Below are 86195 nucleotides of genomic sequence, written 5' to 3'. Positions count from 1 at the left end.
ACAACGCGGCAATGGCGGCTTGTCGATCTCCAATCTGGAAACCTTTTTATGAGTCCTATCTGGCCAGAGGCCTGGCAAAAACCCAAGCCCTGGTCATCCTCGCGCGCAAGCTGTGCCGGGTGGCATTCGCTCTCATGAAAAACCAGAGCGAATACCAGCCGAATTTAAGGCTGCAGGGTTCCCCTGCAACATAGAATCTCCCACACTGATTCGAAGCAAAAAAAAGGGGAGCACATGCCCCCCCGAGGTTTAAAGCGTTGTATCGAGGCTGTTAACTCAGCCTTCGATCTCGATCAGGATTTCGCCCGGGTTCACCCGGTCGCCCTTGGCCACGTGGATGGCGGTGACCTTACCGGCGATGGCAGCCTGGACTTCGGTTTCCATCTTCATCGCTTCGGTGATCAGGACAGCCTGGCCAGCCTTAACGGTGTCGCCTTCCTTGACCAGGACGTCGACGATGTTGCCCGGCATGGTGGTGCTGACGTGGCCCGGTGCAGTGGCTTGCTTGCGCTTGCTGCTGCCGCCGCTGACGAATTCGTTGAGCGGTTCGAACACCACTTCTTCCGGCATGCCGTCGATGGACAGGTAGAAGTGACGCTTGCCTTCAGCCTTGACGCCGACACCGGTGATGTCGACGCGGTAGGTTTCGCCGTGGACGTCGATGACGAACTCGGTCGGTACGCCTTCACCACCGGCCGAGGCGACGCCACCGGCTTCTGGAATCGGCAACAGCACTTCCGGCGTCAGGGTGCCCGCAGCGCGCTCTTCGAGGAACTTGCGGCCGATGTCCGGGAACATGGCGAAGGTCAGCACGTCTTCCTCAGACTTGGCCACGGCGCCGATGTCGGCACGCAGCTTGGCCATTTCCGGCTTGAGCAAGTCGGCCGGGCGAACGTCGATGACTTCTTCGCTGCCGATGGCCTGGCGACGCAGTTGTTCGTTCACGGTGCCCGGCGCCTTGCCGTAGCCACCTTGCAGGTACAGCTTCACTTCGTTGGTGATGGTCTTGTAGCGCTCGCCGGCCAGTACGTTGAAGAACGCCTGGGTGCCGACGATCTGCGAGGTCGGGGTCACCAGCGGCGGGAAGCCGAGGTCTTCGCGAACGCGCGGGATTTCCGCCAGCACTTCGCTCATGCGATTCAGGGCGCCCTGCTCTTTCAACTGGTTGGCCAGGTTGGAAATCATCCCGCCCGGAACCTGGTTGACTTGAACGCGAGTGTCGACGGCGGTGAATTCGCTTTCGAACTGGTGGTACTTCTTGCGCACGGCGTAGAAATACAGACCGATCTCTTGCAACAGTTCCAGGTTCAGACCGGTATCGAATTCGGTGCCTTTAAGAGCAGCAACCATCGATTCGGTACCTGGGTGGCTGGTGCCCGAGGCGAAGCTGGAGATCGCGGTGTCGATGTGGTCGGCGCCGTTTTCGATTGCCTTGAGTTGGCACATCGTGGCCAGGCCAGCGGTATCGTGCGAGTGAATGAACACTGGCAGCGACTGTTCGGCTTTCAACGCCCGAACCAGTTCGCCGGTGGCGTAAGGAGTCAGCAGACCGGCCATGTCCTTGATCGCCACCGAGTCGCAGCCCATGGCTTCCATCTGCTTGGCTTGTGCCACGAACGCGTCGATGGTGTGCACCGGGCTGGTGGTGTAGGCGATGGTGCCCTGGGCATGTTTGCCCGCCGCTTTCACCGCTTCGATGGCCACGCGCAGGTTACGCACGTCGTTCATCGCGTCGAAGATACGGAACACGTCGATGCCGTTGACCGCAGCCTTGGCGACGAAGGCTCTGACCACATCGTCGCTGTAGTGGCGGTAGCCCAGCAGGTTCTGGCCACGCAGGAGCATTTGCAGACGGGTGTTAGGCAGCGCCGCGCGCAGTTGGCGCAGACGCTCCCATGGGTCTTCTTTCAGGAAGCGTACGCAGGCGTCGAACGTCGCGCCGCCCCAGCATTCCAGCGACCAGTAGCCGACTTTGTCGAGCTTGTCGCAGATCGGCAGCATGTCTTCGGTGCGCATGCGGGTGGCGAGCAGCGATTGGTGGGCGTCGCGCAGGATCGTGTCGGTAACGTGGATTTTCTTGCTCATTGTTCTATTCCTCACAGGCCTGCGTGGGCGGCGATGGCGGCGGCGATGGCCAGGGCCAGCTCTTCGGGTTTGCGCTTGATCGAGTAGTTGGTCAGTTCAGGGTGGCTTTCAACGAAGCTGGTGTTGAACTGGCCGCTACGGAATTCCGGGTTACGCAGGATTTCCTGGTAGTACGCGGCGGTGGTCTTGACCCCTTGCAGACGCATGTCGTCCAGGGCTCGCAACCCACGATCCATCGCCTCTTCCCAGGTCAGCGCCCAGACCACCAGTTTCAGGCACATGGAGTCGTAGAACGGTGGAATGGTGTAGCCGGTGTAGATCGCCGTGTCGGTACGTACGCCGGGGCCGCCGGGTGCGTAGTAACGGGTGATCTTGCCGAAGCTTGGCAGGAAGTTGTTTTTCGGGTCTTCGGCGTTGATCCGGAATTGCAGGGCGAAACCACGGTGATGGATGTCTTCCTGTTTCACCGAGAGCGGCAGGCCGGACGCGATGCGAATCTGCTCGCGAACAATGTCGATGCCGGTGATTTCTTCGGTGATGGTGTGTTCCACCTGCACCCGGGTGTTCATCTCCATGAAGTACACCTCGCCCTCGGCGAGCAGGAACTCCACGGTACCGGCGTTCTCGTAACCCACGGCCTTGGCTGCACGCACCGACAGGTCGCCGATGTAGGCGCGCTGTTCCGGGGTCAGTTGCGGGCTCGGAGCGATTTCGATGAGCTTCTGGTTGCGGCGCTGGATCGAGCAGTCACGCTCGAACAGATGCACCACGTTGCCAAAGCTGTCGCCGAGAATCTGCGCTTCGATGTGCTTCGGGTTGACGATGCATTTTTCCAGGAACACTTCCGCGGAACCGAACGCCTTGGTGGCTTCGGAGATAACGCGAGGGAAAGCTTGTTCGAGTTCTTCGCGGCTGTTGCAGCGACGGATACCGCGGCCGCCACCACCGGAGGTGGCCTTGAGCATGACCGGGTAACCGATACGGTCGCCTTCGGTCAGGGCTTCTTCGATGCCCGACACGTTGCCTTCGGTGCCCGGGGTAACCGGCACGCCAGCCTTGATCATGCTGCGGCGCGCTTCAGTCTTGTCGCCCATGCGGCGAATGACTTCAGCCGATGGACCGATGAATTTGATCCCGCGTTCGGCGCAGATGTCTGCCAGCTCGGCGTTTTCCGACAGGAAGCCGTAACCAGGGTGCAACGCATCACAACCGGTTTCCACCGCCAGGTTCACCAGCTTGCGCGGGTTCAGGTAACCGGCCAGTGGCTCGGCGCCAATGCTGTGGGCCTCGTCGGCACGCTTCACGTGCAGGGCATGACGGTCGGCGTCGGAATAGATCGCGACCGAGCGAATGCCCATTTCGGCGCAAGCACGCACGATTCGTACGGCAATCTCACCACGGTTGGCGATCAGGATCTTTGTTATCACTTGGAGTTTCCCTTGAGCCGGTGGTACCCACGACCTGCTAGACCAGGTCTACGCGTGACCAAATGTTTCAATTTGGTCGCGGCTCAACACTAGCGCTCACAAGGAATTAACAAAAATGAATAATTATTGGGTCATGCATAAGTAAAGACTTATAGTTGACCCATCAGCCTACGGCGGGAGCGACTAGATAATGCGTAAGTCATTGATGCGCATGACATTGCGTCAATTGCAGATTTTTAACGAAGTCTGTGATTTGCGTTCCTACAGCCGTGCAGCCGACGAAATGTCGCTCACACAACCGGCTGTTAGCCTACAGATACGTCAACTTGAAGAGCTGATTGGTCAGCCTTTGTTCGATTACGTCGGTAAAAAGCTTTACATGACGGAAGCCGCTGAAGCGTTACAGCGCGCCAGTCGGGACATTTTCGGGCGCCTGGAAAACCTCGATATGCAGCTGTCGGACATGCAAGGGTCGTTGCAGGGCCAACTGAAACTGGCGGTGGAATCCAGCGCCAAGTATTTCGTACCGCACCTGTTCGCTGCCTTCAAGCGCCAGCATCCGGAAGTGAACCTGCAACTGACGGTAGTCAATCGCGGGCAAGTGATTCGACGCCTGTCGGACAACCGCGATGACTTGGTGATCATGTCCATGGTGCCGCAGGACATGGGGCTGGAATTCCTGCCGTTTCTCAACAACCCGATCGTCGCGGTCGCCCCGCCGAATCATCCGCTGTGCCACATGGGACCGCTGCGCTTGCAGGATCTTGAACCTTATACGTTGCTGTTGCGCGAACCCGGTTCCGGGACGCGCATGGCGTGCGAGGAATATTTCAAAGAGAAGCGCGTGCACTTCAACCAGACCCAGGAAGTCTCGTCAGCCGAAGCCCAGCGAGAGTGCGTGCTGGCAGGACTGGGCGTGGCGCTGTTGACGCGCCACGCCCTGAACCTTGAATTGGCGACCGGCGGACTGATCGAGCTACCGGTCGAAGAGCTGCCGCTGTTCCGCAGTTGGTGCCTGGTGCAAGCCAAGGCTAAACGGCTGTCTCCGGTGGCTCACGCATTCCTTGCGTTTGTGCGCAGCGAACGGGTGCAGATCAGCGCCCTGGTTGAGCGTTTCGACGGGAAATCACGGGAGATGCCTGCCAGAAGTTGAGTTCCAACTCGTCAGGAAAATCGCCAATTTCTGCCAGAAGCTGACGACGCTCGCAGCGATCTTCAATGGCGCGGCGGAATTCCATGCGGCGCTGATCTTCTTGCTGACGACGGGTTTTGACAGCGCTGTTGCGTTCTTCGTAGGGCATGGCCATTTCGAGTCTCCCAAGGCGAGTACGGGAGCTTCAAGATAGGCGCGGGGGATGACGGTTTGGCGGCTCAAGCATTACAGACTGATGAAAGTTTTGTTGGCGGCAAGCATACCTGTGGCGAGGGAGCTTGCTCCCGCTGGACTGCGCAGCAGGCCCATTTTTTGGGGCCGCTACGCGCCCCAGCGGGAGCAAGCTCCCTCGCCACAGAGTCCGTGCCAATCCTGGGATCAATCGTCCAGCGCTTTCACCGACTTGGGCGACAACCGCAAGCTGCGAAGGCTGCGCTTGACGCTCTTGAGGTGATTGACCAGGCTCGGCCCGCGCGCCATGGCCACACCCATCGCCAACACGTCGATCACCACCAGATGAGCGATACGCGATGTCAGTGGCGTATAGATCTCGGTGTCTTCGTGCACATCGATCGCCAGATTGACAGTCGACAGTTCCGCTAACGGTGTCTGGCTAGGGCACAGGGTAATCAGCGAGGCACCGCTTTCGCGCACCAGGTTCGCGGTGATCAGCAGATCCTTGGAGCGCCCGGACTGGGAAATACAGATCGCCACATCACTCGGCTTCAAGGTGACTGCCGACATCGCCTGCATGTGCGGATCGGAATACGCCGCAGCGGTCAGCAGCAAACGGAAGAACTTGTGCTGTGCGTCCGCCGCGACCGCACCCGAAGCGCCAAAACCGTAGAACTCGACACGCTGGGCCTGGGACATCAGCGACACCGCTCGCTGCAACTCCACCGGATCGAGCTTCTCGCGAACCTCCATCAGGGTGTGCAGGGTGGTGTCGAAGATTTTCAGGCTGTAGTCGGCGACCGAATCATCCTCATGGATCGCAAACTGGCCGAAGCTGGCGCCGGCCGCGAGGCTCTGGGCCAGCTTCAGCTTGAGGTCCTGGAACCCGGAACAACCGATGGCGCGGCAAAAGCGCACGATGGTCGGCTCGCTGATGCCCACGCTATGGGCCAGGTCGGCCATGGAACTGTGCATCACCGCCGCCGGGTCAAGCAGCACATGATCGGCGACCTTGAGCTCCGACTTGCGTAACAGGTGACGTGACTGGGCGATGTGTTGCAGCAGATTCAAAGGGCTGGACTCTTTGTTATTGGCAAATGCCGGGGATGTAGCACGCTTGTAGTTATACTACATGAATCGGCTTTTTGCCTGCTCAATGCGTTACCGAATCCCTCGATTTCAGGTGCCCGCACCGCATGTAGCACTCGTTTTCATCTCTCTAGCGGGCCACCTTTACACGCCCTTCAATAGTCTTTTTGCTAATTAACTGCGTTATTCATATCAAACGCCATTAATTAAACTCCAGCAAAAACGTACAAAGCCTTACAACTAAATCAAAAATAACCCACCCACCCAACAACCAAGTTAGTTATATTTGTCTCCGCAGGAAGCAATAAATATTAATTACAGGAGTTACACATTTATGAGCATTAAAACCAAAGACTGGACCGCACAAATCGATCGCATGCCGGGAGCCCCATCGTTCCGTACCTACGGCACTGTAACCGTTGCCCACACTGGTATCACACCGAAGCTGGAAATGACCGCACTGCAAGACAAGTCCTTTGACCTGCGCCTGGAACTCAAACTGGAAATCTCCAATGAAGTTTCTCTGCAAGTCGAAAATGACAAGTTTGTTGAATACAAAGTACCGGGCAATTCCAATGTTACCGGCGTCAGCATTTTCTACGAAGACAAGTTGTTGCACCATATTGATAAAGTACTGATTACCAACTAAGCACTTATATCGCTTCCGGCAATTCAGGCGTCCCGCAGACTCAGCTGCTGAGGAACGGGACGCCTCCTTCTCGGCCAGCGGCCTGCGCGTGAAGCAAGCCGGCCATGGTATCAGCCTCTACGGGACGGCTGACCAGATAACCCTGTACCTCATCGCAGCGCTCGGCTTTCAGGAATTCAAGCTGCTCCGGCCGCTCCACCCCTTCCGCCACGACCCTCAACGACAAGCCGTGAGCCATGGCAATGATTGCCCGGGTAATCGCCGCGTCTTCACTGCCCTCCCCCAAGCCACGAATGAACGCCTGATCAATCTTCACGTAATCCACCGGAATGCGCTTGAGATAGCTCAACGATGAATAGCCAGTGCCAAAATCGTCGATTGCCAGTTTCACCCCCAGATCACGCAACTGTTGGAACGTCGCGATGATGTGTTCGACGCTGTCCAGCAACTGGCTTTCCGTGAGTTCAAGCTCCAGGTAGTGCGGCGCCAAGCCGGTTTCTTCCAACACCTGTCGCACCAGACTGACCAGCTTGCCCTGACGCAACTGATGCACCGACAGATTGACCGACACCCGAATCGGCTCAAGTCCCAGGCGTTGCCACTCACAGGCTTGCCAGCAGGCCTGGCGCAACACAAACTCGCCGATCGGGCCAATCAAACCGGTTTCCTCTGCCAGACCGATGAAGTCTCCCGGCGGCACGCGGCCCATGGTCGGATGATCCCAACGCACCAGCGCCTCGGCGGCATTCAGCTTGCCCGTGGCGAGGCACAGTTTCGGTTGGTAGAACACCTTCAACTGCTTCTCTTCAATGGCTTTTCGTAGCTGGTTTTCCAGCTGCAAACGCTCCAGCGTGCTGGCTTGCAGGCTGTCGGTGTAGAACTGAAAATTGTCGCCACCCAGATGCTTGGCGTGTTGCATGGCCATGTTCGACTGGCTGACCAACGCGGAGATTTCCCGTGCGTTGTCCGGCAACAGACTGATGCCCATGGATGCGCTGACCACAAGTTCATGCCCCTCGACAGTCACTGGCAAACGCAATTTGGCGGCCAGTCGCGTTGCCACCCGTGCCAGGCTCGAAAGGTTGCCGTAGGAATTGAACAGCACGGCAAATTCGTCGCCGGACAATCGCGCAATGGTGTCAGCCTCCGGCAACGCGTTGATTAGCCGACGAGCCATTTTCTGCAATAGATGATCGGCGACTTCGTGACCCAGACTATCGTTGAGCTGTTTGAATCGATCCAGATTAATGTGCAGCAACGCCAGGCTGCGATAGCCGCCCTGGCGCACACGCTGATGCGCTTCGTTGAGTCGTTCGCGGAACATCGAGCGGTTGGCCAGGCCCGTGAGCTCGTCGTAATGGGTCAGGTAGCGCATGCGCTCCTCGGACTCACGGCGGGCCGAAAGATCGGCGAAGAAGCCGACAATGTGGCTCACTTTCCCCCGCGTATCGCGCACCGCACTCAGCTGTAGCCATTGCGGATACATCTCGCCATTCTTGCGAGTTTCCACCAGCTCGCCCTGCCAACTGCCATGCTGCTCCAGAGCCTGATGAATCGCTCCGTAGTGCCGGCGGGCATCGCGACTGCACGGCAGCTCGACCACATTGCGTCCCAGCATGTCCTCGATTTCGTAGCCGGTTACGCGGCTGAACGCCTGGTTAGCCGCGATCAGGGCGTAATTCGGATCGAAAATCACGATGCCCTCGCTGGCCGCCTCGAACACGGTGGCCGCCAGTTGCTGCTGCTCTTCCAGCGCTTTGCTGACGCTGATGTCGCGGCGAGTGCCGACCATACGGGTCACCCGACCGTTTTCGGCGCGCTCGACGGCTCGCCCGCGGTCCTCGATCCACACCCAATGGCCGTTGCCATGGCGCACGCGGTACTCAACCTGGTAATCCTCGGTACGCCCCTTCAAATGATCGACCAGCGCCCTTCTCAATGCCGGAAGATCTTCGGGATGCAGGCGTGGCTTGAGATGCCGGAGCATCGCCGTGACGAATTCCGGCTCCAGGCCGAACAGTTCCTGAACCAACGTGTGATGGACTTCATCGGTTTGCAGATTCCAGTCCCACAGCCCCAGTTCACTGGCCTTCAACGCCAGCGCCAGACGCGCCTCACTTTTGCTCAGCGCCTGGTTGGCGGCATCCAGCTCCAGGCTGCGCTGGGCGACACGGTTTTCCAGATCGACCTGGATTTCACGCAATTCGTCCTCGGCACGCCGACGCTGCTCGACTTCCTCTGCCAGTTTCTGATTGAGCTGGTCACTGCGGTTCTGCGCTTGCTGCAAATGTTCGATCAGTGATTGATTCTGGAAGCGTCGCATCAAGCCCCTATCGATCAGCCGATTGACCTGCCAGGCAACGACACTCAACGCACCTAGCAAAATCAGGCCGAACCAGCCCCAGCCCTGCTGTTGTTCGTCACCGCCCCAGAACATATAAGCAATGGCTGGCAACAGGCATGGCAAGGTAAATGACAGGAATGCCGGCAGGCTGACTGCATAGGCCACGCTGGCCGAAAGGGCCGCTGCGCCGATCAGGCCGAAGACCCAGGCTTGCTGGATGAAATTGTCGGCAGGAACCAGCGCGATGCCAGCGCCGGCCAGGGTCAAACCGGTGAGACCGGAACCCAACAAAAACATGCGCCGCCAGATCGGATGGGCCTGACGGTTGGGAATCGCCGAGTCGAAGGCCGCTACCTGGATCACCCGCAACGCCACCAGCGACAACAACCACACCAGCCAAACGGTGACCAGGAAGTATCGCTGCGGACTCCAGAGCAATCCGGCGCAGACAAGACCATTGATCAACATGAAAAGGGTGGGCAGCAAAGAGCCCTGATAAAGCAGGCGCGTGCGTTCAACCGCCATTTCCATGGCGTATTGTTTACGGATAACCCGGGGCTCCACAGTAGGGCCCGACAGGTCAGAGCTGAGGGTCATAGGCAATGTTCTTGTTCTTATAATGATGAGCATGGGCCCGAAACGTCGACGGAGCATACACAAGCAAAGGCCCGGACCAAACTGCTCCCGATCAAAAAACAGACAAAAATTTAAACCACCCGGCCCGGCGCAAAACCCGCCGGACGAGCCCCACCAACGCTTGCAGCCAATGACTGACCGGTCGTCCCTGACGTATCTTTCATCGGCTAAAGCAAAGCGATGTTTGCCCGGTGTGACGCGGCCCCCTAGAATGCCCCGATGCGCGATGATCTCTCCCTTCTGCTGAACTCCCTCAACGATGCCCAACGCCAGGCCGTAGCTGCCGCCGTGGGTCGTCAGTTGGTCCTGGCCGGTGCTGGTTCCGGTAAAACCCGAGTGCTGGTGCACCGTATCGCCTGGTTGATCCAGGTCGAAAACGCCTCGCCCCACTCCATCCTGTCGGTGACCTTCACCAATAAGGCTGCCGCCGAGATGCGCCATCGCATCGAGCAGCTGATGGGTATCAACCCGGCCGGCATGTGGGTCGGCACCTTCCACGGCCTGGCGCACCGCTTGCTGCGGGCGCACTGGCAGGAAGCGGGCCTGAGCCAGACTTTCCAGATTCTCGACAGCGACGACCAGCAACGGCTGGTCAAGCGGGTGATCCGCGAGCTCGGTCTGGACGAGCAACGCTGGCCGGCCCGTCAGGCCCAGTGGTTCATCAACGGGCAGAAAGACGAAGGTCTGCGCCCGCAACACATTCAAGCCAGCGGCGATCTGTTCCTGGCGACCATGCGCAGCATCTATGAAGCCTACGAGGCCGCGTGCCTGCGCGCCGGCGTGATCGACTTCTCTGAACTGCTACTACGCGCCCTCGACCTATGGCGCGATCACCCGGGCCTGCTGGCGCATTATCAAAAGCGCTTCCGGCACATTCTGGTGGACGAGTTCCAGGACACCAACGCCGTGCAGTACGCCTGGTTGCGTCTGCTAGCCAAGGGCGGCGACAGCCTGATGGTGGTCGGCGATGACGATCAGTCGATCTACGGCTGGCGTGGCGCGAAGATCGAAAACATCTATCAGTATTCCGAAGACTTCCCGGACGCCGAAACCATTCGCCTGGAGCAAAACTATCGCTCCACTGCCGGCATCCTGAAGGCCGCCAACGCCTTGATCGCCAATAACACCGGACGTCTGGGCAAAGAGCTGTGGACCGATGGCGGCGACGGTGAAGCGATCAACCTGTATGCCGCGTTCAACGAACATGATGAAGCTCGCTACGTTGTCGAAACCATCGAAAGCGCGCTGAAAACCGGCCTGGCTCGCAGCGATATCGCGATTCTGTACCGCTCCAACGCCCAATCGCGGGTTTTGGAAGAAGCCTTGCTGCGCGAGCGCATCCCGTACCGCATCTATGGCGGTCAGCGCTTCTTCGAGCGGGCGGAAATCAAAAACGCCATGGCCTACCTGCGTTTGCTCGAAGGCCGTGGCAACGATGCCGCGCTGGAACGGGTGATCAACGTGCCGGCCCGTGGCATCGGCGAGAAAACCGTCGAAGCGATCCGCGACCATGCGCGCCACAGCGATGTGTCGATGTGGGAAGCAATGCGCCAACTGGTGGCCAACAAGGGCCTCACCGGTCGCGCGGCCAGCGCCCTTGGCGCGTTTGTCGAGCTGATCGAAAACCTCGCCGCCAAGTGCATGGAGATGCCGCTGCACCTGATGACCCAGACTGTCATCGAGCAGTCGGGACTGATCGCCTACCACGAAGCAGAAAAAGGCGAGAAAGGTCAGGCACGGGTAGAAAACCTTGAGGAATTGGTCAGTGCCGCGCGCAACTTCGAAAACAGCGAAGAAGACGAGGACCTGACGCCACTGGCCGCGTTCCTCGGCCACGCCTCGCTGGAGGCCGGGGATACCCAGGCCGATGAGCACGAAGACAGCGTTCAGTTGATGACCCTGCACAGCGCCAAGGGCCTGGAATTCCCCTACGTGTTCCTGGTGGGCATGGAAGAAGGCCTGTTCCCGCACAAGATGAGCCTGGAAGAACCCGGCCGTCTTGAGGAAGAGCGCCGTCTCGCTTATGTCGGCATCACCCGCGCCATGCAGAACCTGGTGATGACCTATGCAGAAACCCGACGCCTGTACGGCAGCGAGACCTACAACAAGGTTTCGCGTTTCGTACGCGAAGTGCCGAAAGGCCTGATTCAGGAAGTGCGGCTCTCCAACAGCGTCAGCCGTCCGTTTGGCGGCAACCAGTCGATGAGCGGCGGCAGCCTGTTCAGCGGCAGCGAGATTCCGCAGACCGGCTTCAGCCTGGGTCAAACGGTGCGGCATTCGGTGTTTGGCGATGGCGTGATCCTGAACTTCGAAGGCGCTGGCGCACAGGCGCGGGTCCAGGTGAACTTCAGCGAAGGCAGCAAGTGGTTGATGCTGGGGTACGCCAAGCTGGAAGCGATTTAAAGGCTGAAAAGATCGCAGGCTCCTACAGTTTTCACATTCCCCTGTAGGAGCTGCCGAAGGCTGCGATCTTTTCCCTGAGTCCACTGCGGGTTCAAATGAGGCGCGATAACCATGGGCTCAGGCTTCTTTTCTTCCTGGACATTCTGGGCTCTGTTATCGGCGGGATTCGCGGCGATGACCGCGATCTTCGCTAAGATCGGCGTTGAAAACGTCAATTCCGACTTCGCCACGCTACTGCGCACCGTGGTGGTCCTGGTCAGCCTGGCCTTGATTTTGTACGCCACGGACCAATATCAGTCCTTAGGATCGATCTCTGCCAGAAGCTACCTGTTTCTGTTGTTGTCGGGCCTCGCCACCGGGGCGTCTTGGATTTGCTATTTCCGAGCACTAAAAGTCGGACCGGCTTCGCTGGTCGCTCCAGTGGACAAACTCAGCGTTGTGCTGGTGGCCGTGCTGGGTGTGGTCCTGCTGGGCGAGAAGCTCGACCTGCGCCAATGGGGCGGAATCGGTCTGATCACGGCCGGGGTGATCCTGTTGGCGCTACGACGCTAAGCATCTCTCCTACAGAACTTATCCACTCATTCTACAGACCAAAGTTAACAAGCCTTAATGCGCTGACTACAGCTGAATGCAACCTGTCAGGCAAAAGCCCGAAACACTCTGCCGCTAGCCAGTAACACTTCAGCTGTGCAACATGGCGCGCGTGCCTTCCACAAATGGGAATTCCCTATATGAAACGTTTTCTTACCATCGCCATGGCGTTGTGCATCGGCCTGACGATGAGTCTCGACGTCAATGCCGCCAAGCGCTTCGGTGGTGGCAAAAGCGCCGGCGCTGCGCCGACTCACCAAACCAGCCAGATGGCTCCTTCTTCTCCAGGCATGGGCGGCGCTGCGGCGACCGCTGGTGCTGCCGGTGCCGCTGGCGCCGCCGCCAAGGCCGGCGGTGCTTCGCGCTGGCTCGGCCCTCTGGCCGGCATCGCCGCCGGTGGCTTGCTGGCGTCCATGTTCATGGGCGATGGCTTCCAGGGCATGCAGATCTTCGACATCCTGATCATGGCGGTCATCGCCTTCCTGGTCTTCCGTTTCATTGCCGCCCGTCGCCGCAAGCAGCAAGAGCAGTACGCTCCAGCTGGCCACGCGCCGATGCAGCGTGAAGCGTTCGAGCACAAGCCTGCCGGCGGTTCGATCTTCGGCGGTTCGGCTGCTCCTGTTGCCGCTCGTCCGGTAATCAATGCTCCGGCCTGGTTCAATGAAAAGAACTTCATCGAAGCGGCCCGCAATCACTTCCAGTCCCTGCAGCAACACTGGGACGCCAACGAAATGGACAAGATCGCCGAGTTCGTGACCCCGCAGATGCTGGAGTTCCTGAAGCGCGAACGTGCCGACCTGGGCGACGGCTTCCAGTCCACCTACATCGATAACCTCGTTGTGCAACTGGACGGTGTGGATGATCGCGCCGACAAGACCATCGCCACCCTGACCTTTAGCGGCCTGTCGAAAACCTCGCGTTTCGACCAGGGCGAAGTGTTCAGCGAAAGCTGGAACATGGAACGTCCGCAGGGCGAAAACCAGCCTTGGCTGGTGGCTGGTATCCGCCAGAACGGCTGATCACCCTCCGCGATTCACTTGCTGTAATAAAAACCCCGGCCTCTGCCGGGGTTTTCTATTTCGCGGTTGCATCTATAGCGAGCTACTGTATAAACCGCCCCATATAAACCGCGCCATACAAGCAAGAGGATCCCGGACGTGGAAGAAATCATCGAACAACTGCGTGAAGCTAACGAACCGGTACCGGTCCCCTTGGAGCTGCCTGACGAAGACATGCTGGTGGAAATCGAGGAACAACTGTTCATCGACATTCCGTTCGTCTTCAGAGAATTTCTGCTGACTGTCAGCGATGTGGTCTACGGCAGCCTGGAACCCGTGACCGTCACCGACCCGCAGTCTCACACTTACCTGCCGGACGTTGCCGCCAATGCCTGGGATGCTGGTGTTGATCGCAGCCTGATCCCGATCTGCCAGGACGGTGATGATTACTACTGCGTCGAAGAAGACGGCACCGTGGTGCTTTGGCAGGCCGAAGAAGAGCTGATCGCCGAAGAAACCTGGGAGTCTGTGTGGCATTGGGCGCGGGACGTCTGGCTGGAAAGCTGAGTCCGCTGACGCCCCTTTGGGTTAATGCCCCGGCGAATCCTTGTGGTTGTCCAGGGTATCCAGCAAAGCCACCTGCATCCGCGTGTGAACGCGGATAAACCAACGCCACAGTAGCGCCGCCACGGCGGCAGCCACCACGACGATCAGTACCAGCAACTTGTTGGTCGGCAGAATACTGGCCGACAAGGCGGCCAACAGCAGGAAAATCACCAGCAGCGAGAGGATCGGGATCACTTCCGAGATCACCCGCCGCACTCGCTGCGTGTGGCGGCCGGCCATCTCCGGCTTCACACCCATTTCCGCCAGCAACATCGACAGCGCCTTGAGCTTGCGATACGCGGCGATCAGGAATGGCAGCGACAACAAAAGAGCCCCGCCCCAAATCAACGCTTTCTGCCAGCTCGGGTCGCTGATCCAGCCTTGCAGGTGAGTGGACATGCGTTCGGCGAAGTAAGCGCCCGCAAAAAAGATCGCGATCACCAGCGCCAGATTGACGCCCACCTGCAGCAAAATTCGTCGAATCATCGAGGCCAGCAACGCGCCCTTGCCCTGCGGCTGGATGCTGCGCAGCCATTCGCCATACATGCCCAACACCCGACCCAACCGCTGCGGCATCACGGCGGCAAGCTTGATCGACAGAGGGTCTGCGGCGCGAATCAGGTACGGCGTCAGCAACGTGGTGATCACTGAAACGGCCACGGCCACCGGATAAAGGAAGTTACTGGTGACCTGCAGGGTCATGCCCAGCGCAGCGATGATGAAAGAAAATTCGCCAATCTGTGAAAGACCCATACCGACGCGCAGTGAGGTGCGTCCATCATTGCCGGCGATAAAAGCCCCCAGGCCGCAGGACAACATCTTGCCCAGCACCACGGCCACGGTGATCACCGCGATCGGCCAGGCGTATTGCAGCAGGATCATCGGGTCAAGCATCAACCCGATGGCGACGAAGAAAATCGCACTGAACAAATCGCGAACCGGTTCGATCAAGCGCTCGATCTTCAGCAACTGTCGGGATTCGGCCATGATCGCGCCAATCAAAAACGCGCCGAGCACCATGCTGTATTCGAGTTTGACCACCAGCAAACAGAAGCCGAAACACAGGCCCAGCACGGTGATCAGCAGCATTTCGTTGCTTTCGAATTTGGCCACGTAGGCCAGCAAGCGCGGTACCAGCAAAATGCCAATGACCAGCGCGACGATCATGAACAGCGAGAGCTTGCCGACGGTGGAAAACACTTCGCCGGAGCTTACTGTGCCGCTGACTGCGATGCTTGATAGCAAGGCAATGATGCCGATGCCCAGGATGTCTTCAACGATCAGCACACCGAAGATCAGCTGCGCAAAACGCTGATTTTTCATCTTCAGATCATTGAGCGCCTTGACGATGATGGTGGTTGAGGAGATCGCCAGGATCGCACCGAGGAACAGCGAATCCATGGTGTTCCAGTCGAACCAACGGCCGATTTCGTAGCCGATCCAGATCATTAGCACGATTTCCAGAAATGCCGCGATAAACGCTGTAGCACCGACTTTGAATAACTTGCGCAGGCTGAACTCCAGCCCGAGGCAGAACATCAGGAAAATCACCCCGAGTTCGGCCAGGGTCTTGATGGTTTCTTCGTCGTGGATCAGACCGAACGGCGGGGTGTGCGGGCCGATGATGAAACCAGCCACGATATAGCCGAGGACCACGGGTTGTTTGAGCCGGTGGAAAAGCACCGTCACCACCCCTGCGACCAACATGATCACTGCCAGATCCTGAATGAAGCTGATGGCATGCATGGTTTGGGGCTCCTTGGGTGCATGGCTCAAGCGCCAGACGTGTGAAACGTCCGATCGAGCAGAGTAAAAAATCCGCGTTCCGCGTAGGAATTTGCCCGTTGAGCTGGGCTTTTGCAGGGTAACACCGCGACTTCCGGCAGAAAGGCGGTGCAATATATGGAAACAGATCGATCCGGCGTGACGGCGATCAATCGTCCGGCGTCCCGATAACTGTTGGTTTGAAAAAACCGCGCAGGCACCCGCAGAGGTGCGTCCCTCAAATCCTTGCCTTGATCCGTGAGAACGCTATGGAACCCGGAAACGCCCAACTGTCGATGACGGTATTGATGACCCCCGACATGGCCAACTTCTCTGGCAATGTTCACGGTGGCACCCTGCTCAAATACCTCGACGAAGTCGCCTACGCCTGCGCCAGCCGTTATGCCGGCCGCTACGTGGTGACCCTGTCGGTGGACCAGGTGATTTTCCGTGAGCCGATCCATGTCGGCGAACTGGTGACCTTCCTTGCTTCGGTCAACTACACCGGCAACACCTCCATGGAGGTGGGTATCAAGGTGGTGACCGAAAATATCCGCGAGCGCTCGGTGCGCCACACCAACAGCTGTTTCTTTACGATGGTTGCGGTGGATGATCAGCGAAAACCTGCCGTCGTCCCGCCACTGCAACCGCAGAACAGCGAAGACAAGCGCCGTTTCATGCAAGCGCAGCAGCGTCGTCAGATTCGTCAGGAACTGGAAAAGCGCTATCAGGAAATCAAGGGCGACGCATAAAGCAAAAGATCGCAGCCTGCGGCAGTTCCTACAGGAATAGCCTCAGGCTGCGATCTGTTTGTCGTGACCGGATTACAAACTGATAGGCATTGCTTCGAACCGCACCCGCGGATGGGCAATCCGGTCTTGCGCCCGCACCAGTTCCAGCTCGTAGCTGGCGCAGGCCTGAGTTTCCAACAACACCTCATGCACCGCCGATGCGGCGAACTCGAAAGCGGCCACCAGACTATCGCCCAATAACACGCGAGCCAGGAACAACCCGGACGTCAGATCGCCCACGCCTACCGGCTGACGCGGAAACGCCAGCAGCGGACGTTGCAGAAGCCAGCTGCCTTCGGCCGTCACCAGCAGCATCTCAAAGACGTCCGGCGTTTTGCCGGGATAATCCAGGTGCTTGACGAGTATCGCTTTCGGACCACGCGCCAGCAGCGCTCGCGCCATCGCCAGGCAATCGAATAGCGACTGCGGCTTGCGCCCCGAGAAGCTGTCGAGTTCCAGTTGATTCGGGCACATGAAATCCGCCACGGCAGCTGCCTCTTCCAGCAGAAAATCGCTGACTTCCGCCGGCACGCTGCAGCCCTTCTCCGGATGCCCCATCACCGGGTCACAGAGGTACAGCGCCTTGGGATTCATCGACTTGATCCGCGCCACGCCGGTCAGGATTGCCCGGCCCTGGGCAGCGCTACCCAGATAGCCGGACAGAACTGCATCGCAATTGCCCAATTCGCCAATCGCCGCAATGCCTTCCACCAGATCCGGAATCTGGTGGGGTGCGAGCACATCTCCAGCCCATTGGCCGTACTGGGTATGGTTGGAGAACTGTACGGTATTGAGCGGCCAGACATTCACTCCAACCCGCTGCATCGGGAAAACCGCGGCACTGTTGCCGGCGTGACCGAAGACTACGTGGGACTGGATAGCGAGCAGATGGGGCGTACGTTTCATGCGGTGTGTTATCCGTAAAACGATTGAAATTCGAGCCACGCAGTATGCGACTAAACGCAGCCTGTACGACAGACCGGCGACGCAGTTAAGCTGACACTATCTTGTTGGAGCACCCTGTTGATGCTGACCCTTGGAAACATTTTCGTGCTGATGCTGCTCGCCACCGGTGGCGCGTGGCTTTGGCACAACCACGGCTTGCGCGAACGTGCACTGGAGCGGGTCAAGCAACATTGCAGCAAGCTCGGGATCGAGTTGCTGGATGGCAACGTGGCATTGAAAAAAATTGCCTTGATCAAAGATGCCAATGGCCGGCGGCGTCTGGCCCGTGTGTATAACTTTGAATTCACCGTGACCGGCGAAACCCGTCACAACGGCACCATTACTCAGTTTGGCGCCCATAGTGCGCAGATCGAACTGGCGCCCTACCCGATGCCGTTCGACGACACGCCTGCGGTCGCTGATGTGGAGAAGCCCAGCGCCCAGATCATCGAGTTGAGCCATTGGAGGCAGGAACATACGAAGTGGCGGCCCTGAACTGACAGATCGCAGCCTCTGCAGGAGCTGCCGAAGGCTGCGATCTTTTGATCTTTACCCCAACCGGCAGTTAGCCAGATCGGTTTGCAACACTTCAACATCCTGCGGCTCACCGAATATCAGCTCAATTCGCGAATCCCGCCGCCATTCGTTGGATTGCCATTGCGGCGCAGAGCTATCCAGCGCATTCGCCGAGACCCAACCCTCGACGCTGTGGATAACCAGTTTAGCCCGCCGCCAGGCCAGGCTTTCCAGCCATCGGCCGACAAGCGCTGCATCGAATGTCTGACTCGGATGCCAACGCCAACCAATGCTCCAGCCGCCCTCCTGTTCCTGACTCAAGCATATCGGCAACGTTGGGTCAGTCCAGATCGCCGGCATCTGCGCCAGTCCTTTGGGTGCAACGAAGCTATCCACACCCGCCACCGCCTGAGATTCCAGCCCGGGCAACTCGATCAATGGCAGCACAGCTTGTTGCGTCCAGTACATCGGGCGCACCGGCAACTGCGCCGTGATGCGCCGGCGATCACCATCGTCGAGACCTTCAGACTTATTCATCAGCAACAACCCGGCACTCTTGAGCGCCTCCTGCTGCGCCTCAGGCAGCGGCTTGCCAGCGGCCAGCGACTGGGCATCCAATACCAGTACGCAAGGCTGAACGCTCAGTACACCTTGCCACGGCGCCTCGCTCAACTGCCTCAGTAATTGCGCCGGATGCCCCAGCCCGGACGGCTCGATAAACAGCCGATCCGGCTTTGCCTTGCGCAACAAACGGCCGAGCCCGACCTGGAACGGCGCGCCATTGACGCAACACAAACAGCCGCCGGCCACTTCACCCAGTGCGATACCATCGGCATCCCGGGTCAGCAGTGCAGCGTCGATACCGATCTGGCCGAATTCATTGATCAGCACCGCCCATCGCTCGCCGTCCGGGCGTTGCGCCAGCAGGTGCTTGATCAGGCTGGTCTTGCCGGCGCCCAATGGTCCGGCGATGACGTGGGTTGGAATGTTCTGCAACATGATTGGCGGTTTCTGAGGAGATAAGAATGCGGTGGATGGGATTTTCGTTGCTTCTGGGGCTCGTTTCGAACGAAGCATTCGCCCAAGCCTGCGTAGTACATAGCACAGCTGAAAGATTGGACGTGAAAGTCTGCCAGCAGAATCGCACCATCCCGGAAAAACTGTTCAATGACGGTTTCTGCCAGCCGACACTGGCCGGGCAGAAGGTCGAGGTGCAGTACGTCGACCAATGCCCCAGCGGTGCGTTCGGCGTGTGCAGCAACGCTCAAGTCGCCAATATGCCTTACCGGCAGGATATTCACTATTACGGTATAGCCACGGACGCGGCGTATTTGAAACCGTTTTGCGAAAGCCAGAGCCAGGGTTCCTGGCTCAAGCCGTGAGCCATTAGCTCGCTTCTTCATACCAAGGGCCGAACGGATCAGGCAGCCCCCTCCAGACTTCCGCGCCCAAGGCCATTTCGTCATCAGTCAGCAGGCAGTCATCGAGCTCTGCGGTCAGTTGCGCGAAGTCGATGTGCTGGCCGATAAACACCAGCTCCTGACGGCAATCGCCGGTAGCCGCCACCCAGTTTTTCATGATTGCGGCGGTGCTTTCTTCGTCCTGCGGCCATTGGTTTTTCGGCACAAAACGCCACCAGCGTCCGGCGAAACCGTAGCGCATCAAACCACCGGCCTGGGACCAACTGCCGGCGTCCTCGTGTTTGTTCGCCAACCAGAAAAACCCTTTGGAACGCAGCAGTTTGCCGTTCTCCCACGACTGATTGATGAAGCTGAAAAAGCGCTGCGGATGGAAGGGCCGACGCGCACGGTAAGCGCTGGAGGCGATGCCGTATTCTTCGGTTTCCGGTACGTGCTCGCCACGCAGTTCCTGTAACCATCCTGGCGCCTCGGCGGCTTTTTCGAAGTCGAATCGACCGGTGTTAAGGATCCTTTTGAGCGGTACTTCGCCCATCATCATCGGGATGATTTCCGCCTGGGCGTTAAGCCGTTCGAGTATCGCGATCAACTCTTCGCGTTCGCGGCTACTGATCAAATCGATTTTGCTGATCAGGATGACGTCTGCGAATTCGATCTGCTCGATCAACAGGTCGGTGATCGAGCGCTCGTCATCTGCTCCCAGGGTTTCGCCGCGGGATGCGAGGCTCTCGGCGGCTTGATAATCGAGCAGGAAGTTCATGCCATCGACCACGGTGACCATTGTGTCGAGCCGGGCGATATCCGCGAGGCTTTGACCGTTTTCGTCGCGAAAAGTGAAAGTTTCAGCCACTGGCAGTGGCTCGGAAATACCTGTGGATTCGATCAACAAGTAGTCATAGCGACCGTCCTGGGCGAGTTTCGCCACCTCCACCAGCAAGTCTTCGCGCAGCGTGCAGCAGATGCAGCCGTTGCTCATTTCCACGAGTTTTTCTTCAGCACGATTGAGGCTGACATCGCGCTGGACTTCCTCGGCATCAATGTTGATTTCGCTCATGTCGTTGACGATCACAGCAACCCGCAGGTTCTCACGGTTACGCAGTACGTAGTTGAGCAGCGTGCTTTTGCCAGCACCGAGAAAGCCAGACAGAACGGTAACGGGGAGGCGATTGGGCATCAGGTATTTCCTCATCAGGGATGCCCGGTCGATTCGTCGGGCTTGATTTAGTGTTATGTTATAACCATATTGTTATACCATAACACACCGAATCAACTCCCACGATGGACCTCCTGATGAATGCGCTGACGCTGCCGGATATCGCCACGCAAACCTCACAGCAAACCCTGCCGCTTGAGTGGGTGGGCATGTGCGGTATTGCTCTTCCTGTTTTATTCGACGGCCAGATGCTGAGTGCAAAAGTCGATGCCGGCGTGAGTCTCGATGACGGGAATGCCCGTGGCATTCACATGTCGCGGCTTTATCTGGCGCTGGAAATGCTTGAGCAGGAAAACCTCAACCCCGCTCATTTGCGACGGGTATTACAGTGTTTCCTGGAAAGCCATCAAGGTTTGTCCAATAACGCTTACCTGAAAATAACCACCGATTTGCTGCTCAAAAGGTCCGCGTTGGTCAGCCCATTGGCTGGCTGGAAATCCTATCCCGTCTGCATAGAAGCACGCTTGAAAAACGCATTGTTCCACGTGGAACTAAAAATCGATGTGGCTTATTCCTCAACGTGTCCCTGTTCCGCAGCGCTCTCACGACAGTTGATTCAGCAGCAATTCGTCGATGACTTCGCCAACAGGCCGCTGCAACATGCCGACGTTCTGGCTTGGCTCGGCTCCTCAAAAGGCATCGTCGCAACACCCCACAGTCAACGTAGTACTGCGCAATTACGTTTTCGCCTGAATGACTGTGTGGACGACCTGCCACTCATCGCGCTCATCAACGACGCTGAAGCAGCCCTGGGTACGGCGGTGCAAACCGCTGTGAAACGTGCTGACGAAAAAGCATTCGCCCTGGCCAACGGTCAGAACCTGATGTTCTGCGAAGACGCTGCTCGTCGCTTGAACCTGGCGCTGAAACGCTCGCCCGGCATCAACGGTTTTCACGTACGTGTCGTCCACGGCGAGAGCCTCCACGCCCACGATGCAGTGGCCGAGAGTTACTGGAACTGGAATTGGGAGGCATGAGCATGAATAAAAATTTAAAGAGACCGACACGACAAATGTCTACATGACACCAGCCAGAGTTTCCCTCTAATGTTTACGCGCTAGTGCATGTGATCGAAGTATCCGAGAACAATAACCATGATCCAGATCACCCTGCCCGATGGTTCATTGCGTGAGTACGATCAGCCGCTGTCCGTGCATGAGGTTGCCGCCAGTATTGGCCACGGGCTGGCCAGTGCAGCGGTAGCGGGTCGGGTGGACGGCAACCTGGTGGATTGCGAGTACATGATTGAGGCGGATGCCCGAGTCAGTATTGTCACGCCGCAAGAGCCTGACGGCCTGGAGATCTTGCGCCGCTCCTGTGCGCTGATGCTGGCGATGGCGGTCAAGCAACTCCATCCACAGGCACAGATGCGCTCCGGCTCGGAACTGGGTGACGGGTTCTTTTACGAGTTTGCGGTTGAACAATCATTGACCCCAGCCGATCTGCCGCTGATCGAAGCGCGTATGCAATCCTTGGCGGCGACCAATCACTCGATCCGGCGCAAGGAAGCGTCATCACCTCCCAAAGAACTGTCGCTTTACCGTCTGGGGGATACCGAATACTTGACCACCGGGCCACATGTTCCCGCCACCAAAGTGTTGCAGGCATTTGCCCTTGATCACATCAGCGGGACCTTGCAACAGCGCATCTACGGTACGTGCTGGTCGAGTCACCAGGAGCTGCAACACTGGCGCCTGCCACCCCATGTGATGGTCGTCAGCATGGATGAGCGGCAGACGACGTATGCGCACGCTGTCACCGAGACTTTACGCCGCAACGGCGTGCGAGCGCTTGCAGACCTGCGCAATGAGAAAGTCCGCTACAAGATTCGCCAGCACAGTCAGACGGTGCCGTATCTGGTGGTGGTTGGGGAGAAAGAAAAGGCCGGCGAGTTTGTCAGTGTGCGCAGTCGTACTGGGGAGGATTTTGGAAGGATGAAGGTTGATGCAGTGTGCGACTGGATGAGATCAACAGGTATTGCCGATGCCTGACCGCCGGCATTGCGAGCAAGCTCGCTCCCACAGGGGTGGTATGTAACCTGAGGGAGCGAGCCTGCTCGCCTAGCTTTTAGGCTCGCGGTTTAACAGTCCCGCAATCCTGCCCCAACCAAACGGCGCGGGTATCGAGGCTACCCTTCTGCTGGATGCCAGTGGCGTTGAAAGTACCGTTGACCTTGGTAGTGAACTCGCGATCACTCAGGAACGTCGCCACCCCCGCACCTTGCGCTTTCGGGCAGCTGAAGCGGAATTTCCACTGGTTGCCGGTACGCTCGGTGATTTCCTGTTTGCAACCCGACTGCGGGTCGGTCAGCGGGATATTGTCGGACTTGACCTGCTCAGGGGTCAGGCACGCCCGAATCCCCTTTCCGCCCATGGTGATGCCCTGTTTTTCCAGTTGTGCGCGTTGTTCAGGGGTCATCTGGCTCTGTATCTGACCAAGGATCAATTGCAGGTCCGGCAGGTTCTGGTCATCGACCTTCATGTTGCTCGAGGTCAATTCCCACAAACCGGGCTGGAGCATCTGCGCCTGAGCAACCACAGGAAGTGCCAAACCCAATGCCATGGCTAAACTCAGCAGACGAACGTTCATCGTGTAACTCCTGATCAGTAGTGGCCGTTAGACGTCGCCGGTTGGCTTCGGTTCATGGGCCAATTAAATAGCGACATTCTGCCCGGAACATGGTCTTTTAAGCATTGAATCTTCAGGAGCAAGGCTGCCCCCATGGATTATTTTGGACCGCACATTTTCGGCTACACCATCGCACTTCTGCACTCACTGGGCATGATCGCAGCGATACATGCCGTGTTGACCGTGCGCACCGCCCAAGGCTCGATCGCCTGGGCCCTGTCGCTGTTCTTCATGCCCTACCTGACACTCATTCCGTATCTGGTTTTCGGTCGCAGCACCTTCGACGGCTACATCAAGGCCCGACGCCAGGCCAACGAAGAAATGCGCAAGGCCATCTCCGAACTTAACTGGCGGCCATGGGTTGAAGAGGCGCTGACCGCTCGAGCGTCCAATGCTTATGCGTCCTTGAGGGCCATGCCGAAGTTGGGTCGCATGCCGTGCCTGGCCAACAACGAAGTGCAATTGCTGATCAATGGCCAAGCCACTTTCGATGCTATTTTCGACGCTATCCGGCAGGCCAAGGAAGCGGTGCTGGTGCAGTTTTTCATCATTCACGACGATCGCCTCGGCCAACGCCTGCATAAACTGCTGTTGGAGAAAGCCGCCGAAGGCGTGGCGATTTATCTGCTCTACGATCGAATCGGCAGCCATTCCCTGCCCCACAGTTACGTGCAGTCGCTGCGCGATGCCAATGTCCAGGTCAAAGCCTTCGCCACCCGTAGCGGCTGGCTCAACCGCTTCCAGGTCAACTTCCGCAATCACCGTAAAATCGTGGTGGTCGACGGCGTTCTCGGCTTCGTCGGCGGGCATAACGTTGGTGACGAATACATGGGCGAGAAACCGCCCCTGGCGCCTTGGCGCGATACTCATGTACGAGTTCGCGGTCCGGTGGTGGCGTGCATGCAGGAGTCCTTCGCTGAGGACTGGTTCTGGGCAGCCCGCTCATTGCCGCCGCTGATCTTGCCGGAGGTCTACCCGGACGACGGTGTGCTATGCCAATTGCTTGCCAGTGGCCCGGCAGATTCCTACGAGACCTGCTCATTGTTCTTCGTCGAAGCCATCCACGCGGCAACAGAACGGGTATGGATTACCACTCCGTATTTCATTCCCGACGAAGCGGTTCTCGCTGCGCTGCGGCTCGCGGTGCTGCGCGGGGTGGATATAAGGATTCTTCTACCCTCTCGCCCCGACCACCGAATCGTCTACGCCGCCTCCAGCCTGTATGCCTTCGAAGCGGTGCGCGCTGGCGTGCGGGTGTTCCGCTACGAACCCGGATTTCTGCATCAGAAAGTGGTGCTCATCGACAATGAAATCAGCGCCATTGGCAGCGCCAATATGGACAACCGTTCGTTCCGGTTGAATTTCGAAGTAATGTTGCTGACGGTCGACAGCGCGTTTGCCGCCGAAGTGGCGCAGATGCTCAACAATGACTTCGACCAGGCTCACGAAATTGCCAAGGAAGAAGGCCGGGAGACTGCACGCCTGCAACAGGTGGGCATGCGGGTCGCCCGGCTTATCTCGCCGATTCTTTAAGGCGTATAGATGTCGTCGCGGGTCCATGGCAGTTCATGGCTGCCATCGGCGTGAGCTTTCACCGCGAGAATCTGGTGCAGGTTGATCCAGCCTCTGGCGAACGCGTAAGCACATCCAGCCAGGTAGAGACGCCAGATTCGCAGGGCTTGATTCGGTACCAATTTGGAAGCGGCGTCGAGGTTGTCCTCCAGGCGTTCGCTCCAGTGATCCAGGGTGCGGGCATAGTGCAGGCGCAAGCTCTCGACATCGACGATCTCAAGCCCTGCTTCGCTGATCTGCGCCGAGATCATCGACAAGTGAGGCAACTCGCCATTGGGGAACACGTACTTCCCGATGAAGTCGCCAGCACCGCGCCCTACCGGACGGCCATCGGTGTATTTGGCGGTGATCCCGTGATTCATCACCAGGCCGCCCTCTTTCACCGCGCCGAACAGGGTTTTGCAGTACTCAGCCAGGTTAGCGTGGCCGACGTGTTCGAACATACCGACGCTGACCACTTTGTCGAAGCGTCCATCCTGAGGGAGGTCGCGGTAGTCGAGTAATTGCAGTTCGACCAAATCCTCAAGGCCCTCCGCTTTCACCCGTTCCCGGGCCAAAGCCAGTTGTTCTTTGCTGAGGGTGATACCGAACACCTTCGCGCCAAACTCACGCGCCGCATAGCGCGACAACCCGCCCCAACCGCAGCCGACATCCAGTAAATACTCGCCCGGTTGCAGGCGCAGCTTGCGACATAAATGGCGGAACTTGGCTTGCTGGGCTTGTTCAAGGCTTTCACTGCCGGTCTCGAAATAAGCGCAGGAATACGCCATGTCACTGTCGAGCCAGAGCTGATAGAACGCGTTGGAAAGGTCGTAGTGGTAGGAAATCGCCTTGGCGTCGGTCTCCTTGTCGTGAACAGTCCGTACAGGCTGATTGTCGTCGTCTTCGTTCAACAACGCCTGACTCCATTCATCGCAGACGCGGATCACGTCGCTGATGGAACCTTCGAGCTCCAATTTGCCTTCGACGAACGCCGCCCCGAGCGCGTCCAGGCTTGGATGGGTGAACTGGGTAACCATTTGTGGGTCCTTGACCACAATCGTGACGCTGGTCGTCGGCCCCAGATTGAATTCATGGCCGTCCCAGAGTCGCAGGCGTAGCGGTAACTGCAGATTCTGTAAGGCCGGTGGAAGTTGCGCGAGCATGGAAAATCCCCCTTGTTTCAGACGTCTGATGAGAGGTTAGACCATCCTTGAAAAATAGCTGGCTATCGAATTAATAGCGGATTTCTATAAGTCCAGTGTGTACCGGATTCACAGAAATGACCGCTCTTACCGTAGATGACTGCAAAAGCGGCGCACAGTTCGATAACTATAGTCCCTGTCAAAATTCGTCGTTGAGCTTGAGGAGCGGCTCTTGAAAGCGTAGTAAACGTCCGGCGTTACCCAGCACCAGCAACGTGCTGAGGTTATGCAATAGCGCCGCAATCATCGCCCCTGCGGCACCGAGCCAGCCGAACGCGGCGAATGCAACAATCGCCAGTGTCCAGCCCAGACCAATGATGACGTTGACCTGCAAGGTTTGCCGACATTGACGGCTCAGCCGTACACAAGTGCCGAGTCGGCGCAGGTCGCTACCGATCAGCACGATGTCCGCCGAGGCGAGCGCAATGTCCGCCCCGCCGGCGCCCATGGCCACGCCGACCACCCCGGCCTTGAGCGCCAGAGAATCATTGATGCCGTCGCCTACCACCATAGGACGGAAGCCGTTACCGATTTCTTTCAGCACGCGATTGAGCTTATCTTCGGGCAGGGCCTGAGCCTCGACATCGCTAATCCCGACATCTCTCGCGAGTGTATGCGCGACACTTTGCCGGTCCCCTGTAAGCAACAGCTGGCGGCCCAAGCCGAGCTCGCGCAACTCACTCAGGGCAAATCTGGCTTCGGGTTTGACGCTGTCGGCGAGTAACAACCAGGCGAGGAATTCACCGTTGAGCGCCAGGCCGGCAATCGGACCATCGTGTTCAGGAACGGCTGAAGTGGGGATGCTCAACTGGCCAAACAACTCAGGTCGTCCCAGCGCAGCCTCACCCTGCTCGGTCATCGCGACCACGCCCAGGCCCTGACGCTCATGAATGTCCGTGAGCAGCAAAAAATGCTCCTGCGTCACCAGCCCGGCCAACGCACGGCTGACCGGGTGACTGCTGGCAGAGCCGAGACTGGCGGCAAGTTTCAACACATGACTGCGATCTTCCAACGGGCTCTCGATGGATTGCAGGCGCAAAGTACCGAAGGTCAGGGTTCCGGTCTTGTCGACCACCAGCGAGGTCAGGTCTGCCAACTCCTCTAGAAATGCCGAGCTGCGGATCAGAATTCCGTGCCGCGCCGCCACCGCCACCCCGGCAATCGCCGTCGCCGGTGCGGACAACACCAGCGCACAAGGACACGCCGCCACCAACACCGCGAGCATGGCTTGGGCATCGTTGGTGATGAACCACGTCACCGCTGCCAGCAGCAACACCAGCACCATGTAGCTGCCGGCATAACGTTCCAGCAGTCGCGTGATCGGCGGCTTGGAGCGCTCGGCGTTTTGCATCAGGGCGATAACTTTGCCAAGGGTCGACTCGTGGCCGGTTCGTGTCACTTCGATGCGCAGCAGGCCGTCGAGGTTGATGGCGCCGCCGAATACCTGCATGCCGACACCCACTTCCATCGGCACCGATTCGCCGGTAATGGACGCAGTGTCCAGGCTCGCCTGGCCGGACAACACCCGCCCATCCGCCGGCACACGATCACCGGCACGTACTTCCACCCGATCACCCGCCATGAGCGTGCCGTTGTCGACTTCGACGATGGAGCCATCTGCCAGAATCTTTCGTGCCTGGCTGCGAGTGAGCTTGCCGAGCGCGTGAATGGCTTCCTGCGAACCGATCACACTGCGCTCCTCCAACACATGACCAAAGATCATGATGATGGGCAGCAATGCCGCCGTGAGCAGATCACCCGTCGCCCAGGCACCGAGCATCGCCAGGGCGATCAACTGATCGGTGATCCCATGCAGGCTCGGATAGCGCAGGCTGTACCAGGCCGAACGCATCACCGGCACGGCCACCAGCAAGGATGCGAAACCGAGCAGCAATTGACTGACACCCGTCTGCTCCGGTGACAGCCAGCGCCACACAAGACCGAGTGCGAGCAGGCCCAACGCGAGCATGGCCAAGGTCAACTGACGGGCAGCGCTGCGTTGTTCGGCCGATGACAACAAGCTCGGTGCAGTGGTGGTTTGCTCGGTCATTGTGCTGCTCCCTGAATGATCAGGCGGGAATCGTCTTTCGGATCAACCGTGGTCAACGAGCCGGCCTGGCCGAGAATTTTCGGCATCCGCTCGCGGTAAAGTCGCAGCAACATTTGCGGGTCAGTGCCCTGTTGTTGCGCCTTCGCCAGGCTCAATACGGTGGCGGTATCCGCTGAGGCTTTTGCCAGCCGTTCGCTCGCCTGGGCGTGGGCAACTTGCAACGCGCGGTCGGCTTGTTCGTTGGCGGTTTGGGTGAGTTTCTCGGCTTCGGTGCGCGCGTTGGCTACGGCTTTATCCGCTTGCTGGCTCGCGGTCAAAACGGCGTTAAAGGCGTTCACCGCCGGGCCAGGCAAACTCGATTGCACATCGACCCGCGCCACCTCGATCCCCAGTCCCTGCCCCGTCGCCGCCAATTCGGCCAGCCGTTGGTTGATGCCTTGCACCAAGTCACCGCGCAAACGTTCCCGTCGTTCGGCCGCGTTTTTATCCGCGCCGATCAGCTCCGGGCGTGCCACCAGGATGGTGTCCAGGTCGCGGGCGGCGGTCAGTGCCACGGCGCTGCGGGTGACGAGGCGATCCAGCGCCGGCAACACGTGTTCACCTTGGAGCACGAACGCATACGGATCGGTGACTTTGTAGAAAACCCGCACATCCAGTTGCACCACTCCCGCATCGCCGGTCAGCAAATAACCGGAGCCTGCCAGTGCATCGCTGATCGGTGTGGCAAAACTGGCCACTCGATCAGCCTGCAACGCTGCATCACTGCGCAGCAGATTTTCCACTCGACGTTCAATCACGCGTTCTGCCGCTGGCAACAAAATCACCTGTTCAAACGGGCGCGGCCACGCTAACAACAATCCGGCATTCTGAATGCGATCCAGTGCGCCGAAATGCAAAACCACGGCGCGATTTTGCGGATCAATCTGCCGCACGTTGGAGAACGCCCAAGCCAAAGCGGCCAATACCGTCACCGCGTACAGCGCGAGAAATGCCAAGCGACCTGCCTGAATCCAAGGACTGCTCAACTCATTTGTTCCACGTGGAACCTGACTCATGGCTGCGATCCGGACTTGTTTTCCAGGTTCGGGGGACCGTCAACCAACACCCGGAATGGCGCGGCGTCGGTGCGCAGAATCAGTTTCGTACCCGGCGTGACGATCGTGCCCAAGGTGTCGAGCGAACGAAGCAAGTTGTAGAGCTGCGGCGAACCGGCATAGGCGCGGCCATAAATCTGCGCGGCTTCGAGTCGGGATTGCGCCTCGATGTCGGCCGCTTTCACCGTGGCATCGGCTTGCACGATCCGCGCATCACGCTCGGCGGCGGAACGTATTTGCGCGGCCTCGCGTTTGCCAATGGCGGTGCGTTCGGTGGCGATGGTTTCGCGCTCGGCGCGCATCCGATCAACCGTTGCCGTGAGCGTGACCGATGGCAAGGTCAAACGCTCGATGCCCACTTGCAGCACGCGCACGCCGTAGGTTGTGAGCAACTGCTGATCGATTTGCTGACGCAGTTGCGCTTCGAAATCGGCGATGTGCACCTGATTGGCGTCGGTGTTCACCAGGTTGGCCAAGTCAAAACTGCTTGCGGTGGTTTCCAGCGCCGAGCCGATAAAAGTTCGAATTTGCCGCGCCGCTTCGTCCGGCTGATTCTGCACGGCGCGCATGAAACGTTGCACGTTGTCCGGATCGCCTTGAACCTGCCAGGCCACATACGCTTGGACGATGATGCGCAATCCGTCCCGCGTACCCACATCCTGCAAACCGCTGGAAGTAGTGCGCAGCCGCAGATCCACCGGAATTGCCGCTTCGAACGGTGCCGGCCAACGCCAACCCAGGCCCGGCTGCAACAACACTCGCGAAGGATTGCCGAAGCGCGTGATCACCGTGGCTTCGCCCGAGCGCACTTGCACCAGGCTCGCGGCCGCGACTGCAAACGCCACCAGCAACGCCGCCCAACCCATACGTCGCCAAGGGAATGGGCCGGCCTCTTGCGGATCGCCGTGATGGTGGTGATGGCCGTGGTGATGATGGCCGCCATGACCGTGATCGTGGCCACTGTGGTCATCGTGATCGTGGGTAGGGTGCTGGCTCAATGGGCGGCTCCTGGCTGAGCGGTTTGACGGGACGGCGCAGGGTCAGCCGGCAACGTGAGTGTACGAAGGTCAATGGTCGGCGCATTGCTGCTGCCGCCCAAACGGTGGTCGAGCACCAGCAATCTGGCATTGGCCAGGCCGTGGGAAAGTTGACTGAGGTATTGCTCCAGCACGAAGGCCTGACCGGCGCTGGCGTAAGCCTTTTGTTCGGCGCTGAATTTCAACGCCGCAGCCTGTGCGGTTGCGTTGATTTCATGAGCGGTGGCGGTGGCCTGATCATGTGCAATGCTCGCTTGCAACTGCGCCTGGTTAGTGGCTTCGGCGGCGGCTCCGCGCTCACGGGAAATCAACGCTTGCGCACCGATCTGCGCCGCTTGTACACCGTGATAAGCATTGGCTGCTCCTGCCGGTGGATGAATCGCTTCGACCACCGTCGCGAGTATTTCAACGCCGCTGTCGAGTTTTTTCAGATCCGCCTGAACAGCCCGGCCGATCTCTTCGGCGAGCCCTACCCTGTCCTCGCCAAGCAACCCATCGAGCGTTCGCGATGCAAAATCGTGAACCAGGATTCGGCTGGCTGTGCTGCGGATCAGCGTCGGCACATCGGCGCTGTTGTAGGTCGCGGCCAACGCGGCCTGATCGCTCAGACCGATGCGATAGACAAAGCGCACATCCATGTTGACGATCTGAAAGCTTTGCTTGTCGGCACGGCTGCTGGCGATCACCTGGGATTTGTCGTTCACATGGCTCGCGTCCCACAACCGATTGGCGGTCATCGGCGCCAGGCCTTCGGCAGGGTCGACCTGCACGGGTGCCGACATCTCACCGACACTGGTGGCCAATTCATGGACCACGCCGTTTTCGACACTGAGGACCTGACCCAACGGCCACGGTAAACCTGCGTGCAACCCCGGGCCAAACACCGCCACCGGTTTGCCAAAGCGCTCGTAAATGCCTCGCCCTTGCAGCGGTATTTCGTGAATACCGGTCAGTGACCAACCGACGATGGCGACAACGCCCAACACCGGCAAAAACGCCCGGCGCATGTAAGTGAAAGCCCAGATCTGCCGCAGGTCGATACCGAAGCGGTTGTGTAATTCGTGCTGCAATGCCAGAAGAGGTTGCGGAGGCCAGCGCAGCATATCGGCGAGAAAGCTGCGCGCGAGCAAGGCTGGTTCAAGTTGATCTCGGCGAGGACTGAACAATGACAGCACGGCCCGCAGCAGCAACTCGGCCGCGACAAGTCCCGGCACCATCCCGATCAACACGGCCAAACGTACAGGCCAGACCGAGGTTTCATTGCCGAACAGCAGGCACAACGCACCGAGTACCAGGCTGATGATTGCGACCCGCGTCAACTGCCCCAACGCCCCGGCTTCAGGCCATTGCGCGGTGTTTTCCTGGGCAAGTTGGCGCTCGAGCACCAGCAACCCGAAAGCGAGCAATAACGCGAGGGCCGCGCCGACAGAAGCTGACAGTCCCAGTGCCGCAGGGGGCAAAGTAAGGTTCCACGCCTGTTCGACGCTGAGCAACGCCAACAACGCCCAGCCGCCCAACCACAGCGTCGGTGCCCCTATCTGCCTGAGCACATTCCGTCCGCGCTGGCCGAGCCGATCCAGCAGCCGTTCATACCACCCGACCGGGGCTTCCATGTCTTCAGGCACAATCACTGGCATCACGGGGTTCATCGCCCGCTCGCGCCATTGCGTCACCCACCAGGCGGATTGCAGGCCCGCGACCAACACCAGCAACCCAGCGCTCTGATTGAACAGCAAGGCGGGCCAGAGCGATTGCGGCGCAAACAGGCCGACAAAAAAGCCCGATACCAGGCCCATTGCCGCCAGCGTACCCAAGCCGATGGCGAAATGACGCAATCGGCGCCCTTGGAAAACCGCTTGCTGGAACCGCGGCAGCGTCGCTACCTCGGCTCCATCAACATCGAGATCGACTTGCATACCACCCCAGTATTCGAATTTGTGCTCATCGCAATTCGTTACGATATAACAAAAACCGTGAAATTTTTGTACTCAATTGCGCTATCTAAAGATGCCTGACCTGTCGCTTGCCTGAAGCCTTGACCGAAATACGTCGGAACGCACATATTACGCTCGTAATTTTAACCAAAGACTACTTTTACCCCCTCCGATCCCCTTTCAAACCAGGAGTAAATTCATGAGCACTTATGACGTCGTGATACTCGGCGGTGGCCCCGGCGGCTACAACGCAGCGATCCGTGCCGGCCAATTGGGTTTGAAAGCGGCCTGCGTAGAAGGACGCGCCACCCTCGGCGGTACCTGTCTGAACGTCGGTTGCATGCCGTCCAAAGCATTGCTGCATGCCTCCGAACTGTACGACGCGGCCATGGGTGCGGAATTCGCGAACCTGGGGATCGAGGTCAAACCCACGCTCAACCTCGCGCAAATGATGAAACAGAAAGATGAAAGCGTGACGGGGCTGACCAAGGGCATCGAGTTTCTGTTTCGCAAAAACAAGGTCGACTGGATCAAAGGCTGGGGTCATATCGACGGGCCCGGCAAAGTCACCGTGACGGACAATGCCGGTGGCAAGACCGAACTGAGCGCCAAGGACATCATCATCGCCACAGGCTCCGAGCCCACTCCCCTGCCCGGCGTGGACATCGATAACCAGCGCATCCTGGATTCCACCGGCGCACTGTCGCTGACGGAAGTGCCCAAACATCTGGTGGTGATTGGTGCAGGCGTGATCGGGCTTGAACTGGGCTCGGTGTGGCGACGCCTTGGCGCGCAGGTGACGGTGGTCGAGTTTCTCGATCGGATCTGCCCCGGCGTAGACGGCGAAGCGGGCAAAACCTTGCAGCGCTCGTTAAGTAAGCAAGGCATCACTTTCAAGCTGAGTTCGAAAGTAACCAGCGCCACCACCTCCGCCACCGGCGTGCAACTCAGCGTCGAACCCGCTGCGGGAGGTACCGCCGAAATACTCGAAGCTGATTACGTGCTGGTGGCCATCGGGCGCCGACCTTATACACAAGGCTTGGGGCTGGAGAACGTCGGCCTCGCCACCGACAAGCGCGGCATGCTCGCCAACAAAGGCCACCGCACCGAAGCCGCTGGCGTCTGGGTGATCGGCGACGTGACGTCCGGGCCAATGCTCGCCCACAAGGCTGAAGACGAAGCCATGGCCTGCGTCGAGCAGATCGTTGGCAAGGCTGGCGAAGTCAATTACGAGCTGATTCCCAACGTGATCTACACCAAACCCGAGCTGGCCAGCGTCGGCAAGACCGAAGAACAACTGAAGGCCGAAGGTCGCGCATTCAAAGTCGGCAAATTCCCCTTCACCGCCAACAGCCGGGCGAAGATCAATCACGAGACCGAAGGCTTCGCCAAAGTGTTGGCCGATGAGCGCACCGACGAAATCCTCGGCGTGCACCTTGTAGGTCCGAGCGTCAGTGAAATGATTGGCGAGTATTGCGTGGCGATGGAATTTAGCGCTTCCGCCGAGGACATCGCCCTGACCTGTCACCCACACCCGACCCGCTCCGAGGCGTTGCGCCAGGCGGCGATGAATGTGGAGGGGATGGCGACTCAGATGTAAATAAAATCAAAAGATCGCAGCCTTGTAGGAGCTGCCGAAGGCTGCGATCTTTTCGCTTTTTCAGTTTGGCAAATGCCCCAAAGGCAACGCCCCCGGCGTCTTCACCGTATGAATCGCAAAGTTGCTGCGGATATCGCTCACACCCGGCAACTTCAACAAACACCCGGTGAGAAAACGGTCGTAGGCGCGCAAATCCGGCACCACCACCTGCAGCAGAAAATCCGATTCCCCAGACACCAGAAACGCCGAAATCACCTCAGGCAACGCCGTCACGGCCAAACGAAAAGACTCCGCCTGCTCGTCGTTATGGCGCTCTACCTTGACCCCGACAAACACGGTCAACCCAAGCCCGACCTCATCGCGATCCAGATTGGCCTGATAGCCACGAATCACCCCGGCTTCTTCAAGCATCCGCACCCGACGTAAACACGGCGAAGCCGACAGGCCGATTTCTTCCGCCAGTTGCACATTGCTCAGGCGTCCGTCCCGTTGCAGCGCGGCCAGAATTTTCCGGTCGTAAGCATCCAGTTTCATGGTTTGGCAGATCCCGTTAGTCAAACGATCAGTTAATGGCAGGTTATGCCAACTTTCACCGCATTAGAAGCAAACTACGCAAGCACCTGCCCTGCCTTGGCGCTCTAGACTGGCCGTACCAAATCGACAACGAACGGGGTGCAACATGGCGGGACTGTGGCTGTTTTTCATGGCGCTGGCAGTGGTGTATTTGTTGCCTGGCCCCGACATGATCCTGTTACTGCAAACCGGCGCCCGACAGGGCAAAGGCGCGGCGCTGGCCACCGCCATCGGTTTGGCCATCGCCCGTGGTTGCCATGTGGCGCTGGCGGCACTGGGGTTGGCGGCGCTGTTCAAGGCTGCACCGTGGACGTTTGACCTGGTGCGTCTGGCAGGCGCGGCATACCTGTTGTGGATCGGCATTCACTGCCTGCGATCGACGCTCGTGCCAAACCTGAACGGTGCCGACGAATCCAACACTGACCCCCGTTGGCGCGAAGCGATCCAACGGGGTTTGTTGACCAACCTGCTTAACCCCAAGGCACTGCTGTTCTGTTCGGTATTGCTGCCGCAGTTCATCGATCCAAACGCCGGGCCGGTGCTCGCGCAATTTGCGACCCTGGGCGTCATGTTGGTAGCCGTCGGTTTGCTGTTCGACAGCGCTTACGCCCTCGTCGGAGCGGCGCTTGGCCGATGGTTGCAACGCAGTCCATCGGCGCAGCGCCTGCAGCAATGGCTGTTCGGCAGCCTGTTGATTGGTTTCGCGGTGCGGCTGACCTTTGTGCAACAGGCTTGAGTCTTATTGCGGCTTACGGCGGCGACGATTGATCAACAGCAACGCCGCTGCCGTAACCGCGATCACGGAACCATACTGCAGCGATTTTTTGTAGGGCCGCAGCGTCGAACGGGCAGCGTCAACGACCTGAGTTACATAGCGTTTGTTGGCGCTCTGAAACTCTGGATACGGGCATTGATGACCGAAATTCACTGCCCAATTCACATAGGGGCCTTCTTTGACGTAGCGTTGATAGAAGGCGTTATGCTCTTCAAGACTGCTATTCCAACCCGCCGCCGCGCAAAGCACCGCCGCAAACGCCTGGCTCGTATGCGGCAAATTGTCGGCGGCGCGACTGGCCAACGCCGTGGCGACGAACCGATAGTGATAACGTTGATCAGGTTGTGCGGCACTGGCCTGCTGACGTTTCACTTCGTCCTGGGCCACCAGCGGCCCGACTTTAAGCTCGGTGGTTTCGAGGCTGTAGTTACCGCCGAACGTCGCGTAATCAGGGGCCATTTCGTAGCCCAGTATGTCCATCCCCCATTCACGCGCCATCCAGCCCGCATTAAATAACGCAGCGGCGCGACGGGTTGGCCACCATGCAGCGTCCGCTTCATCAAGCATCTGGCCATACGCCTTGGCCTTGTTTTGCAGATCACTATTATCGAAATACGCCGGCGCCTCTTCGTAGCGCCCTTCCCGTAGCAAGCGTCGCCCGAGTAAATTGCGCAGGCTCGCCGCCACCGGCAAAGGCACGTAATTATCACGGTCCTGCTGGCTGAGCGGCGGCGGTGCCGGCACCTGGGTGTCGACATAATGCTTGAGTTCATCAAGCGTCAGCACACGCTCGGCCACGGTGGCTGCGTCGAACCAATAGATGTTTTGACTGCGATAAAGTTGATCGAAAGCTTGCAGGTAATCCCCGCGTTGCAGGGCCAGAATCGCGCTTTCACCTTCGACCCGACACTTGGGCTGAAGCGTTTCGTAATCGTAGTCCGGCGTTCTCCGGTCACCCCAGGATTCACTCTGCGGGAAGGCCTGGGCCGCCTTCGCATAAGCAGCAGCTGCGGCGCTTTTATCGCCGTCACGCATGGCCAGTTTGGCCCGCAGCCACCACGCCAGGCCACCATCGCCGGCGTGCTCGAGGAAGGCTTTGGCACTGGCGTAATCACCCTGTTGATAATTCATCGCCGCCAGGCGATCGGCGTTATCTAGACTGCCGCGCGTGCTGCTTTGAAGGAGATTGATCAACTTCTGTTCGTTCGACGGTTGATCACCGAATGACCAGCCGAGTCGACTTATCAGCGATGCGGTAACCAATTGCTGTACCGGTTTCCCCTTAAGCAAACCAGTCAGCTGATCCTCAGGCATCGCCGCCAGATCGGCCATCAACAATTTCAGCGAGGTATAACCCACCGCCGAACCATGAACATTCTGCGCGGCGTAGAGTTCGATCGCGCTGTTCCAGTCACCGTCTGTGCGGGCCACGCGGGCCTCTTCACCAAGGCTGGCGACGCCCAGCTCCAGCGGATCGCTGAAGCCGTCGACACTCAATTGGCGTGCCTGCTCGAAGGCCTTGCGTGACTGCGCCAGCAGGTCGGGAGCCGCGCCCGCCTCCGCGCTCATGGCGAACAACGACCGGCCCAACGAGTACGCGGCCCAAGTGCTGCGCAACGCACGTTGATCGGCCGGCAACGCCAACACTTTCTGGAAGTATTCGGCCGCCAGTGCGTGATCACCGGCGCTGAATGCCACGGCTCCGGCCAGGTAGAGTGTGAGTTCAGCCGGCAGGTTCGCGCCCTGAACCTCAACCTGACGCGCATCGGTCAAACCCCGAAACTGTTTCACCAGCGCTTGCTGTTCCACCGTCAAACCGGTTTGTTCGGCCAGGTTTCGCTGCTCCGCATAATCGGAAGCTTCCATGCCGTAGGCGGCTGGCGCAACAGTCTTTAATCCGGCAATCGCGTGGCCGAGACGGCTGACCTCGAAGCTGAAGTTGCCTTCAGGCAGTTCAGCCAGTGATTGGCCACGGTTGTCCAGCAGACGCATGGGAAAATCCGGTCCGCAGGCCAGCGCCGAACCCAGCGGCAAGCTGAGGCTCATGCAAAGCAAATGACGCGGCCAGTTACGGGTAAACATTCGACGCTCCTTGATCAATTTTTGCGCACCGCGCCCAACCGATGGCACGCTGCCCGCCGGCCGCTATCCGGCCGTCGCGTTGGCGGGTGAAGGTAAGCAGATCCGGTTGCTGTTGCAACGCATAACCGGCCAGCGCATCGGCGCCTTCACAGCCCTGCGCTACCAGGGTCAGTCGCTCGGGCCAGGCACTGTCGAGGTTGCCCTCGTTCGCGATACCGATGTCATAGAGATCGTTCTGGGCCGAGAGTTTCAGCGCCAGCCGACTGACCAGCACATCACCACGAGCCACCGCGCGCAACGTCGTCAGGCTCCAGGCTCGACGGTCATTGGCCAGTGGCAGGCGAAACCAGATCAGCCCGGCCAAGTGCGCGGGTGGGTCGTTGCGCAACTCGATGCCGAGTTTGCTCAGTTGTTGCGGGTCGGCCAGCAATTCCCGGCGCTCGCCACCCCGATCGAGCAGCACTTCGCTTTCCACAATTGGCGCGCCACTGGTGCCTGGCAACAACGCCACGCCATAGGCGGGCAGCGCCAGATAGAACGGTTTCGACGTGATGCGACTCCAGGCCTTGGCCCATTGCCGCGCCTGATCCGCATCAAACAATCCCCGACGCGGATCGTTCACCGCATGCACCTGCAACACGCTGCTGTCGACTGTGGATAACAACGCAGGCAGTTCAGGACTGTCGAGCCACGCCGGCAACGCGGTAATGCTCAGCGGCAACGTTGGAGGTAAAAGCGCGTGCAAGTGCGTCAGAAATTCGCGATAGGCCGGTAGCCGAGCATTGCCCGCATCGTGGTCGATTTCCACACCGGCGAGGGTCAGCCCTTGAGCCTGCCAATCGCTGATCACCTGCTGAATCTGCGCTGTCACCTCGTCCTGATTCAATGACTGAAGCTGACCATCAAGGCGGATCACCGCAATCAGCGGACGCCCATCACGGCTTAGCAGCACCGGATCAATTTTCGCCCGACTCCAACCTGCTTGCGGGAAAGCCTGTAACGCGAGTATCCGCAGGGTCGAAAATTCTGCGCGGCTGTCCCTTAGCGCATCGTCATGGGCCGGCGTCCATTGTCTTTGCCAGACGTAAAGTTGCTGATCGAGCGCTGGGGCGTCCTGCCGTTCGCAACCATTGAGCAGCAAAAGCGCCGCCAACGACACGAACAATCGGGTGATTAAAACCATTAGAAATGCCTGTCCCTGAAATGCAGAAAGGGCCTGTCACGGCCCTTTTTCGTACTGCGCCTTACCCTACTCAGCCATCGGCCGATGGGCAATGCTGGCTTGCTGCGCCCCCCTCAGATATCCAGGACCAAAGGCTGCGTTCCTTGAGCCGGAATCGCACAGCAGATCAGTACGTGCCCTGCATCCGGCACTTCCGCAGGTGGCTGTGGATAATTCACCTGGCCGCTGATCAGGCGAGTCTTGCAGGTCCCGCAGGAGCCTCCGCGACAACTGAATTCAGGATGCAAGCCACGGCTTTCCGCCAACTCCAGCAAACTACCCGCATCGGGCTGCCAGCGCGCTTCCTTCGCCGAGCGCTGGAACACCACCGGCACTGACGTCGTTGCGGCGGGCGGTTGTTCGATAACAACCGCATCGGGGTCGGGTTGCCGGCGCAATGTGGAAGGACCGAACGTTTCCGCGTGGATCCGTGCATCGCGGATATCCAGTTCCCGCAGGCCGTCGTACATCGCCTGGGTAAAACTGCCGGGACCACACAGGATAAAATCCAACTGATCGTAGTCGTCGACCTCAAGCAGGTCTTGAAGCAGCGCGACATCAATTCGCCCGGGCAAATCGAAGTCCTCACCCTCCCGGGCGTCCACTTCCGGTTGACTGAGCAGGCGCACTACCCTGACTGCATCACCCGCACTCTCGAGCAAGCGATCCAGCTCGGGACGAAACGCTTGATCCGCCAAGGTCCGCGAACTTTGTAGAAACCAGGTCGGGCGGATACGGCGAGTGCGCAAACCTTGATATACCACCTCACGCAGCATCGATAGCAGCGGCGTAATGCCAACGCCAGCAGCCAGCAATATCAACGGCCGGCGTTCGTGGGGCGCCACGGTGAAATGCCCTTGAGGTGCGCGCGCCTCCAGTAAATCGCCCACCGATATCTGCTCATGCAGGTGCGAAGAAACGCGCCCATCACGCTTCACACTAATGCGGAAGAAATCATCGGACGGCGCGCTCGACAAGCTGTAGGTGCGGATATGCACCTCCCCATCAATGTCGAATCGCAGCGGCAAATGCTGACCGGCCTGGAACAACGGCAGACCGGCTCCGTCGGACGGCTCCAAATAGATCGAGCGGATGTTGTGACTTTCCGCTTCTATGCGGACTACCCGCAACGGTCGCCATTGATCGCCCAAGGCTTTTGCTTGTAGCCGTGCCTTCGCTTGGTCCCAGGTTCCGGTGAGCAAACTGGTGGGTGACATGGCGTCGAAACGCCAGCGCAAACCTAAAGCGGCGGGTCGACGCACCAAATGTTCCACGTGGAACTTCCATAAACGTTCGGCACCTTGAAATGCTTCGACCTGCGGCCCCTCAAGGATAATTTCGGTGCGCCCACTAAGGTGCAGTAGGTCACCGGAATTGAAATCGATGAACAACAAACCAGCCTTTGGGTTAATCAGCAGATTGCCCAAGGTATTGAAAAACAGGTTGCCGGCGAAATCCGGGATGGTCAGGCAATTGCCCTCAACCTGCACGAATCCTGCCTGGCCGCCGCGGTGTGAAACATCCACCGAACGCTCGCCCTCAACGTCCACGAAGCTGGCAACAAAGAATGTGTCGGCCGCTTCGATCATTGCTGTGGCTGCGTCATCCAGATCGCTGAGGTGCTGTGCGATGCGCGTCGTCGGATCTGCCAACGGGACCGAACGAAACTGGCGCAATTGGATGTACTGCGGGCAATTGCCGTAGGACTGTTCCACCGTCACCCCGAATCCACTTGCCGACACGGCCTCGACTCGCCCATTGATCCGGTTGCGCCGGCGAGTGTGCAGTTCGATCCCCAGCAGGCCGATTGCCGCATCATCGCTCAATTGCGCTGGATCGTCCGCAGCCGGCAGGCTGCCGAATTGCAACAGCCCCGGCTCAGGTGAATGAGCAAAGCCTGGTTCACCTTCCAACACGCTGGCCCAAGGATTACCGTCCGCATCCACCGCGCCGTACAGCATGAACGGCAGTTGCTGATAGAACGTACGGTGTTGGTCAGGCATCTCGCGGCGAATCACCCTACGACCCAACGTCTCCATTCGATCGACTACGCCTACATGTGCCTGCAACTGTTTCTCGCCGGCATGCCACGGTGAATGATCCATTACGGCTTCTCCCTGCGCCAACGGCGCAGCGTGAACGGCCCGACAAACCCGGGCCGAAAGCATCAGGCAGTCTTTTGCAGGCCGGCGACGGTGCGCGGCATGCCGACGAAACCGGGCAAGGCTTCGACACGCGCCAGCCAGGCGCGAATGTTGGCGTAGTCGTCGAGCGAGACATTGCCTTCCGGCGCATGCGCGATGTAGCTATAGGCCGCAACGTCGGCAATGGTTGGCTCGCTACCAGCCAGATAAGTCGTGTTGGCCAGTTCCTGGTCGATCACCTTGAGCACGGTGTGGGCGTAAGGAATCACTTTTTCAGGCTTATACGGCGCACCAAACACGGTGATGAGTCTCGCCCTGGCCGGGCCGAAAGCGATGGGACCTGCGGCGGCGGACAACCAGCGCTGCACTTTGGCGGCACCGACCGGATCGGCTGGCAACCAGCGACCGTCGCCGTACTTTTGCGCCAGATAGACCAGAATTGAGTTGGAGTCCGCCAACACCACCCCGTTGTCATCCAGTACGGGCACCTGGCCAAACGCGTTGAGTGCAAGGAACTCCGGTTTCTTGTGCTCACCCTTGGCCAGGTCGATGAAGATCAGCTCGGTAGGCAGTTGCAGCAGCGAGAGCATCAGTTCCACACGGTGTGCGTGGCCGGAACGTGGGAAGTTGTAGAGTTTGATGGCTTGCATGGTCGACTCCGCGGGTGAATGGTGCTGTTCGGGAGCGGCCATCTTCTACTAGTCACCAAAACAACAGAATAACCAGCAAACGCAATCCATTATTTCGTGTAGTGAAACAAACCATCAGTCTTGCAATGCCGGATGCTCTCGGAGCGCCTTCACCGTAAAGTCGACAAAACTGCGAACCCGCGTCGCAGCCTTGCGCCCGCCCTGATAGATCACATGGATGGGCAGTGGCGGCATTTCGAAATCCGCCAGTACGATTTCCAGCTCCCCGGCCGCCACTTTGCTCGCCGACTGATAAGACAGCACGCGAGTGAAGCCCAGACCCAAGGCGGCGGCGGTAATAGCCGCCTGATTCGCCGTCACGGTCAGTCTCGGATCTGCTCGAACACTCAACGGTTCGCCATCCTCAAGGAATGGCCAGTTTTTCAACTGACCGATCGCGGATGTCGCAATGATCGGCGCGTCAGCCAATTCTTGTGGATGTTTTGGCCGACCATGGGTTGCCAGAAACTGCGGTGATGCACAGATCACCCGCCGCACTTCACCCACTCGAATCGCATGCTGATTGCTATCAGGAAGCTCGCCGATGCGCACGGCCACATCAATGCCCTCCTCGACCACACTCACCACCCGGTCAACCAGCAGCGCATTGATCGTGACGTCGGGGAATTGCGTCAGAAAACTCACCATCAGCGGTGTGATAAACAACTCACCAAATAACACCGGCGCAGTGATTGTGAGTTGCCCACGTGGTTGGGCATGACTGCCCGCTGCCGAGTCCTCTGCTTCCTGCACCTCAGCGAGAATTCTCCGACAGTCCTCCAGATACCGCTGGCCCGCCTCGCTCAGATGGACGCTGCGCGTTGTGCGAGTAAGCAAGTGCGTACCGATGCGCTTCTCCAGCGCTGCCACCGCTCGGGTAACGCTGGCCGCCGACAGGCCCAGGCGCCGTGCCGCTGCAGAGAAACCCTGCTCTTGGGCTACGGCGGCGAAGACCTGCATTTCCTGGAAGCGATCCATTAAGGAACCCTCGTTAAAAATCAAAAGATCGCAGCCTGCGGCGGCTCCTGCAGGTGTACATCAATTCCCTGTAGGAGCCGCCGCAGGCTGCGATCTTTTTTGCTTTTTCGCTATCTGTGGATAACTTATTCCACAGTTACCGATTTCGCCAGGTTGCGCGGCTGGTCAACGTCCGTGCCTTTCAACACCGCCACGTAATACGAAAGCAATTGCAGCGGGATGGTGTAGAGGATCGGCGAAAGGATGTCGTGGATGTGCGGCATCTGCACAACATGCGTGCCTTCACCATTGGTCATGCCGGCCTTCTCGTCAGCAAAGACAACCAGTTGTCCACCGCGAGCGCGGACTTCCTGAAGGTTGGACTTCAGCTTCTCCAGCAGTTCGTTGTTCGGTGCAACGGTAACCACTGGCATATCGTTATCCACAAGCGCCAGCGGACCATGTTTCAGCTCGCCGGCCGGGTAAGCTTCGGCATGAATGTAGGAGATCTCTTTAAGCTTGAGTGCCCCTTCCATTGCCACCGGGAATTGCGCGCCACGGCCGAGGAACAGCGTGTGGTTCTTCTCGGCGAACAGCTCGGCGATTTTCTCCACCGTGTTGTCCATCGCCAACGCTTCACCCAGACGGGTCGGCAGGCGACGCAGTTCTTCAACCAGCGTTGCTTCAACGCCTTCGGCCAACGTGCCTTTAACCTGACCCAGGGACAGGGTTAGCAACAGCAGGCCAACCAACTGGGTGGTGAAGGCTTTGGTGGAAGCCACACCGATTTCGCGACCGGCCTGGGTCAACAACGTCAAATCGGATTCACGCACCAGCGAACTGATACCGACGTTGCATATGGCCAGGCTACCGAGGAAGCCCAGTTCCTTGGCATTACGCAGCGCAGCCAGCGTGTCGGCAGTTTCGCCGGATTGGGAAATGGTGACGAACAGCGTGTCGGGTTGCACCACCACTTTGCGGTAACGGAACTCGCTGGCGACTTCGACCTGGCACGGGATGCCGGCCAGTTCTTCGAGCCAGTAACGGGCGACCATGCCAGCGTGATAACTGGTGCCGCACGCGACAATCTGCACGTTACGCACTTTGGCAAACAACTCGGCTGCTTGCGGACCGAACGCTTGCACCAACACTTGATCCTGGCTCAGGCGACCTTCCAAAGTGCGCTGAACTACGGTCGGTTGTTCGTGGATTTCCTTGAGCATGAAGTGGCGGTACGTACCTTTTTCCGTCGCTTCGGCACTGTCGCGGTACTGCACGATTTCGCGCTCGACAACTTGGCCGTTAACGTCCCAGATCTGCGCGCTGTCACGACGGATTTCGGCGATATCGCCCTCTTCCAGGTACATGAAACGGTCGGTCACCTGACGCAAGGCCAACTGGTCCGAGGCGAGGAAGTTTTCCCCCAGGCCCAGGCCGATCACCAGCGGGCTGCCGCTGCGGGCGGCCACCAAACGATCGGGCTGCTTGCCGCTGATCACTGCCAAGCCATAAGCGCCATGCAACTCTTTAACCGCTGCTTTGAGGGCCTCGGTCAGGTCAGGCAAATCCTTGAGTTTGTGGTTTAGCAGATGAGCGATGACTTCAGTGTCGGTTTCCGAGGTGAACACGTAACCCAATGCCTTGAGTTGTTCGCGCAGGGCTTCGTGGTTTTCGATGATGCCGTTGTGCACGACCGCTAAATCACCGGAAAAATGCGGGTGCGCGTTGCGCTCGCACGGCGCACCGTGGGTTGCCCAACGGGTATGAGCGATGCCCAGACGACCGACCAGCGGCGTTTCGGCCAGCGCCAGTTCAAGCTCACTGACTTTGCCCGGTCGACGCACGCGTTCGAGTGTTGCGTCATTGGTGTAGACCGCCACGCCGGCGCTGTCATACCCACGGTATTCCAGACGCTTCAGGCCTTCGACCAGGATGGCGGTGATGTTACGTTCTGCGACTGCGCCGACAATGCCACACATGCTATTTCTCCTGACTGACAGCCGCGCATATCAAAGTGATGCCGCGGGCTTGAATCTGATCGCGGGCCTCAAGCGGCAGGCGATCATCGGTAATAAGGGTATGGACGCTGCTCCAAGGCAGTTCCAGATTGGGAATCTTGCGGCCGATCTTGTCGGCCTCGACCATAACGACCACTTCGCGGGCGACTTCAGCCATGACCCGGCTCAGACCCAACAATTCATTGAACGTGGTTGTACCGCGAACCAGATCGATGCCATCGGCTCCGATGAACAACTGATCGAAGTCATAGGAGCGCAGTACCTGCTCGGCCACCTGACCCTGGAAGGATTCGGAGTGCGGGTCCCAGGTGCCACCGGTCATTAATAGCACCGGTTCATGCTCCAATTCACTCAAGGCGTTGGCGACATGAAGGGAATTGGTCATCACCACCAGGCCCGGCTGCTGACCGAGTTCCGGGATCATCGAAGCGGTAGTGCTGCCGCTGTCGATGATAATCCGCGCATGTTCGCGAATTCGCGTCACCGCCGCGCGGGCAATGGCCTGTTTGTATTTGGAGACTGGCAGACCGACGTCAGCCACCAGTTCCTGAGGCATGGTGATTGCCCCACCATAACGACGCAGCAACAGACCATTGCTCTCAAGTGCGGCCAGATCCTTGCGAATCGTAACTTCCGACGTTTCGAATCGCTTGGCCAACTCATCCACAGTGACTTCGCCCTGCTCAGTGAGCAAGGCGAGGATGTTATGGCGACGTTGTGGTGTGTTGCGCTTCGACATGGCTGATTAAGTTTCGATTCGAAAGATAACGTAAGCAATCAAAACCTATCAGCGAAACTTCGTCAAGCGGTGCAACGAGAAATTATCTGTGGATAAACGAAAAAAGATCGCAGCCTTCGGCAGCTCCTGCAGAGAATTTGCATTCACCCTGTAGGAGCTGCCGAAGGCTGCGATCTTTTGATTGTCAATCGCTGTGGATAACTCAGCTCTTCTTAATCTTCACCGGCCGTTTCCAGCCATCGATATTTTTCTGCCGTGCGCGCCCCACAGCCAACTGCGCGTTATCCACATTCTGAGTGATGGTCGAACCTGCCGCCGTGGTTGCGCCCGAAGAGATATCCACAGGCGCCACCAACGAATTGTTGGAACCGATGAACACATCCTCACCCAGCACCGTTTTCCACTTGTTGGCGCCATCGTAATTGCAGGTGATGGTGCCAGCGCCAATGTTGGTTCGCGCGCCAATTTCGGCATCGCCCAGGTAGGCCAGGTGACCCGCTTTGGCACCTTCGCCCATGTGCGCATTTTTCAGCTCGACGAAGTTACCCACATGCGCCCGCGCTTCCAACACAGAACCTGGACGCAAGCGCGCGAACGGACCGGCATCGCTACCCTCACCCATAATTGCGCCTTCGAGATGGCTGTTCGCCTTGATCACCACACCTTTACGCAGGGTGCTGTCCTTGATCACGCAGTTCGGACCAATGACCACGTCGTCTTCAATGACAACTTTGCCTTCGAGAATCACGTTGATATCGATCAGCACGTCGCGGCCAACGGTAACTTCACCGCGGACATCGAAACGGGCCGGGTCTCGCAGGGTCACGCCCTGAGCCATCAAACGCCGGCCGGCGCGCAATTGATAGTGACGCTCAAGCTCGGAAAGCTGCTTGCGATCGTTGGCGCCCTGCACTTCCATGGCATCGTGAGGTTGCTCGGTGGCTACGACCAGGCCATCGCTTACCGCCATGGCGATCACGTCAGTGAGGTAATACTCGCCCTGGGCATTGTTATTGGAGAGGCGGCTCATCCAGTCGCCAAGACTTGCGAATGGCAGGGCCAGAATACCGGTGTTGCCTTCGGTGATCGCACGTTCGGCTTCATTGGCGTCTTTCTGCTCAACGATAGCGGTAACGTTACCCGCCGCGTCACGCACGATGCGGCCGTAACCGGTCGGATCGTCCAATTCGACAGTGAGCAGGCCCAGTTGACGCGGTGCAACCTTCTTGAGCAGACGTTGCAGGGTTTCCACTTCGATCAGGGGCACGTCGCCATAAAGGATCAGCACCGTATCGGATTTTATGAAAGGCACGGCTTGGGCCACGGCATGGCCGGTGCCCAGTTGTTTGTCCTGAAGGACGAAATTCAGATCATCAGCGGCCAGGCGTTCACGTACGGCGTCGGCGCCGTGGCCTATCACCACATGGATCCGCTGTGGATCAAGTTGCCGGGCGCTGTGGATAACATGCCCAAGCATCGAGTTACCGGCAATCGGATGCAAAACTTTTGGCAACGACGAGCGCATGCGGGTGCCTTGGCCAGCAGCGAGAATTACGATTTCAAGAGACATGACTGGCTACCAATCCTGGGTGGTCAGCGGCTGCGACCGGGTTTAAAAATCGGAAAAGAAAAAAGGGTAGCCGAGGCTACCCTTTTTAATCAATCACACAACAAGCGTTGGCTTAGTGGCCAAACTTCTTGCGGATCTGCTGGACGGTACGCAGCTGAGCTGCGGCCTCGGCCAGACGTGCGGCAGCAGAACCGTAATCGAATTCCGCGCCCCGCTCATGCAGGGCTTTCTCGGCAGCCTTAACGGCTTCCTGAGCGGAGGCTTCGTCCAGGTCGGCAGCACGTTGCACGGTGTCGGCAAGAACCTTGACCATGTTCGGCTGAACCTCGAGGAAACCACCGGAGATGTAATACACCTCCTCTTCCCCGCCCTGCTTGACCAGGCGGATCGGACCTGGCTTCAGATTAGTGATCAGCGGCGCGTGACCCAGAGCGATACCAAGATCACCCAGTGCACCGTGCGCAATCACCATCTCGACCAGACCGGAAAAGATTTCTCCTTCCGCGCTGACGATATCGCAATGGACTGTCATAGCCATCTGATTGCCTCAACCTAAATTAGCGCCCGTTGCCGGGCGCCGGGATTACAGTTTCTTGGCTTTCTCGATCGCTTCTTCGATGCCGCCAACCATGTAGAACGCTTGTTCTGGCAGGTGGTCGTAGTCACCGTTGAGGATGCCTTTGAAGCCAGCAATGGTGTCTTTCAGGGAAACGTATTTACCCGAGGCACCGGTGAAGACTTCAGCCACGAAGAACGGCTGCGACAAGAAGCGCTGGATCTTACGAGCACGGTTTACCAACTGCTTGTCGGCTTCCGACAGCTCGTCCATACCCAGGATCGCGATGATGTCCTTCAGCTCTTTGTAACGTTGCAGAACGTACTGGACGCCGCGAGCGGTGTCGTAGTGGTCCTGGCCGATTACGTTCGGATCCAGCTGGCGCGAAGTCGAGTCGAGTGGATCGACCGCTGGGTAGATACCCAGGGAAGCGATGTCACGGGACAGAACGACGGTGGCGTCCAAGTGGGCGAAGGTGGTCGCTGGCGACGGGTCGGTCAAGTCGTCCGCAGGTACGTATACCGCTTGGATCGAAGTGATCGAACCTTCCTTGGTCGAAGTGATACGTTCTTGCAGAACGCCCATCTCTTCAGCCAGGGTCGGCTGGTAACCTACTGCGGAAGGCATACGGCCCAGCAGTGCGGATACTTCAGTACCGGCCAGGGTGTAACGATAGATGTTGTCGACGAACAACAGAACGTCGTTACCTTCGTCACGGAACTTCTCGGCCATGGTCAGGCCGGTCAGTGCTACGCGCAGACGGTTACCCGGCGGCTCGTTCATCTGACCGTAAACCAGTGCCACTTTGTCCAGAACGTTGGAATCCTTCATCTCGTGGTAGAAGTCGTTACCCTCACGAGTACGCTCACCCACACCGGCGAACACGGAATAACCGCTGTGCTCGATGGCGATGTTACGGATCAGTTCCATCATGTTTACGGTTTTGCCTACACCGGCACCACCGAACAGACCAACTTTACCGCCTTTGGCAAACGGGCAAACCAGGTCGATAACCTTGATGCCGGTTTCCAGCAGGTCGTTGCCGCCTGCTTGTTCAGCGAACGAAGGCGCTGGACGGTGAATGCCCCAACGCTCTTCGGTGTCGATCGGGCCAGCTTCGTCGATCGGGTTACCGAGGACGTCCATGATCCGGCCCAGGGTCGCTTTACCGACCGGTACGGAGATGGCTGCGCCGGAATCGGTAACTTCCAGACCGCGCTTCAGGCCTTCGGTGGAACCCATCGCAATGGTGCGAACCACGCCGTCGCCCAGCTGCTGCTGAACTTCCAGGGTGGTTTCAGCCGCGCTCACTACTTTCAGCGCGTTGTAGATGCTCGGTACGCTGTCGCGTGGAAATTCCACGTCGATAACGGCGCCGATGATTTGAACGATACGTCCGCTACTCATAGCTGGATCCTCTGAATATTTGAACCGTTAAACCGCGGCAGCGCCGCCGACGATTTCCGAGATCTCTTGGGTGATCGCAGCCTGACGCGCCTTGTTGTAGACCAGCTGCAAATCGCTGATCAAATCACCGGCGTTGTCGGTAGCGTTCTTCATTGCGATCATCCGCGCAGCCTGTTCAGCCGCGTTGTTCTCGACCACCGCCTGGTACACCTGCGACTCCACGTAACGCACCATCAGGCCGTCAAGCAGCTCTTTGGCGTCCGGTTCGTAGAGATAGTCCCAGTGGTGCTTGAGTTCTTGATCCGGGGTTGCCACCAGCGGAACCAATTGCTCCACGGTAGGCTGTTGCGTCATGGTGTTGATGAACTTGTTGGACACCACGGACAGGCGGTCAATACGGCCGTCCAGGTAGGCATCCAGCATCACCTTGACGCTGCCGATCAGATCATTGATCGACGGCTCTTCACCCAGGTGGCTGATAGCTGCAACGACGTTACCGCCGAAGTTGCGGAAGAAAGCCGCACCCTTGCTACCAATCACACACAGATCAATCTCGACGCCGTTTTCGCGGTTTACCGCCATGTCCTTGACCAGGGCCTTGAACAGGTTGGTGTTCAAGCCGCCGCACAGACCACGGTCACTGCTCACCACGACATAACCAACGCGCTTTACTTCACGGTCGATCATGAACGGATGGCGGTATTCCGGGTTGGCGTTGGCCAGATGCCCAATTACCTGGCGGATACGCTCCGCATAAGGACGGCTAGCAGACATGCGCATTTGTGCCTTGCGCATTTTGCTGACCGCCACTTTTTCCATGGCGCTGGTAATCTTTTGCGTGCTTTTGATGCTCGCAATCTTACTGCGAATCTCTTTTGCGCCTGCCATGTAACACCTATCAGGTTAGCAAGCGGGAGCCTTGCGGCTCCCGCTGCGGCTTACCAGGTTTGGGTGGCCTTGAACTTCTCGATACCGGCTTTCATGCCAGCGTCGATTTCGTCATTGAAGTCACCTTTCACGTTGATCTTCGCCATCAAATCGGCGTGATCGCGGTTGAAGAAAGCAATCAGCGCTTGCTCGAAGCTGCCGACCTTAGTGATTTCAACGTCAGTCAGGAACCCACGCTCAGCGGCATACAGCGACAGCGCCATGTCAGCGATCGACATTGGTGCGTATTGCTTCTGCTTCATCAGCTCGGTAACGCGCTGACCATGCTCAAGTTGCTTACGGGTCGCTTCGTCCAGGTCAGAAGCGAACTGGGCGAATGCCGCCAGTTCACGGTACTGAGCCAGAGCGGTACGGATACCACCGGACAGCTTCTTGATGATCTTGGTCTGAGCGGCACCACCCACACGGGATACCGAAACACCGGCGTTCACTGCAGGGCGGATGCCCGAGTTGAACATGGCCGATTCCAGGAAGATCTGACCGTCGGTGATGGAAATCACGTTGGTCGGAACGAACGCGGAAACGTCGCCAGCCTGGGTTTCGATGATCGGCAGTGCGGTCAGGGAACCGGTTTTGCCGGTCACTGCGCCGTTGGTGAACTTCTCTACGTACTCTTCCGAAACGCGGGATGCGCGCTCCAGCAGACGGGAGTGGAGATAGAACACGTCGCCTGGGTAAGCTTCACGGCCTGGTGGACGGCGCAGCAGCAGGGAAATCTGGCGGTAAGCCACTGCTTGCTTGGACAGATCGTCATAAACGATCAGCGCGTCTTCACCGCGGTCGCGGAAGTATTCGCCCATGGTGCAACCGGAGTACGGTGCCAGGAATTGCAGCGCAGGAGATTCCGAAGCACTGGCAGCCACGATGATCGTGTTGGCCAGGGCGCCGTTTTCTTCCAGCTTGCGAACCACGTTGGCGATGGTCGATTGTTTCTGGCCGATCGCGACGTAGACGCAGAAAATGCCGCTGTCTTTCTGGTTGATGATCGCGTCGATCGCCAGAGCGGTTTTACCGATCTGACGGTCACCGATGATCAGCTCACGCTGGCCACGGCCGACAGGGATCATGGCATCGACAGCCTTGTAGCCAGTCTGTACAGGCTGGTCTACCGACTTACGCCAGATCACGCCTGGAGCAACTTTCTCGACCGCGTCGGTCTCGGTGTTGCCCAGTGGACCTTTGCCGTCAACAGGGTTACCCAGTGCGTCGACAACGCGACCCAGCAGTTCCTTACCAACCGGAACTTCGAGGATGCGGCCGGTGCACTTGGCGCTCATGCCTTCAGCCAAAGACTGGTAAGCGCCCAGTACAACGGCACCTACGGAGTCTTGCTCCAGGTTGAGGGCCATACCGTAGACGCCGCCCGGAAACTCGATCATCTCGCCGTACATAACGTCGGCCAGACCGTGAATCCGCACGATACCGTCAGACACGCTGACGACAGTGCCTTCGTTACGGGCTTGGGAGGTCACATCGAGCTTGTCGATGCGGCCCTTGATAATTTCACTTATTTCGGAAGGATTGAGTTGCTGCATTGCTCTGCTGCCCCTTCAAACTCAAGATTTCAATGCTTCGGCAAGTTTCGCGATTTTGCCGCGAATCGAGCCATCGATAACCAGGTCGCCGGCGCGGATGACAACACCCCCAATAAGGGATTTGTCTTCCTCGACTTGCAGGCGCACTTCCCGGTTGAGTCGTGCACTGAGAACCTTGGCGAGTTTGTCTTGCTGTTCTTGGTTCAATGCAAAAGCACTGGTCACTTCAACATCTACCGATTTCTCTTGTTCGGCCTTGTACAGGTCGAAAAGAGCGGCAATCTCCGGCAGAAGCGAGAGACGGTCGTTTTCGGCAACGACGTTGATGAAGTTCTGTGCCTTCACATCAAACTTGTCGCCGCACACGTCAATAAACGTGGCGGCCTTTTCTGCGCTCGTCAGTCGCGGGGCCTTGAGCACGCGCTGCATGGTGTCGTCTTGCGACACCGCTGCTGCCAGGCCGAGCATGGCTGACCAATTGGCCAGTTGCTGGTGGGCCTGAGCGTGCTCGAAGGCCGCCTTAGCGTAAGGTCGGGCCAACGTGGTCAGTTCTGCCATGATCGCCCTCGCTTAGATTTCAGTAGCCAGTTTGTTTACCAGCTCTGCGTGCGCGTTTTGATCGATTGTGGCACCCAGGATCTTCTCGGCGCCGCCGACTGCCAGCAAGCCCACTTGGGCACGCAGCGCGTCTTTGACACTGTTCAGTTCCTGTTCGATCTCGGCCTGAGCCTGAACCTTCACACGGTCAGCGTCGATACGGGCTTTTTCAACAGCCTCTTCAACGATCTGGTTACCGCGTTTCTTGGCTTGCTCGATGATTTCAGCTGCCTGAGCTTTCGCTTCGCGCAGTTGCTGACCCGCTTTCTCTTGGGCCAACTCCAGGTCGCGAGCTGCTCGGCTGGCAGCGTCCAGTCCATCCGCGATCTTCTTTTGACGTTCGTGCAGTGCCGCGATGACCGGAGGCCATACGAACTTCATGCAGAACAGTACAAAAATCAGGAACGCAACGGACTGGCCAATCAGGGTCGCATTAATGTTCACGCCAACACCTCGCAGTTACGTTGTCCATCACACCAAATTACCCGGAAGATCCGAGTAATTAGCCAGCGATCTGACCAACGAACGGGTTCGCAAAGGTGAAGAACAGAGCGATACCAACACCGATCATGGTTACGGCGTCGAGCAGACCGGCAACGATGAACATTTTAACTTGCAGCATTGGAACCATTTCTGGCTGACGCGCTGCGCCTTCCAGGAACTTGCCGCCCAGCAGGCCGAAACCAATTGCGGTACCCAGTGCGCCCAGGCCGATCAACAGTGCAACAGCGATAGCGGTTAGACCAACTACAGTTTCCATCTTTCCTCCCGACTTTTACGTCGTATGGTTTAGGTTTTTTAGATTAAAGCGGTAAAACAAATCGTTTCAGATGCTCCGTGAGGAGCACCTTCCCGTTTGACCGGGAAGGACATCAGACTAGTCGAGACTGGTCTTAATGGTTTTCTTCGTGCGCCATCGACAGGTAGACGATGGTCAGCATCATGAAGATGAACGCCTGCAGGGTGATGATCAGGATGTGGAACACAGCCCACGCCCACTGCAGAACAACGCCCAGGCCACTAAGCCAGAGCAGACCGCTGCCGAACATCACAGCAATCAGAATGAACACCAGCTCACCGGCATACATGTTGCCGAACAGACGCAGAGCCAGGGAGATCGGTTTGGCGATCAGGGTTACGAATTCCAGCAGGAAGTTCACCGGGATCAGCAGGGCCTGAACGAAAATGTTCTTGCTGCCAAACGGGTGCAGGGTCAGCTCGCCGATAAAGCCGCCGATGCCCTTGACCTTGATGCTGTAGAAAATGATCAGTGCGAAAACCGACAGCGCCATGCCTAGGGTCGCGTTCGGGTCGGTAGTCGACACGGCGCGGAACGGGATGTGTGCATCGCCGGAGATCAGGATGGCCAGCTGAGGAATCCAGTCGACCGGTATCAGGTCGACGGCGTTCATCAGGAACACCCAGACGAAGATGGTCAGTGCCAGCGGTGCAATCACCGGGCTACGGCCATGGAAGCTGTCTTTCACGCTGCCATCGACGAATTCGACCAATACTTCAACGAAGTTCTGCAAAGCACCAGGCTGACCGGAAGTCGCCTTCTTTGCCGCCATGCGGAAAAGAAGAACGAAGATCAGACCCAATGCGACCGACCAGCCGAGGGTATCGACGTGGAAAGCCCAGAAGCCCATTTCTTTGGCTTCTGCTGCGGTGTGGGCAAAGCCCCAGCCGCCGGTAGGGTGCTGACCGAAAGTCAGGTTCTGCAAGTGGTGCTGGATATAGCCCGAAGCGGTTGTTTCTGCCATGGTTGCCTCAAACGCCCTAAGGTCTCGAAAGTCTTGTTCTCATCAGCAGGGGCGCGAACCAGCTGACCAGTTGGGTCAGAACGAAGACGCCGAATACAGCTAGCGGCGCCAATGGCTTCACACCTGCAAACGTCAATGCAAAGAGCACTGCCGTCAAAATCAGTTTGCCCGCCTCGCCGGCATAAAATGACCGGACGATGGCTTGAGCTGCTCGGGCGCCGGAAAACCGAAATGCCCTGTGAGCGAAATAAACATTGGGCAGCAAGGCTATCAGGCCTCCGCAGAGTCCCGAGTACCCGGCAACGACTCCATACCATTGCCAGAGCGCCAAAGCGGCAATCAGCAAAATGACAAACTGAGCCATTAACACCGGAAAAACTGCCAGACGATGGAACGGCAAGCGGTTTGGCGTGCGGGTTTCCATCACTATTGCTCTCCAATGGTCGGCTGCCAGAATTCAATAACTTGGCATAATTTGTGCCGACAAAATGCGCGCAGAGTATAGGGGCGGTTCTGCCCCTATTCAACTGTCAGGTAGTGATTTCCGACTGCGCGCTACATGAGGAAATGTTTCAGCGGATATGCGCGAGCACACCTTGTAGTTCATCCAGGGAGTTGTAGCCAATCACTAACTGACCCTTTCCCTTCTTCCCGTGGCGAATCTGCACCGCAGAGCCTAGGCGCTCGGCCAGGCGCTGTTCCAGACGAGCGATATCCGGGTCCGGTTTTGCCGCTTCAACAGGCTCCGGTTTGCCACTCAACCACTGCCGAACTAGTGCCTCAGTTTGGCGCACAGTCAGGCCACGTGCGACAACATGTCGCGCCCCTTCAACCTGTTGATTATCCGGCAGACCGAGCAACGCACGGGCATGACCCATTTCCAGATCGCCGTGGGACAGCATGGTCTTGATCACTTCCGGCAACGAAATCAACCGCAACAAGTTAGCCACGGTCACCCGCGACTTACCCACAGCTTCGGCGACTTGTTGCTGGGTCAGCTGGAATTCCTGCTGCAAACGCTGCAAGGCCACGGCTTCTTCGATCGGGTTGAGGTCTTCGCGCTGGATGTTCTCGATCAGCGCCATGGCGATCGCGGTTTCATCCGAGACATCGCGAACCATCGCCGGGATGGTTTCCTGGCCCGCTTGCTGGCTGGCGCGCCAGCGGCGTTCACCGGCAATGATTTCGAAACGACCGCTACCGATTGGACGAACCACGATCGGCTGCATGACGCCCTGAGCCTTGATCGACTGCGCCAATTCTTCGAGCGCTTGCGTATCCATATCCCGACGTGGCTGATACTTGCCGCGCTGGAGCAGGTCCAGGGGCAGGTGCTGCAACTCGCGCTGATCGGCTTGCACCGCTTGTTCTTCCAGCGAGCTGACGGTCGGACCACTCAGCAGTGCATCCAGTCCACGTCCGAGACCTCGTTTCTTGACGGCCATGGGGATTCCTTAAGTTGGCTGGGCGGCGGCGATGCGTGAGTTTTTGCGTTGACGACGAACCATTTCACCCGCCAGAGCCAGGTAGGCCACGGCACCGCGCGATGATTTGTCGTACGCCAGCGCCGGCATGCCATAGCTTGGAGCTTCGGCCAGACGGATGTTGCGTGGAATGACAGTGTCGTAGAGCTGATCGCCGAAGTGTTCCTTGAGCTGTGCCGATACGTCGTTCATCAGGCTCAGGCGCGGGTCGTACATCGTCCGTAACAGGCCTTCGACCTTGAGGTTCGGGTTCAGCAGTTCAGCGATGCGCTTGATGTTATCCACAAGGTCGCTCAAGCCTTCGAGTGCGAAATACTCGCACTGCATGGGGATAATCACCCCGTCGGCGGCAACCAAAGCGTTCAAGGTCAGCATCGACAGCGACGGCGGGCAGTCGATCAAAATGTAATCGTAGTTTTCACGGATCGGCGCCAGCGCGCTGCGCAGGCGACTTTCCTTCATCTGCATTTCCAGCAGAACCACTTCGGCGGCAGTCAGGTCGCGGTTGGCTGGCAACAACTGGTAACCACCGTGTTCGGAATAATGCATGGCCTGAGCCAGATCGCATTCGCCGATCAACAGGTCATAGACCGAGTTTTCCAGGCCGTGTTTATCCACACCGCTACCCATGGTGGCGTTGCCCTGTGGATCGAGATCGATCAGCAATACCCGACGCTTGGTCGCGACCAGGGATGCTGCGAGGTTGATACAGGTGGTGGTCTTGCCCACACCACCCTTTTGGTTCGCTATCGCGAATACCTTAGCCATTCTTGCTTGTGTTCCCAATCATGCCGTGCGGCGCAGTATCAGCAGATGGCGTTGGCCTTGGCAACCGGGTACGGCCAGGGCGTGTTCGCTATCGAGGTGGAAGTCCGCCGGCAATGCTACCAGCTCATCGGCGGGATGAACGCCCTTCATTGCCAGCCAACGTGTATCGGTGTCGCCGAGGTGGCGCGTCCAGTTGCTGAAGTTCTCCATGCTGCTGAACGCCCGGGAAATTATCCCGTTGAACGGCTGGGCAGGCTGGAAGGCTTCGACGCGACTGTGGATAACTTGCAGGTTATCCAGTTTGAGTTCGAGTTTGACCTGGGTCAGGAAGCGGGTTTTCTTGCCGTTACTGTCCAGGCAAGTCACTTGGGACTCTGGAAACAGGATCGCCAACGGAATCCCCGGCATGCCGCCGCCGCTGCCCACGTCGAGCCAGCGACCGTTTTCGATGAACGTCATCACGCTCAGACTATCGAGCAAATGACGGGACACCATTTCGTCCGGATCCCGCACGGCGGTCAGGTTGTAAGCCTTGTTCCATTTGATCAACAGGGCCAGATAACCCAGCAGCTGCGCGTGCTGGGTTTCAGTCAGAGCGACACCGAGCTGGCGAGCACCTGTGGATAACTCTTCTGCGTGTTGCGAGGTGACCAACGAACTCAAGCGCTTTGCTCCAACTGACGGCCCGCGCCGCGTTTTTTCAAATGAATCATCAACAGCGAAATGGCCGCCGGTGTGACACCCGGGATACGCGACGCCTGGCCCAAAGTTTCTGGACGGGTCGCACCGAGCTTGCTCTGGATCTCCTTGGAGAGACCGGAAATGTTCGTGTAATCGATATCCACAGGCAGTTTTGTATCTTCGCTGGCCCGTAGACGAGCGATTTCATCTTGTTGACGATCGATGTAGCCGGCGTACTTGGTCTTGATTTCGACCTGCTCGGCAACCTGTGGATCTTCTGCGCCCCCGCCGGTCACGGCGATCAGACCAGCGTAGTCGATTTCCGGACGGCTCAAGAGATTGAGCAGGTTGTATTCGTGGGTCAGTGGCGTGCCGAATTTTTCGGCAATGGCATCGCCCTGTTCGGTGCCCGGGCGTACCCAGGTGCTTTTCAGGCGTTGCTCTTCCAGTTCGATGCTTTCGCGTTTTTTGCAGAAAGCCGCCCAGCGCACGTCATCCACCAGGCCCAGTTCGCGACCTTTTTCGGTCAGGCGCAGGTCGGCGTTGTCTTCGCGCAGGATCAAACGATATTCGGCCCGGGAAGTGAACATCCGGTACGGCTCTTGGGTACCGAGGGTAATCAGGTCGTCGACCAACACGCCGATGTACGCCTCATCGCGACGCGGACACCAGGCATCTTTGCCCTGTGCACGCAGTGCCGCGTTGGTGCCGGCGAGCAAACCCTGGGCACCGGCTTCTTCGTATCCGGTTGTACCGTTGATTTGCCCGGCGAAGAACAGGCCGCCGATGACTTTGGTTTCCAGGCTGTATTTCAAATCCCGTGGATCGAAGTAGTCGTACTCGATCGCATAGCCCGGACGCACGATGTGCGCGTTTTCCATGCCGCGGATCGATTGCACGATCTGCAATTGCACGTCGAACGGCAAGCTTGTGGATATCCCGTTTGGATACAGCTCATGGGTGGTCAAACCTTCCGGTTCGATGAACACCTGATGGCTTTCCTTGTCGGCGAAGCGATGGATTTTGTCTTCGATCGACGGGCAATAACGCGGGCCAATGCCTTCGATCTCACCGGCAGCGGAATACATAGGCGAACGGTCGAGGTTCGCGGCAATGATTTCGTGGGTGCGGGCATTTGTGTGGGTAATCCAGCAACTGACTTGCCGTGGATGCTGTTCCTTGGTGCCCATGAACGACATCACCGGGATCGGTGTATCACCGGGTTGTTCGGACATCACCGAAAAATCCACAGACCGGCCGTCGATACGCGGCGGAGTACCGGTTTTCAGACGACCCACACGCAATGGCAGTTCACGCAGACGGTGAGCCAGCGCGATTGATGGTGGATCACCGGCGCGACCGCCGGAAAAATTCTGCAACCCGATGTGGATAAGTCCACCGAGGAACGTGCCGGTGGTTAACACCACGGAATCGGCGAAGAAACGCAGACCCATTTGGGTGACAACACCACGGACTTGTTCTTGCTCGACGATCAGGTCGTCGGCGGCCTGCTGAAATATCCACAGGTTCGGCTGGTTTTCAAGGATTTCGCGGACAGCAGCCTTGTACAAAATCCGGTCTGCCTGTGCACGGGTTGCGCGCACGGCAGGGCCTTTGCGGCTGTTCAACACGCGAAATTGAATACCACCTTTGTCGGTGGCCATGGCCATCGCGCCGCCGAGGGCATCGATTTCCTTGACCAAGTGGCTTTTGCCAATCCCGCCAATGGCCGGGTTGCAACTCATGGCACCGAGGGTTTCCACGTTATGCGTCAGCAACAGGGTTTTGACCCCCATACGTGCTGAGGCCAGTGCTGCCTCGGTACCGGCATGACCGCCGCCGATGACGATCACTTCAAAACGGGAAGGGAAATCCACCACGCACCTCGTGCCTGCTTAAGTAGGTAATTCAGGAATAGTTTGAGCTCAGGTTTTTGGACCTGGTCGACAAGTATAGGGACTTCGCCCTTCCTAAAGAACCCTTTGCACAAAATTTAACCAGCTGTGGAGAAGTCGGGGTTATAGAAATTAAAAAGAGAGAAATTTATTAAATCTTTGTTTTTATGTTTATTTCTACTGACCGATGTTTCTGTGGATAGATCGCTGAAGGCCTTTATATTCGATGTGTACAGAGAATCAAAACCCTGTGGTCATGTGCCAATGAGGCCCTTGGATAACCGGTCTAAGCCTGTGGATTAAAGTAGTGGTTATCCACAGAGGCGGTTATCTTCAGTTTTGAGGCCCTGTTATCAACTGCCCTTAGCCACGGTTATTCACAGGGCTTAATCCACAGAAAAACGTTGAAGGGGCGATTTCCGGGCACGGAAAATCCGCACAAGCAGAATCTATCGGCTCAGCACTGGAGGTTTATTTCAGAAAAAGGAGAGGACAGACAGGCACGAATGGCCTGTCTGTTAACAATGGGACGACTACTTACCGATGCAGAAGCTGGAGAAGATCCGACCCAACAGGTCATCGGAGCTGAATGCGCCGGTGATTTCACCCAGGGATTGTTGAGCCTGGCGCAAATCTTCGGCCAGCAACTCGCCGGCACCCGCCAGAGTCAGTTGAGCGCGGCCGTGCTCAAGGGAGGCGCTGGCATGACGCAGCGCCTCAAGGTGACGCCTGCGGGCGCTGAAGCTGCTTTCAGAGGTCTGCTCATAGCCCATGCAGGCCTTGAGGTGGTCGCGTAATAATTCCAGACCGACGCCGGCAGACTTGGCGCTCAGACTGATAGTGACATGGCCATCCTCACTGACTTCCAGGGCAATCGCTTCACCCGTCAGGTCAGCCTTGTTGCGGATCAGTGTGACCTTTGCCGGATCGGGACGGGTTTCAAGGAATTCCGGCCACAAAGCAAAGGGATCAAGGGCTTCGGGGGCTGTGGCATCAACCACCAGTAGCACGCGATCGGCTTCGCCAATGGCCTTTAATGCCCGCTCTACGCCAATCTTTTCCACATGATCGTCGGTATCGCGCAGACCCGCTGTATCGACCACGTGCAGCGGCATGCCATCGATGTGAATATGTTCACGAAGAACGTCTCGGGTCGTACCGGCAATCTCGGTCACGATGGCTGCTTCACGACCAGCTAACGCGTTGAGCAGGCTGGATTTGCCAGCATTCGGACGACCGGCGATTACCACCGTCATGCCATCACGCAGCAAGGCACCTTGCCCGGCTTCACGCATGACGGTGGATAACTCGTCACGAACTTTGTCGAGCATGCTCAGTACATGGCCATCGGCGAGGAAGTCGATTTCCTCCTCCGGGAAGTCGATCGCTGCTTCGACATAGATCCGCAGGCCGATCAATTGCTCGGTCAGGTTATGCACACGTGTTGAAAATGCACCTTGCAAGGAACGAAGGGCATTTCGAGCAGCCTGTGCAGAACTGGCTTCGATCAAGTCGGCAATTGCTTCAGCTTGAGCCAGATCGAGCTTGTCATTGAGGAATGCGCGTTCGCTGAATTCTCCCGGCCGGGCCAGACGGCAGCCCAGTTCCAGGCAGCGTTTGAGCAACATATCCAGAACAATCGGTCCGCCATGGCCTTGCAGTTCCAGCACGTCTTCGCCAGTGAACGAATTCGGGCCGGGGAAATACAGGGCGATACCCTGATCCAGCACCTCGTCGTTTTCACCGAAAAACTCACCGTAGTGAGCAAATCGCGGCTTGAGTTCTCGACCACTGAAGGCCTTGGCCGCAACGCTGGCCAACGGTCCCGAGATACGGACGATTCCGACTCCGCCGCGACCTTGTGCGGTAGCAACGGCGGCAATGGTTTCACGAGGAGCGCTCATAAACCGGTATCCAGACAAAAGTGACAGATAGCAAAACGCCCCACTAGGGGGCGTTTTGAATGGTTATCCACAGTGTAAATCAGGCAGCTGCTTTGGTAGCTGCTTCGATCTTACGCGTGATGTACCACTGTTGGGCGATCGACAGGCAGTTGTTCACTACCCAGTACAGCACCAGACCAGCCGGGAACCACAGGAAGAAGAAGGTGAAGATGATTGGCATCAGCTTCATCACCTTGGCCTGCATCGGATCCGGTGGAGTCGGGTTCAACTGCTGCTGGATGAACATGGTTGCACCCATGATGATCGGCAGAATGAAGAACGGATCCTTGATCGACAGGTCAGTAATCCACAGCATGAACGGCGCCTGGCGCATTTCAACGCTTTCCAGCAGAACCCAGTACAGCGAGAGGAAAACCGGCATCTGCACAAGGATTGGCAAGCAACCACCCAGCGGATTGATCTTCTCTTTCTTGTACAGCTCCATCATGGCTTGCGACATTTTCTGCCGATCATCGCCATGTTGCTCTTTCAGGGCAGCCAGTTTCGGTGCCACTGCGCGCATGCGCGCCATGGATTTGTAGCTGGCGGCCGACAATGGGAAGAAAATCCCTTTGATCAGCATGGTCAGGAAGATGATCGACCAGCCCCAGTTACCCACAATGGCGTGAATGTGTTGCAGCAACCAGAAGATCGGTTGAGCGATGAACCACAGAATGCCGTAGTCGACGGTCAATTCCAGCCCTGGGGACAACTCTTTCAGCACCGCCTGGCTTTTCGGACCGGCGTACAGAGTGGCGCTGGTTTCAGCTTTGGCACCCGGTGCAACGGTCAGCGAAGGACCGGTGTAGCCGATGATGTAGTTGCCTTTGCTGTCTTTACGGGTCTGGACGACGTTATTTTCGCCCTTGGCCGGAATCCACGCGGTCACGAAGTAGTGTTGCAACCATGCAACCCAACCACCGGTAACGGTTTCTTTCAGCTGTGCCTTGTCCATGTCCTTCATGGACACTTTCTTGTACGGCTCGGAACTTGTCCACAGGGCTGCGCCCAGGTAAGTCGCGGTGCCGGTGGCGGTGCTGGAAGATGGATCGGAACTGGCGTCACGCTTCAACTGCGCGAACATTGCACCGGACCAAGGCTGAGCGCTCTGGTTGTCGATCAGGTAGGAGACGGTTACGTCGTACAGGCCACGTTTCAAGGTGAAACGCTTGATGTAGTTGACGCCGTCCTTGCTGAACTTCAGGTCTACGACCAATTGGTCCTGGCCGTCAGCCAGTTGATAAACCTTCTTCTCCGAGGAGTAAACCGGACGACCGGTAGGACTTGCATCCGGACCGTTGCTGCCGATCAAGCCACTTTGAGCCAGATAAGTGCGCTCGTTGCCATTATCGAACAACTGGAATGGAATTTCCGGATGGTCCTGGCGACGTGGATACAGCGGCAATTTCAGCTGGGCGACATCACCACCTTGTGGATCGATGGCCAGATCGAGCACATCCGTTTTGATCTGGATGAGGTCGGTGCTCACGGCTACCGGAGTTTCGGCAGGTGCGCTGGTATCGTTTGCGGCGTGTGGAATGTCGTCACTGACGGACGCTTTATTGCCAGTTGCCGTATCCGGGAGGCCCGGTGCGGTCGTACTGGAAGCAACATTCTGAGTCGGCAGGGCAGCCTGACCATAGTCCTGGTTCCATTTAAGAACCATAACGTAGGACACGATTGCCAGGGCGACGATCAGGATCGTGCGTTTGATATCCATGATTACTCGGCCATCGAAGAAGAACGGGAGGTAGGGATAGGTGGAACCGGGTCATAACCACCGGGATTCCACGGATGACAGCGACCTAAACGACGAAAGGTCAGCCAGCCACCGCGAAGAAGGCCATGATTTTCAATGGCTTCTAACGCGTAGCAGGAACAACTGGGGTAGAAACGACAGTGACTGGCCATCAGGGGACTAATGGCATAGCGGTAAAACTGGATCGGAACGAGTGCCAGTTTACGCATCTGGACTGTCTACCCCTACAGTTTCGGTTTTGACTGCTGGTACCGGCGTGCTGCGTGCCAGACGCTTCCAGAGTTTGCCGAAATGCTGAATCAATTCGGGGTTTTCTACGTCGCCCAAACCTTTGCGCGCGACGATAACGATGTCCCAGCCGACCAGTGAATCCTGGTTCAGACGAAACGATTCGCGCATCAGACGTTTGAGGCGATTGCGCTCGACGGAGAGCTTTACGCTCTTTTTCCCGATAACCAGCCCGAGACGGGGGTGATCAAGATCGTTGTTGCGCGCAAGGAGCAGGAGATTTTTCCCCGGAACCTTGCCGGTAGGGGAGTCAAAGACTGCCTTGAAATGCCGGGGGGTAAGCAGACGCTTTTCCCGACTGAAGTCCTGACTCACCTCCAGTGCCGGATTATCAAACTGCCAGACGCGCACGACCTTTGGCGCGACGACGCGACAGGACGGCACGACCGTTCTTGGTAGCCATGCGAGCACGGAAACCGTGGGTACGAGCGCGTTTGATAGTGCTTGGTTGGAAAGTACGTTTCATTGTCGTGTTACCTGGTTCGTCCACAACGGGCCGGAATGGCCCCCGTTTTAAGAGACCGGGGATTCTAGAGAAAGCAAGCCTCTAGGTCAATTTCCAACCAACGTTTCCTTATAAATAGATCTCCCGAGGTTTGGCCGGTACGAATCCACCGATAAACATAAAAATAAAGAAGGAGAGTATTTAAAGCTTTTCTGTAAAGCTTATAAAAGCTAGGGACGCGGTCATCTGTGGATAACTGGCAGTAGCCCTTATTTCTCCTGATGTACAAAGAATGACAACTACAGTGGAAAACCGTGTTCAGCCTGTGCTGCACTGTCGGATAACCTGTGTGTGAAACAGCCGGTTATCCACAGCCAGGTTATCCACCGAGTTTTACCCCCAGTTGTGCAATGAGCTCAGACCCGGTTATCCACAGAGCTTATGCACAGACCATTGGTCGTCTTTTTTGCGCATAAAACGTTGATTGATCCTGGATTGTGAGCAACCTTCGTGTGGATAAGTCGGCGTCTGGTCGTTACAATGGCCGCTTGTTTTTGCCTCACCGGCTTTCAACTTAGGGGATATCCGTGTCAGTGGAACTTTGGCAGCAGTGCGTGGAGCTTTTGCGCGATGAGCTGCCTGCCCAACAATTCAACACTTGGATCCGTCCACTACAGGTCGAAGCCGAAGGCGACGAGTTGCGTGTTTACGCACCCAATCGTTTTGTTCTGGACTGGGTCAACGAAAAATACCTCGGTCGTGTGATGGAGCTGCTGGACGAGCACGGCAACGGAATGGCGCCCGCGCTTTCCTTATTAATAGGCAGCAAGCGCAGTTCGGCGCCTCGTGCCGCGCCGAATGCTCCACTTGCCGCCGCAGCGTCCCAGGCTCAGGCCGCGTCTGCACCGGTCAGCACGCCGCCCCCGGCGCCAGCGCCAGCCAAGCGTGCGACGCAAAAAGTCGCCGAAGTCACTGAAGAAGAGCCTTCGCGCGATAGCTTCGATCCAATGGCCGGCGCCAGTTCCCAACAGGCTCCGGTTCGTTCGGAACAACGCACTGTGCAGGTTGAAGGCGCGCTCAAGCACACCAGCTACCTGAACCGCACTTTCACCTTCGAAAACTTCGTTGAGGGTAAATCCAACCAACTGGCCCGGGCTGCTGCCTGGCAAGTGGCGGATAACCCCAAGCACGGCTACAACCCGCTCTTCCTTTATGGTGGCGTGGGCCTGGGTAAAACCCACTTGATGCATGCTGTGGGTAACCACCTGTTAAAGAAGAATCCGAATGCCAAGGTTGTGTACCTGCATTCCGAGCGCTTCGTGGCGGATATGGTCAAGGCGCTGCAGCTGAACGCGATCAACGAGTTCAAGCGTTTCTACCGTTCGGTGGATGCATTGCTGATCGATGACATTCAGTTCTTCGCTCGCAAAGAACGTTCCCAGGAAGAGTTTTTCCACACCTTCAACGCCCTGCTTGAAGGTGGCCAGCAGGTCATTCTCACCAGTGACCGCTACCCGAAAGAAATCGAAGGACTTGAAGAGCGCCTGAAATCCCGCTTCGGCTGGGGCTTGACGGTCGCCGTCGAGCCGCCGGAACTGGAAACCCGTGTGGCGATCCTGATGAAGAAGGCCGATCAGGCCAAGGTCGAACTGCCCCACGATGCGGCATTCTTCATTGCCCAACGCATTCGTTCCAACGTCCGTGAACTGGAAGGCGCACTCAAACGCGTGATCGCCCACTCCCACTTCATGGGTCGCGATATCACCATCGAGCTGATTCGCGAGTCCTTGAAGGATCTGTTGGCGCTACAAGACAAACTGGTCTCTGTGGATAACATTCAGCGCACGGTCGCTGAGTACTACAAGATCAAGATCTCCGACCTGTTGTCCAAGCGTCGTTCGCGTTCGGTTGCCCGTCCGCGTCAGGTCGCCATGGCCTTGTCCAAGGAACTGACCAACCACAGCCTGCCGGAAATCGGCGATGTATTTGGCGGACGTGACCACACGACTGTTTTGCACGCCTGCCGCAAGATCAACGAACTTAAGGAATCCGACGCGGACATCCGCGAGGACTACAAGAACCTGCTGCGTACACTGACCACTTGATGAACACCAGCGCAGCTTATTAAGGCAAGGGACTAGACCATGCATTTCACCATTCAACGCGAAGCCCTGTTGAAACCCCTGCAACTGGTCGCAGGCGTCGTCGAGCGCCGCCAGACCTTGCCGGTGCTCTCCAACGTGCTGCTGGTTGTCGAAGGCCAGCAACTGTCGCTGACCGGTACCGACCTGGAAGTCGAACTGGTCGGTCGTGTTCAACTCGAAGAGCCTGCCGAGCCAGGGTCCATCACTGTGCCTGCGCGCAAGCTGATGGATATCTGCAAAAGCTTGCCGAACGATGCACTGATCGACATTAAGGTCGACGAGCAGAAGTTGGTGGTCAAGGCTGGCCGTAGCCGTTTCACCTTGTCGACCCTGCCGGCCAACGATTTCCCGACAGTGGAAGAAGGCCCGGGCTCGCTGACTTGCAGCCTGGAGCAAAGCAAGCTGCGTCGTTTGATCGAGCGCACCAGCTTCGCCATGGCCCAGCAGGACGTGCGTTATTACCTCAATGGCATGTTGCTGGAAGTTTCGGCCGGGATCATCCGCGCCGTGGCTACCGACGGTCACCGTCTGGCGATGTGCTCGATGCAGGCTGACATTGGTCAGCCGGATCGCCACCAGGTTATCGTGCCGCGCAAAGGTATTCTTGAGCTCGCGCGTTTGCTGACCGAGCCGGACGGCATCGTCAGCATCGTCCTCGGTCAGCACCACATTCGCGCCACCACCGGTGAATTCACCTTCACCTCGAAACTGGTCGACGGTAAATTCCCGGATTACGAGCGTGTTCTGCCGAAAGGCGGCGACAAGCTGGTACTCGGCGACCGTCAGGCGCTGCGCGAAGCCTTCAGCCGTACCGCGATTCTGTCCAACGAGAAGTACCGTGGTATCCGCCTGCAACTGGCCAACGGTCAGTTGAAAATCCAGGCGAATAACCCGGAGCAGGAAGAAGCGGAAGAAGAAGTGGGCGTTGAGTACAACGGCGGCTCGCTGGAAATCGGCTTCAACGTGAGCTACTTGCTCGACGTGTTGGGTGTGATGACCACCGAGCAGGTTCGTCTGATCCTGTCCGACTCCAACAGCAGCGCGCTGGTACAAGAGTCCGACAACGACGACTCGGCTTACGTTGTCATGCCGATGCGTCTGTAATCATGCTCAGCAGAAGCTAGATGTCCTTAAGTCGCGTCTCGGTCACCGCGGTGCGCAATCTGCACCCGGTGACCTTCTCCCCCTCTCCCCGAATCAACATTCTTTACGGCGCCAACGGCAGCGGCAAAACCAGTGTTCTGGAAGCCATTCACCTGCTGGGGCTTGCCCGTTCCTTTCGTAGCACCCGTCTGTTGCCGGTCATTCAATACGAGCAATTGGCATGCACAGTATTTGGACAGGTCGAGTTGGCCGAAGGCGGACACAGCGCTTTGGGGATATCAAGGGATCGCCAGGGCGAGTTCCAGATACGCATCGACGGACAGAACGCCCGCAGTGCAGCCCAACTGGCCGAGATCCTGCCGCTGCAGTTGATCAACCCGGACAGCTTCCGTTTGCTGGAAGGTGCTCCGAAGATTCGCCGTCAGTTTCTCGATTGGGGCGTGTTCCACGTGGAACCACGATTCATGTCCACCTGGCAGCGCTTGCAGAAGGCCCTGCGCCAGAGAAACTCTTGGCTGCGGCATGGTACACTTGACGCCGTTTCGCAAGCGGTTTGGGACAGGGAACTGTGCCAGGCCAGCGCTGAAATTGATGAATACCGCCGCGCCTATATCAAAGCCTTGAAACCTGTCTTTGAACAGACCTTGAGCGAGTTGGTTGAGCTTGAGGGCTTAACGCTCAGCTATTACCGAGGTTGGGACAAAGACCGTGAGCTGAGCGCTGTGCTCGCCGGGTCCCTGCAGCGGGATCAGCAGATGGGTCACACCCAGGCCGGACCACAACGGGCTGATTTGCGTCTCAGACTGGGCGCACACAATGCCGCGGACATCTTGTCCCGCGGCCAGCAGAAGTTGGTGGTTTGTGCATTGCGGATTGCCCAGGGGCACCTGGTCAGTCAGGCCCGACGCGGTCAGTGTATTTATCTGGTGGATGACTTGCCGTCCGAACTGGACGAGCAGCACCGCCGCGCGCTTTGCCGCTTGCTGGAAGACTTACGCTGCCAGGTGTTTATCACCTGTGTAGATCACGAATTATTGAGGGAAGGCTGGCAGACGGAAACGCCAGTCGCTCTGTTCCACGTGGAACAGGGCCGTATCACCCAGACACACGACCATCGGGAGTGAAGGCATTGAGCGAAGAAAATACGTACGACTCAACGAGCATTAAAGTGCTGAAAGGCCTGGATGCCGTACGCAAACGTCCCGGTATGTACATTGGCGACACCGACGATGGTAGCGGCCTGCACCACATGGTGTTCGAAGTCGTCGATAACTCGATCGACGAAGCTCTCGCCGGCCACTGCGACGACATCAGCATCATCATCCACCCGGATGAATCCATCACCGTTCGTGACAACGGCCGTGGTATCCCGGTAGACGTGCACAAAGAAGAAGGCGTCTCAGCAGCCGAGGTCATCATGACCGTGCTGCACGCCGGCGGTAAGTTCGATGACAACTCCTACAAAGTTTCCGGCGGTCTGCACGGTGTAGGTGTTTCGGTAGTTAACGCTCTTTCCGAACAACTGGTCCTGACGGTTCGTCGTAGCGGCAAGATCTGGGAACAGACCTACGTACACGGTGTTCCGCAAGAGCCGATGAAAATCGTTGGCGACAGCGAAACCACTGGTACCCAGATTCACTTCAAGGCTTCCAGCGAAACCTTCAAGAATATCCACTTCAGCTGGGACATCCTGGCCAAGCGGATTCGTGAGCTGTCCTTCCTCAACTCCGGTGTCGGTATCGTCCTCAAGGACGAGCGCAGCGGCAAGGAAGAGCTGTTCAAGTACGAAGGTGGTCTGCGTGCGTTCGTTGAATACCTGAACACTAACAAGACTCCAGTCAACCAGGTGTTCCACTTCAACATCCAGCGCGAAGACGGCATTGGCGTGGAAATCGCCCTGCAGTGGAACGACAGCTTCAACGAGAATCTGTTGTGCTTCACCAACAACATTCCGCAGCGCGACGGCGGTACTCACCTGGTCGGTTTCCGTTCCGCTCTGACGCGTAACCTGAACACCTACATCGAAGCTGAAGGTCTGGCGAAGAAGCACAAAGTCGCGACTACCGGTGACGATGCCCGTGAAGGCCTGACCGCGATCATTTCGGTAAAGGTGCCGGATCCGAAGTTCAGCTCCCAGACCAAAGACAAGCTGGTCTCTTCCGAAGTGAAGACCGCGGTCGAACAGGAAATGGGCAAGTACTTCTCCGACTTCCTGCTGGAAAACCCGAACGAAGCCAAACTGGTCGTCGGCAAGATGATCGACGCAGCTCGTGCCCGTGAAGCGGCGCGCAAGGCTCGTGAGATGACCCGCCGCAAAGGCGCGCTGGACATCGCCGGCCTGCCGGGCAAACTGGCTGACTGCCAGGAAAAAGACCCTGCCCTGTCCGAACTGTACCTCGTGGAAGGTGACTCTGCTGGCGGCTCCGCCAAGCAGGGTCGTAACCGCAAGACCCAGGCAATTCTGCCCCTCAAGGGTAAAATCCTGAACGTCGAGAAAGCGCGTTTCGACAAGATGATCTCTTCCCAGGAAGTAGGTACCTTGATCACCGCGCTGGGTTGCGGCATCGGCCGCGACGAGTACAACATCGAAAAACTGCGCTATCACAACATCATCATCATGACCGATGCTGACGTCGACGGTTCGCACATCCGTACCCTGCTGCTGACCTTCTTCTTCCGTCAGCTGCCGGAGCTGATCGAGCGTGGCTACATCTACATCGCTCAGCCGCCGCTGTACAAAGTGAAGAAAGGCAAGCAAGAGCAATACATCAAAGACGACGACGCCATGGAAGAGTACATGACGCAGTCGGCCCTGGAAGATGCGAGCCTGCACCTGAACGAAGAGGCCCCGGGTATCTCCGGTGAAGCCCTTGAGCGTCTGGTGAATGACTTCCGCCTGGTGATGAAGACCCTCAAGCGCCTGTCGCGCCTGTACCCACAGGAACTGACCGAGCACTTCATCTACCTGCCGGCCGTCAGCCTGGAGCAACTGTCCGACCACGCAGCCATGCAGGATTGGCTGGCCCAGTACGAAGTGCGTCTGCGTACCGTCGAGAAGTCGGGTCTGGTGTACAAGGCCAGCCTGCGTGAAGACCGTGAACGTAACGTCTGGCTGCCAGAGGTCGAATTGATCTCCCACGGCCTGTCGAACTACGTCACCTTCAACCGCGACTTCTTCGGCAGCAACGATTACAAGACCGTGGTTTCCCTTGGTGCTCAGCTGAGCACCTTGCTGGACGACGGCGCGTACATTCAGCGCGGCGAGCGCAAGAAGCAGGTCACCGAGTTCAAGGAAGCCCTTGAGTGGCTGATGGCCGAAAGCACCAAGCGCCATACCATCCAGCGATACAAAGGTCTGGGTGAGATGAACCCGGATCAGCTGTGGGAAACCACCATGGATCCCGGCTCGCGCCGCATGCTCAAAGTGACCATCGAAGACGCCATTGGCGCGGACCAGATCTTCAACACCCTGATGGGTGATGCGGTCGAACCACGTCGTGACTTCATCGAAAGCAACGCATTGGCGGTTTCTAACCTGGATTTCTGATCCAGTAAGCCCGCTAAACTAAAAAGGGCCAACGCGTGTGCGTTGGCCCTTTTTTTATGAGATCAAAAGATCATCCGAGCGCGGCCCGAGCCTTCGGCAGCTCCTACAGCGTTTATTCGCTCGCTGTGGCCACACTCTCCAGCCGATACCCATACCCATAAATCGTCAGCAGCTGCCATCCACGGTCAGCGGTCAGCCCCAGTTTGTTGCGCAAGCGATAGATGTGTGTATCCAGCGGCCGAGAAGAGTCCATTTCTTCGTGAGTCCAGAATCGCTGGTAGAGGTATTCCCGGGACAACGGCCGGCCCAGGTTGGTGAACAGGCAGCGCGCCAGTCGATATTCACGCTCCGTCATGACAATGGGGCTGCCCCCTCGCTTGACGGTTAACTCGGCATCATCGAACACCAGGTCATTGAAACTCAGCACTTCAGCCGCTGCGTTGCGTTGCTGACTGTGCCGACGCAGTACCGCCGCGACCCGGGCTTTCAGTTCGTTGGGGCGAAACGGTTTGCTGACGTAGTCATCGGCACCGGCATTCAAGGCCTGGACGATGTCACTCTCGGTGTCGCGACTGGTGAGCATGATCGCCGCCGGGGGCGCTTCCATGTGTTCGCGGGTCCAGCGCAGCAGTTCGAGACCGCTCAGGTCAGGCATTTGCCAGTCGAGGATAAGCAGGTCATAGGTTTCCCGGCGCAGCTGACGCAACAGGTCCTCTCCCCTCTCAAAACTGTGCAACGACCAGGCATCCTCCCCCGGTTCAGCCATCTGATGCAGGGTCTGTTCTACCCGGCGCAGTTCTGCCGGTTCATCGTCCAGTATCGCGACACGCATGTGCGGTATTCCTTGGGCTCGGGGGCGGTCCGTTGTGAACAGACAATAGCTACTCGGATAACGAAAGTAAAAGCAGCCCACCGTTGGTCGACGTCCGCTATGATTTCGATCATTCATTCAGAACGGTGAGCCATGGACGAATTTTACTGCTACGTCAGTGATGCCAATGATGAATGAGCGCCGGCGGGGACGCCGTGAGCCAACGCAGGTTCAGCGATTGTTCAGACAATTGCTGCGCGAATGGTTGTGGATAAGTCTGTTGCTGTTGCCGTTGACCGCTCTGCTCTCCTATCGCGCGCAAGTCAACTTGCACGATGGCACTCCGACGTTGGGAGTGATGCTCTCGGTCTTGCTGGTGATGTGCGTATTGGGACTGCTGCTGTGGTTGCCGCGCATGAAGCTTTGGATGACCCTCGGGGGCATGGCCGTTGCGTTTCTGGTTGATTTCGGTCTGGCGGAACTGCAGCCGTGGTGGTCACCGACCCCAAGCGTACTGGGTATGTTGTTGGCTTACCTGATCTGGAATTGGCGGCGTCTCAGCGTGGTGTTGACCTACTTCGGATGGGAATTGGCGCGTCTGGACGCTGAACCGAAAATATTCCCTGAACGCCGACGTACGCCGTTCCCCACCGGCGACCGCTTGCAGGGGCAAGTCATGGCGCTGGAGCAGGCCATGAGTCGCGCTCGCGACACCCATCGCTTCATTGCGGACGGTCTGGAGTATCTGCCAGTCGCCACGTTGATCAGTGACCCGAATGGCCGGATCCTGTTGGGTAACCGCAAGGCTCGTGAGCTGTTCAGTAATGATTTGGTGGGCGAAGACGTGCTTGAGCAAATGGCACGATTGGGCTATCCGGAACTGGTTAACGGCGCACCTGCTCTGTTATCTGAATTGCCGCTGCTGGAATTCCGCGACATCAAGGAGCGTAGCCTGCGCCTGGAGCGTGCGCCGTTGCTGCCAGTGGACGGGGAAACGCCGGTGGGTTGGCTGTTGAGCCTGACTGACCTCAGCGTCGAACGCGATGCAGAAGAACAACGCGGCGTCTTGTTGCGCTTCCTGTCACATGATCTGCGGGCACCCCATTCGGCGATTCTCGCCCTGCTTGATGTGCATCGCCAACAGGTGGGTGGCGATGCGCAGTTGTTTGATCAAATCGAGCTTCAGGTGCGCCGCGCATTGGATCTCACCGAAAGCTTCGTGCAGCTGGCGAGGGCCGAATCCGAAGCGTATGAATTTCAACCGAGCCTGTTTGCAATGATGGTGCTGGATGTCTTCGACCAGGCGTTGCCCATTGCCCAGCAGAAGCGGATCGAATTGCTCCAGCAAATAGACGTAGAGGCGCAGGAAAGTTTGGTCATGGCGGATCAGGCGCTGCTGACTCGGGCGCTGTTCAATTTGTTGGAAAACGCCATTAAATACAGCGCTCCCGGTACATCCGTCCGTTTAACAGTCAAGCGCGACGAAGGCTGGCTGACGTGTGAATTGGTCGACCAGGGCAAAGGCATTACCCCCAATGAACTACCCGATTTGTTCAGTCAGTACCGTCGTTTTTCATCGGCCCAGGGTATCGATGGTGTAGGACTTGGTCTGTCGATGGTGAAAGCAGTGGTGGATCGTCACGGGGGGCTGATTGGATGCCGAAGCGTGGTGGGTGAAGGGACTTGTTTCAGTCTTCGGTTGCCTCTGTTCGAAGAGTGAAACTCTCACATCAAGGGTATAAAAAAACCGGCTATATCAGCCGGTTTTTTTGCGCCCGAAAAAAACTTATGCACGTTTTTCGGAGATTTATCTGATTTTGAAATATGTATATAAATCATTACCTTAAAGATAAATTACGCCGCTTTTCTCACAAACGGTACACAGGTTATCCACAGAACCTCAGACAACCACTTGATCATTGGCAACGGGCGCTTGCGGAGCCGGTGGCAGAGAGCCCATTTCCCGTTGCATTTGTTCGTTCCAGGCCTGGACCCGATCGTTCAAATCGGCGATGGCTCGAGGGCCGCTGCCTTTGGCATACATCGGTTCGCCAATGATTACGGTGATGACACCCTGGTTCTTTTTCCAACCGGTTTTCGGCCAGAATTTGCCGGCATTGTGTGCAATCGGCAGCACCGGCAGATCGGCATTCACCGCCAACGCGGTGCCGCCCCGGGAGAATTTGCCGATGGTGCCGTAGGGAACGCGCGTGCCTTCGGGGAAGATCAGCACCCAGACGTTGTCCTTGAGCAGTTCGTCGCCCTTCTTCGCTACGTGCTTGAGAGCGGCTTTCGGGTTGTCACGGTCGATGGCAATTGGCCGCAGCATGGCCATCGCCCAACCGAAAAACGGCACATAAAGCAGTTCACGCTTGAGCACCTGGCTCAGCGGTGAGAAATAGGCGGAGAGAAAGAAAGTCTCCCAGGTGCTCTGGTGGTTCGACTGGATTACGCAGGGACGATCCGGCACGTTGTGCTCGCCCTTCACTTCGTAGCGAATACCCAGGAACACCTTGCTCAACCACAAGGCGCAGCGGCACCAATAGACATTGATGAAGCGATAGCGCGCCTTGAACGGCAAAAAGGGCGCGATAAAAAAACTCAGGCTGCACCACAGCAAGGAGCTGGTGCCCAGCAGCAGGTAAAAGAGAAAGGTCCTGATGGCCTGCAATATCGACATGGTGACGTTTACCGTTGCGGGCAACACCCGCCTGTATAAAGCGCACTCCTGATCAATCCTTTATCAGGAAATATCAGAAGCACTCTAATTGTGGATAAGTTCTGCGGCAATCGCCGCCAGATCGTCAAAAATCAATGTGCCAGCCGGAAGGGTCTTGCCCAAAGTCTTTTCGCCTTTCCCGGTCTTTACCAAAACTGGCTGTGAATCGACGGCTTTGGCGGCTTCCAGGTCACCGAGACTATCGCCGACGAACCAGAGATCGGTCAGCGATACGTTGTAATGTGCGGCGATGCTTTTCAGCATCCCGGGTTTTGGCTTGCGGCAGTCACAACCTTCGTCTGGCCCATGGGGACAGTAGACGATCAGCCCGACTTCGCCGCCCTGCTCCGCCACCAGCGAGCGCAAGCGCTCATGCATGGCGTCCAGGGTAGCGATGTCGTAATAGCCGCGAGCGATGCCCGACTGGTTGGTAGCGACCGCTACCGTCCAGCCGGCCTTGCTCAACTGCGCGATGGCTTCGATCGAACCGGGGAGTGGAATCCACTCCTCCACCGACTTGATGTAAGCGTCGGAGTCAAAGTTGATCACCCCGTCCCGATCGAGAATCAGCAGTTTCAAACAGTCTTACCCCAGCAACGAAATGTCGGCGACGCCGAGGAACAAGCCACGCAGACGCGCCAGCAGTGCATAACGGTTGGCGCGCACATTGGCGTCATCCGCGTTGACCATCACCGCTTCAAAGAACGCGTCCACCGGCTCGCGCAAGGCAGCCAGGCGTGCCAGCGATTCGCTGTACTGACGCGCCGCAGCCATTGGCTGGACAGCCTGGTCTGCCTGCTGGATTGCCGAGTACAGGGAGAACTCGTTGGCGTTGTCGAAGTACTTCGCTTCCACCACGGTTGGCACGGAGCCTTCGACCTTGCTCAGCAGGTTCGAAACGCGCTTGTTGACGGCGGCCAGGGCAGCGGCTTCCGGCAGTTTGCGGAAGGCCTGCACGGCTTGCACACGTTGATCGAAGTCCAGCGCCGAACCCGGCTTAAGGGCACGAACCGACAGGTAGGTCGCGACATCGACGCCTTCGTCTTCGTAACGGGCACGCAGACGATCGAAGATGAACTCCAGCACCGAATCGTTCAGGCCGGTAGCCTTGACCTTGGCGCCGAACGCATTCACGGCGAAGGCCACGGCGTCGTTCAGGTCCAGATCCAGTTGTTTCTCGATCAGAATACGCAGCACGCCCAGCGCGGCACGGCGCAGTGCATACGGGTCTTTGCTGCCGGTCGGCAACATGCCGATGCCGAAAATGCCGACCAGCGTGTCGAGCTTGTCCGCGATGGCCACGGCCGCACCGGTCAGGGTGCTTGGCAGCTCAGCGCCGGCACCGCGCGGCATGTATTGCTCGTTCAGCGCCAGGGCAACATCTTCCGGCTCGCCATCGTTGAGGGCGTAGTAGTAACCGGCGACACCTTGCATCTCCGGGAACTCGCCAACCATCTCGGTCGACAGGTCGCACTTGGACAGCAAGCCTGCACGAGCGGCCCATGCGGCGTTGCCGCCGATGCGTTGCGCGATGTAAGCGGCCAGTTTGGAAACGCGCTCGGCCTTGTCGTAGACGCTGCCGAGTTTTTCCTGGAACACCACGTTTTGCAGGCGCTGGTTGAAGTCTTCGAGTTTCTGCTTCTTGTCTTGCTTGAAGAAGAACTCGGCGTCGGTCAGGCGTGGGCGAACCACTTTCTCGTTACCGGCGATGATCTGCTGCGGGTCTTTGCTCTCGATGTTGGCCACGGTAATGAAACGTGGCAGCAACTTGCCGTCGGCATCCAGCAGGCAGAAGTACTTCTGGTTGTCCTGCATGGTGGTGATCAGCGCTTCTTGCGGCACGTCGAGGAAGCGTTCTTCGAACGAGCACACCAGCGGCACTGGCCACTCGACCAGCGCGGTCACTTCGTCGAGCAGGTCTGGTGGCACGATCGCGGTGCCTTCCTGGCGGGTCGCCAGCTCTTCGGTGCGCTTGCTGATGATCTCGCGACGCTCGTTGGCATCGGCCAATACATAAGCGGCACGCAGGTCAGCCAGGTAGCTGGACGGCGAACCGATACGCACGCTTTCCGGGTGATGGAAGCGGTGACCACGGGAATCGCGGCCGGACTTCTGGGCGAGGATGGTGCAGTCGATGACCTGGTCACCGAGCAGCATCACCAGCCATTGGGTCGGACGAACGAATTCTTCCTTGCGCGCGCCCCAGCGCATGCGCTTGGGAATCGGCAGGTCGTTGAGGGAATCTTCGACGATGGTCGGCAGCAGGCTCGCGGTCGGCTTGCCGGCGATGCTCTGGCTGTAGCGCAGTTTAGGGCCGCTCTGATCGATTTCGCTCAGGTCGACGCCGCACTTCTTGGCAAAGCCCAGTGCTGCTTGAGTCGGGTTGCCTTCGGCATCGAAAGCGGCCTGACGTGGCGGGCCATCGAGGTTGATGCTGCGATCCGGCTGCTGGGTGGCCAGCGACGTGATCAGCACCGCCAGACGACGTGGCGCGGCATAAACGGTTTTGGTCTCGTAGTTCAGGCCGGCAGCTTGCAGGCCCTTGTCGATACCGGCAAGAAACGCCTCGGCCAGGGTGTTCAGGGCCTTGGGTGGCAGTTCTTCAGTGCCCAGTTCAACCAGAAAATCCAGAGCACTCATTGTGCAGCCTCCAGCTTGGCCAGTACTTCGTCACGCAGGTCCGGGGTCGCCATCGGGAAGCCCAGCTTGGCGCGAGCCAGCAGGTAGGCTTGCGCAACGGAACGCGCCAGGGTACGTACACGCAGAATGTATTGCTGACGCGCGGTTACCGAGATTGCCCGGCGCGCATCCAGCAGGTTGAAGGTATGGGACGCCTTCAACACCATTTCGTAGCTCGGCAACGGCAGCGGCTGGTCGAGCTCGATCAGGCGCTTGGCTTCGCTTTCGTAGAAGTCGAACAGCTCGAACAGCTTCTCGACGTTGGCGTGTTCGAAGTTGTAAGTGGACTGCTCCACTTCGTTCTGGTGGAACACGTCGCCGTAGGTCACTTTGCCCATCGGGCCGTCAGCCCAGACCAGGTCGTAGACCGAGTCCACGCCTTGCAGGTACATGGCCAGACGCTCAAGACCGTAGGTGATCTCGCCAGTCACCGGGTAGCACTCGATGCCGCCCGCTTGCTGGAAGTAAGTGAACTGGGTCACTTCCATGCCGTTGAGCCAGACTTCCCAGCCCAGACCCCAGGCGCCGAGGGTCGGCGATTCCCAGTTGTCTTCGACGAAGCGAATGTCGTGGACCAGCGGGTCCAGACCGACATGCTTGAGGGAGCCCAGGTACAGTTCCTGGAAGTTGTCCGGGTTCGGCTTCAGGACTACCTGGAACTGGTAGTAGTGCTGCAGACGGTTCGGGTTTTCGCCGTAGCGGCCGTCAGTCGGACGACGACTTGGCTGCACATAGGCGGCGTTCCAGGTTTCCGGGCCAATGGCGCGCAGGAATGTTGCGGTGTGGAAAGTGCCGGCGCCTACTTCCATATCGTAGGGCTGAAGTACCACACAACCTTGCTCGGCCCAGTATTGCTGGAGGGCGAGGATCAAGTCTTGGAAGGTACGCACGGCTGGCGTAGGCTGGCTCACGAATTCACCTGTTTCTTGGGCTGCGATTTAAAGAGCGGGAGTATACCCGATTCGATGCTGCGCACGCCCCCTGGAGCCTTATGCCACGCTGCTTTTGGTGTTCCGAAGATCCGCTGTACATGGCTTATCACGATCAGGAGTGGGGCACGCCGCTACGCGATGCGCAGGGTTTGTTCGAGTTGCTTTTGCTCGAAGGGTTCCAGGCCGGGCTTTCCTGGATCACCGTGTTGCGCAAACGCGAGCACTATCGCCAGGTGATGTACGGCTTCGACGTGCAGCGCGTGGCGCAGATGAGCGATGCCGAAATCGAGGAATTGATGCTCGATCCGGGCATCATTCGCAATCGCCTCAAACTCAATGCAGCCCGGCGCAATGCCCAGGCCTGGCTGGCGCTGGAGGACCCGGTGGCGTTTCTCTGGTCCTTCGTCGGCAATGTGCCGAAGATCAATCATTTCAAGGACCGTACCGAAGTCCCCGCCATCACGCCGGAAGCGGTGGAAATGAGCAAAGGCCTGAAAAAGGCCGGCTTCACCTTCGTCGGTCCGACCATTTGCTACGCGCTGATGCAGGCCTGCGGCATGGTCATGGACCATACGCAGGATTGCGACCGCTACGCGCTGCTGGCGAACGGCGGTTAGAATAGCCGCCTCGCGCGCAGCACAAGATCAGGAGTGACCTGTGGATAAGTTAAAAGGCGCCTTGCTGGTAGGCGCTCTGCGGCTGTTTGCCCTGCTCCCGTGGCGGGCAGTGCAGGCAGCCGGGTCGGCGATCGGCTGGTGTATGTGGAAATTCCCCAACCGCTCCCGGGACGTGGTGCGGATCAACCTCGCCAAGTGTTTTCCGGAAATGGACCCCGCCGAGCGCGAGCGCCTGGTCGGCCAGAGCCTGAAGGACATCGGCAAGTCCCTGACCGAAAGTGCCTGCGCCTGGATCTGGCCGGCCCAGCGCTCCATTGATCTGGTGCGCGAAGTCGAAGGTCTCGACGTATTGAAGGAAGCCCTCGCCTCCGGCAAAGGCGTCGTTGGCATCACCAGCCACCTGGGCAACTGGGAAGTGCTCAACCACTTCTATTGCAGCCAGTGCAAGCCGATCATCTTCTACCGTCCGCCGAAATTGAAGGCGGTGGATGAATTGCTGCAAAAGCAACGGGTGCAATTGGGCAACAAGGTGGCCGCGTCCACCAAGGAAGGCATCCTCAGCGTCATCAAGGAAGTGCGCCGAGGTGGTGCAGTGGGTATTCCCGCTGACCCGGAACCGGCCGAATCCGCCGGGATCTTCGTGCCGTTCTTTGCCACTCAGGCGCTGACCAGCAAATTTGTGCCAAACATGCTCGCTGGCGGAAAAGCGGTCGGCGTGTTCCTGCATGCCCTGCGGCTGCCGGACGGTTCGGGTTACAAAGTGATCCTCGAAGCCGCGCCGGAAGCCATGTACAGCACCGATACCGAGACGTCCTGCGCGGCGATGAGCCAAGTGGTCGAGCGCTATGTACGGGCCTATCCGAGCCAGTATATGTGGAGCATGAAGCGCTTCAAGAAACGTCCGCCCGGCGAAGAACGCTGGTACTGACCGACTTGGCACACTCTGTGGATAACCTGTAGGAGCTGCCGCAGGCTGCGATTTTTTGATCTTGCTTTGCGGCTTATCCACACCCCGTTCATTAGGGCGCAAAAAGATGTCCGAACACCGCAAATCATTTCGCATCAAGATCAGTCACGAAAGCTTCGGCGATTGCCTGGGCCAGACCCGCAATCTCTCGACCACGGGTGTCTACGTCAAACATCCGGCCTTGTCGGCACTGCCCAGGGGCGCGGTGGTCTACGGCCAGGTGCAGGACTTACCCACAAGCGCGCCGCGGGTGCGTATGGAAGTGGTGCAGGTAGATGCCGAAGGCATTGGTTTGCGCTATCTCTGATCAGGGCGCCTGACGGTCGAGTTTCTTCAGGAACACCGTCATTTCCTTCTCGGCCTGCTTGTCGCCATGGGCAGTGGCGGCTTCCAGGCCTTGCTCCCAGGCCCGGCGCGCAGCCGCATGGTCCGCCAACGCCAGGTGGGCCTTGCCCAATAGCTTCCACGCCGCCGAATACTTTGGATCAATTTCCACACAACGCTGGAAATGCTCCACAGCCTTGGCGTTCTCCCCCAGATCCAGATAACCCTTGCCCAGGCCGAAGCGCAGCAACGAGTTATCCACACCCTTGGCGAGCATTTTTTCCAGGGATTCGATCATGAACACTTTCCTTTGAGAGTAGAAAACTCTGTGGCGAGCGAGCTTGCTCCCGCTCGAGCGCGAAGCGGTCGCCTTTTAGACACCGTGTTCAGATGTTTCGCGACTGCTGCGCAGCCGAGCGGGAGCAAGCTCCCTCGCCACAAAAGATCAGGATCAGAAAAAGCTCAGCCCCACATGGAACAGCTTCTCCACATCCCGAATGTGCTTTTTATCCACAAGGAACAAAATCACGTGGTCGCCGGTTTGGATCACCGTGTCATCGTGGGCAATGATCACCTCTTCATCGCGGATTATCGCGCCAATGGTGGTGCCCGGTGGCAGGCCGATGTTCTCGATGGCCTTGCCGATGACCTTGCTCGATTTCGCATCGCCATGGGCAATTGCCTCGATGGCCTCTGCCGCGCCGCGGCGCAGTGAGTGCACGCTGACGATATCGCCGCGCCGCACGTGGGCGAGCAAGGTGCCGATGGTCGCCAGTTGCGGGCTGATGGCGATGTCGATGTCGCCGCCCTGGATCAAGTCGACATAGGCCGGGTTGTTGATGATGGTCATCACCTTCTTCGCGCCCAGCCGCTTGGCCAGCAGCGACGACATGATATTGGCCTCGTCATCGTTGGTCAGGGCCAGGAAGATGTCCGCATCGGCGATGTTCTCTTCCAGCAGCAAGTCGCGGTCTGAGGCACTGCCCTGCAAGACCACGGTGCTGTCGAGGGTGTCCGAGAGATGGCGGCAGCGCGCCGGGTTCATCTCGATGATCTTCACCTGGTAGCGGCTTTCGATGGCTTCGGCCAACCGCTCGCCGATCTGCCCGCCGCCGGCGATAACGATGCGTTTGTAGGTTTCGTCGAGGCGACGCATTTCACTCATGACTGCACGAATGTTCGCGCGGGCGGCGATGAAGAATACTTCGTCATCCGCCTCGATCACCGTATCGCCTTGCGGCAGGATCGGCCGGTCACGGCGAAAAATCGCCGCGACGCGGGTTTCGACGTTCGGCATGTGCTCGCGCAACTGCCGCAATTGCTGACCCACCAGTGGCCCGCCGTAGTAGGCGCGCACCGCGACCAGTTGCGCCTTGCCTTCGGCGAAGTCGATCACCTGCAAGGCGCCCGGATGCTGGATCAGACGCTTGATGTAGTTGGTGACCACTTGCTCCGGGCTGATCAATACGTCCACCGGAATCGCTTCGTTATCGAAGAGCTCGGTCTTGGTCAGGTACGCGGCTTCACGGACCCGGGCGATCTTGGTCGGCGTGTGGAACAGGGTGTGGGCGACCTGACAGGCCACCATGTTGGTTTCGTCGCTGCTGGTCACGGCGACCAGCATGTCGGCGTCGTCCGCGCCGGCCTGGCGCAGAATCGTCGGCAGTGAGCCACGACCCTGTACCGTGCGGATGTCCAGCCGGTCGCCGAGGTCGCGCAGGCGTTCGCCATCGGTGTCGACGACGGTGATGTCGTTGGCCTCGCTGGCCAAGTGTTCCGCTAGCGAACCGCCGACCTGCCCCGCTCCGAGGATGATGATTTTCATCCAGTCACTCCGTTGAATCCATTTTAGCCGCGCGCGGCGGCGATCTTGATCAGCTTGGCGTAGTAGAAGCCGTCGTGCCCGCCTTCCTGGGCCAGCAACTGGCGACCATGGGGCTGCTTGATGCCGGCCTGTGTGGCGAGGTCCAGCTCACGGGCGCCTGGTGTGCGGGCGAGGAAGGCCGCGATGACTTCGGTGTTTTCGGTCGGCAGCGTCGAGCAGGTGGCGTAGAGCAAGATGCCGCCCACTTCCAGGGTCGTCCACATGGCGTCGAGCAACTCGCCTTGCAACACCGCCAGTGCGGCAATGTCGTCGGGTTGGCGAGTGAGCTTGATGTCCGGGTGACGGCGAATCACGCCGGTGGCCGAGCAAGGAGCGTCCAACAGGATGCGCTGGAACGGTTTGCCGTCCCACCACGCCTGAGTGTCGCGGCCGTCGGCGGCGATCAGTTCGGCGCTCAGGCCCAGGCGTTCGAGGTTTTCCCGCACGCGTACCAGTCGCTTGGCTTCCAGGTCTACCGCCACGACACCGGCCAGTTTTGGCTCGGCTTCGAGGATATGGCAGGTCTTGCCGCCCGGCGCGCAGCAGGCGTCGAGCACCCGTTGGCCGGGGGCGAGGTCGAGCAGATCGGCGGCCAGTTGCGCGGCTTCATCCTGCACGCTGATCCAGCCTTCGGCGAAGCCCGGCAGGCTGCGCACGTCGGCGGCGGCGTCGAGGATGATGCCATCGCGGCTGTACTCGCATGCACTGGCGGCGATGCCCGCTTCGCTCAGCAAGCCAAGGTAGGCGTCACGGCTGTGATGACGACGGTTGACCCGCAGAATCATTGGCGGGTGCGCATTGTTCGCCGCGCAAATGGCTTCCCATTGCTCAGGCCAGAAAGCCTTGAGGGATTTTTGCAGCCAGCGCGGGTGAGCGGTGCGCACCACCGGATCACGCTCCAGCTCGGCGAAAATCGTTTCGCTTTCACGCTGGGCATTACGCAACACCGCGTTGAGCAAGGCCTTGGCCCAGGGTTTTTTCAGCTTGTCGGCACAACCGACGGTTTCGCCGATGGCGGCGTGGGCCGGAACGCGGGTGTAGAGCAATTGATAGAGGCCGACCAGCAGCAGCGCTTCGACATCGGCGTCCGCAGCCTTGAACGGCTTCTGCAACAGTTTGGCCGCCAGCGCCGACAAACGCGGCTGCCAGCGAGCGGTGCCGAAGGCCAGGTCCTGGGTAAAACCGCGATCCCGGTCCTCAACCTTGTCCATCTGCGTGGGCAGCGAACTGTTGAGCGAAGCTTTGCCGCTCAGGACTGCGGCGAGTGCCTTGGCGGCGGCCAGACGCGGATTCATTGAGCGTCCGCCGCTTGACCGAGCACCGTGCCGACGGCGAACTTCTCGCGACGGCTGTTGAACAGGTCACTGAAGTTCAAAGCCTTGCCACCGGGCAATTGCAGGCGGGTCAGACACAGCGCCTGCTCACCGCAGGCGACGATCAGGCCGTCCTTGCTGGCGCCGAGGATTTCACCCGGTGCGCCCTTCCCTTCAGCCAGGCTCGCGGCCAGCACTTTCAGCGCTTCGCCGTTCAAGGTGCTGTGAGTGATCGGCCAAGGGTTGAAGGCACGGACCAGACGCTCAAGCTCAACCGCCGGACGAGCCCAGTCAATGCGGGCTTCATCCTTGTTCAATTTGTGCGCGTAAGTGGCGAGGCTGTCGTCTTGCACTTCGCCTTCCAGCGTTCCGGCAGCGAGGCCGGCGATCGCCTGAATGACGGCGGGCGGCCCCATTTCGGCCAGACGGTCGTGCAGACTGCCGCCGGTGTCTTCGGCGCTGATCGGCGTGGTGACTTTGAGCAGCATCGGCCCGGTGTCGAGGCCGGCTTCCATGCGCATCACGGTCACACCGCTTTCAGCGTCGCCCGCTTCGACGGCGCGCTGGATCGGTGCCGCACCGCGCCAGCGTGGCAGCAGCGAGGCGTGGCTGTTGATGCAGCCCAGGCGCGGGATATCCAGCACCACTTGCGGCAGGATCAGGCCGTAGGCGACCACCACCATCAAGTCCGGCTTCAGCGCGGCCAGTTCGGCCTGAGCCTCTTCGTTGCGCAACGTGGGTGGTTGCAGCACCGCAATGTTGTTCTCCAGAGCAAGCTGTTTGACCGGGCTCGGCATCAGCTTCTGCCCACGACCTGCCGGGCGGTCCGGTTGGGTGTAGACGGCGACGATCTCGTAAGGGCTGTCGAGCAGGGCCTTGAGGTGTTCGGCGGCGAATTCCGGGGTGCCGGCAAAGACGATGCGCAGTGGCTCAGTCATTCATGAAGTCTCTTGAAAAGAAAAAGGCTTGCCGCAGCAAGCCTTTGAAGATGGGCATCAGGCGTTCTGGCGATGGAGCTTTTCCAGTTTCTTCTTGATGCGGTCGCGTTTGAGCGTGGACAGGTAATCGACGAACAATTTGCCATTGAGGTGGTCGCATTCGTGCTGGATGCACACGGCGAGCAAATCTTCGGCGATCAGTTCGTAAGGCTGGCCGTCGCGGTCCAGAGCCTTGACCTTGACCCGTTGCGGGCGATCGACGTTTTCGTAGAAGCCCGGTACCGAAAGGCAGCCTTCCTGGTACTGGCCCATGTCGTCGGTCAGCGGTTCGAGCTCGGGGTTGATGAACACTCGCGGCTCGGTGCGGTCTTCGGAGAGGTCCATCACGACGATACGTTTGTGCACGTTGACCTGGGTCGCGGCGAGGCCGATGCCCGGTGCTTCATACATTGTTTCAAACATGTCATCGACCAACTGACGCACTTCGTCGTCCACTACGGCCACCGGTTTGGCGATAGTGCGCAGGCGCGGGTCAGGGAATTCGAGGATGTTCAAAATGGCCATAAGCTTGATGACTGCACGTGTGAAGTAAGGTCGGGTCGATGGCCTGGCGGGTCCGAAGATGCAGGCTACCGTTGTAAAACGTAGCTCCCTTCTTTCGATAAGCAAGCCGGGAGCGAGCCACTGACGGCTCTGGCGTTTCACGCGAACGTACATAATAAAGGGATTCACCGCATGAGGAAATCACTACTCGCCCTGCTGCTTCTGGCGTCGGCCGGTTTGGCGCACGGGCAAGTGCAACTCAAGGAAGGTTTTCCACAGCAATACACCGTCGTAGCGGGCGACACGCTCTGGGGGATCTCGGGGAAATTCCTTCGCGAACCGTGGCAGTGGCCCGAGCTCTGGCAAGCCAATCCGCAGATCGAAAACCCTAACCTCATCTACCCCGGCGACTCGCTGTCGCTGGTCTACGTCAACGGCGAGCCACGCCTGACCCTTAATCGCGGCGCCTCCCGAGGCACCATCAAGCTATCGCCACGCGTGCGCAGTAGCCCGGTGGCCGAGGCGATCCCGAGCATTCCGCTGAAATCGATCAACAGCTTTCTGCTGAGCAACCGTATCGTCGACAACGCCGAGGACTTCGACAAGGCGCCTTACATCGTGGCCGGTGATGCCGAACGGGTCCTCAGCGGCATCGGTGACCGCATCTTCGCCCGCGGCCACTTCGACCCGGCGCAACCGGTCTACGGCATCTTCCGTCAGGGCAAGGTCTACACCGATCCGCAGACCCAGGAGTTTTTGGGGATCAACGCCGATGACATTGGTGGAGGCGAAATCGTCGCTACCGAAGGCGACGTCGCCACCCTGGCACTACAACGCACCACCCAGGAAGTGCGCCTCGGCGACCGTTTATTCAGCGGTGAAGAGCGCTCGATCAACTCGACCTTCATGCCCAGTGCGCCGAAAACCGACATCAATGGCTTGATCATTGATGTGCCGCGTGGCGTGACGCAAATTGGCGCATTGGATGTGGTTACGTTGAACAAGGGCCAGCGTGACGGTCTGGCAGAGGGCAACGTTTTGGTGGTGATGAAAACCGGTGAAACCGTGCGCGACCGGATCACCGGCCAGTCGCTGAAAATTCCCGATGAACGCGCCGGCCTGTTGATGGTTTTCCGCACCTACGACAAGCTCAGCTACGGACTGGTGCTGAACGCATCACGTTCCTTGGCGGTAATGGACAAGGTGCGAAACCCGTAGCGTGCTTCACAAGTTACCAACAGAGTTATCCACAGCTTATTCCCGTTTGTACGGGTGCTCATAACGATCAAGGATGATCCATGTCGATGCCTGCTGCTGCACCGGTTTCCCCTGCGGAACTGGAAGCTCGTCTACGTCTTCACCGGTTGCCGGAACTTGGCCCGGCGCGTTTCAAGAAATTGCTGGAGGCCTTCGGTTCGGCGTCCAAAGCCATCAGCGCACCGGCCAGCGCCTGGCGTGCGTTGGGCCTGCCGCTGGCCTGTGCCGAGGCCCGGCGCAGTGCTGAAATCCGCGATGGCGCAAGCCATGCTTTGGCCTGGCTAGAGCGTCCTGGCCAGCATTTGCTGATGTTTGATCAAGCCGATTACCCGGCGCTGCTGGCTGAAATCAGCGATGCGCCGCCGCTGTTATTCGTGGCAGGTGATCCGGGCATTCTGGAGAAACCGCAACTGGCGATGGTGGGTAGCCGTCGTGCCTCACGACCGGGCATGGATACTGCCGCAGCGTTTTCGCGCAGCCTGGCTAGCGCCGGTTTTGTCGTGACCAGCGGTCTGGCTCTCGGTATCGACGCCGCCGCGCATCAGGCGGCGCTGGACGTTGGCGGGCAGACGGTCGGCGTGCTTGGCACGGGTCTTGAAAAGTTTTATCCACAGCGCAATAGACGGCTCGCCGATGCAATGATTGCCTCGGGCAGCGCGGTACTTTCGGAGTTCCCGCTGGACGCCGGCCCGACCGCCAGCAACTTCCCCCGGCGCAACCGAATCATCAGTGGACTGTCTCTTGGAGTGCTGGTGGTCGAGGCCAGTGTTGCCAGCGGTTCGTTGATCACCGCGAGGCTGGCGGCGGAACAGGGACGCGAGGTGTATGCGATTCCGGGATCGATCCATCACCCGGGCGCCAAGGGTTGCCACCAGTTGATCCGCGACGGTGCGGTGTTGGTGGAAACCATCGAACACATTCTTGAAGCCTTGCGCGGCTGGCAACAGCTGCCGTTATCCACAGAATCCGATGCGGGAGTGGTGTCCCATCCTTTGCTGGCATTGCTCCACGCCGCACCTCAAACCAGTGAAATGCTGGCTGACGCCAGTGGCTGGGCCTTGCCCAAAGTGCTGGCGGCGTTGACGGAGCTGGAAATGGACGGCCGCGCCGTGTGTGAAAACGGCCGCTGGTTTGCGCGGGTGAGCTAGGTTTTATAAGGAAGATCGGTAAACTGCGCAGAGCCTTATTCTGGAGAGTTTATTCATGGTCAACAGTTGGCGTGTGCAACAAGCCGCGCAAGCAGTTCGCGCCGGGGCGGTGATTGCCTACCCAACCGAAGCTGTCTGGGGTCTGGGGTGCGACCCGTGGGACGAAGAGGCAGTGGAGCGTTTGCTGCTGATCAAGGGCCGGTCTGTGGATAAAGGCCTGATTTTGGTCGCTGACAACATCCGCCAGTTCGACTTCCTGTTCGAAGATTTCCCCGAGCTGTGGATGGACCGCATGGCCAGTACCTGGCCGGGGCCGAACACCTGGCTGGTGCCGCATCAGAATATGTTGCCGGAGTGGATCACCGGCGTGCATGAAACCGTGGCGCTGCGGGTCAGCGATCACCCGCAGGTGCGGGATTTGTGCGCACTGGTCGGACCGCTGGTGTCGACGTCCGCCAACCCGCAGGGCCGCCCGGCGGCGCGCACGCGGATTCGCGTGGAGCAGTATTTCCGTGGGCAGATTGACCTGGTGCTGGGTGGGAATCTGGG

The 86195-nt window shown here is 58.4% G+C and carries 77 protein-coding genes and 1 pseudogene; 26 read left to right on the top strand and 52 right to left on the bottom strand.

What is annotated here, in order from left to right; genetic code table 11:
• Window positions 1-194, top strand: a pseudogene (locus KGB21_RS21065) (IS110 family transposase); the annotation flags it as partial.
• A gap of 82 nt (window positions 195-276) precedes the next feature.
• Here the strand turns inward: KGB21_RS21065 and oadA are convergent.
• Both oadA and KGB21_RS21055 read right to left on the bottom strand, forming a co-directional pair.
• Window positions 277-2085: a sodium-extruding oxaloacetate decarboxylase subunit alpha gene (gene oadA / locus KGB21_RS21060; protein WP_034149356.1), complete on the bottom strand. Its 1809-nt coding sequence runs from the start codon at window positions 2083-2085 to the stop codon at window positions 277-279.
• A gap of 11 nt (window positions 2086-2096) precedes the next feature.
• On the bottom strand, window positions 2097-3512 hold the full coding sequence (locus KGB21_RS21055; protein ID WP_131108079.1) for an acetyl-CoA carboxylase biotin carboxylase subunit: 1416 nt from the start codon (window positions 3510-3512) through the stop codon (window positions 2097-2099).
• 190 nt (window positions 3513-3702) lie between these two features.
• On the opposite strand from KGB21_RS21055, the gene KGB21_RS21050 reads away from it, so the two are divergent.
• Window positions 3703-4665: a LysR family transcriptional regulator gene (locus tag KGB21_RS21050; protein ID WP_034149358.1), complete on the top strand. Its 963-nt coding sequence runs from the start codon at window positions 3703-3705 to the stop codon at window positions 4663-4665.
• Here the strand turns inward: KGB21_RS21050 and KGB21_RS21045 are convergent.
• Together KGB21_RS21045 and hexR are read right to left on the bottom strand one after the other, a co-directional pair.
• Window positions 4607-4819, bottom strand: coding sequence for a PA3496 family putative envelope integrity protein (locus KGB21_RS21045; RefSeq protein ID WP_080758011.1), 213 nt, complete (start codon window positions 4817-4819; stop codon window positions 4607-4609). The genes KGB21_RS21050 and KGB21_RS21045 overlap by 59 nt on opposite strands.
• A 224-nt stretch (window positions 4820-5043) precedes the next feature.
• The gene (gene hexR / locus KGB21_RS21040; protein ID WP_007896526.1) at window positions 5044-5910 is read right to left on the bottom strand and encodes a transcriptional regulator HexR; all 867 of its coding nucleotides are present in this window, start codon (window positions 5908-5910) and stop codon (window positions 5044-5046) included.
• 352 nt (window positions 5911-6262) lie between these two features.
• On the opposite strand from hexR, the gene KGB21_RS21035 reads away from it, so the two are divergent.
• A complete protein-coding gene (locus KGB21_RS21035) occupies window positions 6263-6577 on the top strand; it encodes a hypothetical protein (RefSeq protein WP_034149359.1) in 315 nt (104 codons plus the stop codon).
• 40 nt (window positions 6578-6617) lie between these two features.
• Here KGB21_RS21035 and KGB21_RS21030 read toward each other — a convergent pair whose 3' ends face one another.
• The gene (locus KGB21_RS21030) at window positions 6618-9518 is read right to left on the bottom strand and encodes an EAL domain-containing protein (protein ID WP_223506587.1); all 2901 of its coding nucleotides are present in this window, start codon (window positions 9516-9518) and stop codon (window positions 6618-6620) included.
• Window positions 9519-9776: 258 nt separating this feature from the next.
• Here KGB21_RS21030 and uvrD point away from each other — a divergent pair, with 258 nt between their 5' ends.
• The 4 genes from uvrD (at window position 9777) to KGB21_RS21010 (ending at window position 14116) form a co-directional block, all read left to right on the top strand.
• Complete coding sequence (gene uvrD / locus KGB21_RS21025; RefSeq protein WP_223506586.1) at window positions 9777-11960, top strand: DNA helicase II; 2184 nt, start codon at window positions 9777-9779, stop codon at window positions 11958-11960.
• A gap of 111 nt (window positions 11961-12071) precedes the next feature.
• The gene (locus tag KGB21_RS21020; RefSeq protein WP_223506585.1) at window positions 12072-12512 is read left to right on the top strand and encodes an EamA family transporter; all 441 of its coding nucleotides are present in this window, start codon (window positions 12072-12074) and stop codon (window positions 12510-12512) included.
• 179 nt (window positions 12513-12691) lie between these two features.
• Window positions 12692-13570 (top strand): Tim44 domain-containing protein, encoded by an 879-nt coding sequence (locus KGB21_RS21015; RefSeq protein ID WP_223506584.1) that lies wholly within the window; start codon window positions 12692-12694, stop codon window positions 13568-13570.
• A gap of 138 nt (window positions 13571-13708) precedes the next feature.
• Window positions 13709-14116 (top strand): SMI1/KNR4 family protein, encoded by a 408-nt coding sequence (locus KGB21_RS21010; protein ID WP_034149364.1) that lies wholly within the window; start codon window positions 13709-13711, stop codon window positions 14114-14116.
• Between the two features lie 21 nt (window positions 14117-14137).
• On the opposite strand, the gene KGB21_RS21005 is transcribed toward KGB21_RS21010, so the two are convergent.
• A complete protein-coding gene (locus tag KGB21_RS21005; RefSeq protein WP_223506583.1) occupies window positions 14138-15901 on the bottom strand; it encodes a cation:proton antiporter in 1764 nt (587 codons plus the stop codon).
• A gap of 287 nt (window positions 15902-16188) precedes the next feature.
• On the opposite strand from KGB21_RS21005, the gene KGB21_RS21000 reads away from it, so the two are divergent.
• Window positions 16189-16671 (top strand): acyl-CoA thioesterase, encoded by a 483-nt coding sequence (locus KGB21_RS21000; protein ID WP_034149366.1) that lies wholly within the window; start codon window positions 16189-16191, stop codon window positions 16669-16671.
• 72 nt (window positions 16672-16743) lie between these two features.
• On the opposite strand, the gene pdxY is transcribed toward KGB21_RS21000, so the two are convergent.
• Window positions 16744-17616 (bottom strand): pyridoxal kinase PdxY, encoded by an 873-nt coding sequence (pdxY, locus tag KGB21_RS20995; RefSeq protein ID WP_034149367.1) that lies wholly within the window; start codon window positions 17614-17616, stop codon window positions 16744-16746.
• 120 nt (window positions 17617-17736) lie between these two features.
• On the opposite strand from pdxY, the gene KGB21_RS20990 reads away from it, so the two are divergent.
• Window positions 17737-18150, top strand: coding sequence for a DUF3301 domain-containing protein (locus tag KGB21_RS20990; RefSeq protein WP_034149368.1), 414 nt, complete (start codon window positions 17737-17739; stop codon window positions 18148-18150).
• 54 nt (window positions 18151-18204) lie between these two features.
• Here the strand turns inward: KGB21_RS20990 and KGB21_RS20985 are convergent, their stop codons facing one another.
• Window positions 18205-19170 carry a CobW family GTP-binding protein gene (locus KGB21_RS20985; protein WP_223506582.1) on the bottom strand — a complete coding sequence of 322 codons (966 nt, stop codon included), beginning with the start codon at window positions 19168-19170 and terminating at the stop codon, window positions 18205-18207.
• A 26-nt stretch (window positions 19171-19196) separates the two neighbouring features.
• Here KGB21_RS20985 and KGB21_RS20980 point away from each other — a divergent pair, with 26 nt between their 5' ends.
• Window positions 19197-19553: an NADH:ubiquinone oxidoreductase gene (locus tag KGB21_RS20980; protein ID WP_223506581.1), complete on the top strand. Its 357-nt coding sequence runs from the start codon at window positions 19197-19199 to the stop codon at window positions 19551-19553.
• A gap of 4 nt (window positions 19554-19557) precedes the next feature.
• On the opposite strand, the gene zigA is transcribed toward KGB21_RS20980, so the two are convergent.
• Window positions 19558-20763 (bottom strand): zinc metallochaperone GTPase ZigA, encoded by a 1206-nt coding sequence (gene zigA / locus KGB21_RS20975; protein WP_223506580.1) that lies wholly within the window; start codon window positions 20761-20763, stop codon window positions 19558-19560.
• Between the two features lie 116 nt (window positions 20764-20879).
• Between zigA and folE2 the strand changes: the two genes are divergently transcribed.
• Window positions 20880-21779 carry a GTP cyclohydrolase FolE2 gene (folE2, locus tag KGB21_RS20970; RefSeq protein WP_223506579.1) on the top strand — a complete coding sequence of 300 codons (900 nt, stop codon included), beginning with the start codon at window positions 20880-20882 and terminating at the stop codon, window positions 21777-21779.
• Window positions 21780-21896: 117 nt separating this feature from the next.
• The gene (locus tag KGB21_RS20965) at window positions 21897-22793 is read left to right on the top strand and encodes a His/Gly/Thr/Pro-type tRNA ligase C-terminal domain-containing protein (protein ID WP_223506578.1); all 897 of its coding nucleotides are present in this window, start codon (window positions 21897-21899) and stop codon (window positions 22791-22793) included.
• Between the two features lie 76 nt (window positions 22794-22869).
• On the opposite strand, the gene KGB21_RS20960 is transcribed toward KGB21_RS20965, so the two are convergent.
• Entirely contained in the window at window positions 22870-23391 is a 522-nt protein-coding gene (locus KGB21_RS20960) for a DUF3617 domain-containing protein (RefSeq protein ID WP_034149374.1), read from the bottom strand.
• A gap of 132 nt (window positions 23392-23523) precedes the next feature.
• Between KGB21_RS20960 and cls the strand changes: the two genes are divergently transcribed.
• Window positions 23524-24963, top strand: a complete 1440-nt coding sequence (cls, locus tag KGB21_RS20955) for a cardiolipin synthase (protein WP_223506577.1) — start codon at window positions 23524-23526, stop codon at window positions 24961-24963.
• Here the strand turns inward: cls and cfaB are convergent.
• From cfaB to hflK (KGB21_RS20930), 5 genes are all read right to left on the bottom strand, one after another.
• Window positions 24960-26147: a C17 cyclopropane fatty acid synthase CfaB gene (gene cfaB, locus KGB21_RS20950; RefSeq protein WP_223506576.1), complete on the bottom strand. Its 1188-nt coding sequence runs from the start codon at window positions 26145-26147 to the stop codon at window positions 24960-24962. The genes cls and cfaB overlap by 4 nt on opposite strands.
• A 178-nt stretch (window positions 26148-26325) precedes the next feature.
• Window positions 26326-28236, bottom strand: coding sequence for a cation-translocating P-type ATPase (locus KGB21_RS20945; RefSeq protein WP_223506575.1), 1911 nt, complete (start codon window positions 28234-28236; stop codon window positions 26326-26328).
• On the bottom strand, window positions 28233-29291 hold the full coding sequence (gene hflK, locus KGB21_RS20940; RefSeq protein ID WP_034149378.1) for a protease modulator HflK: 1059 nt from the start codon (window positions 29289-29291) through the stop codon (window positions 28233-28235). Before hflK (KGB21_RS20940) ends, KGB21_RS20945 begins: the two co-directional genes overlap by 4 nt.
• Window positions 29288-30328, bottom strand: a complete 1041-nt coding sequence (gene hflC, locus KGB21_RS20935) for a protease modulator HflC (protein ID WP_034149379.1) — start codon at window positions 30326-30328, stop codon at window positions 29288-29290. Before hflC ends, hflK (KGB21_RS20940) begins: the two co-directional genes overlap by 4 nt.
• Window positions 30325-32283: a protease modulator HflK gene (hflK, locus tag KGB21_RS20930; RefSeq protein ID WP_223506574.1), complete on the bottom strand. Its 1959-nt coding sequence runs from the start codon at window positions 32281-32283 to the stop codon at window positions 30325-30327. The genes hflC and hflK (KGB21_RS20930) overlap by 4 nt, the downstream gene beginning before the upstream one ends.
• Window positions 32284-32500: 217 nt before the next feature.
• On the opposite strand from hflK (KGB21_RS20930), the gene lpdA reads away from it, so the two are divergent.
• Complete coding sequence (gene lpdA / locus KGB21_RS20925; protein WP_034149381.1) at window positions 32501-33901, top strand: dihydrolipoyl dehydrogenase; 1401 nt, start codon at window positions 32501-32503, stop codon at window positions 33899-33901.
• A 60-nt stretch (window positions 33902-33961) separates the two neighbouring features.
• Here lpdA and KGB21_RS20920 read toward each other — a convergent pair whose 3' ends face one another.
• Window positions 33962-34435 (bottom strand): Lrp/AsnC family transcriptional regulator, encoded by a 474-nt coding sequence (locus KGB21_RS20920; RefSeq protein WP_223506573.1) that lies wholly within the window; start codon window positions 34433-34435, stop codon window positions 33962-33964.
• A 145-nt stretch (window positions 34436-34580) separates the two neighbouring features.
• Here KGB21_RS20920 and KGB21_RS20915 point away from each other — a divergent pair, with 145 nt between their 5' ends.
• Entirely contained in the window at window positions 34581-35210 is a 630-nt protein-coding gene (locus tag KGB21_RS20915) for a LysE family translocator (RefSeq protein ID WP_223506572.1), read from the top strand.
• Between the two features lie 3 nt (window positions 35211-35213).
• On the opposite strand, the gene KGB21_RS20910 is transcribed toward KGB21_RS20915, so the two are convergent.
• The 26 genes from KGB21_RS20910 to rpmH form a co-directional block, all read right to left on the bottom strand.
• Window positions 35214-37331, bottom strand: a complete 2118-nt coding sequence (locus KGB21_RS20910) for a hypothetical protein (RefSeq protein ID WP_223506571.1) — start codon at window positions 37329-37331, stop codon at window positions 35214-35216.
• Window positions 37318-38514 carry a DUF3142 domain-containing protein gene (locus KGB21_RS20905; protein WP_223506570.1) on the bottom strand — a complete coding sequence of 399 codons (1197 nt, stop codon included), beginning with the start codon at window positions 38512-38514 and terminating at the stop codon, window positions 37318-37320. Before KGB21_RS20905 ends, KGB21_RS20910 begins: the two co-directional genes overlap by 14 nt.
• Before the next feature lie 113 nt (window positions 38515-38627).
• Entirely contained in the window at window positions 38628-40658 is a 2031-nt protein-coding gene (locus KGB21_RS20900; RefSeq protein ID WP_223506569.1) for a pyridoxamine 5'-phosphate oxidase family protein, read from the bottom strand.
• Between the two features lie 62 nt (window positions 40659-40720).
• Window positions 40721-41347 carry a glutathione S-transferase family protein gene (locus KGB21_RS20895; protein WP_223506568.1) on the bottom strand — a complete coding sequence of 209 codons (627 nt, stop codon included), beginning with the start codon at window positions 41345-41347 and terminating at the stop codon, window positions 40721-40723.
• Window positions 41348-41461: 114 nt separating this feature from the next.
• On the bottom strand, window positions 41462-42364 hold the full coding sequence (locus KGB21_RS20890) for a LysR family transcriptional regulator (RefSeq protein WP_223506567.1): 903 nt from the start codon (window positions 42362-42364) through the stop codon (window positions 41462-41464).
• A gap of 125 nt (window positions 42365-42489) precedes the next feature.
• A complete protein-coding gene (gene glmS, locus KGB21_RS20885) occupies window positions 42490-44322 on the bottom strand; it encodes a glutamine--fructose-6-phosphate transaminase (isomerizing) (protein WP_034149389.1) in 1833 nt (610 codons plus the stop codon).
• 1 nt (window position 44323) lies between these two features.
• Entirely contained in the window at window positions 44324-45100 is a 777-nt protein-coding gene (locus KGB21_RS20880; protein ID WP_034149390.1) for a DeoR/GlpR family DNA-binding transcription regulator, read from the bottom strand.
• Window positions 45101-45302: 202 nt separating this feature from the next.
• Complete coding sequence (gene glmU, locus KGB21_RS20875; protein ID WP_223506566.1) at window positions 45303-46670, bottom strand: bifunctional UDP-N-acetylglucosamine diphosphorylase/glucosamine-1-phosphate N-acetyltransferase GlmU; 1368 nt, start codon at window positions 46668-46670, stop codon at window positions 45303-45305.
• A 112-nt stretch (window positions 46671-46782) separates the two neighbouring features.
• Window positions 46783-47208 (bottom strand): F0F1 ATP synthase subunit epsilon, encoded by a 426-nt coding sequence (locus KGB21_RS20870; RefSeq protein ID WP_007969909.1) that lies wholly within the window; start codon window positions 47206-47208, stop codon window positions 46783-46785.
• A gap of 45 nt (window positions 47209-47253) precedes the next feature.
• On the bottom strand, window positions 47254-48633 hold the full coding sequence (gene atpD / locus KGB21_RS20865) for a F0F1 ATP synthase subunit beta (protein WP_007911961.1): 1380 nt from the start codon (window positions 48631-48633) through the stop codon (window positions 47254-47256).
• Between the two features lie 27 nt (window positions 48634-48660).
• Window positions 48661-49521 carry a F0F1 ATP synthase subunit gamma gene (gene atpG / locus KGB21_RS20860; protein WP_034149392.1) on the bottom strand — a complete coding sequence of 287 codons (861 nt, stop codon included), beginning with the start codon at window positions 49519-49521 and terminating at the stop codon, window positions 48661-48663.
• A gap of 50 nt (window positions 49522-49571) precedes the next feature.
• On the bottom strand, window positions 49572-51116 hold the full coding sequence (atpA, locus tag KGB21_RS20855; protein ID WP_034149393.1) for a F0F1 ATP synthase subunit alpha: 1545 nt from the start codon (window positions 51114-51116) through the stop codon (window positions 49572-49574).
• 21 nt (window positions 51117-51137) lie between these two features.
• Window positions 51138-51674 (bottom strand): F0F1 ATP synthase subunit delta, encoded by a 537-nt coding sequence (locus KGB21_RS20850; protein WP_034149394.1) that lies wholly within the window; start codon window positions 51672-51674, stop codon window positions 51138-51140.
• Between the two features lie 12 nt (window positions 51675-51686).
• On the bottom strand, window positions 51687-52157 hold the full coding sequence (locus KGB21_RS20845; protein ID WP_034149395.1) for a F0F1 ATP synthase subunit B: 471 nt from the start codon (window positions 52155-52157) through the stop codon (window positions 51687-51689).
• A gap of 58 nt (window positions 52158-52215) precedes the next feature.
• Window positions 52216-52473, bottom strand: a complete 258-nt coding sequence (atpE, locus tag KGB21_RS20840) for a F0F1 ATP synthase subunit C (protein WP_003097235.1) — start codon at window positions 52471-52473, stop codon at window positions 52216-52218.
• 133 nt (window positions 52474-52606) lie between these two features.
• Complete coding sequence (atpB, locus tag KGB21_RS20835) at window positions 52607-53476, bottom strand: F0F1 ATP synthase subunit A (protein WP_034149396.1); 870 nt, start codon at window positions 53474-53476, stop codon at window positions 52607-52609.
• A 16-nt stretch (window positions 53477-53492) separates the two neighbouring features.
• The gene (locus KGB21_RS20830) at window positions 53493-53900 is read right to left on the bottom strand and encodes a F0F1 ATP synthase subunit I (RefSeq protein ID WP_047535609.1); all 408 of its coding nucleotides are present in this window, start codon (window positions 53898-53900) and stop codon (window positions 53493-53495) included.
• Between the two features lie 148 nt (window positions 53901-54048).
• Window positions 54049-54921, bottom strand: a complete 873-nt coding sequence (locus KGB21_RS20825; protein ID WP_034149398.1) for a ParB/RepB/Spo0J family partition protein — start codon at window positions 54919-54921, stop codon at window positions 54049-54051.
• A 9-nt stretch (window positions 54922-54930) separates the two neighbouring features.
• On the bottom strand, window positions 54931-55728 hold the full coding sequence (locus KGB21_RS20820) for a ParA family protein (protein WP_034149399.1): 798 nt from the start codon (window positions 55726-55728) through the stop codon (window positions 54931-54933).
• Window positions 55729-55746: 18 nt separating this feature from the next.
• Window positions 55747-56391 carry a 16S rRNA (guanine(527)-N(7))-methyltransferase RsmG gene (gene rsmG, locus KGB21_RS20815; protein WP_034149400.1) on the bottom strand — a complete coding sequence of 215 codons (645 nt, stop codon included), beginning with the start codon at window positions 56389-56391 and terminating at the stop codon, window positions 55747-55749.
• Window positions 56388-58286 carry a tRNA uridine-5-carboxymethylaminomethyl(34) synthesis enzyme MnmG gene (gene mnmG, locus KGB21_RS20810; RefSeq protein WP_223506565.1) on the bottom strand — a complete coding sequence of 633 codons (1899 nt, stop codon included), beginning with the start codon at window positions 58284-58286 and terminating at the stop codon, window positions 56388-56390. Before mnmG ends, rsmG begins: the two co-directional genes overlap by 4 nt.
• A 551-nt stretch (window positions 58287-58837) precedes the next feature.
• Window positions 58838-60208 (bottom strand): tRNA uridine-5-carboxymethylaminomethyl(34) synthesis GTPase MnmE, encoded by a 1371-nt coding sequence (gene mnmE / locus KGB21_RS20805; protein WP_034149402.1) that lies wholly within the window; start codon window positions 60206-60208, stop codon window positions 58838-58840.
• Between the two features lie 79 nt (window positions 60209-60287).
• Complete coding sequence (yidC, locus tag KGB21_RS20800) at window positions 60288-61967, bottom strand: membrane protein insertase YidC (RefSeq protein ID WP_034149403.1); 1680 nt, start codon at window positions 61965-61967, stop codon at window positions 60288-60290.
• A gap of 2 nt (window positions 61968-61969) precedes the next feature.
• Entirely contained in the window at window positions 61970-62215 is a 246-nt protein-coding gene (yidD, locus tag KGB21_RS20795; protein WP_010207715.1) for a membrane protein insertion efficiency factor YidD, read from the bottom strand.
• On the bottom strand, window positions 62208-62609 hold the full coding sequence (gene rnpA, locus KGB21_RS20790) for a ribonuclease P protein component (protein WP_028620331.1): 402 nt from the start codon (window positions 62607-62609) through the stop codon (window positions 62208-62210). Before rnpA ends, yidD begins: the two co-directional genes overlap by 8 nt.
• 16 nt (window positions 62610-62625) lie before the next feature.
• Window positions 62626-62760 carry a 50S ribosomal protein L34 gene (gene rpmH / locus KGB21_RS20785; protein ID WP_003213577.1) on the bottom strand — a complete coding sequence of 45 codons (135 nt, stop codon included), beginning with the start codon at window positions 62758-62760 and terminating at the stop codon, window positions 62626-62628.
• Between the two features lie 566 nt (window positions 62761-63326).
• Here rpmH and dnaA point away from each other — a divergent pair.
• Genes dnaA through gyrB form a run of 4 tightly spaced genes read left to right on the top strand, consistent with a single transcriptional unit; the run spans window position 63327 to window position 69534 of the window.
• Window positions 63327-64844: a chromosomal replication initiator protein DnaA gene (gene dnaA, locus KGB21_RS20780; RefSeq protein WP_034149404.1), complete on the top strand. Its 1518-nt coding sequence runs from the start codon at window positions 63327-63329 to the stop codon at window positions 64842-64844.
• A gap of 39 nt (window positions 64845-64883) precedes the next feature.
• Window positions 64884-65987, top strand: coding sequence for a DNA polymerase III subunit beta (dnaN, locus tag KGB21_RS20775; RefSeq protein ID WP_034149405.1), 1104 nt, complete (start codon window positions 64884-64886; stop codon window positions 65985-65987).
• 20 nt (window positions 65988-66007) lie between these two features.
• Window positions 66008-67111 carry a DNA replication/repair protein RecF gene (recF, locus tag KGB21_RS20770; protein WP_008064628.1) on the top strand — a complete coding sequence of 368 codons (1104 nt, stop codon included), beginning with the start codon at window positions 66008-66010 and terminating at the stop codon, window positions 67109-67111.
• 5 nt (window positions 67112-67116) lie between these two features.
• Entirely contained in the window at window positions 67117-69534 is a 2418-nt protein-coding gene (gene gyrB / locus KGB21_RS20765; RefSeq protein ID WP_223506564.1) for a DNA topoisomerase (ATP-hydrolyzing) subunit B, read from the top strand.
• 112 nt (window positions 69535-69646) lie between these two features.
• On the opposite strand, the gene KGB21_RS20760 is transcribed toward gyrB, so the two are convergent.
• A complete protein-coding gene (locus KGB21_RS20760; RefSeq protein WP_034149406.1) occupies window positions 69647-70366 on the bottom strand; it encodes a response regulator transcription factor in 720 nt (239 codons plus the stop codon).
• 166 nt (window positions 70367-70532) lie between these two features.
• Between KGB21_RS20760 and KGB21_RS20755 the strand changes: the two genes are divergently transcribed.
• Complete coding sequence (locus tag KGB21_RS20755; RefSeq protein ID WP_223506563.1) at window positions 70533-72065, top strand: sensor histidine kinase; 1533 nt, start codon at window positions 70533-70535, stop codon at window positions 72063-72065.
• A 180-nt stretch (window positions 72066-72245) separates the two neighbouring features.
• On the opposite strand, the gene KGB21_RS20750 is transcribed toward KGB21_RS20755, so the two are convergent.
• From KGB21_RS20750 to glyQ, 4 genes are all read right to left on the bottom strand, one after another.
• Complete coding sequence (locus KGB21_RS20750; RefSeq protein WP_223506562.1) at window positions 72246-73025, bottom strand: lysophospholipid acyltransferase family protein; 780 nt, start codon at window positions 73023-73025, stop codon at window positions 72246-72248.
• Window positions 73026-73109: 84 nt separating this feature from the next.
• Complete coding sequence (gene gmhB, locus KGB21_RS20745; protein ID WP_034149409.1) at window positions 73110-73643, bottom strand: D-glycero-beta-D-manno-heptose 1,7-bisphosphate 7-phosphatase; 534 nt, start codon at window positions 73641-73643, stop codon at window positions 73110-73112.
• A gap of 6 nt (window positions 73644-73649) precedes the next feature.
• Complete coding sequence (glyS, locus tag KGB21_RS20740) at window positions 73650-75704, bottom strand: glycine--tRNA ligase subunit beta (protein ID WP_034149410.1); 2055 nt, start codon at window positions 75702-75704, stop codon at window positions 73650-73652.
• Window positions 75701-76654: a glycine--tRNA ligase subunit alpha gene (gene glyQ, locus KGB21_RS20735; RefSeq protein ID WP_008155694.1), complete on the bottom strand. Its 954-nt coding sequence runs from the start codon at window positions 76652-76654 to the stop codon at window positions 75701-75703. Before glyQ ends, glyS begins: the two co-directional genes overlap by 4 nt.
• A gap of 80 nt (window positions 76655-76734) precedes the next feature.
• On the opposite strand from glyQ, the gene tag reads away from it, so the two are divergent.
• The 3 genes from tag (at window position 76735) to KGB21_RS20720 (ending at window position 78566) form a co-directional block, all read left to right on the top strand.
• Window positions 76735-77292, top strand: a complete 558-nt coding sequence (gene tag, locus KGB21_RS20730; RefSeq protein WP_034149411.1) for a DNA-3-methyladenine glycosylase I — start codon at window positions 76735-76737, stop codon at window positions 77290-77292.
• 40 nt (window positions 77293-77332) lie between these two features.
• Window positions 77333-78220, top strand: coding sequence for a lysophospholipid acyltransferase (locus KGB21_RS20725; RefSeq protein WP_034149412.1), 888 nt, complete (start codon window positions 77333-77335; stop codon window positions 78218-78220).
• Between the two features lie 106 nt (window positions 78221-78326).
• Window positions 78327-78566 carry a PilZ domain-containing protein gene (locus tag KGB21_RS20720; RefSeq protein ID WP_034149413.1) on the top strand — a complete coding sequence of 80 codons (240 nt, stop codon included), beginning with the start codon at window positions 78327-78329 and terminating at the stop codon, window positions 78564-78566.
• Here the strand turns inward: KGB21_RS20720 and KGB21_RS20715 are convergent, their stop codons facing one another.
• The 5 genes from KGB21_RS20715 to def all read right to left on the bottom strand — a co-directional run bounded on the left by KGB21_RS20715 (window position 78567) and on the right by def (window position 83262).
• A complete protein-coding gene (locus KGB21_RS20715; protein ID WP_034149414.1) occupies window positions 78567-78881 on the bottom strand; it encodes a tetratricopeptide repeat protein in 315 nt (104 codons plus the stop codon).
• Between the two features lie 153 nt (window positions 78882-79034).
• Window positions 79035-80408: a Trk system potassium transporter TrkA gene (gene trkA / locus KGB21_RS20710; RefSeq protein ID WP_034149415.1), complete on the bottom strand. Its 1374-nt coding sequence runs from the start codon at window positions 80406-80408 to the stop codon at window positions 79035-79037.
• A gap of 23 nt (window positions 80409-80431) precedes the next feature.
• Window positions 80432-81742: a 16S rRNA (cytosine(967)-C(5))-methyltransferase RsmB gene (gene rsmB / locus KGB21_RS20705; protein WP_223506561.1), complete on the bottom strand. Its 1311-nt coding sequence runs from the start codon at window positions 81740-81742 to the stop codon at window positions 80432-80434.
• Window positions 81739-82698, bottom strand: coding sequence for a methionyl-tRNA formyltransferase (gene fmt / locus KGB21_RS20700; protein ID WP_223506560.1), 960 nt, complete (start codon window positions 82696-82698; stop codon window positions 81739-81741). The genes rsmB and fmt overlap by 4 nt, the downstream gene beginning before the upstream one ends.
• 57 nt (window positions 82699-82755) lie before the next feature.
• A complete protein-coding gene (gene def, locus KGB21_RS20695) occupies window positions 82756-83262 on the bottom strand; it encodes a peptide deformylase (protein ID WP_034149418.1) in 507 nt (168 codons plus the stop codon).
• Between the two features lie 171 nt (window positions 83263-83433).
• On the opposite strand from def, the gene KGB21_RS20690 reads away from it, so the two are divergent.
• From KGB21_RS20690 to KGB21_RS20680, 3 genes are all read left to right on the top strand, one after another.
• Window positions 83434-84459, top strand: a complete 1026-nt coding sequence (locus KGB21_RS20690) for a LysM peptidoglycan-binding domain-containing protein (RefSeq protein WP_223506559.1) — start codon at window positions 83434-83436, stop codon at window positions 84457-84459.
• Between the two features lie 80 nt (window positions 84460-84539).
• Entirely contained in the window at window positions 84540-85646 is a 1107-nt protein-coding gene (dprA, locus tag KGB21_RS20685) for a DNA-processing protein DprA (RefSeq protein WP_223506558.1), read from the top strand.
• A 55-nt stretch (window positions 85647-85701) separates the two neighbouring features.
• Window positions 85702-86195, top strand: a 494-nt coding sequence (locus tag KGB21_RS20680; RefSeq protein WP_223506557.1) for an L-threonylcarbamoyladenylate synthase, incomplete at its 3' end; no start/stop codon positions are given.

Source organism: Pseudomonas sp. GL-RE-29 (assembly GCF_019947275.1).
In the GTDB taxonomy this organism is placed as follows: Bacteria; Pseudomonadota; Gammaproteobacteria; order Pseudomonadales; family Pseudomonadaceae; genus Aquipseudomonas; species Aquipseudomonas fluorescens_A.
This window is presented reverse-complemented; position numbering and strand designations above follow the sequence as displayed.

Excerpts from the sequence above, each read along its gene's own strand:
- oadA (WP_034149356.1), bottom strand. The coding sequence starts at position 2,085 with ATGAGCAAGAAAATCCACGTTACCGACACGATCCTGCGCGACGCCCAC.
- KGB21_RS21050 (WP_034149358.1), top strand. The coding sequence starts at position 3,703 with ATGCGTAAGTCATTGATGCGCATGACATTGCGTCAATTGCAGATTTTT.
- KGB21_RS21045 (WP_080758011.1), bottom strand. The coding sequence starts at position 4,819 with ATGGCCATGCCCTACGAAGAACGCAACAGCGCTGTCAAAACCCGTCGT.
- KGB21_RS21035 (WP_034149359.1), top strand. The coding sequence starts at position 6,263 with ATGAGCATTAAAACCAAAGACTGGACCGCACAAATCGATCGCATGCCG.
- KGB21_RS21030 (WP_223506587.1), bottom strand. The coding sequence starts at position 9,518 with ATGACCCTCAGCTCTGACCTGTCGGGCCCTACTGTGGAGCCCCGGGTT.
- uvrD (WP_223506586.1), top strand. The coding sequence starts at position 9,777 with ATGCGCGATGATCTCTCCCTTCTGCTGAACTCCCTCAACGATGCCCAA.
- KGB21_RS21020 (WP_223506585.1), top strand. The coding sequence starts at position 12,072 with ATGGGCTCAGGCTTCTTTTCTTCCTGGACATTCTGGGCTCTGTTATCG.
- KGB21_RS21015 (WP_223506584.1), top strand. The coding sequence starts at position 12,692 with ATGAAACGTTTTCTTACCATCGCCATGGCGTTGTGCATCGGCCTGACG.
- KGB21_RS21005 (WP_223506583.1), bottom strand. The coding sequence starts at position 15,901 with ATGCATGCCATCAGCTTCATTCAGGATCTGGCAGTGATCATGTTGGTC.
- KGB21_RS21000 (WP_034149366.1), top strand. The coding sequence starts at position 16,189 with ATGGAACCCGGAAACGCCCAACTGTCGATGACGGTATTGATGACCCCC.
- pdxY (WP_034149367.1), bottom strand. The coding sequence starts at position 17,616 with ATGAAACGTACGCCCCATCTGCTCGCTATCCAGTCCCACGTAGTCTTC.
- KGB21_RS20990 (WP_034149368.1), top strand. The coding sequence starts at position 17,737 with ATGCTGACCCTTGGAAACATTTTCGTGCTGATGCTGCTCGCCACCGGT.
- KGB21_RS20985 (WP_223506582.1), bottom strand. The coding sequence starts at position 19,170 with ATGTTGCAGAACATTCCAACCCACGTCATCGCCGGACCATTGGGCGCC.
- KGB21_RS20980 (WP_223506581.1), top strand. The coding sequence starts at position 19,197 with ATGCGGTGGATGGGATTTTCGTTGCTTCTGGGGCTCGTTTCGAACGAA.
- zigA (WP_223506580.1), bottom strand. The coding sequence starts at position 20,763 with ATGCCCAATCGCCTCCCCGTTACCGTTCTGTCTGGCTTTCTCGGTGCT.
- folE2 (WP_223506579.1), top strand. The coding sequence starts at position 20,880 with ATGAATGCGCTGACGCTGCCGGATATCGCCACGCAAACCTCACAGCAA.
- KGB21_RS20965 (WP_223506578.1), top strand. The coding sequence starts at position 21,897 with ATGATCCAGATCACCCTGCCCGATGGTTCATTGCGTGAGTACGATCAG.
- KGB21_RS20960 (WP_034149374.1), bottom strand. The coding sequence starts at position 23,391 with ATGAACGTTCGTCTGCTGAGTTTAGCCATGGCATTGGGTTTGGCACTT.
- cls (WP_223506577.1), top strand. The coding sequence starts at position 23,524 with ATGGATTATTTTGGACCGCACATTTTCGGCTACACCATCGCACTTCTG.
- cfaB (WP_223506576.1), bottom strand. The coding sequence starts at position 26,147 with ATGCTCGCGCAACTTCCACCGGCCTTACAGAATCTGCAGTTACCGCTA.
- KGB21_RS20945 (WP_223506575.1), bottom strand. The coding sequence starts at position 28,236 with ATGACCGAGCAAACCACCACTGCACCGAGCTTGTTGTCATCGGCCGAA.
- hflK (WP_034149378.1), bottom strand. The coding sequence starts at position 29,291 with ATGAGTCAGGTTCCACGTGGAACAAATGAGTTGAGCAGTCCTTGGATT.
- hflK (WP_223506574.1), bottom strand. The coding sequence starts at position 32,283 with ATGCAAGTCGATCTCGATGTTGATGGAGCCGAGGTAGCGACGCTGCCG.
- lpdA (WP_034149381.1), top strand. The coding sequence starts at position 32,501 with ATGAGCACTTATGACGTCGTGATACTCGGCGGTGGCCCCGGCGGCTAC.
- KGB21_RS20920 (WP_223506573.1), bottom strand. The coding sequence starts at position 34,435 with ATGAAACTGGATGCTTACGACCGGAAAATTCTGGCCGCGCTGCAACGG.
- KGB21_RS20915 (WP_223506572.1), top strand. The coding sequence starts at position 34,581 with ATGGCGGGACTGTGGCTGTTTTTCATGGCGCTGGCAGTGGTGTATTTG.
- KGB21_RS20910 (WP_223506571.1), bottom strand. The coding sequence starts at position 37,331 with ATGTTTACCCGTAACTGGCCGCGTCATTTGCTTTGCATGAGCCTCAGC.
- KGB21_RS20905 (WP_223506570.1), bottom strand. The coding sequence starts at position 38,514 with ATGGTTTTAATCACCCGATTGTTCGTGTCGTTGGCGGCGCTTTTGCTG.
- KGB21_RS20900 (WP_223506569.1), bottom strand. The coding sequence starts at position 40,658 with ATGGATCATTCACCGTGGCATGCCGGCGAGAAACAGTTGCAGGCACAT.
- KGB21_RS20895 (WP_223506568.1), bottom strand. The coding sequence starts at position 41,347 with ATGCAAGCCATCAAACTCTACAACTTCCCACGTTCCGGCCACGCACAC.
- KGB21_RS20890 (WP_223506567.1), bottom strand. The coding sequence starts at position 42,364 with ATGGATCGCTTCCAGGAAATGCAGGTCTTCGCCGCCGTAGCCCAAGAG.
- glmS (WP_034149389.1), bottom strand. The coding sequence starts at position 44,322 with ATGTGTGGCATTGTCGGCGCAGTCGCAGAACGTAACATCACCGCCATC.
- KGB21_RS20880 (WP_034149390.1), bottom strand. The coding sequence starts at position 45,100 with ATGTCGAAGCGCAACACACCACAACGTCGCCATAACATCCTCGCCTTG.
- glmU (WP_223506566.1), bottom strand. The coding sequence starts at position 46,670 with ATGTCTCTTGAAATCGTAATTCTCGCTGCTGGCCAAGGCACCCGCATG.
- KGB21_RS20870 (WP_007969909.1), bottom strand. The coding sequence starts at position 47,208 with ATGGCTATGACAGTCCATTGCGATATCGTCAGCGCGGAAGGAGAAATC.
- atpD (WP_007911961.1), bottom strand. The coding sequence starts at position 48,633 with ATGAGTAGCGGACGTATCGTTCAAATCATCGGCGCCGTTATCGACGTG.
- atpG (WP_034149392.1), bottom strand. The coding sequence starts at position 49,521 with ATGGCAGGCGCAAAAGAGATTCGCAGTAAGATTGCGAGCATCAAAAGC.
- atpA (WP_034149393.1), bottom strand. The coding sequence starts at position 51,116 with ATGCAGCAACTCAATCCTTCCGAAATAAGTGAAATTATCAAGGGCCGC.
- KGB21_RS20850 (WP_034149394.1), bottom strand. The coding sequence starts at position 51,674 with ATGGCAGAACTGACCACGTTGGCCCGACCTTACGCTAAGGCGGCCTTC.
- atpE (WP_003097235.1), bottom strand. The coding sequence starts at position 52,473 with ATGGAAACTGTAGTTGGTCTAACCGCTATCGCTGTTGCACTGTTGATC.
- atpB (WP_034149396.1), bottom strand. The coding sequence starts at position 53,476 with ATGGCAGAAACAACCGCTTCGGGCTATATCCAGCACCACTTGCAGAAC.
- KGB21_RS20830 (WP_047535609.1), bottom strand. The coding sequence starts at position 53,900 with ATGGAAACCCGCACGCCAAACCGCTTGCCGTTCCATCGTCTGGCAGTT.
- KGB21_RS20825 (WP_034149398.1), bottom strand. The coding sequence starts at position 54,921 with ATGGCCGTCAAGAAACGAGGTCTCGGACGTGGACTGGATGCACTGCTG.
- KGB21_RS20820 (WP_034149399.1), bottom strand. The coding sequence starts at position 55,728 with ATGGCTAAGGTATTCGCGATAGCGAACCAAAAGGGTGGTGTGGGCAAG.
- mnmE (WP_034149402.1), bottom strand. The coding sequence starts at position 60,208 with ATGAGCGCTCCTCGTGAAACCATTGCCGCCGTTGCTACCGCACAAGGT.
- yidC (WP_034149403.1), bottom strand. The coding sequence starts at position 61,967 with ATGGATATCAAACGCACGATCCTGATCGTCGCCCTGGCAATCGTGTCC.
- yidD (WP_010207715.1), bottom strand. The coding sequence starts at position 62,215 with ATGCGTAAACTGGCACTCGTTCCGATCCAGTTTTACCGCTATGCCATT.
- rpmH (WP_003213577.1), bottom strand. The coding sequence starts at position 62,760 with ATGAAACGTACTTTCCAACCAAGCACTATCAAACGCGCTCGTACCCAC.
- dnaN (WP_034149405.1), top strand. The coding sequence starts at position 64,884 with ATGCATTTCACCATTCAACGCGAAGCCCTGTTGAAACCCCTGCAACTG.
- recF (WP_008064628.1), top strand. The coding sequence starts at position 66,008 with ATGTCCTTAAGTCGCGTCTCGGTCACCGCGGTGCGCAATCTGCACCCG.
- KGB21_RS20760 (WP_034149406.1), bottom strand. The coding sequence starts at position 70,366 with ATGCGTGTCGCGATACTGGACGATGAACCGGCAGAACTGCGCCGGGTA.
- KGB21_RS20755 (WP_223506563.1), top strand. The coding sequence starts at position 70,533 with ATGATGAATGAGCGCCGGCGGGGACGCCGTGAGCCAACGCAGGTTCAG.
- KGB21_RS20750 (WP_223506562.1), bottom strand. The coding sequence starts at position 73,025 with ATGTCGATATTGCAGGCCATCAGGACCTTTCTCTTTTACCTGCTGCTG.
- glyS (WP_034149410.1), bottom strand. The coding sequence starts at position 75,704 with ATGAGTGCTCTGGATTTTCTGGTTGAACTGGGCACTGAAGAACTGCCA.
- tag (WP_034149411.1), top strand. The coding sequence starts at position 76,735 with ATGCCACGCTGCTTTTGGTGTTCCGAAGATCCGCTGTACATGGCTTAT.
- KGB21_RS20720 (WP_034149413.1), top strand. The coding sequence starts at position 78,327 with ATGTCCGAACACCGCAAATCATTTCGCATCAAGATCAGTCACGAAAGC.
- KGB21_RS20715 (WP_034149414.1), bottom strand. The coding sequence starts at position 78,881 with ATGATCGAATCCCTGGAAAAAATGCTCGCCAAGGGTGTGGATAACTCG.
- trkA (WP_034149415.1), bottom strand. The coding sequence starts at position 80,408 with ATGAAAATCATCATCCTCGGAGCGGGGCAGGTCGGCGGTTCGCTAGCG.
- rsmB (WP_223506561.1), bottom strand. The coding sequence starts at position 81,742 with ATGAATCCGCGTCTGGCCGCCGCCAAGGCACTCGCCGCAGTCCTGAGC.
- fmt (WP_223506560.1), bottom strand. The coding sequence starts at position 82,698 with ATGACTGAGCCACTGCGCATCGTCTTTGCCGGCACCCCGGAATTCGCC.
- def (WP_034149418.1), bottom strand. The coding sequence starts at position 83,262 with ATGGCCATTTTGAACATCCTCGAATTCCCTGACCCGCGCCTGCGCACT.
- KGB21_RS20690 (WP_223506559.1), top strand. The coding sequence starts at position 83,434 with ATGAGGAAATCACTACTCGCCCTGCTGCTTCTGGCGTCGGCCGGTTTG.
- dprA (WP_223506558.1), top strand. The coding sequence starts at position 84,540 with ATGTCGATGCCTGCTGCTGCACCGGTTTCCCCTGCGGAACTGGAAGCT.